The sequence below is a fragment of the Streptomyces sp. NPDC088252 genome (assembly GCF_044740965.1).
Lineage (GTDB): Bacteria > Actinomycetota > Actinomycetes > Streptomycetales > Streptomycetaceae > Streptomyces.
The window spans coordinates 675,623-788,152 of the sequence record NZ_JBIURS010000001.1; the positions used below are offsets into that span (position 1 = coordinate 675,623).

General features: G+C 71.1%; 104 protein-coding genes, 1 tRNA gene, 5 pseudogenes and 1 riboswitch (1 of these 111 running past the window's edge). Of the genes and pseudogenes, 49 read left to right on the forward strand and 61 right to left on the reverse strand.

What is annotated here, in order from left to right; genetic code table 11:
- The first annotated feature begins 199 nt into the window (after positions 1-199).
- Entirely contained in the window at positions 200-832 is a 633-nt protein-coding gene (locus ACIOHC_RS02950) for a non-ribosomal peptide synthetase (RefSeq protein WP_351075750.1), read from the forward strand.
- A gap of 108 nt (positions 833-940) precedes the next feature.
- On the opposite strand, the gene ACIOHC_RS02955 is transcribed toward ACIOHC_RS02950, so the two are convergent.
- Together ACIOHC_RS02955 and ACIOHC_RS02960 are read right to left on the reverse strand one after the other, a co-directional pair.
- Positions 941-1,207 (reverse strand): DUF397 domain-containing protein, encoded by a 267-nt coding sequence (locus ACIOHC_RS02955; protein ID WP_351075753.1) that lies wholly within the window; start codon positions 1,205-1,207, stop codon positions 941-943.
- Positions 1,167-2,015, reverse strand: coding sequence for a helix-turn-helix transcriptional regulator (locus ACIOHC_RS02960; RefSeq protein ID WP_401841111.1), 849 nt, complete (start codon positions 2,013-2,015; stop codon positions 1,167-1,169). The genes ACIOHC_RS02955 and ACIOHC_RS02960 overlap by 41 nt, the downstream gene beginning before the upstream one ends.
- An 87-nt stretch (positions 2,016-2,102) precedes the next feature.
- Here ACIOHC_RS02960 and ACIOHC_RS02965 point away from each other — a divergent pair, with 87 nt between their 5' ends.
- Positions 2,103-2,540 (forward strand): ATP-binding protein, encoded by a 438-nt coding sequence (locus tag ACIOHC_RS02965; protein WP_401841113.1) that lies wholly within the window; start codon positions 2,103-2,105, stop codon positions 2,538-2,540.
- A 6-nt stretch (positions 2,541-2,546) separates the two neighbouring features.
- Here the strand turns inward: ACIOHC_RS02965 and ACIOHC_RS02970 are convergent, their stop codons facing one another.
- Positions 2,547-3,368, reverse strand: coding sequence for a serine hydrolase domain-containing protein (locus ACIOHC_RS02970; RefSeq protein ID WP_401841114.1), 822 nt, complete (start codon positions 3,366-3,368; stop codon positions 2,547-2,549).
- A gap of 726 nt (positions 3,369-4,094) precedes the next feature.
- On the opposite strand from ACIOHC_RS02970, the gene ACIOHC_RS02975 reads away from it, so the two are divergent.
- The 6 genes from ACIOHC_RS02975 (at position 4,095) to ACIOHC_RS03000 (ending at position 8,941) form a co-directional block, all read left to right on the forward strand.
- Positions 4,095-4,361: a hypothetical protein gene (locus ACIOHC_RS02975; RefSeq protein WP_401841116.1), complete on the forward strand. Its 267-nt coding sequence runs from the start codon at positions 4,095-4,097 to the stop codon at positions 4,359-4,361.
- 66 nt (positions 4,362-4,427) lie between these two features.
- Positions 4,428-5,192 (forward strand): ATP-binding cassette domain-containing protein, encoded by a 765-nt coding sequence (locus ACIOHC_RS02980; RefSeq protein WP_401841118.1) that lies wholly within the window; start codon positions 4,428-4,430, stop codon positions 5,190-5,192.
- A 53-nt stretch (positions 5,193-5,245) separates the two neighbouring features.
- The gene (locus tag ACIOHC_RS02985) at positions 5,246-6,421 is read left to right on the forward strand and encodes a hypothetical protein (RefSeq protein WP_351075769.1); all 1,176 of its coding nucleotides are present in this window, start codon (positions 5,246-5,248) and stop codon (positions 6,419-6,421) included.
- A complete protein-coding gene (locus tag ACIOHC_RS02990; RefSeq protein ID WP_351075772.1) occupies positions 6,415-7,041 on the forward strand; it encodes a hypothetical protein in 627 nt (208 codons plus the stop codon). Before ACIOHC_RS02985 ends, ACIOHC_RS02990 begins: the two co-directional genes overlap by 7 nt.
- Before the next feature lie 422 nt (positions 7,042-7,463).
- Positions 7,464-7,925: a MerR family transcriptional regulator gene (locus tag ACIOHC_RS02995; RefSeq protein WP_351075775.1), complete on the forward strand. Its 462-nt coding sequence runs from the start codon at positions 7,464-7,466 to the stop codon at positions 7,923-7,925.
- The gene (locus ACIOHC_RS03000) at positions 7,925-8,941 is read left to right on the forward strand and encodes an aldo/keto reductase (RefSeq protein WP_351075778.1); all 1,017 of its coding nucleotides are present in this window, start codon (positions 7,925-7,927) and stop codon (positions 8,939-8,941) included. Before ACIOHC_RS02995 ends, ACIOHC_RS03000 begins: the two co-directional genes overlap by 1 nt.
- Before the next feature lie 46 nt (positions 8,942-8,987).
- On the opposite strand, the gene ACIOHC_RS03005 is transcribed toward ACIOHC_RS03000, so the two are convergent.
- The 7 genes from ACIOHC_RS03005 to ACIOHC_RS03035 form a co-directional block, all read right to left on the reverse strand.
- Positions 8,988-10,196: an acyltransferase gene (locus tag ACIOHC_RS03005; RefSeq protein WP_389635532.1), complete on the reverse strand. Its 1,209-nt coding sequence runs from the start codon at positions 10,194-10,196 to the stop codon at positions 8,988-8,990.
- Entirely contained in the window at positions 10,193-11,239 is a 1,047-nt protein-coding gene (locus tag ACIOHC_RS03010) for an alpha/beta hydrolase (protein WP_351075784.1), read from the reverse strand. The genes ACIOHC_RS03005 and ACIOHC_RS03010 overlap by 4 nt, the downstream gene beginning before the upstream one ends.
- Positions 11,240-11,413: 174 nt before the next feature.
- Positions 11,414-12,097, reverse strand: a complete 684-nt coding sequence (locus ACIOHC_RS03015; protein WP_351075787.1) for a response regulator transcription factor — start codon at positions 12,095-12,097, stop codon at positions 11,414-11,416.
- The gene (locus ACIOHC_RS03020) at positions 12,094-13,440 is read right to left on the reverse strand and encodes a sensor histidine kinase (RefSeq protein WP_365688296.1); all 1,347 of its coding nucleotides are present in this window, start codon (positions 13,438-13,440) and stop codon (positions 12,094-12,096) included. Before ACIOHC_RS03020 ends, ACIOHC_RS03015 begins: the two co-directional genes overlap by 4 nt.
- A gap of 125 nt (positions 13,441-13,565) precedes the next feature.
- Positions 13,566-14,552: a DUF4429 domain-containing protein gene (locus tag ACIOHC_RS03025; protein ID WP_365688298.1), complete on the reverse strand. Its 987-nt coding sequence runs from the start codon at positions 14,550-14,552 to the stop codon at positions 13,566-13,568.
- Between the two features lie 84 nt (positions 14,553-14,636).
- The gene (locus tag ACIOHC_RS03030; protein WP_365688300.1) at positions 14,637-15,860 is read right to left on the reverse strand and encodes an alpha/beta hydrolase; all 1,224 of its coding nucleotides are present in this window, start codon (positions 15,858-15,860) and stop codon (positions 14,637-14,639) included.
- Between the two features lie 232 nt (positions 15,861-16,092).
- Positions 16,093-16,785: a TetR family transcriptional regulator gene (locus ACIOHC_RS03035; protein ID WP_365688302.1), complete on the reverse strand. Its 693-nt coding sequence runs from the start codon at positions 16,783-16,785 to the stop codon at positions 16,093-16,095.
- 240 nt (positions 16,786-17,025) lie between these two features.
- Between ACIOHC_RS03035 and ACIOHC_RS03040 the strand changes: the two genes are divergently transcribed.
- The gene (locus tag ACIOHC_RS03040; protein ID WP_389635956.1) at positions 17,026-18,513 is read left to right on the forward strand and encodes an MFS transporter; all 1,488 of its coding nucleotides are present in this window, start codon (positions 17,026-17,028) and stop codon (positions 18,511-18,513) included.
- A 175-nt stretch (positions 18,514-18,688) separates the two neighbouring features.
- Positions 18,689-19,105, forward strand: coding sequence for a peptidase inhibitor family I36 protein (locus tag ACIOHC_RS03045; protein WP_365688306.1), 417 nt, complete (start codon positions 18,689-18,691; stop codon positions 19,103-19,105).
- A 66-nt stretch (positions 19,106-19,171) separates the two neighbouring features.
- Here the strand turns inward: ACIOHC_RS03045 and aceE are convergent, their stop codons facing one another.
- On the reverse strand, positions 19,172-21,913 hold the full coding sequence (aceE, locus tag ACIOHC_RS03050) for a pyruvate dehydrogenase (acetyl-transferring), homodimeric type (protein WP_365688309.1): 2,742 nt from the start codon (positions 21,911-21,913) through the stop codon (positions 19,172-19,174).
- A gap of 469 nt (positions 21,914-22,382) precedes the next feature.
- Here aceE and ACIOHC_RS03055 point away from each other — a divergent pair, with 469 nt between their 5' ends.
- The 6 genes from ACIOHC_RS03055 to ACIOHC_RS03080 all read left to right on the forward strand — a co-directional run bounded on the left by ACIOHC_RS03055 (position 22,383) and on the right by ACIOHC_RS03080 (position 27,179).
- Positions 22,383-22,820, forward strand: coding sequence for a DUF3052 domain-containing protein (locus ACIOHC_RS03055; RefSeq protein WP_351075805.1), 438 nt, complete (start codon positions 22,383-22,385; stop codon positions 22,818-22,820).
- A 279-nt stretch (positions 22,821-23,099) separates the two neighbouring features.
- Positions 23,100-23,567, forward strand: a complete 468-nt coding sequence (locus tag ACIOHC_RS03060; RefSeq protein WP_351075807.1) for a peroxiredoxin — start codon at positions 23,100-23,102, stop codon at positions 23,565-23,567.
- 146 nt (positions 23,568-23,713) lie between these two features.
- Positions 23,714-24,289 (forward strand): TerD family protein, encoded by a 576-nt coding sequence (locus tag ACIOHC_RS03065; RefSeq protein ID WP_351075881.1) that lies wholly within the window; start codon positions 23,714-23,716, stop codon positions 24,287-24,289.
- 166 nt (positions 24,290-24,455) lie between these two features.
- The gene (locus tag ACIOHC_RS03070; protein ID WP_351075809.1) at positions 24,456-25,031 is read left to right on the forward strand and encodes a TerD family protein; all 576 of its coding nucleotides are present in this window, start codon (positions 24,456-24,458) and stop codon (positions 25,029-25,031) included.
- 70 nt (positions 25,032-25,101) lie between these two features.
- Positions 25,102-26,241, forward strand: a complete 1,140-nt coding sequence (locus ACIOHC_RS03075; RefSeq protein ID WP_351075811.1) for a DUF475 domain-containing protein — start codon at positions 25,102-25,104, stop codon at positions 26,239-26,241.
- A gap of 203 nt (positions 26,242-26,444) precedes the next feature.
- On the forward strand, positions 26,445-27,179 hold the full coding sequence (locus ACIOHC_RS03080; protein ID WP_351075814.1) for a Tellurium resistance: 735 nt from the start codon (positions 26,445-26,447) through the stop codon (positions 27,177-27,179).
- A gap of 234 nt (positions 27,180-27,413) precedes the next feature.
- On the opposite strand, the gene ACIOHC_RS03085 is transcribed toward ACIOHC_RS03080, so the two are convergent.
- Positions 27,414-28,301 (reverse strand): TerD family protein, encoded by an 888-nt coding sequence (locus ACIOHC_RS03085; protein WP_401841128.1) that lies wholly within the window; start codon positions 28,299-28,301, stop codon positions 27,414-27,416.
- Positions 28,302-28,521: 220 nt separating this feature from the next.
- Between ACIOHC_RS03085 and ACIOHC_RS03090 the strand changes: the two genes are divergently transcribed.
- The 4 genes from ACIOHC_RS03090 to ACIOHC_RS03105 all read left to right on the forward strand — a co-directional run bounded on the left by ACIOHC_RS03090 (position 28,522) and on the right by ACIOHC_RS03105 (position 34,243).
- Positions 28,522-29,685 carry an HpcH/HpaI aldolase/citrate lyase family protein gene (locus tag ACIOHC_RS03090; RefSeq protein ID WP_351075819.1) on the forward strand — a complete coding sequence of 388 codons (1,164 nt, stop codon included), beginning with the start codon at positions 28,522-28,524 and terminating at the stop codon, positions 29,683-29,685.
- Positions 29,686-29,785: 100 nt separating this feature from the next.
- Positions 29,786-32,521, forward strand: a complete 2,736-nt coding sequence (locus ACIOHC_RS03095; protein WP_401841131.1) for a phosphoribosyltransferase — start codon at positions 29,786-29,788, stop codon at positions 32,519-32,521.
- An 11-nt stretch (positions 32,522-32,532) separates the two neighbouring features.
- A complete protein-coding gene (locus ACIOHC_RS03100; RefSeq protein WP_351075884.1) occupies positions 32,533-33,381 on the forward strand; it encodes an HAD family hydrolase in 849 nt (282 codons plus the stop codon).
- 202 nt (positions 33,382-33,583) lie between these two features.
- On the forward strand, positions 33,584-34,243 hold the full coding sequence (locus ACIOHC_RS03105; protein ID WP_351075824.1) for an O-methyltransferase: 660 nt from the start codon (positions 33,584-33,586) through the stop codon (positions 34,241-34,243).
- An 89-nt stretch (positions 34,244-34,332) separates the two neighbouring features.
- On the opposite strand, the gene ACIOHC_RS03110 is transcribed toward ACIOHC_RS03105, so the two are convergent.
- The 4 genes from ACIOHC_RS03110 to ACIOHC_RS03125 all read right to left on the reverse strand — a co-directional run bounded on the left by ACIOHC_RS03110 (position 34,333) and on the right by ACIOHC_RS03125 (position 37,614).
- Entirely contained in the window at positions 34,333-34,563 is a 231-nt protein-coding gene (locus ACIOHC_RS03110) for a zinc ribbon domain-containing protein (RefSeq protein WP_365688314.1), read from the reverse strand.
- A 66-nt stretch (positions 34,564-34,629) separates the two neighbouring features.
- Positions 34,630-35,220 carry a DUF4383 domain-containing protein gene (locus ACIOHC_RS03115; RefSeq protein ID WP_351075829.1) on the reverse strand — a complete coding sequence of 197 codons (591 nt, stop codon included), beginning with the start codon at positions 35,218-35,220 and terminating at the stop codon, positions 34,630-34,632.
- 124 nt (positions 35,221-35,344) lie between these two features.
- Complete coding sequence (locus tag ACIOHC_RS03120) at positions 35,345-36,778, reverse strand: hypothetical protein (protein ID WP_401841134.1); 1,434 nt, start codon at positions 36,776-36,778, stop codon at positions 35,345-35,347.
- A 71-nt stretch (positions 36,779-36,849) separates the two neighbouring features.
- A complete protein-coding gene (locus ACIOHC_RS03125) occupies positions 36,850-37,614 on the reverse strand; it encodes a DUF4097 family beta strand repeat-containing protein (protein ID WP_389635514.1) in 765 nt (254 codons plus the stop codon).
- A gap of 238 nt (positions 37,615-37,852) precedes the next feature.
- Here ACIOHC_RS03125 and ACIOHC_RS03130 point away from each other — a divergent pair.
- Positions 37,853-37,927, forward strand: a tRNA-Val gene (locus tag ACIOHC_RS03130).
- Between the two features lie 367 nt (positions 37,928-38,294).
- Here ACIOHC_RS03130 and ACIOHC_RS03135 read toward each other — a convergent pair.
- Positions 38,295-38,444: a hypothetical protein gene (locus ACIOHC_RS03135; protein ID WP_351075834.1), complete on the reverse strand. Its 150-nt coding sequence runs from the start codon at positions 38,442-38,444 to the stop codon at positions 38,295-38,297.
- 188 nt (positions 38,445-38,632) lie between these two features.
- Between ACIOHC_RS03135 and ACIOHC_RS03140 the strand changes: the two genes are divergently transcribed.
- Complete coding sequence (locus tag ACIOHC_RS03140; RefSeq protein WP_037692131.1) at positions 38,633-39,106, forward strand: GNAT family N-acetyltransferase; 474 nt, start codon at positions 38,633-38,635, stop codon at positions 39,104-39,106.
- 299 nt (positions 39,107-39,405) lie between these two features.
- Here the strand turns inward: ACIOHC_RS03140 and ACIOHC_RS03145 are convergent, their stop codons facing one another.
- Positions 39,406-39,573, reverse strand: coding sequence for a hypothetical protein (locus ACIOHC_RS03145; protein WP_351075901.1), 168 nt, complete (start codon positions 39,571-39,573; stop codon positions 39,406-39,408).
- A gap of 52 nt (positions 39,574-39,625) precedes the next feature.
- On the opposite strand from ACIOHC_RS03145, the pseudogene ACIOHC_RS03150 reads away from it, so the two are divergent.
- Positions 39,626-39,844: pseudogene (locus ACIOHC_RS03150) on the forward strand (phosphatase PAP2 family protein); the annotation flags it as partial.
- A gap of 87 nt (positions 39,845-39,931) precedes the next feature.
- Here ACIOHC_RS03150 and ACIOHC_RS03155 read toward each other — a convergent pair.
- The 4 genes from ACIOHC_RS03155 to ACIOHC_RS03170 form a co-directional block, all read right to left on the reverse strand.
- Complete coding sequence (locus ACIOHC_RS03155; RefSeq protein WP_351075837.1) at positions 39,932-40,618, reverse strand: response regulator transcription factor; 687 nt, start codon at positions 40,616-40,618, stop codon at positions 39,932-39,934.
- Between the two features lie 34 nt (positions 40,619-40,652).
- The gene (locus ACIOHC_RS03160; protein WP_401841139.1) at positions 40,653-42,077 is read right to left on the reverse strand and encodes a sensor histidine kinase; all 1,425 of its coding nucleotides are present in this window, start codon (positions 42,075-42,077) and stop codon (positions 40,653-40,655) included.
- Positions 42,078-42,196: 119 nt separating this feature from the next.
- A complete protein-coding gene (locus ACIOHC_RS03165) occupies positions 42,197-42,271 on the reverse strand; it encodes a 50S ribosomal protein bL37 (RefSeq protein WP_373302405.1) in 75 nt (24 codons plus the stop codon).
- Between the two features lie 39 nt (positions 42,272-42,310).
- Positions 42,311-43,306, reverse strand: a complete 996-nt coding sequence (locus tag ACIOHC_RS03170; protein ID WP_351075839.1) for a MerR family transcriptional regulator — start codon at positions 43,304-43,306, stop codon at positions 42,311-42,313.
- 327 nt (positions 43,307-43,633) lie between these two features.
- Between ACIOHC_RS03170 and ACIOHC_RS03175 the strand changes: the two genes are divergently transcribed.
- The 3 genes from ACIOHC_RS03175 to ACIOHC_RS03185 all read left to right on the forward strand — a co-directional run bounded on the left by ACIOHC_RS03175 (position 43,634) and on the right by ACIOHC_RS03185 (position 46,030).
- Positions 43,634-44,068 carry a hypothetical protein gene (locus ACIOHC_RS03175; protein WP_351075842.1) on the forward strand — a complete coding sequence of 145 codons (435 nt, stop codon included), beginning with the start codon at positions 43,634-43,636 and terminating at the stop codon, positions 44,066-44,068.
- 212 nt (positions 44,069-44,280) lie between these two features.
- Positions 44,281-45,654 carry a DUF1254 domain-containing protein gene (locus tag ACIOHC_RS03180; protein WP_351075845.1) on the forward strand — a complete coding sequence of 458 codons (1,374 nt, stop codon included), beginning with the start codon at positions 44,281-44,283 and terminating at the stop codon, positions 45,652-45,654.
- 145 nt (positions 45,655-45,799) lie between these two features.
- Positions 45,800-46,030, forward strand: a complete 231-nt coding sequence (locus tag ACIOHC_RS03185; protein WP_351075848.1) for a DUF2277 domain-containing protein — start codon at positions 45,800-45,802, stop codon at positions 46,028-46,030.
- On the opposite strand, the gene ACIOHC_RS03190 is transcribed toward ACIOHC_RS03185, so the two are convergent.
- The 3 genes from ACIOHC_RS03190 to ACIOHC_RS03200 form a co-directional block, all read right to left on the reverse strand.
- The gene (locus tag ACIOHC_RS03190; RefSeq protein WP_365688326.1) at positions 46,011-46,700 is read right to left on the reverse strand and encodes a VTT domain-containing protein; all 690 of its coding nucleotides are present in this window, start codon (positions 46,698-46,700) and stop codon (positions 46,011-46,013) included. The genes ACIOHC_RS03185 and ACIOHC_RS03190 overlap by 20 nt on opposite strands.
- A 394-nt stretch (positions 46,701-47,094) precedes the next feature.
- Positions 47,095-47,550: a DoxX family protein gene (locus ACIOHC_RS03195; RefSeq protein WP_351075854.1), complete on the reverse strand. Its 456-nt coding sequence runs from the start codon at positions 47,548-47,550 to the stop codon at positions 47,095-47,097.
- Between the two features lie 1,268 nt (positions 47,551-48,818).
- Positions 48,819-49,463: an HNH endonuclease family protein gene (locus tag ACIOHC_RS03200; protein WP_351075857.1), complete on the reverse strand. Its 645-nt coding sequence runs from the start codon at positions 49,461-49,463 to the stop codon at positions 48,819-48,821.
- Positions 49,464-49,731: 268 nt separating this feature from the next.
- Between ACIOHC_RS03200 and ACIOHC_RS03205 the strand changes: the two genes are divergently transcribed.
- A complete protein-coding gene (locus tag ACIOHC_RS03205; RefSeq protein WP_351075859.1) occupies positions 49,732-50,466 on the forward strand; it encodes an ABC transporter permease in 735 nt (244 codons plus the stop codon).
- A 17-nt stretch (positions 50,467-50,483) separates the two neighbouring features.
- Here the strand turns inward: ACIOHC_RS03205 and ACIOHC_RS03210 are convergent, their stop codons facing one another.
- Positions 50,484-51,134, reverse strand: coding sequence for an HAD-IA family hydrolase (locus ACIOHC_RS03210; protein ID WP_351075892.1), 651 nt, complete (start codon positions 51,132-51,134; stop codon positions 50,484-50,486).
- A 137-nt stretch (positions 51,135-51,271) separates the two neighbouring features.
- Here ACIOHC_RS03210 and ACIOHC_RS03215 point away from each other — a divergent pair, with 137 nt between their 5' ends.
- On the forward strand, positions 51,272-51,412 hold the full coding sequence (locus tag ACIOHC_RS03215) for a hypothetical protein (protein WP_351075861.1): 141 nt from the start codon (positions 51,272-51,274) through the stop codon (positions 51,410-51,412).
- A 241-nt stretch (positions 51,413-51,653) separates the two neighbouring features.
- On the opposite strand, the gene ACIOHC_RS03220 is transcribed toward ACIOHC_RS03215, so the two are convergent.
- Positions 51,654-51,782, reverse strand: a complete 129-nt coding sequence (locus ACIOHC_RS03220; protein WP_389635500.1) for a hypothetical protein — start codon at positions 51,780-51,782, stop codon at positions 51,654-51,656.
- A gap of 763 nt (positions 51,783-52,545) precedes the next feature.
- Positions 52,546-53,688, reverse strand: coding sequence for a peptidoglycan-binding domain-containing protein (locus tag ACIOHC_RS03225; protein ID WP_365688330.1), 1,143 nt, complete (start codon positions 53,686-53,688; stop codon positions 52,546-52,548).
- Positions 53,689-53,972: 284 nt separating this feature from the next.
- On the opposite strand from ACIOHC_RS03225, the gene ACIOHC_RS03230 reads away from it, so the two are divergent.
- A complete protein-coding gene (locus ACIOHC_RS03230) occupies positions 53,973-56,039 on the forward strand; it encodes an MDR family MFS transporter (protein WP_365688332.1) in 2,067 nt (688 codons plus the stop codon).
- A 36-nt stretch (positions 56,040-56,075) separates the two neighbouring features.
- Here the strand turns inward: ACIOHC_RS03230 and ACIOHC_RS03235 are convergent, their stop codons facing one another.
- Together ACIOHC_RS03235 and ACIOHC_RS03240 are read right to left on the reverse strand one after the other, a co-directional pair.
- A complete protein-coding gene (locus ACIOHC_RS03235) occupies positions 56,076-56,570 on the reverse strand; it encodes a GNAT family N-acetyltransferase (RefSeq protein WP_365688333.1) in 495 nt (164 codons plus the stop codon).
- Between the two features lie 196 nt (positions 56,571-56,766).
- On the reverse strand, positions 56,767-57,858 hold the full coding sequence (locus tag ACIOHC_RS03240) for a DUF2330 domain-containing protein (protein ID WP_365688442.1): 1,092 nt from the start codon (positions 57,856-57,858) through the stop codon (positions 56,767-56,769).
- A 422-nt stretch (positions 57,859-58,280) separates the two neighbouring features.
- Here ACIOHC_RS03240 and ACIOHC_RS03245 point away from each other — a divergent pair, with 422 nt between their 5' ends.
- Positions 58,281-60,227 (forward strand): bifunctional glycosyltransferase 87/phosphatase PAP2 family protein, encoded by a 1,947-nt coding sequence (locus ACIOHC_RS03245; RefSeq protein WP_365688443.1) that lies wholly within the window; start codon positions 58,281-58,283, stop codon positions 60,225-60,227.
- A 148-nt stretch (positions 60,228-60,375) separates the two neighbouring features.
- Here the strand turns inward: ACIOHC_RS03245 and ACIOHC_RS03250 are convergent, their stop codons facing one another.
- Entirely contained in the window at positions 60,376-61,395 is a 1,020-nt protein-coding gene (locus ACIOHC_RS03250) for an AEC family transporter (protein ID WP_365688335.1), read from the reverse strand.
- A gap of 128 nt (positions 61,396-61,523) precedes the next feature.
- The gene (locus tag ACIOHC_RS03255) at positions 61,524-62,801 is read right to left on the reverse strand and encodes a cytochrome P450 (RefSeq protein WP_351086653.1); all 1,278 of its coding nucleotides are present in this window, start codon (positions 62,799-62,801) and stop codon (positions 61,524-61,526) included.
- Between the two features lie 281 nt (positions 62,802-63,082).
- On the opposite strand from ACIOHC_RS03255, the gene ACIOHC_RS03260 reads away from it, so the two are divergent.
- Together ACIOHC_RS03260 and ACIOHC_RS03265 are read left to right on the forward strand one after the other, a co-directional pair.
- Complete coding sequence (locus tag ACIOHC_RS03260) at positions 63,083-64,252, forward strand: steroid 3-ketoacyl-CoA thiolase (RefSeq protein WP_351086656.1); 1,170 nt, start codon at positions 63,083-63,085, stop codon at positions 64,250-64,252.
- 141 nt (positions 64,253-64,393) lie between these two features.
- Complete coding sequence (locus ACIOHC_RS03265) at positions 64,394-65,677, forward strand: alpha/beta hydrolase (protein WP_351086658.1); 1,284 nt, start codon at positions 64,394-64,396, stop codon at positions 65,675-65,677.
- Between the two features lie 78 nt (positions 65,678-65,755).
- Here the strand turns inward: ACIOHC_RS03265 and ACIOHC_RS03270 are convergent, their stop codons facing one another.
- From ACIOHC_RS03270 to ACIOHC_RS03310, 9 genes and pseudogenes are all read right to left on the reverse strand, one after another.
- Positions 65,756-66,367 carry a hypothetical protein gene (locus ACIOHC_RS03270; protein ID WP_351086660.1) on the reverse strand — a complete coding sequence of 204 codons (612 nt, stop codon included), beginning with the start codon at positions 66,365-66,367 and terminating at the stop codon, positions 65,756-65,758.
- A gap of 260 nt (positions 66,368-66,627) precedes the next feature.
- Positions 66,628-66,888: pseudogene (locus ACIOHC_RS03275) on the reverse strand (transglycosylase SLT domain-containing protein); the annotation flags it as partial.
- Positions 66,889-67,229: 341 nt separating this feature from the next.
- A complete protein-coding gene (locus tag ACIOHC_RS03280) occupies positions 67,230-68,081 on the reverse strand; it encodes an ECF transporter S component (protein ID WP_351086661.1) in 852 nt (283 codons plus the stop codon).
- Positions 68,078-69,799: an ATP-binding cassette domain-containing protein gene (locus tag ACIOHC_RS03285; protein ID WP_351086663.1), complete on the reverse strand. Its 1,722-nt coding sequence runs from the start codon at positions 69,797-69,799 to the stop codon at positions 68,078-68,080. The genes ACIOHC_RS03280 and ACIOHC_RS03285 overlap by 4 nt, the downstream gene beginning before the upstream one ends.
- Positions 69,796-70,971 carry an energy-coupling factor transporter transmembrane component T gene (locus tag ACIOHC_RS03290; protein ID WP_351086664.1) on the reverse strand — a complete coding sequence of 392 codons (1,176 nt, stop codon included), beginning with the start codon at positions 70,969-70,971 and terminating at the stop codon, positions 69,796-69,798. The genes ACIOHC_RS03285 and ACIOHC_RS03290 overlap by 4 nt, the downstream gene beginning before the upstream one ends.
- Positions 70,968-71,651 carry an SCO2322 family protein gene (locus tag ACIOHC_RS03295; protein WP_351086666.1) on the reverse strand — a complete coding sequence of 228 codons (684 nt, stop codon included), beginning with the start codon at positions 71,649-71,651 and terminating at the stop codon, positions 70,968-70,970. Before ACIOHC_RS03295 ends, ACIOHC_RS03290 begins: the two co-directional genes overlap by 4 nt.
- The gene (locus ACIOHC_RS03300) at positions 71,648-72,922 is read right to left on the reverse strand and encodes a prenyltransferase/squalene oxidase repeat-containing protein (RefSeq protein WP_351086668.1); all 1,275 of its coding nucleotides are present in this window, start codon (positions 72,920-72,922) and stop codon (positions 71,648-71,650) included. The genes ACIOHC_RS03295 and ACIOHC_RS03300 overlap by 4 nt, the downstream gene beginning before the upstream one ends.
- Before the next feature lie 107 nt (positions 72,923-73,029).
- Positions 73,030-73,165: riboswitch (cobalamin riboswitch) on the reverse strand.
- 185 nt (positions 73,166-73,350) lie between these two features.
- A complete protein-coding gene (locus ACIOHC_RS03305) occupies positions 73,351-74,406 on the reverse strand; it encodes an MBL fold metallo-hydrolase (RefSeq protein WP_351086670.1) in 1,056 nt (351 codons plus the stop codon).
- Between the two features lie 395 nt (positions 74,407-74,801).
- Positions 74,802-75,227 carry a lipocalin-like domain-containing protein gene (locus tag ACIOHC_RS03310; protein WP_351079539.1) on the reverse strand — a complete coding sequence of 142 codons (426 nt, stop codon included), beginning with the start codon at positions 75,225-75,227 and terminating at the stop codon, positions 74,802-74,804.
- A 316-nt stretch (positions 75,228-75,543) separates the two neighbouring features.
- On the opposite strand from ACIOHC_RS03310, the gene ACIOHC_RS03315 reads away from it, so the two are divergent.
- Both ACIOHC_RS03315 and ACIOHC_RS03320 read left to right on the forward strand, forming a co-directional pair.
- A complete protein-coding gene (locus ACIOHC_RS03315) occupies positions 75,544-77,004 on the forward strand; it encodes an aldehyde dehydrogenase (RefSeq protein WP_351079541.1) in 1,461 nt (486 codons plus the stop codon).
- Complete coding sequence (locus tag ACIOHC_RS03320; protein WP_351079543.1) at positions 77,004-77,237, forward strand: ferredoxin; 234 nt, start codon at positions 77,004-77,006, stop codon at positions 77,235-77,237. The genes ACIOHC_RS03315 and ACIOHC_RS03320 overlap by 1 nt, the downstream gene beginning before the upstream one ends.
- Positions 77,238-77,388: 151 nt before the next feature.
- Here the strand turns inward: ACIOHC_RS03320 and ACIOHC_RS03325 are convergent, their stop codons facing one another.
- The 4 genes from ACIOHC_RS03325 to ACIOHC_RS03340 form a co-directional block, all read right to left on the reverse strand.
- Positions 77,389-78,705, reverse strand: coding sequence for an MFS transporter (locus ACIOHC_RS03325; protein ID WP_365688344.1), 1,317 nt, complete (start codon positions 78,703-78,705; stop codon positions 77,389-77,391).
- Entirely contained in the window at positions 78,702-79,301 is a 600-nt protein-coding gene (locus ACIOHC_RS03330; protein WP_351079548.1) for a helix-turn-helix domain-containing protein, read from the reverse strand. The genes ACIOHC_RS03325 and ACIOHC_RS03330 overlap by 4 nt, the downstream gene beginning before the upstream one ends.
- 269 nt (positions 79,302-79,570) lie before the next feature.
- A complete protein-coding gene (locus tag ACIOHC_RS03335; RefSeq protein WP_351079551.1) occupies positions 79,571-80,023 on the reverse strand; it encodes a hypothetical protein in 453 nt (150 codons plus the stop codon).
- Between the two features lie 429 nt (positions 80,024-80,452).
- Complete coding sequence (locus ACIOHC_RS03340) at positions 80,453-81,925, reverse strand: PHB depolymerase family esterase (protein WP_351079554.1); 1,473 nt, start codon at positions 81,923-81,925, stop codon at positions 80,453-80,455.
- Positions 81,926-82,150: 225 nt separating this feature from the next.
- Between ACIOHC_RS03340 and ACIOHC_RS03345 the strand changes: the two genes are divergently transcribed.
- Together ACIOHC_RS03345 and ACIOHC_RS03350 are read left to right on the forward strand one after the other, a co-directional pair.
- Positions 82,151-83,137 carry an aldo/keto reductase gene (locus tag ACIOHC_RS03345; RefSeq protein ID WP_351079557.1) on the forward strand — a complete coding sequence of 329 codons (987 nt, stop codon included), beginning with the start codon at positions 82,151-82,153 and terminating at the stop codon, positions 83,135-83,137.
- Positions 83,134-83,415 (forward strand): annotated as a pseudogene (locus tag ACIOHC_RS03350) (SDR family NAD(P)-dependent oxidoreductase); the annotation flags it as partial. The gene ACIOHC_RS03345 and the pseudogene ACIOHC_RS03350, both read left to right, overlap by 4 nt.
- Before the next feature lie 67 nt (positions 83,416-83,482).
- Here ACIOHC_RS03350 and ACIOHC_RS03355 read toward each other — a convergent pair.
- Genes ACIOHC_RS03355 through ACIOHC_RS03375 form a run of 5 tightly spaced genes read right to left on the reverse strand, consistent with a single transcriptional unit; the run spans position 83,483 to position 89,844 of the window.
- Positions 83,483-84,418, reverse strand: a complete 936-nt coding sequence (locus ACIOHC_RS03355; RefSeq protein ID WP_351079560.1) for an ROK family protein — start codon at positions 84,416-84,418, stop codon at positions 83,483-83,485.
- Entirely contained in the window at positions 84,415-86,124 is a 1,710-nt protein-coding gene (locus ACIOHC_RS03360) for a dipeptide ABC transporter ATP-binding protein (RefSeq protein WP_401841156.1), read from the reverse strand. The genes ACIOHC_RS03355 and ACIOHC_RS03360 overlap by 4 nt, the downstream gene beginning before the upstream one ends.
- Positions 86,121-87,020, reverse strand: coding sequence for an ABC transporter permease (locus tag ACIOHC_RS03365; RefSeq protein ID WP_401841158.1), 900 nt, complete (start codon positions 87,018-87,020; stop codon positions 86,121-86,123). Before ACIOHC_RS03365 ends, ACIOHC_RS03360 begins: the two co-directional genes overlap by 4 nt.
- Positions 87,017-87,976 carry an ABC transporter permease gene (locus ACIOHC_RS03370; protein ID WP_351079568.1) on the reverse strand — a complete coding sequence of 320 codons (960 nt, stop codon included), beginning with the start codon at positions 87,974-87,976 and terminating at the stop codon, positions 87,017-87,019. Before ACIOHC_RS03370 ends, ACIOHC_RS03365 begins: the two co-directional genes overlap by 4 nt.
- A gap of 50 nt (positions 87,977-88,026) precedes the next feature.
- On the reverse strand, positions 88,027-89,844 hold the full coding sequence (locus tag ACIOHC_RS03375) for a peptide ABC transporter substrate-binding protein (RefSeq protein ID WP_351079571.1): 1,818 nt from the start codon (positions 89,842-89,844) through the stop codon (positions 88,027-88,029).
- 282 nt (positions 89,845-90,126) lie between these two features.
- Between ACIOHC_RS03375 and ACIOHC_RS03380 the strand changes: the two genes are divergently transcribed.
- From ACIOHC_RS03380 to ACIOHC_RS03405, 6 genes and pseudogenes are all read left to right on the forward strand, one after another.
- Entirely contained in the window at positions 90,127-91,347 is a 1,221-nt protein-coding gene (locus ACIOHC_RS03380) for an ROK family protein (protein ID WP_351079573.1), read from the forward strand.
- Between the two features lie 22 nt (positions 91,348-91,369).
- Positions 91,370-92,893, forward strand: a complete 1,524-nt coding sequence (locus ACIOHC_RS03385) for a M81 family metallopeptidase (RefSeq protein WP_401841161.1) — start codon at positions 91,370-91,372, stop codon at positions 92,891-92,893.
- Positions 92,890-93,645, forward strand: a complete 756-nt coding sequence (locus ACIOHC_RS03390; RefSeq protein WP_401841164.1) for a copper homeostasis protein CutC — start codon at positions 92,890-92,892, stop codon at positions 93,643-93,645. Before ACIOHC_RS03385 ends, ACIOHC_RS03390 begins: the two co-directional genes overlap by 4 nt.
- Before the next feature lie 57 nt (positions 93,646-93,702).
- A pseudogene (locus ACIOHC_RS03395) lies at positions 93,703-93,987 on the forward strand (aldo/keto reductase); the annotation flags it as partial.
- A gap of 126 nt (positions 93,988-94,113) precedes the next feature.
- The gene (locus ACIOHC_RS03400) at positions 94,114-94,956 is read left to right on the forward strand and encodes a 3-hydroxybutyrate dehydrogenase (RefSeq protein ID WP_351079727.1); all 843 of its coding nucleotides are present in this window, start codon (positions 94,114-94,116) and stop codon (positions 94,954-94,956) included.
- A 30-nt stretch (positions 94,957-94,986) separates the two neighbouring features.
- Complete coding sequence (locus tag ACIOHC_RS03405) at positions 94,987-96,963, forward strand: GAF domain-containing protein (protein ID WP_351079582.1); 1,977 nt, start codon at positions 94,987-94,989, stop codon at positions 96,961-96,963.
- A gap of 53 nt (positions 96,964-97,016) precedes the next feature.
- Here ACIOHC_RS03405 and ACIOHC_RS03410 read toward each other — a convergent pair whose 3' ends face one another.
- From ACIOHC_RS03410 to ACIOHC_RS03445, 8 genes are all read right to left on the reverse strand, one after another.
- Complete coding sequence (locus ACIOHC_RS03410; RefSeq protein ID WP_351079585.1) at positions 97,017-97,937, reverse strand: alpha/beta hydrolase; 921 nt, start codon at positions 97,935-97,937, stop codon at positions 97,017-97,019.
- On the reverse strand, positions 97,934-99,088 hold the full coding sequence (locus ACIOHC_RS03415; RefSeq protein ID WP_351079588.1) for a branched-chain amino acid ABC transporter permease: 1,155 nt from the start codon (positions 99,086-99,088) through the stop codon (positions 97,934-97,936). The genes ACIOHC_RS03410 and ACIOHC_RS03415 overlap by 4 nt, the downstream gene beginning before the upstream one ends.
- Positions 99,085-99,972: a branched-chain amino acid ABC transporter permease gene (locus ACIOHC_RS03420; RefSeq protein ID WP_351079591.1), complete on the reverse strand. Its 888-nt coding sequence runs from the start codon at positions 99,970-99,972 to the stop codon at positions 99,085-99,087. The genes ACIOHC_RS03415 and ACIOHC_RS03420 overlap by 4 nt, the downstream gene beginning before the upstream one ends.
- Complete coding sequence (locus ACIOHC_RS03425; protein WP_351079594.1) at positions 99,972-100,715, reverse strand: ABC transporter ATP-binding protein; 744 nt, start codon at positions 100,713-100,715, stop codon at positions 99,972-99,974. The genes ACIOHC_RS03420 and ACIOHC_RS03425 overlap by 1 nt, the downstream gene beginning before the upstream one ends.
- The gene (locus tag ACIOHC_RS03430; protein WP_351079597.1) at positions 100,712-101,503 is read right to left on the reverse strand and encodes an ABC transporter ATP-binding protein; all 792 of its coding nucleotides are present in this window, start codon (positions 101,501-101,503) and stop codon (positions 100,712-100,714) included. Before ACIOHC_RS03430 ends, ACIOHC_RS03425 begins: the two co-directional genes overlap by 4 nt.
- 3 nt (positions 101,504-101,506) lie before the next feature.
- Positions 101,507-102,754, reverse strand: a complete 1,248-nt coding sequence (locus ACIOHC_RS03435) for a substrate-binding domain-containing protein (RefSeq protein ID WP_351079600.1) — start codon at positions 102,752-102,754, stop codon at positions 101,507-101,509.
- A 215-nt stretch (positions 102,755-102,969) separates the two neighbouring features.
- The gene (locus ACIOHC_RS03440) at positions 102,970-103,320 is read right to left on the reverse strand and encodes a DUF4190 domain-containing protein (RefSeq protein WP_351079603.1); all 351 of its coding nucleotides are present in this window, start codon (positions 103,318-103,320) and stop codon (positions 102,970-102,972) included.
- Positions 103,321-103,412: 92 nt separating this feature from the next.
- Positions 103,413-104,042, reverse strand: a complete 630-nt coding sequence (locus tag ACIOHC_RS03445; protein ID WP_351079606.1) for a TetR family transcriptional regulator — start codon at positions 104,040-104,042, stop codon at positions 103,413-103,415.
- A gap of 230 nt (positions 104,043-104,272) precedes the next feature.
- Here ACIOHC_RS03445 and ACIOHC_RS03450 point away from each other — a divergent pair, with 230 nt between their 5' ends.
- The 3 genes from ACIOHC_RS03450 to ACIOHC_RS03460 all read left to right on the forward strand — a co-directional run bounded on the left by ACIOHC_RS03450 (position 104,273) and on the right by ACIOHC_RS03460 (position 107,492).
- Positions 104,273-105,604, forward strand: coding sequence for a glycosyltransferase family 4 protein (locus ACIOHC_RS03450; protein ID WP_351079609.1), 1,332 nt, complete (start codon positions 104,273-104,275; stop codon positions 105,602-105,604).
- Between the two features lie 62 nt (positions 105,605-105,666).
- Entirely contained in the window at positions 105,667-106,422 is a 756-nt protein-coding gene (locus ACIOHC_RS03455; protein ID WP_351079612.1) for a class I SAM-dependent methyltransferase, read from the forward strand.
- Positions 106,419-107,492 carry a prenyltransferase gene (locus tag ACIOHC_RS03460; RefSeq protein WP_351079615.1) on the forward strand — a complete coding sequence of 358 codons (1,074 nt, stop codon included), beginning with the start codon at positions 106,419-106,421 and terminating at the stop codon, positions 107,490-107,492. The genes ACIOHC_RS03455 and ACIOHC_RS03460 overlap by 4 nt, the downstream gene beginning before the upstream one ends.
- 97 nt (positions 107,493-107,589) lie before the next feature.
- On the opposite strand, the gene ACIOHC_RS03465 is transcribed toward ACIOHC_RS03460, so the two are convergent.
- Entirely contained in the window at positions 107,590-107,880 is a 291-nt protein-coding gene (locus tag ACIOHC_RS03465) for a hypothetical protein (protein ID WP_351079618.1), read from the reverse strand.
- A gap of 167 nt (positions 107,881-108,047) precedes the next feature.
- On the opposite strand from ACIOHC_RS03465, the gene ACIOHC_RS03470 reads away from it, so the two are divergent.
- The 4 genes and pseudogenes from ACIOHC_RS03470 to ACIOHC_RS03485 all read left to right on the forward strand — a co-directional run bounded on the left by ACIOHC_RS03470 (position 108,048) and on the right by ACIOHC_RS03485 (position 110,499).
- Positions 108,048-108,617, forward strand: a complete 570-nt coding sequence (locus ACIOHC_RS03470) for a hypothetical protein (protein ID WP_351079730.1) — start codon at positions 108,048-108,050, stop codon at positions 108,615-108,617.
- Between the two features lie 41 nt (positions 108,618-108,658).
- Positions 108,659-109,435 carry a maleylpyruvate isomerase family mycothiol-dependent enzyme gene (locus tag ACIOHC_RS03475; RefSeq protein ID WP_351079621.1) on the forward strand — a complete coding sequence of 259 codons (777 nt, stop codon included), beginning with the start codon at positions 108,659-108,661 and terminating at the stop codon, positions 109,433-109,435.
- A 165-nt stretch (positions 109,436-109,600) separates the two neighbouring features.
- Positions 109,601-109,900 (forward strand): annotated as a pseudogene (locus ACIOHC_RS03480) (histidinol phosphatase); the annotation flags it as partial.
- On the forward strand, positions 109,897-110,499 hold the full coding sequence (locus ACIOHC_RS03485) for a VOC family protein (protein WP_351079624.1): 603 nt from the start codon (positions 109,897-109,899) through the stop codon (positions 110,497-110,499). The pseudogene ACIOHC_RS03480 and the gene ACIOHC_RS03485, both read left to right, overlap by 4 nt.
- Positions 110,500-110,588: 89 nt before the next feature.
- On the opposite strand, the gene ACIOHC_RS03490 is transcribed toward ACIOHC_RS03485, so the two are convergent.
- Entirely contained in the window at positions 110,589-111,596 is a 1,008-nt protein-coding gene (locus ACIOHC_RS03490; RefSeq protein ID WP_351079627.1) for an LLM class F420-dependent oxidoreductase, read from the reverse strand.
- Positions 111,597-111,718: 122 nt separating this feature from the next.
- A protein-coding gene (locus tag ACIOHC_RS03495) for a hypothetical protein (RefSeq protein WP_351079630.1) crosses the window boundary here: on the reverse strand, positions 111,719-112,530 show its 3' portion. Its footprint extends 25 nt past the window's final position; 812 of the gene's 837 nt are visible here — the last part of the coding sequence; the start codon falls outside the window, past its right edge; its stop codon occupies positions 111,719-111,721.

Consider the following 112,530-nt stretch of genomic DNA (forward strand, 5'->3'; position numbering starts at 1 on the left):
GACCTGTCGATCCTCAACGTCCATACCGGTTCGACGAGTTCTGTCTGATTGGCCGTCAACCCCGGTTGCGACGAAGGATTCTCGCCGAGGCGTGGCGCCGGCCCAGGGAGGAAGGTGTCGACCTGCTGAGTATGGAGGGGCGCCGACGGTCGACCGCGTCGGCAAGAGTTCGCGGATCCCCCAGGACGGCCAGGTCCCGATGGTGCCGCCGGCCCAGCTCTACGCCGCGGACGTGCCCGATCTGCCGCTCCCGGACGGTACTGATCTGCTGCAGCTGCTGTGGTGCCCGTTCGACCACGCCGAGGACCACCTGCCCCGGGCCGAACTCCGCCGGCGGACCGCCGCCGACGTCAACGATCCGCTCGGCGCTGCCCCGCAGCCCGCGGTGATAGGCAACGACGACTACCTGCCGGAACCGTGCGTGCTGCACCCCGAGACGGTCACCGAGTACCCGGCCCCGCACGAGCTGCGCGAGGAGCTGGCGGAGCGGGTCGAGGCCTGGGAGGACGAGCACGACTTCTGTTACCAGCACGACCTCGGCGTTGCCCCGGGCTGCAAGGTCGGCGGCCACGCTCCGTGGAGCTTCTCCGACCCGTTCCCCATGGCCTGCCCCGAGTACGGCTCGGACGTCCGCCCGCTGCTCACCATCGACGACAGCGAGTGGGACGGCGGCAGCGGGAGCCGGCGACCGGTCGAGGATGCCGGCTACACCGGCCTGCACTTCCTCGGCCCGGCCCGTGTCACGCAGCTCGACATCGGCCGTGGCCACAGCCTGCAGCTGTACGTGTGCACCGCTTCCCACGACCACTCGCACGTGCGGAACATGCAGTGACATGACGCATGCTGCCCGTGGCGGCACGCGTCACGGGGGAGCGGAAGGGAGCCCGGGACGACCATCGGTCATCCCGAACCCCCTTTGCTGTACGGGCTTGCAGCGAATTCAGCGGAGCCCGTCCACGAAACTCTGCCAGGCGTCGGCCCCGACGGTCAGGACGGGGCCGTCCGGGTTCTTGCTGTCGCGGACGGGGATGGCGCAGGGGAGGCCGTCGGCCACCTCGACGCATTCGCCGCCGGTGCTTCCGCTGTAGCTCGACTTGCGCCAGGCGGCGCCGCCGGTGACGGTGCACTCGACGCATTCGCCGCCGGTGTTTCCGCTGTAACTCGACTTACGCCACCGCGCGCTCTTCAGGTCGCGACTGGTCTCCATAACGCTCCTCCATCACGCGGGCGATCAATGCCGCCGACGCCTCCACGGAGAGGGCGGCAGCCTGCAAGTGAGCGTAACGGCGTGCGGCGTCCCGGATGGTCTCGGGGTTGGCGGTCATGTGGCCGGAGATGAGGTCCTCCGTGTAGACGATGTCAGGATCGTCGTCGAAGCGCATCGTGGTGAACGACCCAGCCAGGCTCGCGTGTTCACCGGCCTCGAAGGGCAACACCTGAATCCGCATCCAGCGGTGGTCGGCGTAGTCCAACAGGCGGGCGAGTTGCTTCCGCATGACCTCGCGTCCGCCGATCGGCCGGTGCAGCACCGCCTCGTCGAGAATGGCCCAGGCGAGCGGTGGCCGTTCCCGCTCCAGGATGCGCTGGCGTTCCATCCGGGCCGCCAGCAGCCCGTCGACGTCGTCCGGCATACCGGTGGCGAGCACCGCCCGCGCGTACCCCTCCGTCTGCAACAGCCCGTACACCAACTGCGCCTGGTACGTGGAGATGTACGCCGCACGGGCCTCCATGTCCGCGTACGGCTGGAACCAGGTCGGCAGCTGGCTGCGCAGAACCAGGCCGACGAGGCGCGAGAAAACGCCGCCCGTGCCGAGTGCCGCGTCCACCCGCTCGGAGAAGTCGCGGGTGGGTAGCTTCCTCGTGGTCTCGATCTGGCCGATCAGGGAGCCGGTGCAGAAGATGATGTCGCCGAGCTGCCCCTGTTTGAGGTTGTGGGCCTCTCTCTGACGGCGCAGCTCCCAGCCGTAGTAGTCCAACGGGGAAGCACTGGGATCGAGAGTCTGGATGTTGGCCACGGCGGGGGGCACCTCCGGCGTTCAACGCCTCACGGCGTTCGTTTCCGTACGTAGCCGAGCGTAATCACGGCACTGCACTCTGGTGACATGAATCACGTAATTGATCCGCAGGCCGACGATCTCCTGGAGGCGACCTACCGCGCCGACTTCGCGATCGGTGAGCACTCGGCCCGGCATCTGCGCCGCATTCTGCGGCTCTACCTCACCGGCTGGGAACTCCTCGATGTGGCCGGCGCGGCGGAGTTGGCGCTCACCGAACTCATCGCCAATGTCGTACGGCACGTTCCCGGCCGCCGGTGTCAGACGCTCATCTTCCTGCTCCCGGCCGGTGGCGTGCGCGTCGAGGTCGCGGACGGCTGCCCGGAACTGCCCCGCGCGGTCATGGGCGATGCGCTCGACGAGGGCGGGAGGGGGCTGGTCCTCGTCGACGCCGTCACCGACCGCTGGGGCGCGGAACCGCGCCGCGACGGCCGTGGCAAGACGGTGTGGTTCGAGTGTCTGGCCACGAAAGCGGCCGACGGGTGACGCCTTTCAGCGGCCGGAGCGGAGCTCTGCGAGCACGGCGTCCGTGAACGCCGGCCACACCTCCACCGCCCACGGGCCGAAGGCGCGGTCGGTCAGCGCGACGCAGGCCGCCCCCGCGACCGGGTCGATCCACAGGAACGTGCCGGACTGTCCGAAGTGTCCGAAGGTCGCGGGGGACGAGGAACTGCCCGTCCAGTGCGGTGACTTGTGGTCCCGGATCTCGAAGCCGAGTCCCCAGTCGTTGGGGTTCTGGTGGCCGTAGCCGGGCAGCACGCCCTTCAGGCCGGGGTGTACGACGGTCTGCGCGGCCAGCACCGTACGCGGGTGGAGCAGCCGGGGCGCCTGCACCTCCGCCGCGAACCGCACCAGGTCGTCGACGGTCGAGACGCCGTCCTTGGCGGGCGAGCCGTCCACCGCCGTCGCCGTCATCCCCAGTGGCTCCAGCACCGCCTGGCGCACGTACTCCGGGAACGGGATGTCGGTGGCCTTGGCTATGTGGTCGCCGAGGACCTCGAAGCCCGCGTTGGAGTAGAGCCGCCGGGTGCCGGGTGCGGCCGTCGCCCGGTGCTCGTCGAAGGCGAGGCCACTGGTGTGCGCGAGCAGATGCCGGACGGTGGAGCCCTCGGGCCCGGCCGGTTCGTCGAGTTCGACCGCGCCCTCCTCGTACGCCACGAGCGCCGCGTAGGCCGCGATCGGCTTGGTGACGGAGGCGAGCGGGAAGCGGTGCGCGGCCGGGCCGTGCGCACCGACGACCGTGCCGTCCGCTCGTACGACGGCCGCAGCCGCGGTGGGGACGGGCCAGTTGTCGATCATCGCCAGGCTCTGCATGCGTATGAGCGTAACGGGCATCTCCGGCGCGCCGACGGCCGGTGAGGTCGAGCGACGGACAGCCGACCTGCCCACCATCGGCCACGGAACGTAAAAACGGTTTGCCGCGGGACCGGCCGACACGCACGCGTGGCGCTGTGCCGCAAATCGGCGCGGTCCTTGACGAGTGCGGGGGCGACAGGACGCTCTTCGGCCGGAGCCCTGACGGCGGCTGGAGCGGTGCATCACCTTGAGGTCGCCGCAATTGGCGGCCGAAGGTGAGCAATGGCAACCCCCGCAGCGAGGCGAACCTCAAAACGAGTAAGCAATACGGTGAGTGCCCCGACGTGCTCGGATCCCTCGCCCAAGGGCCATTTCGATATCCCCGACAGGTGCGCGACGACAGCTACATAAGGGTCGCGCAACGGTCAAAATGCTTTAAATCATCTTATTTGGCTTCACGATTTCCGTCATGGGGGTTCGATTTCGGACACTTGCGACTTCCGGTTCGGACAATACGGGACTTAGGGGCGTTTCGTGGTGTGGATCTTTTGCGCATAATTTGGCAACAGTTGGTAAGCTCATGACTGGATTCCAGCCAAGATCTCGGATCCGTGACCTCGAAACCCTGTGCGTGACATACATTCATTTCGACGCCGGGAATGGACCGGTGCTTAGCCCCTCGGGGCTTCTGCACGATCAGGAGAGAAATTCTGAATACGTAAGAGAGCTGCAACCATAGGTGCCGTGCTGACCAGTGCGACTCCGCTGTTCGGGGCAACACCCACTTCGGCCGGCGAGACCGGCGCCGAGGCTCTGTCCTGCAAGACCAGCGCCGGCAGCACGGGTGGCTGGGCCGAGTGCACCGGATCCGGTAAGTGGCGCGCCAAGGCCGTGTGCGACTTCGAGTCGGACAAGTATTCGGACCGTGTCGACCAGAAGAGCGGCACGGTCCGGGTCTATGTGCCGGACTGCACCTTCAACATCGAGAGGGTTGTCGTCGAGCTCCTCTGACGCTGCCTGAATGACCGCGCTGGGGCGTAGTGCAAGTACGCCCCAGCGCTATCTCTAGGATCGCACATGCCACTGATCGAAGTGAATGCCCTCCACCAAGGGTACAAGCGTAAACCCGTTGTTCGTGGGCTCGACCTCGAACTTGACGTCGGCGCCTTCGGCCTCCTTGGCCCCAACGGTGCGGGGAAGAGTACGCTCCTGCGGAGTCTCGCCACGATGAACCGGCCTGCCTCGGGGAGTGTTCGCGTGTTCGGTTATGAGGTCACCACGGCGAAGCAACTCCGGGCGGCCCGGCGCGAAATCGGGTTTCTTCCGCAGAGTTTCGCCTACCCCGCAGATTTCACAGTGACCGACTTCGTGGGGCATTGTGCGTGGTTGCGTGAGATCCCCCGGAATCGTATTCCGAAAGAGGCTGCGGAAGCGATCGAACGGGTAGAGCTTGGCGACCAGGCCGGCACGCCGCTACGGAGGCTCTCCGGTGGCATGTTGCGTCGAGCGGGCATTGCCCAGGCGATCGCCGGACGACCACGACTGGTAATCCTCGACGAGCCGACTACGGGGCTTGATCCGCACCAGAGAGTCAGGTTCAGGGAGCTCATCCGGGATCTGGCCCGGGAGAGCTGCGTCCTGCTCAGCACCCACCTGGTCGAAGACGTCGCCCATACCTGCTCGCAGATCGGTGTTCTGTACGAGGGCACCCTGCGTTTCATGGGTGCGCCCGCCGAACTGGAAAGGTTGGCTACCGCCGACGCTCCCGGGGACACCCCATTGGAACGGGGCTACGCATCGGCCCTGGGTCGCCAGGCTCCACAGGGGGCCAATACTCCATGACCGGACTCTTTGTCGAACTCCGCCGCACTCCCATGCGTTGGGTGGCGCCGCCTTTGCTCATCGCCGCCGCTGCCATGGTTTTTCTCGTCGGCGCGGACTGGCGGGGCTCCTGGCCGGAGACCTCCGCCGCAGCCACCCGCGCAGCGATACCTTTGATGGTGGCCGCCGTCGGTATGGCGGCGCACCGGGCCTCTCGGATCCGCCGCAGCGGCGCGGACGTACTTCTCGCTGCGCGCCCCCTGTATCAGGTGGAACTGACACGTCTGACCGCTGACGCCGTGTGGCTCAGCGCCGTATATCTCGTCTGTACTGCATTCACATGCATTGTCACGGCCGGGGCGCCCGGCCGACCCTGGCCCGAGTACGCCCTTTTTGGGCTCTCTGGAGTGGTATTCGCGCTGGCACTCGGATACTTCGTCGGGCAAGTGCTGCCCAGCCGTTTCACCGGCGCGATTGCGGCTGTCGGGGGGTTCATGCTCTTCAGTCTCGTGTTCAGCTCGCAGTCCTCCCCGCTCACCAATGTCGTCTTCTATCACGCCATCGATGTGCGTCTGTCGGATACGCATCTGGCGTGGCGACTCGCGGTCACTGTGCTCGCTGTTGCGGCTATGTGCACCGTGAGTTCGCTGAAGAGCCGGGACCGGTCCATGAAGGGGGCGGCGAGTGCTGGCGGGCTCTTCTCCGTGGCCACGCTGATCTGCATCGCCGCCATGCCTGGTAACGACAGTGATCTCCTGGAGACCCGTCAGGCGGAGAAGCCTGTGTGCGCGCCAGGCGGGGGAAGCAGTGTGTGCGTGTGGCCCGAACACGCGAAACGACTCCCTGAGGCAGTCGACGCGGCGGAGAAAGCAGCCGCGGCTGCGAAGGGTGTTCTGCCCGCCCCGAAGCGCTACGCGGAGCAGGGATTGGAGCGGAACGGCTCGGGCGGCTTCACGCTGGACCACGGTCCAAAAGACCTCCTGCATACCGCTCTTCTGGAGCTGACATCCCCGCACAAGATCTGGTGCGAAGGCAAGACGGAGGCCGAGACGGAACGGAAGATGTACGCGGGACTCCAACTGGAGGGATGGCTGGAGGCACGAGCCGCGGGCTCCCGCACCTTGCCCGCGTACGAGTACTCGGGGGATACGGGATGGCAGTCCGACGTACGTCGCGTCCTGAGTCTGCCGAGCGCTGATCAAGTAGCCCCGGCGAAGCAGTGGGCTCGTGAGATGCAGGCGCCATGCTGACCGGCGATCGTGGCTTCTCGCCGCTGAACAGCCACTTCCGGTCGCACCACAGCGCGCGCTCCCTGGCTTTCATGGTGGGCTGCACCGCGGCGCTCACGTGGTGGGGCGGTCAGGCTGTCCTCTTTCCCAACGTGAGCGGGGACAGGCCCATCCCTGCATCCGGCGCTGCCTTCATGCCGTTGCTGCTGGCGATCGGAGTGCTCGTTTCGACCATCGACGGCATGGCCGACTTCTCCCAGGCCGCGGCCCTGCCTCGCCGTCGTGTGCTTGCGTGGCACCTGACCGTGGCGTTCGGAATCGCCGTGCTCCTGGCAGGTGTCGCACTCATCCTGTCCGGCGATCTGGATGCCCTCCCACTGGCCTTCAGGAACATGCTGGGTTTCACCGGCTTGGCTGCTGTCTCCGCTGCCCTGTTGGGTTTCAGGCTCTCTTGGCTGCTTCCGGTCGCGCAGACAGTCCCGGCCTTCCTTCTGGGTGCACCAGGGGCCAAGGGCACGACGGCGCAGTGGTGGGAATGGCCGCGGGCCGGCACCGAGAGCGGAACGTCGTGGGCGGTGGCGATGGGGCTGATGACAGTGGGAATCTTCCTCGTGCTCCTGCGGCCTGATCGCAGAAGCTGACGCGCTCCGAGTTGAGCGGTGGGCCCCCGCAGATCGGAGGTCCACCGCTTCCGGACGCCCCGTACGGCCGGTCGACTGGTCATACAGTGGCAATCGGAGGAGATCCCGCAAGGCCGCGCGGTGCTCCACCAGGCACTCGGGCAGATCCCCGATGCTTACCGGCACGGCACCGACCGCCTCTGGCATCCCGCCCTGGACCAGGACAGGGACCTACGCCACCAGGTGTTCCTCACCGACACCCTCCTACGCCGACGGCGGCTCCGCCCATCTCTTTGAAGTTCGTCATCGCGGGCATGCCACGGACCGGAAGGAGACCGGAGGGGGCAGGCGGCGCTCCGGAGCACGGCCCGTACCGGCCGCCGCGAGCCGCTCCCACGTTTGCGCTTGCTTCGAGTGCACTCCAAGGTTCTAGCGTGGAGGTCATGACGGTGATGGAGAGCTCTTCCGCAAGGACGGACGTATGCGCGGCGCCGCCCAGGGCACATCCGCGCCCCCAGGGGCAGGACCGCTACACCATCAGCGAGGTCGTCGCCTTCACCGGGCTCACCGCGCACACCCTGCGCTGGTACGAGCGGATCGGGCTGATGCCGCATGTCGACCGGTCGCACACCGGTCAGCGCCGCTTCACCAACCGTGACCTGGACTGGCTGGCGTTCGTCGGCAAGCTGCGGCTGACCGGGATGCCGGTCGCCGACATGGTCCGGTACGCGGAGCTGCTGCGCGAGGGCGAGCACACCTTCGAGGAGCGGCAGGAGTTGCTGGAGGCGACCCGCCGCGACGTGAAGACGCGGATCGCGGAGCTCCAGGACACCCTCGCCGTCCTCGACCACAAGATCGACTTCTATGCGGGTGCCCGACGGGCGCCGGAAAGGCCCTGTGCCTGATGACTGACAACAAGATCGCCACGGTGGAGCTCGGCAACGGCGGCCCGCAGGTCGGTGTGCAGGGACTCGGCTGCATGGGCATGAGCGAGTTCTACGGGGACACCGACGAGGGAGCGGCGCGCGAGACGCTGGAGACGGCGCTGGCGGCGGGCGTCACCCTCTTCGACACCGCGGATGTGTACGGTCTCGGCGCCAACGAGGAGTTCCTCGCCCCGTTCGTCGGGGCACACCGGGACGAGATCACGCTCGCCACGAAGTTCGCCATAGAGCGCAAGGACGACGACCCGCACTACCGAGGCGTGCGCAACGACCCCGCGTACATCCGCCAGGCCGTCGAGAACAGCCTGCGGCGGCTGAACACCGACGTCATCGACCTGTACTACATGCACCGCCGCGACCCGGCCGTCCCGCTGGCCGAGTCCGTCGGCGCGATGGCCGAGCTGGTGCGGCAGGGCAAGGTGAAGCAGCTCGGGCTGAGCGAGGTGACCGGCGCGGAGCTGCGGGAGGCGTACACCGTGCATCCGATCGCCGCCCTGCAGTCCGAGTGGTCGCTCTTCAGCCGGGACGTCGAGCGCAGCGCCGTGCCCGCCGCCGTCGAGCTCGGGGTGACCTTCGTGCCGTACTCGCCGCTCGGTCGCGGCTTCCTGACCGGGGCGTTCGCGGACGCGGCCAAGGACCTGTCGAAGGGCGACTTCCGACAGTTCCAGCCGCGCTTCACGGGCGACAACGCGAAGGTGAACGCCGCCCTGCTGGAGCCCGTCCACAAGATCGCGGCGGCGCACGGGGTGTCGGCCGCACAGGTGGCGCTCGCCTGGGTGCAGCAGCGGGCCCAGGTGCACGGCCTGGCCGTGGTGCCGATCCCGGGCACCCGCAGGAGCAGCCGACTGCTGGAGAACGTGGCCGCCACCCGGCTCACGCTGACGGACCAGGAGCTGGCGCTGCTGGAGCCGATCGCGGGACATGTGGCGGGGGACCGGTACCCGGACATGAGCAGCACGTCCGCAGCGCGCGAGTAGTCGTTCCCGGTTCGGGTGCGGGGCCGGGTCTCCCGGCCCCGCACCCCTACGCCAGCCCCAGCGCGTACACCGCGAACCCCGTCGCCAGCAGACCCGCCACCGCCCGGCGGGCGTTCGCCGCCCGCGTACCGGTCTGCCACGGGGCCTCGAACCGGCGCGCATACCGGGCGATCAGCACCAGCAGCCCCGCGAACACCGGCATCCACGCCATCCGGGCCAGGATCCAGCCGACCGTGTCGGGCCCGGTCGTCAGCCCCGGCACCGCGCCGGCGAACGACGCCGGGACCGCCGCGGCCAGCATCGCCGTCTGGTGCCAGCACAGGATCGTCATCGCGGACAGGTTGATGACGACGACCGGCGCCCACAGCAGCGGCTTGCGCAGCAGCCGGCCGATCCGGTCCCGCAGCAGGATCGCCGCACCGCTCTGTGCGGCGGCCAGCGCCAGGACGAGCAGCGACGGCGGGTGCGAGTTCGTCCGCGCCTCGCCGGGTACGCCGACCATCGACGCCGGGTAATGGAAGGCGAGCAGCAGCGCGGCGAACAACACCGTTCCGCCGATCAGCAACAGCCGGGCGCCCCGCCTGCCGATCCGGCCCTCGCCCCAGGAGACGCCGAGCTGGTACGCGAAGAGCCAGCCCGGAAGGATGTTCAGCACGCTCAGCCAGGACGGTATGGCGTCGGCGAACGGCCCGTACCGCAGGAAGTCGACGACGGCGACCGAGCCCAGCAGCGGCACGGCGGCCCAGCCGCCCCACTTCCGCGCGGCCTTGACGCAGTACGGGGTGAGCGCCGTGACCACCGTGTACACCCCGACGAACCACAACGGCTGGATCACCAGCGTCGACCCGGTCCGCAGGGTGTCTCCGGGCACGCCGAGCGTGCTCAGCACCGGGATCATCGCCGCCCAGACGGCGGTCACCCCGAGCACCGGCCTGCCGAGGCGGGCGACGCGTCCGCGCAGCCAGGCCCCGGTGGTGGACTTCCTCCGGTGGTACGAGAGCACGGAGGCGTACCCGCCGACCAGGAAGAAGATGCCCAGCATCTGAAGCACCCAGCTCACCGGGGCGAGAGCGCCGAATGTGGAGAGCGGGCTGGCGTTGTGCAGCGCGCCGTCGCCGTCGAGGCGGAAGCCGCCGAGCAGCCAGTGGCCGGTCGGGACGGCCAGCAGCGCGAGGGCGCGCAGGCCGTCGACGGCGCGGTCGCGATGGGCGGGGGTACGGGCGTCGATGCGCTCGGCGAGCGTGCTGAGGCTCATCGGGCTTCCCCCTCCGTGATCGAGGCGAAGGCGCGGAGCGAGTCCGTGCCGGGGGCGAAGTAGCCGGTGTGCCCGTGGGCGTCATGGGCCGGCACGCGGCGTGCGCCGAACTCCGGGCCGGTCGGATCGGGGCCGTGTCCCAGGCCCGCCACCTCGACGTTCGGTACGTCGTCGATCCAGTCCGTGGCGTCCTTGGCCGCCCAGACCCGGGCGGTGGTGTGCAGATTCTCGACGTCGTCGGCGCGCATCCCGGGCGAGCCGAGGACGACCAGGTCCGTGGCGCGCAGCCGGGACGCGGCGAGTCCGCACACGACGGAGCCGTAGCTGTGGCAGAACACGGCGGGCGCGGGCACGCCGTCGGCGGCCAGCCCGTCCGTGAACCGGGTCAGCCGGTCGGCGCCCGCCTCGGCGAGCGAGCCCGTCGCGGCATCGATGCCGATGCCGACGGGAGTGGTGTAGCCGGCCCAGGCGACGACCGCGCTGCCGCGTCCGGTCTCCGCGTACAAGGACTTCGCCATCCCCGCCGGAGTGCCGTACACATCGTTCGTACGGTCGAAGGTCCCGGCGTCGATGTCCGAACCCGGCACCACGACCGCCACATGGCGCGCGGTGCTCAGGTCCCCGAAGACCTCGGCGACCTGACCGCGTCCGCGCGGGTCGAAGGCGAGGATCTGGCGGTGTCCCGATCCGGTGAGATGGGTGTACCGGGGGTCGTGACCGGCCCGCAGGGAACGGGCGTTGGCCCGGTAGCGCAGTGCCACGGGTACGCCGTCCAGATTCCCGACGACGAGTGGGTGCCGTACGACCAGGGTCTGTTGCTGTGCCGCGGTCAACCCCCGGAAGAAACGGCTCACTTCGGCGGGGGTGGTCCGCTCCGGGTCCGGCAGCTCGCGCCCCAGCACCTGATCCGCACGCCAGGCCGCGGTCCCGGGAGGTGGCCCGGTCAGGGCGTGCTGCGCGTTCCCGGACGCCCAGCCGGCCGTCCCCGCCACCATGGTGGTCGCCAGCGCGACCGCGACCAGAGTCCTTGCGTAACGGCGCATCCCGCCCCTCCCTCTCCGGCTGACCCGGCTTCCGCACGCCGTTCGGCGCGACGGGGAGGAAGGTAGGAAGGCGGTGGGTGCGGGGGCGTCGCACCAGGGGGCCAAGTGCGGGGTGCTACCGGGGTAGGGGGTGTACTGGGGGCCTGCCGCAGGGGCGGGCGGGGGGAGACCCCCCTACTGCTCCCCGGGTACCACCACGCCCGCCTCGTAGGCGAAGATCACCGCCTGCGCGCGATCCCGCAGATCCAGCTTCGTCAGCACCCGCCCGATGTGGGTCTTCACCGTCTGCTCGGCCAGCACCAGCCGCCCGGCGATCTCCTGGTTGGACAGGCCCCGCGCGATCAGCTCCAGCACCTCCCGCTCGCGCGGAGTCAGCCCGTTCAGCCGCAGTGCCTGCCCGCTCCGGGCCGCCCCGGTCGGGCCCTGCCGGGCGAAGTCCGCGATCAGGCGGCGCGTCACGGACGGCGCGAGCAGCGCCTCGCCCGCCGCGACCACCCGTACCGCCGAGATCAGATCCGCCGGCGGCGCGTCCTTCAGCAGGAAGCCGGACGCCCCGGCGCGCAGCGCCTCGTACACGTAGTCGTCCACGTCGAACGTGGTGAGCATCAGCACCTTGGGCAGGTGCACCACGCCCACGGGCGGGTTCAGCAGCTCGCGGGCCGCCGCCAGGCCGTCCATCTCGGGCATCCGGACATCCATCAGGACCACGTCCGGGTGGACCCGCCGGCTGACGTCGATGCCCTGGCGCCCGTCCGGCGCCTCACCGACCACGTCGATGTCGCTCTGTGCCGCGAGCAGTGCCGCGAACCCCGCCCGCACCATGGCCTGGTCGTCGACGATGATCACGCGGATGGTCAAGAGTCCTCCGAGGTCGGGGGCGGAACCGGGGTGAGCGGCAGCCGCGCAGCCACCCGGAAGCCGCCGTCGGGCAGCGGTCCGGTGTCCAGCGTGCCGCCCGTCAACCGTACGCGTTCCCGCATGCCGACCAGACCGTGCCCGGTCCCGGTCGTCTCCAGTGGCGAACCGGGCTTCTCCGCCCGGTCGTTGACCACCAGCACGGTCAGATGCGCGCCGTCGGACGTGACCGACACCCGGGTCCGCGCACCGGGCGCGTGCCGGACCACGTTCGCCAGGGCCTCCTGCACGATCCGGTACGCCGACAGATCCACCGCCTGCGGTACGTCCGACACATCGGCGGCCAGGGCCAGTTCGGCCGGCAGCCCCGCCCGCACCGTCGCCTCCACCAACTGCTGCAGCCGGTCGAGCCCCGGCTGCGGCGCTCGCTCGCCCTCCGTGCCCTCGCTGCGCAGCACCGTCAGCAGCCGTCGCATCTCCGTGAGCGATTCCCGCGCGCTCGCCGCGATCGCGCCGAACTCCTCGACCGCCTCCTCGGGCAGCCCGCTGATCCGGTAGGGCGCGGAATCGGCCTGGACCGTGATGACGGACATGTGGTGCGCGACCACGTCGTGCAGCTCACGGGCGATCCGGGTGCGCTCCTCCAGCAGCGTCCGCTGCGCCCGCTCGGCCTCGCTGATGGTCTCCTGCTCGGCCAGCCGGCGCTGGGCGTCGCCCCGTTCCCGCAGCGCCGTGCCGATCACCAGGACCACTGCGCCGAGGATCACGAGCAGCAGTGCGCTGCCGTTGCTGCGCTCCGGCGAGACCAGGTGCAGGACCAGGCTCGCCGCGCCCGTCGCCACCCAGATCGCGGCCAGGGTCCGCCGGGTCTCGCGCAGGGCAAGCGCGAGCAGCAGGAAGAGGTAGCCGACCAGGGTGGGCGGGGGCCACGGCCAGATGGCGAACTCGCCGACCGGATGCCCGAGCAGCGCGAGCGCACCCAGGATGTCGGCGGGGAAGATGATCCACCAGGCCTGCAGCGGCCGGTGCGCCAGCATCAGGAGCGGCGCCGCCTGGGCGACGGCCAGGGCTCCCGCCAGTCCTCCGTTCACGCCGTACCCATGGGTCAGGACATTGATCGTGACCGGGATGAACGTCGAGACGAGAGCGAGGACGACGACGTACGGCAGCAGCCGCTGCCACCGCCTCGGCGCGTTCGCCAGGAGGGGGGTCGCGGGATGGGACGGGTGGGACAGCCCGTGGGCGAGCTCGCGCAGATTGCGCCGGGCGGCGCTCAGCAGGCCGTCGACGGGCGGCGGGGGCGTCCGGGGCGGCGTGGACGGCATGGGCGGCGGGGAAGTGGGCATGGCCCGATCAGCGTAGGCGCGGCGCGGCCGGGCGGGCGTCATACCGGGGTCCCGGTCCACCGCCGCGTCTTTCGTACGGGAGCACCACCGGCGGGCCGGAGCCCGGTCGGCGGGCACCGGGCCGGCTACAGCTCGGCGAGCAGCTGGGCCTTCTTCGCGCTGAACTCGTCGTCCGTCACCAGCCCCGCCCGGTGCAGTTCCCCGAGGTGCCGGATCCGCTCCGCGATGTCCGCGGGATCGCGCCGCCCCGCGCCCGCCAGGACGGCGGCCTGCGCGGCGGGCGCCGGCTGCTTCCTGCGTACGGACTCCAGTACGGCCGCGGCGAACGGCAGCGACTCGTGCACCGGGCCGTAGCCGAGGCCGAAGATCACCGAGGCCGGGTCCTGGTCGGCCCGGGTGGGATGGGGGGCCGTAGGCTGCGCGCTGCTCACCGTTCCCGTGCCGAGCCCCGCGCCCGTCTCCACGCCCGCGGTCATGCCGGAGCCGGCGGTCACGGCGAGGCCGCTGCCCGGCCCCGGAGCCGTACCCTCCAGACCTCTCGGAACCAGCCGCAGATAGCCGTCGAAGACCTCCGGCGAGCGCCACTCGACGCCGCTCAGCTCCGTCACCGCGAACGTCTGGTCACCGGCCTTCCACTTCGCCGTGGAGGCGCCCGTCCGGAACCAGCGGAACGAGATCCGGTCCCCGTCGAAGCTGGCCCGGCCGTCGTACGCCTTGAACTGCATCGGCGCCTCGGGGGCCGCGACCAGGAACCGCTCGGCGGGCTCCGCGGCGTCGACAGGGAGCAGGGCGCGCAGTTCGTCCGCGTAGTACTCGGCGAGCGTCTCGCGCTCGGCGGGCAGCACCAGCCGGTACGGATCGCAGCCGTCCTTGAGCTGCCCGGCCGCAGCCTCCAGCAACGGGTCGGCACCGGGTCTCGGCACCGCGTGCAGCACCACCGTGCCCCGCTTGCCCGGGGTCAGCGTCACCGACGACAGCGCCGCGTGCGGGACGCGGCGTTCACGCAGGCTCTGGAAGAGCTTCGGCGTGCGTATACCCCGTTCGAAGCGGATGAGCACGGAGTCGGTGTCGAACTCCCAGGTGGCATGAATTCCGGCCAGCACATCACCCATGTGCCTCATCGTATGCGGCACTTGCCCGCACGTCCCCCTTCGGCGTAGACCGCAATTTCCGGTCGGCTGCGGCGGCTGAAGCCCTCAGATCTTCAGGACGGGCTCCTGGCCGCCGGTGATTTGTTCGTGGCAGGCGCTGTCGGAGCTCGCACAGTTCACCGAGTCGTAGGCCCCCACGCCGATGGCGGCGAAGTTGCCGAGGCTCCCGGTGCCCGGCTCGAAATAGCCGCTGTGCCCGACCGCGTTGCCCGCCGAGACGATGCGCGCGCCGAAGCCCGGGTCGACCGGGTCGGCCCCGTGACCGAGCCCGCCGAGCTCCAGGTTCGGAACGTCCTCGATCCAGTCGCCGTGGTCCCGCGTCGCCCACACCCTGGCTTGGGTGCGCAGCTGCCGGGCGTTCTCCACGCGCATGCCGGGGCTGCCCGCGACCGCGATGTCGGTGACCCTGGACGGCAGTTCATGCGCGGCGACACCGCACAGCACCGAGCCGTAGCTGTGGCAGAACAAAGAGACCGGCGCGTTGCCGGGCAACGCGCCCACCAGGGCGTTCAGCCGGACCGCGCCGCGCTCGGCGAGATTCCCCAGGGCCGCGTCCACACCGATCCCGGCGGGCGTGGTGTAGTCGGCCCAGGCGATGACGGCGGTCCGGACGCCGGGGCGCACCGCGCGCTCCGCCGCGTACAGCGACTTCGCCATGCCGACGGGGGCGGCGTTCACCCTGGGCGCGGACCGCTCCAGCGTCAGCAGGTTGGTGTCGACGCCGGGGACGATCACGGAGATTCGCTGGGCCCGGTCGAGATCGCCGAACACCTCCGCGGCGCGGCCCTTTCCGGACGGGTCGAACGCGAGGATGTGCCGGCCGCGGTCGAGCATGGAGTCGAAGCGGTCCATCCGGCGGAGCGCCTCGGCGCGGCCGTCCGGGGAGAGCCTGGAGTCGTGCATGCGCTGCCGCTCGACCGTCCGTGCCGCCACCAGGGCCCGCTGGTTGGCGTGATAGCGCAGGGTGACCGGGGCACCGTTCAGATTGCCGACGACCAAGGGGTACTTGTCGGCCAGGGCGGTGCGCTGCGCGGCCGTCAGCGAGGCGAAGAACTGTGCCAGGCGGTACGGCGGCGCGTCGACGTCGGGCAGCGCGTGCCCGGCCACGTGGCCGCGCGCCCAGGCGGCGAGTGCGAGGGTGCGCGGCTCGTCGGTGCGCTGGTGACGCACGGCGGTCCAGCCCGTGGTGGTCAGCATCACGAACACGACCGCGACGGCGAGCAGCGCGCGCCATGCGGTGAGCGTGGGGGAGGAGTCGAAGGAAGTCACTCCGGCCCACATTAGGAGACGCGCGGCGGCAGCCGTGAAGAGGGTGACGCACATCACCCGGCTGTCGGGAATTCAAGGTCGGTGGTTTCACGCTGTGTTGGTGCGGCACGTACGCTCAGGCGCGCGGAGCGCCCTCGGAGCGTCGCATATGGCCGCCGGGGCACGGCTGTTGTGAAGTCGGTCATGTCATGACACTGAGGCGTACAGCACATCGGACGGAGCTTCCATGGCGTTACCCGAGCCCGGCGTCGGCTCCTGCCCGCCAGTTCCCGGCCAGTGCCGGGACGAGTTGGTCCAGGTACGCCTCGGTCAGCGCGCGCAGCGAGTCCACGCTGGCATCGTGCCCCTGCCCCCAGAGCTGTCCGGTCACCCGCATCACCCCGCTGAACGCGGCCACGGCGACCCTCGGCCGGGGGTCCGTCGCCACGTCGAGCCCCTCGCGCTCGGCGATCAGCAGGGCGATCCGGTTCTCCAGATCGATGCTGCGCCGCAGGTGGGCGGCGAGCAGCGACGGCGTCGACTCGATCATCCGGTACGTACGCATGTGAAGTTCGACCGTGACGATCGCCTCGATCGCCTCGCCGATGCTGTTCCAGGCGCAGAGGACCGCGCGGCGCATCGCCTCGAACGGGGCCTCTGCGGCGGGGCGGCGGCGCAGCTCCGAGAGGAAGTGCGACTCCACCATCTCCTGGAGGGCGAAGGCGACCTCCTCCTTGCTGGCGAAGTAGCGGAAGAAGGTGCGCTGGGAGACCTCGACCGCGTCGACGATCTGGTCGACGGTGGTCTCCTCGTACCCCTGGGCGATGAAAAGATCGAGGGCGGCGTGCAGCAGGGCGTCCCGGGTGCGTCGCTTCTTCCGTTCACGCAGTCCGGTCGGCCGTCCGCACTGCCCGGTCGGATGCACGGCCCGCTGCCCATCGGTCACTGAAGTGGTCCTCTTTCTCCCGCTCTTCCCAGCTCAGCGTATCTGTGAGCTACGTGACAGTTACTGACTTGTGAAATGGTTTGTCAACTGTCAGAGGCTGACACTAATCTCCCGGGCATGACTAGTCAGACCACCGTCGAAAAGGCGTCGCGGGAGCCGCAGAACAGCGCCGTGCCCGCACCTGCCAAGGGGCTGCGCGGCCACCCCTGGCTGACGCTCTTCTCCGTGGCCATCGGCGTGATGATGGTCGCGCTCGACGGCACGATCGTCGCGATCGCCAACCCCGCCATCCAGAAGGACCTGGGAGCATCGCTCGCCGACGTCCAGTGGATCACCAACGGCTACATGCTCGCCCTCGCGGTCTCCCTGATCACCGCGGGCAAGCTCGGTGACCGGTTCGGCCACCGTCAGACCTTCCTCATAGGTGTCGTGGGCTTCGCCGCGGCATCGGGAGCCATCGGCCTCTCCCACAGCGTCGCGCTGGTGATCGTGTTCCGGGTGCTCCAGGGCCTCTTCGGCGCCCTGCTGATGCCCGCCGCGCTCGGCCTGCTGCGCGCCACCTTCCCGGCCGAGAAGCTGAACATGGCGATCGGCATCTGGGGCATGGTGATCGGCGCCTCGACCGCGGGCGGACCGATCCTCGGCGGGGTGCTCGTCGAGCACGTCAGCTGGCAGTCCGTCTTCTTCATCAATGTGCCGGTCGGTGTGATCGCGCTCCTGCTGGGCCTGGTGATCCTCAAGGACCACCGCGCCGAGAACGCGCCGCGCTCCTTCGACATCGGTGGCATCGTGCTGTTGTCGCAGGCGATGTTCTGTCTGATCTGGGCCCTCATCAAGGGCTCGGAGTGGGGCTGGGGCGACTACAAGACGCTCGGCTTCCTGGGCGCCGCGGTGGTCCTGTTCGTGGTCTTCGCCTTCTCCCAGAAGAACGTCAGGGAGCCGCTGATCCCGCTGGCCATGTTCCGGTCCGTGCCGCTGTCGGCGGGCGCGGTCCTGATGGTCCTGATGGCCTTCGCCTTCATGGGCGGGCTGTTCTTCGTCACCTTCTACCTCCAGAACGTGCACGGTCTCAGCCCGATCGACAGCGGTCTGCACCTGCTGCCGCTGACCGGGATGATGATCGTCGCCTCGCCGCTCGCCGGCGCCATGATCACCAAGTTCGGCCCGCGGGTCCCGCTGGTCGGCGGCATGGTGTGCACGGCGGTCGCCATGTTCGGCATGTCCCAGCTGGACACCGGCACGGGCACCCTGACCATGTCGATCTGGTTCGGTCTGCTCGGTCTCGGCCTCGCCCCGGTGATGGTCGGCGCCACCGAGGTCATCGTCGGCAACGCCCCGATGGAGCTCTCCGGCGTCGCGGGCGGTCTGCAGCAGGCCGCCATGCAGGTCGGCGGCAGCCTCGGTACGGCGGTGCTGGGCGCGGTCATGGCCTCGCAGGTCAGCTCGAAGCTGCCCGACAACTGGAAGGCCGCACAGCTTCCGCCGCTCAGCCCGCAGCAGATGGACCAGGCGTCCTCGGCCGTCGAGGTCGGCATCCCGCCGGTGGGCGGGAACGTGCCGCCGGAGGTCGCGGGGAAGATCGCGGGCGTCGCCCACGACACGTTCGTGTCAGGCATGAGCACGGCGTTCATGGTCGCGGGCATCGTCGCGGTGGTCGCCGCGCTGGTCGCCACGCTCACCAAGCGCGGTGCGAATGCCGGGGCGGGCGCGGGCGCCGGTCACATCTGATCGCCCGTCACGACGCCACCGCGGCGTCAACACAGCGCGTACGACAGCCCCGCCGGACCGTTCCGGCGGGGCTGTCGCCTATCCGGGTGGCGTGGTCCGCGGCCCCTTCCCCGGACGCTGCCCCGCGGGTCAGGGTGCGAGCAACTGATTCGCACCACCACGGGGGTCGATTTTCATGCGCACGACCGTTCTTGCCGCCGCCCTGGCCGCAACCGCCCTGATCCCGCAGACCGCGGCCCACTCCGATATCCCGCGGGCCACCGTCCACTCCGCGATCCCACGGGCCGTGACCCACTCGGCGCCCGCCCGCCCCGGTGCCTGCGGAAGCGGGCAGCTCTGCCTCTGGGCGAAGCCGGACTTCACCGGAGCCCGGCAGATCCATGAGCTGTCCACGATCGACATCGACAGCTGCGTCCCGCTGCCGAAGGGCGGCAAGGCCCAGGCGCTCGCCAACCGCACCGGGCGGCCGGTCACCACGTACCAGTCGGCGGAGTGCGCCGAGACCGGTGAGTTCGAGACCTACCCGGGCGGTGGTACCTGGGTGCCCCAGTCCCCGTACCAGATCAGGGCCTTCAAGGTCTGGGAGAACTGACGCCGGACACGCCGAAGGGCGGCGGAACCAGGGGTTCCGCCGCCCTTCGGCCGTGATCCGCCGTGCTTACGCGTCGCCGCCGGCCGCGCCCGGGTCGGCCGCGGTCACATTCAGCAGCTCGTACCGGTCGATCGCCTGCTTCAGCAGCGAACGGTCGATCCGGTTCTCCTTCGCGAGCTCGGTGAGCACCGCGAGGACGATCGACTGCGCGTCGATGTGGAAGAACCGACGGGCCGCGCCACGGGTGTCGGCGAAGCCGAAACCGTCCGCACCCAGCGACTGGTACGCACCGGGCACCCAGCGTGCGATCTGGTCCGGCACGGAACGCATCCAGTCCGAGACCGCCACGAACGGTCCCTCCGAGCCGGAGAGCTTCTGCGTGACGTACGGGACGCGCTGCTCCTCCTCCGGGTGCAGCAGGTTGTACCGCTCCACGTCCACGGCCTCGCGGCGCAGCTCGTTCCAGGAGGTCGCCGACCAGACGTCCGCCCGCACGTTCCACTCGTCGGCGAGGATCCGCTGCGCCTCGACCGCCCACGGGACGGCCACACCGGACGCCATGATCTGGGCCGGGATCTCGCCCCGCTCGGCGGCCTTGTAGCGGTACACGCCCTTGAGGATGCCTTCGACATCCACGTTCTCGGGCTCGGCCGGGTGCTGGATCGGCTCGTTGTAGACGGTGAGGTAGTAGAAGACGTCCTCGTTCTCCTCGGGGATCCCGCCGTACATCCGACGCAGACCGTCCTTGACGATGTGCGCGATCTCATAGCTGAACGCCGGGTCGTACGCGACGCAGCCCGGGTTGGTCGAGGCGAGCAGCTGCGAGTGGCCGTCCGCGTGCTGGAGACCCTCGCCGGTCAGCGTCGTACGACCGGCGGTCGCACCCAGCACGAAGCCGCGCGCGAGCTGGTCGGCCATCTGCCAGAACTGGTCGCCGGTGCGCTGGAAACCGAACATCGAGTAGAAGACGTACACCGGGATCAGCGGCTCGCCGTGCGTGGCGTACGCGGAACCGGCGGCGATCAGCGAGGCCGTGCAGCCGGCCTCGGAGATGCCGTCGTGCAGCATCTGACCGGTCGGCGACTCCTTGTACGCGAGCAGCAGATCGCGGTCGACCGCCTCGTACTGCTGACCGAGCGGGTTGTAGATCTTCGCGCTCGGGAAGAACGCGTCCATGCCGAAGGTGCGGTACTCGTCGGGTGCGATCAGCACGAAGCGCTTGCCGATCTCCTTGTCCCGCATGAGGTCCTTCAGGATGCGGACGAACGCCATGGTGGTGGCGATCGACTGCTGCCCCGAACCCTTCTTCGCGGTCGCGTAGGTCTTGTCCTCGGGGAGAACCAGCGGCTTCGCGCGCACCACACGGGTCGGGACGTAACCGCCCAGGCCCTTGCGGCGGTCGTGCATGTACTGGATCTCCTCCGAGTCGCGGCCCGGGTGGTAGTAGGGCGGGTAGCCCTCGTCCAGCTGCTTGTCCGTGATCGGGATGTGCAGCCGGTCGCGGAACCGCTTGAGGTCCTCGACCGTGAGCTTCTTCATCTGGTGGGTCGCGTTGCGGCCCTCGAAGTTCGGCCCCAGCGTCCAGCCCTTGACGGTCTGCGCCAGGATCACCGTCGGCTGGCCCTTGTGGGCCTTGGCCGCCGCGTAGGCCGCGTAGACCTTCCTGTGGTCGTGACCGCCGCGGCCCAGGTGCAGGATCTGGTCGTCGGTCATGTCCTTGACCATGTCGCGCAGCCGCGGGTCGTCCCCGAAGAAGTGCTCACGGATGTACGCGCCGGACTCGGTGGCGTACGTCTGGAACTGGCCGTCCGGCGTGGTGTTCAGCTTGTTGACCAGGATGCCCGTGCGGTCCTGCGCGAGCAGCGGGTCCCAGGAGCGGTCCCAGACCAGCTTGATGACGTTCCATCCGGCACCCCGGAACTGCGACTCCAACTCCTGGATGATCTTGCCGTTGCCGCGCACCGGGCCGTCGAGGCGCTGCAGGTTGCAGTTGACCACGAAGGTCAGGTTGTCCAGGCCCTCACGGGCGGCGATGGAGAGCTGGCCGAGCGACTCGGGCTCGTCCATCTCGCCGTCGCCCAGGTAGGCCCAGACATGGGACGCGGAGGTGTCGGCGATGCCGCGCGCCTCCATGTAGCGGTTCATCCGGGCCTGGTAGATCGCGCCGAGCGGGCCGAGACCCATCGAGACCGTCGGGAACTCCCAGAAGTCCGGCATCAGCCGCGGGTGCGGGTAGCTGGACAGACCGTTCGGCGCCTTCGACTTCTCCTGGCGGAAGGCGTCGAGCTGCGCCTCGCTCAGCCGGTCGAGCAGGAAGGCGCGGGCGTAGATGCCCGGGGACGCGTGCCCCTGGAAGAAGATCTGGTCGCCGCCCAGACCGTCGTCCTTGCCCCGGAAGAAGTGGTTGAAGCCCACGTCGTACAGCGAGGCCGAGGAGGCGAAGGTGGCGATGTGACCGCCGACACCGATCCCCGGGCGCTGGGCGCGCGACACCATCACGGCCGCGTTCCAGCGGGTCGCGTTGAGGATTTTGCGCTCGATCTCCTCGTCGCCGGGGAAGAACGGCTCGTCCTTCGTGGCGATCGTGTTCACGTAGTCCGTGCTGCGCATCTCCGGCACGGCGACGCGCTTCTCGCGCGCACGCTCGATCAGCCGGAGCATCAGGTAACGGGCCCGCTCACGGCCTCGCTCGTCGACCGCGGCGTCGAGCGAGTCGAGCCATTCCTGGGTCTCTTCGGGATCGAAGTCCGGGACCTGGCTCGGCAGGCCGCCAATGATGATCGGGTTGCGATCGGATCCGGAAGCCACGCTGTTCCTTCGCTGTTCGGTGCTGCTCTACAGGGCCTGGCCACGGGAGGACATGCCCCCGAGGTGTATGCATGTACGCCATCACCATCGTGTACCGCGAGGGCGTAAACGTCATCTCTACCGAGAGGTAACCGCCGTGTTGCGAGACATCACGTCCGGAGCGCGGGGATGGGCTGGTCCAAACCGCAACCATACGCCCAACCCGTCCAAGCGTTCCCAAAGGATGTTCGACTCCGAATGGCGGACCGAAACGGCATAAGCTGTGGAAGGACGTAAAGGGTGCGGACGGTGGCGCGGCCCCCGCAGGGGACCTGCCGACAGTGCGGCGACGTGGCAGGGAACGTCACCGTTTAGGCGGTCTCGGACGCTGGGTACTTGCGCGATCCGCCGCTCCCGTGTGGACTACGGCCAACGCCCCGCGCACGCGCGTGGCTGAAGCATTTTCCGAAACATGATCAGGAGGCAACCCGTGAGCGCGACCGCGGACCACGCGGAGGAGCGGACCAACCCGGCAGCACGCCTGGGGTTCGAGCCCGGACAGGTGGTCCAGGAGATCGGCTACGACGACGACGTCGAGCAGGAGCTCCGTGAGGGCATTGAGGCCACTATCGGCCAGGAACTCGTCGACGAGGACTACGACGACGTCGCAGACGTCGTACTGCTGTGGTTCCGCGACGAGGACGGCGACCTTACGGACGCGCTGGTGGATGCCATTGGTCTGATCGAGGACGGCGGCGCGGTCTGGCTGATGACGCCGAAGACCGGCCGTGACGGATACGTCGAACCGAGCGACATCAACGAGTCTGCGCAGACCGCCGGTCTCTCCCAGACCAAGAGCATCAATGCGGGCAAGGACTGGACGGGCAGCCGTCTGGTCACACCGAAGGCGGCCCGAGCCAAGCGCTGAACGGCATTCGCCACACACCCGCCCCGAAGGCCCCCGACGGCATGAGCACGCGCCGCCGGGGGCCTTCCGCGTGAGCGGAGTCGTGCGGCGCGGTACAGGCTGCCGGGCCCGCCCGTGCACGCCCCGCCGGCCCGCGCGGGGCGAGGCCCTGCGTCCGTGCGGGCCCGGCGGGGCGCAGGATGCCCCGTGCGGGTGCTGCGTGGCCCGCTGCGGACCCTGCGTAGGGTGGGAGCCACCCGGACAGCCCAGCCCGGTGAACGTAGCGAAGGGACGCGTCTCATGGCGATCGAGGTCGGCACCAAGGCCCCGGACTTCGAGCTGAAGGACAACCACGGCCGGACCGTGAAGCTCTCCGATTTTTGGGGTCCTCGCGGCGCCAAGAATGTCGTGCTGCTGTTCTACCCGTTCGCCTTCACCGGCGTGTGCACGGGTGAGCTCTGCGCGCTGCGGGACGAGCTGCCGAAGTTCGAGAACGACGACACGCAGCTGCTCGCCGTCTCCAACGACTCCATCCACACCCTGCGTGTGTTCGCCGAGCAGGAAGGCATCGAGTACCCGCTGGTCTCGGACTTCTGGCCGCACGGCGAGACCTCGCGGGCGTACGGCGTCTTCGACGAGGAGAAGGGCTGCGCGGTGCGCGGCACCTTCATCATCGACAAGGAGGGTGTGGTGCGCTGGACCGTCGTCAACGGCCTGCCCGACGCGCGGGACCTCAACGACTACATCAAGGCGCTCGACGCGCTCTGACCGCGAGCGGCGGATCTGCGGGCGTCCTGACCAAAAGCCTGCTTTGGCCGGGAACCGGTCACTAGGATCCACTCGTTGATCGGATGCCAACGCAACGTGGAGGCGCCGGCGCCCGCCGGCCCCCAAGGAAACCAATGGGAGGACTCGTGGGAGTCAGCCTCAGCAAGGGCGGCAACGTCTCGCTGACCAAGGCCGCGCCCAACCTGACCGCGGTCACCGTCGGTCTGGGCTGGGACGCCCGCACCACCACCGGTGGTGACTTCGACCTCGACGCCAGCGCCCTGCTGACGAACGCGGAGGGCAAGGTCGGCAACGACGGCAACTTCGTCTTCTTCAACAACCTCAAGAGCCCCGACGGCTCCGTCGAGCACACCGGTGACAACCTCACCGGTGAGGGCGAGGGCGACGACGAGGTCATCAAGGTGAACCTGTCCGGCGTTCCTGCCGATGTCGACAAGATCGTCTTCCCGGTCTCGATCTACGAGGCCGAGACCCGCCAGCAGAGCTTCGGCCAGGTGCGCAACGCGTACATCCGCGTCGTCAACCAGGCCGACAACAGCGAGCTGGCGCGCTACGACCTGAGCGAGGACGCCTCGACGGAGACCGCCATGGTCTTCGGCGAGCTGTACCGCAACGGGGCGGAGTGGAAGTTCCGCGCCATCGGCCAGGGCTACGCCTCGGGGCTGCGCGGCATCGCGCAGGACTTCGGCGTCAACGTCTGAGAAGGCGCGACCGGGCCGAGCCGTCGAGGAGCGGCCCGGGTCACGCAGGCATGCGTTCCGTCCGGCGCCGCACCTCGTGCGGCGCCGGACGCGCTCGACAGCCGGCTCACCGGCTCACCGGCTCACCGGATCAACAGACGGTTCATCGACTCGGGGAGGACACACCATGGGCGTCACACTCGCCAAGGGAGGCAACGTCTCCCTCTCCAAGGCCGCACCCAACCTCACCCAGGTGCTGGTCGGGCTCGGCTGGGACGCACGATCCACCACGGGCGCCGACTTCGACCTCGACGCCAGCGCGCTGCTGTGCCAGTCGGGCCGGGTGCTCGGCGATGAATGGTTCGTGTTCTACAACAACCTCACGAGCCCCGACGGCTCCGTGGAGCACACCGGCGACAACCTCACGGGTGAGGGCGAGGGCGACGACGAGTCGGTCATCGTGAACCTCGCTCAGGTGCCCGCGCACTGCGACAAGATCATTTTTCCGGTCTCGATCCATGATGCGGACAACCGGGGGCAGACCTTCGGCCAGGTCGGCAATGCGTTCATCCGCGTGGTGAACCAGGCGGACGGCCAGGAACTCGCGCGTTACGACCTCACCGAGGACGCGTCGACGGAAACCGCGATGATCTTCGGCGAGCTCTATCGGTACAACGGCGAGTGGAAGTTCCGCGCAGTGGGACAGGGGTACGCGTCGGGACTGCGCGGTATCGCTCTAGACTTTGGGGTCAACGTTTCGTAAAGCCGCGCACAGCGCGGGGGAGCCCCGCACACACCCGGGGGAGACCCGTTCATACACGATGGGGTAGCCAGTGCTTCTGAAAACCTTCGGCTGGTCGTTCGCGATTACCGCGCTCGGCCTGGTCGCAGCGGTGTTCTACGGAGGGTGGCAGGCTCTCGGCGTAGTCGCGATCCTTTCCGTCCTCGAGATCTCGCTGTCCTTCGACAACGCGGTGGTCAACGCCGGAATCTTGAAGAAGATGAATGCCTTCTGGCAGAAGATCTTCCTCACGGTCGGCGTGCTCATCGCGGTCTTCGGCATGCGGCTGGTGTTCCCCGTCGTGATCGTGGCGATCACCGCCAAGATGGGCCCGATCGAAGCAGTCGATCTTTCGTTCAACCAGCCCGACCGGTACCAGGAACTCGTCACGGACGCCCACCCGGCGATTGCCGCCTTCGGTGGCATGTTCCTTCTGATGATCTTCCTCGACTTCATTTTCGAGGACCGTGACATCCAGTGGCTGCGCTGGATCGAGCGCCCGCTCGCCAAGCTCGGCAAGGTCGACATGCTGTCGGTCTGCATCGCGCTGATCGTGCTGCTGATCACGGCCCTGACCTTCGCGACGAACGCGCACCAGCACGGCGGCGGCCACGCGGACAAGGCGGAGACCGTCCTGCTCGCCGGAGTCGCGGGTCTGATCACGTACCTCATCGTCGGCGGTCTCTCGGGCTTCTTCGAGAACAGGCTGGAGGAAGAGGAGGAGCGGGAGGCCGAGGCCGAGGAGGAGGCCAGGAAGAGCGGCAAGAAGATCTCCGCGATCGCGCTTTCCGGCAAGGCCGCGTTCTTCATGTTCCTCTACCTGGAAGTGCTCGACGCCTCCTTCTCGTTCGACGGTGTCATCGGCGCCTTCGCCATCACCAACGAGATCGTGCTGATGGCCCTCGGCCTCGGTATCGGTGCCATGTACGTCCGTTCGCTGACGGTCTACCTGGTCCGTCAGGGCACGCTCGACGACTACGTCTACCTGGAGCACGGCGCCCACTACGCCATCGGCGCGCTGGCCGTCATTCTGCTCGTCACCATCCAGTACCAGATCAACGAGATCATCACCGGGCTTGTCGGCGTCGTGCTGATCGCCTGGTCCTTCTGGTCCTCGGTCCGGCGCAACAAGGCGCTGGAGGCCGCGGGCGACGACGCGGATTCCAGGGAAGAGGTTCCGTCCGGGGTGTGACCCGGCAGTAATGTCCGTCCGGGGTGTGACCCGGGAGGAATTGAGGAACGCTCTCAGCGGGGCGGTCCGCACGGCGACGGTTCTCCGGTATCACCGGGACCCGGCCCGGCGGCCGCCCCGCAGTGATGTGGGTGACCTGTGCGACGCATGGGGCGGCCACCGGGCCGGGGAACTTTTTCTACCGATACGTGTGGGGGTTGGGGATGGCGTTCTGGGACAGCTTGTGGCCACGACGTGAGACACAGTTCGAGTCGGGCAACGCGTCGACCAACTCCATCGTGCTCTCCAGGCGGCACGCGACGGTCTCGCTCACCAAGCAGGGCGCGCTGACCGGCAATCTGCGGGTCAACCTCTCCTGGCGGATGCGTACGTCGGACATCGAGGGCAGGTCGCGGCAGAGTGGCCGGCTGCTGCGGCCCATGCAGCTCTTCAAGCCCGACGTGGTCCAGGCACACACCCAGGGCGTGGTCAACGTCGACCTGGACCTGGGCTGCATGTACGAGCTGAAGGACGGCACCAAGGGCGTGGTCCAGCCGCTGGGCAACCTCATCGGCGACCTCAACGCACCGCCGTACATCCGGCTCAGCGGGGACGACCGCTTCGGGGCGCCGTCGGGCGAGACCGTCTACGTCAATCTGGACCAGCGCGACCAGATCAAACGGCTGCTGTTCTTCGTCTACATCTACGACCAGACGCCGGCTTTCGACCGTACGCACGCCAAGGTGACGCTCTACCCGGGCAACGGCCCGCGGATCGAGATCGAACTCGACGAGCACGCCCCGGAGGCCCGGTCCTGCGCCGTGTTCACGGTGGAGAACGTCAAGGACGAGCTGATCGTGCGGCGCGAGGTGAAGTTCGTGTACGGATTCCAGTCGGAGCTGGACCGGCTGTACGGCTGGGGCATGCAGTGGGGCCGCGGCTACAAGTCCCGGGCCTGAGAGCCTGTCGGGCGGCCTCTGATCGGGCGGCCACGCCCTGGTACGCACGCTTCCGGCGCCTTGGAATCGCACGCACCAGACCGCGTCTGCCGTCCGGTCGAATGCCGCCCGACAGGCTCTGAGCGGTGCTCCTGCCCGTCGGCGGCAGCTGGGCCGTGGCCATGGGTGGCTCGGTCGGCCGGTGGCCGTACCTCGGCCGCCGCGGGGCGCCCTCTCGGCTGTCGCGGGACCGCCTCAGGACCGTATGAACTGCGGCCCCTGCGGTGGCAGCACGAAATTCGGGTCGGGGGCGGGCGCGGCGGTCGCGGCCGGCTGTGGATAGCTGTAGGCGGGCTGAGCGGTGGCCGGCTGCGGATACCCGTACGCGGGCCGGGGAGCGTACTGGGGAGCCGGCTGGGCCGCCGCGGGCTGCGGGTATCCGTAGGCCGGCTGCTGGTGCTGGACCGTGACCTGGGAGTCGTTGCCCAAGGCCGGTGCGGGCGGGAACAGGGGCGCGGGCGGCGCCGCCGACGGGTGTGCGGCCACGGGAGAGGGAGGAGTCATGGACGAGGGAGACGGATCGGGCTCCGCCGCGGCCTCCGACTCGTCCACCGAGATGCCGAAAGCGGTCGCCAGACCCACCAGACCGGTCGGATAGCCCTGTGCCACGGCCCGGAATTTCCAGCCATCGCCGCGCCGGTAGAGCTCGCCGCAGATGATCGCCGTCTCCTCGCCGGTCTCCGGCCGCACGTCGAAGACGGCGAGCGGATCCCCGCCCGCCGACGCCGCGTCGTACAGCAGGATGCGCAGGTCGTGCACCTGAGCGAATGCGGCTCCGTCGGAGGACGCGGCGACGACCACCTGCTCGACCGAGGCGTCGAGCGCGTTGAGGTCCGCCTCGATGCTGTCCGTGAGCCCTTCGGGAACGCTGCGCTTCGGCAGCCGTCGTACCAGGCCGGAGGGGTGACGGGGCTGGTTGTAGAAGACGAAGTCCTCGTCCGAGCGCACGCGGCCACCGGCTCCGAGCAACAGGGCCGAGGCGTCCACATCCGGAACCCCGGCCCCCGGGGTCCAGCGCAGCACGGCCCGTACGGCCAAGGCGTTCAGAGGGACGTTCGAGCCTTTCACCATCGCGTGCGTCATGCCCGTCATCCTGCCTGCTGGCTGCCCGCGTGGACAATGTGGGGGTCGTGCCGGGTGTCTCGGCGGTGCGTCGGAACCACGTCGTCCGCAGTGCGTCGACCCGTCGGGAAATGGACGAGTTACCTGGAGTTCATGCCTGCGGGGAACTGTTGACACCCGTCCGTACGTACTATTACCGGCCATACGTCGTCCGGCCGGTCAGGCAGTTCGGGGGAATCACATGCGTCATTTCGGGCATATTGCGCCCGCTGCGAGAGAGGGTCTGTTCTTCCAGGAGCCGTGCGAATTCGGCGCCGGCTCACCGGCCCGCGTGCTTTCGGCCGCCCTGGGAGCGACCCTGTACAGCCCTGCCACCAGGCCGAGGCTTGCTGACGACGTCATCAAGCAGGTCGGGCGCGGTGTCGTCTCGATGGTGCTGTGCCTGGAGGATTCGATCGACGACTCCGAGGTCGTCGGTGCCGAGGAGAACCTGGTCAGACAGTTCGCCGACCTCGACGCGCGCGGTGTGGGTGTGCCCCTGCTCTTCATCCGGGTCCGGGAGCCGGGCCAGATAGCGGACCTGGTGGACCGGCTCGGTCGCACCGTCCGGTTGTTGTCTGGTTTTGTACTTCCGAAGTTCACCGAAGAGTGCGGCGTGCCGTACCTGGAGGCACTCGCCAACGCCGAGAAGGTGTGCGGGCAGCGCCTGTTCGCGATGCCCGTTCTCGAATCGCCCGAACTGCTGCATCTGGAGACCCGTGGCGAAGCGCTCCGGGGAATAGCCCGCACCGTCGACAAGTACCGCGAGCGGGTCCTCGCGCTGCGGCTCGGCGTCACCGACTTCTGCTCGGCGTACGGGCTCCGCAGGGCGCCCGACATGACGGCCTACGACGTACAGATCGTCGCCGCCGTCATCGGCGACGTGGTCAACGTCCTGGGCCGGGCGGACGGCACCGGCTTCACGATCACCGGACCGGTGTGGGAGTACTTCCGGCTCCAGGAGCGCATGTTCAAACCGCAACTGCGCCGCAGTCCCTTCCTGGAGGGGCGGGCCGAGGAACTGCGCACAGCACTGATCGAGCACGACCTCGACGGCCTGCTGCGCGAGATCGAGCTCGACCGGGCCAACGGCCTGCTCGGCAAGACCTGCATCCATCCGTCGCACGTCGCGCCGGTGCATGCGCTGTCCGTGGTCAGTCATGAAGAGTTCAGTGACGCGCAGGACATCCTGCGGCCGGAGCGTGACGGCGGTGGCGTGATGCGGTCGGCGTACACGAACAAGATGAATGAAGTGAAGCCGCACCGCGCCTGGGCCGAGCGGACCCTGCAGCGGGCCGAGGTCTTCGGCGTGGCGAGGGAGGACGTCGGCTTCGTGGAACTGCTGGCCGCAGGCCTCGCGGAATGAGCGCGGCTCGGGGATTGAACGGGTTTCAAGGGGCGCGAGGGCCCCGCCGGGTGGGTCGGCGCCATGGGGTGAGCGGGCCCCGCGGAACGAGTGTGTCTCGATGAGCGAGCGCGCAGCAGGGAAAGAGGCGGCGAACGTGGTGTGGTCGGGCAGCTGGGTGGCGGAGCGACTGGGCGTCGAGCTCGTCGGCGACGGGAGCCCCGACGGCGACAAGGAGCTGAGGGACCTGCTGGGCCTCGCCCTGCGCCGCAACCCCAAGCGGGCCCATCTGCTCGTGTCGAACGTGCTCGGCAAGCACGTGCCGCAGAAGCCCTCCGTGGTGTACGCCGCAGGCTTCGAGCTCGGCCGACGGGTGCGTGAACTCCTCGGCGACGCCGCGTCGCGGCGGGCGGTCGTGCTCGGTTATGCGGAGACGGCCACCGGTCTCGGGCACGCGGTCGCCGACGGGCTCGGGGTGGCGCCGTACCTCCACTCGACGCGCCGCCCCGTCGAGGGTGTGGAGCGGGCTGGAGGCTTCGAGGAGTCGCACTCGCACGCCACCTCCCATCTCCTGCTCCCGGAGAACCCGGCCCTGCTGGCGGGCGATCGCGACCCGACAGGCGCAGACGCAGAGGTGCGCGTGAGGGCGGACACGGGCGCGGGTCCGGGCATCGGCGTCGGTGCGCCGCTGGTTCTGGTGGACGACGAGTTCTCCACGGGCAACACCGTGCTCAACACCATCCGCGCGCTGCACGAGCGGTACCCGCGGAGCCGGTACGTCATCGTCGCCCTGGTGGACATGCGGTCGACGGCCGACCACGGGCGGCTGACCGAGTTCGCCGCGGAGATCGGCGCACGCGTCGACCTGGTGACGAGGAGCTCGGGCACCGTCACCCTTCCCGAGGGCGTTCTGGAGAAGGGGCAGGCGCTGGTGGCCGCGCAGGAGGAGGAGGCACGCTCCGCGCGGGCGGGAGCTGCAGGTCCGCCGAGCCCGAAGGAGGCGGCCTCCGGTGCGACGGCCTCCGCAAGGCCGCGGACAACGGGTTCCGCCGCCGCGGAGGCGGGCGTCGCAACGGGTTCCGCCGTTCCTTCATCAGCCGTTTCCGCCGCCGCGGAGGCGGGCGTCGAACCCGGGCGCGGGTTCTGTACCCGGGTGGACCTCCAGTGGCCCGCCGGTGTGCCCGACGGCGGACGGCACGGCTTCACCCCCGCCCACCGGGCCGCCCTGGAGCCGGTCCTTCCGGCCATGGCCGCCCGTATCGCCGCAGCACTGGGCGACGCCCGACGCGTGCTCGTCCTCGGCTTCGAGGAGCTGATGTACGCCCCTCTCCGCCTGGGCACGGCCCTGGAGGACCACACCGACGCCGAGGTGCGGTACTCCACCACCACGCGTTCCCCCGTCCTCGCGGTGGACGACCCCGGCTATGCGATACGGACCCGGCTGGTCTTCCCGGCCCATGACGCCCCGGCCGACGGACCCGGTGACCGGTACGCGTACAACGTCGCGGGCGCCGGTTTCGACGCCGTCGTCGTGGCCGTCGACTCCACCGCCGACACCCCCGAACTCCACTCTCCCGGCGGCCTGTTGGCGCAGCTCGGCACACACGTCGACCGCGTGCTGCTCGTCGTCGTCCCCTCGTACGTCCCGTCGTACGCCGCCTCACGCACCGCGTCGGGCCTCCCCGCGTACGCCTCCGAACGGCAGGAACCCCCCATGCTGCCCGAGCCCCTCCGCGGCCCCGCCTTCTCCTCCTACGCACCGGACGACGTCGGCTGGCTGCTCCAGGACCTCTCGGAGGTCGAATTGGAGGCGCCCACCGAGGAGCGCGAGGAGGCGATACAGAGCGGTGGCGCGCACTACGCCGAGTCGCTGCCCGTCGAGTACCAGCCGTCCGCCCAGTACCAGGGCCTGTTCAAGGCGGCGCTGGAGCTGTCGGCCGCCCGCGTCGCCCGCGCCGTCGGCACCGTCACCGAGACGGTTCTCGCCGAGCGGACCCCCCGTCCCGTCCTGGTCTCCCTCGCCAGGGCCGGCACCCCCGTCGGCGTGCTCATGCGCCGCTGGGCCCGGCACCGGCACGGACTCGACCTGCCGCACTACGCCGTCTCCATCGTGCGGGGCCGCGGCATCGACGCCAACGCCCTGCGCTGGCTGGCCGCCCACCACGATCCGGCGGACGTCGTCTTCGTCGACGGCTGGACCGGCAAGGGGGCGATCACACGTGAACTGTCGGCCGCGCTCGCCGAGTTCGACGGATTCAACCCCGAGATCGCGGTCCTGGCCGACCCGGGCGGCTGTGTCCGTACCTACGGCACCCGCGAGGACTTCCTCATCCCGTCCGCCTGCCTCAACTCCACCGTTTCCGGGCTGATTTCGCGGACCGTCCTCCGCTCCGACCTGGTCGGACCCGACGACTTCCACGGCGCGAAGTTCTACCGGGAGCTTGCGGACAGCGATGTGTCCGGCCACTTCCTGGACACCGTCGCCGCCCACTTCGACGAGGTCGTCGACGCCGTGGACGCCGAGGTGAAGGAGCTGCTCGCGGCCGACCGCGCCCCGACCTGGGAGGGCTGGGCCGCCGTGGAGCGCATCAGCGAGGAGTGTGGAATCCATGATGTGAACCTGGTCAAGCCGGGCGTCGGCGAGACGACCCGCGTGCTGCTGCGTCGCGTCCCGTGGAAGATCCTCGCCGAGCGCGGGGCGGGCGCGGACCTTGAGCACATCCGTCTGCTGGCCGAACAGCGGGGCGTTCCGGTCGAGGAGGTCGACGGACTCCCTTACACCTGCGTCGGTCTGATCCACCCGAAGTACACCAGGGGCGCGACGGGTGCGGACGGCAAGGCGGTGGAGTCGAAGTGACGAGCCCGGCCATGCCGCCCGCCCCCGCTGCTTCGCCCGACCCCGTGACACTGGTCGCCAGCGACCTCGACCGCACTCTCATCTATTCGGCGGCGGCGCTCCAGCTCCCCATGCCGGACGCCGAGGCCCCCCGGCTGCTCTGCGTGGAGATGTACGACCACAAACCGCTCTCCTACCTGACCGAGACGGCCGCGACACTGCTCGACGGACTCGCCCGCTCCACGGTGTTCGTCCCGACGACCACCCGCACCCGCGAGCAGTACGGGCGTATCCGTCTCCCCGGCCCCGCACCACGGTTCGCGATCTGCGCCAACGGCGGACACCTGCTCGTCGACGGTGAATCCGACCCCGACTGGCACGCGCGGGTCTCCCGCAGGCTCGCCGACGAATGCGCCTCGCTCGCCGAGGTCCGCGCCCATCTCCTGGCGGCGGCCGACCCCGCCTGGCTGCTCAAGGAGCGCGTCGCCGAGGACCTCTTCGCCTATCTCGTCGTCGAACGCCCGCTGTTGCCCGAGGGCTGGGTCGAGGAGCTGGGGGAGTGGGCGGAGACCCGCGGCTGGACGGTTTCCCTCCAGGGCCGCAAGATCTACGCCGTACCGGGCCCGCTCACCAAGAGCGCCGCCATGAACGAGGTCGCCCGGCGCACCGGCGCCACACGCACCCTCGCCGCCGGTGACAGCCTCCTCGACGCCGATCTGCTCCTCGCCGCCGACCGCGCCTGGCGTCCGGCCCACGGCGAACTCGCCGACACCGGCTGGAGCGCCCCGCACGTCGAGGTGACGGCCGGGTGCGGTGTGGCGGCGGGAGAGGAAATTCTGCGGCACCTCCTGCGGGCTTCGGGCCGGGGACAGGCGTTCTGACACCTCCCACGGACGCGCGCCGGATCCGTGACCCGTTCCGGATCCGACGCGCGCTCGACGCCTTGAGCCCGACGCCCGACGCGCGCCCGACCTCGCGTGACCGGTGATGATCAGCGACTACAGTCACCGCGTTCCCGTCCGCACGCCCCGCAGCCTGGGGGACGGGCGGCGCGGCACCGGCAGGACCGATGAGGAGCATGTGATGACCAAGGGCAACGAAACCAAGATCACGGACGAGCTGTACGCGTACATGCTGGCGCACAATCCGCCGCTCGACGCGGTGCAGCGCGAGCTCGTCGAGACCACGTATGCCCGCCTGCCCGAGCACGCGGGCATGCAGTCGGCCGAGGAGCAGGGACCACTGCTCGCCTTCCTCGTCCGGCTGACCGGGGCCCGGCACATCGTGGAGGTCGGGACGTTCACCGGCTTCTCCGCCCTGTCGATGGCCCAGGCGCTGCCCGCCGACGGGCGGCTGATCGCCTGCGACATCTCGGAGGAGTGGACCGCCTACGGTCGGCAGGCATGGGAGAAGGCGGGCGTCGCCGACCGGATCGAGCTGCGCATCGCCCCCGCGCTCGACACCCTGCGGGCGATGCCGGCCGAGCCGCACATCGACCTCGCCTACCTGGACGCGGACAAGGGCAACTACATCCCGTACTGGGAAGAACTGGTGCCCCGCATGCGGCAGGGCGGGCTCGTCGTCACGGACAACGTGCTCTTCCACGGCGGGGTGACCGACCCGCGGGCGACCGGCGCGGCGGCCGCGATCAAGGAGTTCAACGACCACGTGGCCGCCGATCAGCGGATGGACAGCGTGCTGCTCACCGTGTCGGACGGGCTGGCGCTGTCCCGTAAGCGCTGAGAAGTGCTCGTGGACCGGGGGATCGGACGGTTCGGAGAACTCCGGACACACGGGTCGGCAGCCGCGACCCCCATGTCCCGCCCCGGCTCTCAGCCGCAGCAACCTCCGCCGCAGCAGCCGCCACCGCCCCCTGCGCCACCTGCCGACGGTGCGGCGGGCGCGGACTTGGCCGACGAACCACCCACGGCCACGGTGGACAGCAGTTTCACGGTGTCGGCGTGCCCGGCGGGGCAGGAGGCCGGATCGGAGGACCGGGCCATCGGGCGGCTGAGTTCGAACGTGTCTCCGCAGGAGCGGCAGCGGTACTCGTAACGAGGCATGTGCCCAGGCTATCCGGCACCGGCCGGGGGAAGGCCGGGAGCCGGGCGAAAGGGTGGGCGAACGGGTCAGCGACGGCGAACGACCGGCATCGCCGCGGTCGTCGCCTTCCGGCCCATCCGCAGTTCCCGCTCGACCACTTCGGGGTGGCGGGCACGCCAGTACGGGTTGTCGTGGGGAAGGCCGCCGCTCACCCGCCCGTACATCCCGAAGACCATCAGCATCAGGCCGACCACGAAGCTGAAGAGCACGTTCTGGAGGTGGAAGGCGAGGAAGTTGTAGCTGGTGTCGAGCAGCGCGAGATTGACGAAGCCGCTGAGGATGAAGGCGATGCCCAGAACCATGTTGAGCGTCGAGGCGAAGTTGCCGCCGATCACCATCCCGATGAACAGCAGCAGGCCGACGCAGATGGAAAGGACGCTGAGGGCGCCGTTGGTGTTGAGGCCCGCGACGGTGGCGCCGCCGGTGCTGAAGAAACCGATCTCGTCGATCACTCCCAGGATCCCGAAGGCCAGCAGCACCAGCCCCATCAGCCCTGCCCCGACCCGGTAGACCCTGCTGAGCCGGTGATCGATCGGCAGGTGCTTGTCGAGCCGCGTGGCCCTACGAGGGCGTCGGGGAGTGTGTCGTCCGGTGGCGTGCAGTACATGGGTGGCCATGTCGGTCTCCGGTCTCCGGCGGGCGTACTACCAGGATCCGCCCGCGACCTCGCCCCCGCACATCAGAAGGGCCGCGGAGACCGGCCCGGCGCATCGGGGCCGCCCCGGCCGCCCCGCCCGCACATCAGCCGCCCGTCCCGCGCTCCTCACGGATCTCGGAGACCACCCGCGCAGCCGTTTGACGCACGGCTTCGGTCTCGGTCAGAAAGTGCCAGTAGTCCGGGTGGCGCCCCTCCAGTCCGGCGACGGCACGCTCCAGCCGGGCCACGCCGTCGTCCAGCGGCCGGGCATGGCGGGGATCGGGAGTGTTGCGCCCCGCCATGGCCAGGCGCTGGGCGTCCCGGAGCGTGAATCGGGTCCGCTGGATCTCCTGCTGAGGGTCCTTGGCCACGTCGTTGAGCCGGTGCAGCCGGTCACCGGCCGCGGACACCGCCTCGTCGGTGGCGTTCAGCAGAGCGCGGACCGTGCTCAGCCGGGACGTCGCGTCGGCCCACCGCTGCTCGTCCCGCGCCCTGGCCGCTTCCTTCAGCTTCTCCTCGGCCTGCCGCACATTGGTGGCCGCCTGCTCCGGCACCGGTTGCAGGTCCTGCCAGCAGGCCGCCGAGAAGCGCCGCCGCAGCTCGCTCAGCACCGGTTCCACCGAGTCGGCCCGGGTAGTCAGCACCTGCGCGCGGGTCCGCAGCGACACCAGCCGGTGATCGATCTCGGCGGCCCGCTCGGGCAGCTGAGCGGCCTCCGCACGGACCGCCTCGGCATCGCGCAGTACGCGGTCGGCGCGCTGCAAGGTCTCCGGAACACCGTGCCGGCCGGCGCCCTGGTTGAGCTTGGTCAGCTCAGGAGCGAGGGCTGCCAGCCGCGCGGCGAGATCGTCCGCCCGCAGCCCGGACGCCCGCACCGCGTCGAGAGCGTTGCTCGCGCCGAGGAGCGCCTGCCGGGCTCGTTCCACGGCGGGCGCGAGCCGGGCGAGCTGCGTCTCCGCGTTGCCCAGCAGCGGCCCGAGGCCCTGTGCGAACCGGTCGAGCTCGCCCTTGACCCGTACCAGCTCGTCCTTGGACTTGGTCAGCTCGGTCCTGGCCCGAACCGCGACCGCCGGTTCCAGATCGTCCCTGTCCAGGTCGTGCGCATCGACCGCGGTGATGTACGTATGACTGGCCTCGTCGATCCGCCGCCCGAGAGCGGCGAAGTCGTCCACGGCCTTGCGCGCACCGGGCGAACTGTCCACCGCGGTGATCGTCTCGATCGAGATCCGCAGATCGCGCTGAGCCGTGTCCAGCTCGTAGAAAGCGGCGGCCGCAGCATCCTTCGCGGCCTGTGCCTCGGCGCGCTGACTCTCCCCGCGCCCACCGAACCAGCGCCGTGTGCCGCCACCGGCGAACGCGGCCGGCAACGTGGCGGCGAGCAGCGGCACAGGCAGCAACATCAGCAGGAGGGCGTCCCCGACACCCCTGGCACCCCTGAGGCCTCGGACATCCCTGGCAGCGACATCCCTGGCAGTGGCATCCCTGACGGCGGAACTCCCACCCGCTCTCGCCCGCGGCCGCGCGTGTGTCGCCGTCACATCCCTCTCCCGTGCCGATTCGCCCTGCCCGGAACATTCTCCCACCAGGTAAGGACGAACACACGGGCCGGTTAGTTCACGCTTCGCACCGTGACCCGGCCGTTGTTGCTGTGGGCCTTCACGACGTGGGGGCTGTCATCGCTGCGCGGCGCGTCCACCGAGGTGCTTCCGTTGCGGGCCGTGGCGCTCACCGCGTACCTCACGGACCCGCCGGGCAGGTCGATGGAGATCCTTCCGTTGTCGCTCTCGGCCTCCACGAGATCCGGCACGGCGGTGAACCCCAGTTGCACCCTGCCGTTGTCGGACCGCGCCGACACGGACGTGGCCGAGATCCCTTCGGCGGCGATGGAACCGTTGCCGCTCTCCAGCTTGAGCGGCCCGCTGGAATCCCGGACGGTCACCCTCCCGTTGTCGGCGTGGAGGTCGAGGGGCGTGTCGAAGCCGGACGCGACGACCTTTCCGTTGTTCCCCTTGACGACCACGGCCACCCCGCGCGGCACCTTCACCTGGTGCTGCGCGGCACAGTCGCTGATGATCGCCCTGCACTTCACCCGCAGCGTGAGCGTGTCGTCCTGCATCGACCACTGGGGATCGGGCCCGTTTCCGAAGACCACCCAGCCGTCGACCCGGCGCGTCACCTCGACCTTTCGCACGTCGGCAGGCACGAGCTCCAGGGACGTGTGCCCGGAGCGGATGGTCAGCGTCTTCCCGCTGAGCGCGAACGACTTGTGCTCGGCGGGCGCGTCGGCGGTGTCCGAACTGCCGCAGCCGGTGAGGACCAGCCCGAGCAGCGCGGCCCCGCCGGACGCGATGAGAGTGCGGCTACGGAGTGCCACGGTGATCTTTCCCCCCAGGTTGTACGACGGGCGGTCCCCGACGATGTGGGCTTCACCGTACGGACGCGGGCTCACCCGCCAGAATCCGGCCGGCTACCGGAAAAGGGGTGGGGATATCCCCCGGAAACCCATCAGGCCCGCCCACGCCGTCCCAGGGACCGTGCCGCCCTGCCCTCTACCACCCCGGAACCGTTTGTGCCCGTGGGCCGTGGGCCATGTACGCTGTTGCCTCATCCCCGGGTGCGTAGCTCAGGGGTAGAGCGCTGCTCTTACAAAGCAGATGTCGGCGGTTCGAAACCGTCCGCGCCCACCAGTAGTAAGCACGACAAAGGCCCAGGTCACCGGTAACAAACCGGGAGCCTGGGCCTTGTTCTTCCCTCCGCGACGAGGGCGGGGGAGTGGCGCCGTGCCACTTACGTGCCAGATCTTCCTGCGGATACCTGGAAGCGTTCCGCTGACCGGCGCAGCGGCCAGCCGTCCTCGGCGACGCAGCGGGCCAGACGCCTTGTGCCGAGGGCATCGCCGACTTGGCAGCGAAGTCGGGCCGGCACCCCACAGATGTCAGCGAAGCGTGAGCAGCTTCTGATCACCCTGGGAAGCACACTCGGGAGTAGGTATATCGCCTGCTGCGGGAACGGATGCACTTGCCGAGGCAGGGCTTCTGACCTGGTGGGACTGTCTCAGGGCAGCTGCCAGGCTCGCAGAACAGACGACTCGGCGATCACCTGGTCCAGGCCTCGGGGGTCACCGCCGTCGGCATGGTTGGCCATATGCACCTGACCGCCCTTCGCGATCACCCGCGGCACGGCGGTCCAGGCAGAGACGCGCACCCATTCCGGACCACGGCCACGATGGACGTGGCGCCCCGGGGTGACCGTGTGGTGCACGATCGAGCCATTGAGAGGGCCTTACGGCCCTTTCTGGTTGCGGTTGTGGGTACGGTAACGCCCTTCCCGTGTCACGGCCGACTCACTCCCGTCCTTCCCCCGAGGTCGTTAGGGTCGGGCCCATGGCTTCCATAGATGTCTCCCTGCGTCCCGTGCACCCCAGCGATCTGCCTGTGTTCTTCCGGCACATGAGCGACCCCGAGTCGAATCGGATGGCCGCCTTCACCGCCGAGGACCCGACGGACCGGGCCCACTTCGACGCGCATTGGAAGCGCATCCTCGCCTCGCCCGACGTCGTCACCCGCACCGTGCTCGCAGACGGCGATGTGGTCGGGCACGCGGCCGTGTACGGCGAGCCGGGCGAGCGGGAGGTCACATACTTCATCGATCGCTACTACTGGGGGCGGGGCATCGCGACCGCGGCGCTGCGCGGGCTGCTCGCCGAGGTCCCCGAACGCCCGCTGCTCGCCCGGGCGGCGGCGGACAACACCGGATCGGTGCGGGTCCTGGAGAAGTGCGGCTTCAAGGTCGTCGGCGAGGACCGGGGCTTCGCGAACGCGCGGGGAGCGGAGATCGACGAGCTGGTGCTGCGGTTGGACGGATAATTTTCCCCACCCCGTAAGCGCGGGCGGCGCCCGCGACCCGGTGTTCACCGGGGACCCGGGGCATCCCCGACGATCGTCAGGGGTGGACCCGTGCCCTTCGACCCGGGTCTTCCGCTCTCGCCGCTTCTAGGTTCGCTTCTCATGAAACGAGAAACCGGAAGTAACCGGACCGGGAACGGGCGGCCGTTGCTCGCCTGTGCCGTCCTGGGGGCCGGGGCGGTCGCTGTCATGGGGCTCGCTCCGGGCGGATGGGGCAGGGCCGGTGCCGTGGAGGTGACGGCGGGCGCCTCGGCATCCGCCTACCGTTCGGTGACCGGGGCGGTCGCCGACGCTCCCTCCTGGGCGGGGCCGTTGCTGGAGGTGGCCACCGACGGCACCCTGGTGGCGCTCGGGCTGCTGCTGGTGTGGGTCTGGTGGGGTGCCGTGCGGCGCGGCGACACCCGGCTGTCCGCCGGAACCGTGCTCACCGGCTTCGGCACCGTACTGGCCTACGGCATCAGCGAGACCGTGAAGACGGTGGTGGACGAGGCGCGCCCCTGCCGGGTCCTGCACGGCGGCGCGGAGGCCGTCGCCGCATGCCCGCCCCCGGGCGACTGGTCCTTCCCGAGCAACCACGCCACCCTGGCCGCCGGCCTCGCCGTGGGCCTGGCCGTGCTGCGACCCCGTCTCGCCGCCGTCGCCCTGTCGCTGGCCGGGGCGGCGGCAGCGCTGCGCGTCATGGTGGGAGTGCACTACCCGCACGACGTGCTGGCGGGCGCGGTCCTCGGGGGCGCCGTGGTCGCGGCCGTACTGCTCGCGTTCCTGCCCCTTGCCCGGACAGCGGCGTCAGCGCTCGGGAGACGGCTGCGCGGGCGCGACGATGCCGGCCTCGTGGGCGACGACCGCCGCGGCCGCGCGGTTGTCGACTCCCAGCCGGGCCAGGATGGAACTCACATGCGCCTTGACCGTCCCCTCCACCACATGGAGCCGCCGGGCGATCTGCCCGTTGGACAGCCCGCTGCCGAGGAAGGCCAGCACGTCGCGTTCCCGGCCGGTCAGCGCAGCGACCCGCTCCTGGGCCGCGGAGCGACGGCCGGCGAGAGCGCCCGCACCCGTCGCCGAGAGGTGGGCCACGACCCGCGCCGCGACCTTCGGTGACAGATAGGCGGCGCCGTCGGCCACCGCGCGTACCCCCGCGATGAGCTCCTCGGGTTCGCCCGACTTGATCAGGAATCCGGCGGCGCCGCCTCCGAGCGCCTGGAGGATGTAGTCGTCCTCACCGAACGTCGTGAGCATCACCACGCCCGTCCCGGGCGTGGTGCGCCGGATCTCGGCCGCCGCCTCGATGCCGTTCATCCCGGGCATCCGGATGTCGAGCACGGCGACGGCCGGGCGGTGACGGCGGACCAGTTCCACGGCGTCGTGCCCGTCGCCGGCCTCGGCGACGACGTCGATGCCCGGGTCGGTGGACAGAACGGAGCACACGCCTTTGCGGATCATCGGCTCGTCGTCGGCGATCAGCACCCGGATCACCGGCCGCTCACCGTCCCTTCCCCGTACAGCGGGATCATGTGGTCAGGGCCTCCTTGGACATCAGCCTGCCCTCGCGGAAGCAGAGCCGGTAGAAGTCTCCGGAACGGTCGTCGAAGCGGTTCGCCGTCATCGCGTAGTACTCGCACGTGGTGCCTTCTCCTTTCGGTTCCCCTGCCACCGTGCGCTGGGTGGTCTGTCGCTCGGGCAGCAGCCGCCGCACCTCGTCCCGATCCTGTCCCACCCGCAGCCGTGCGTAGTCACCCGGGTCCAGGACGGACTGCCGTGCCGAGCGGATGTCCCAGCCCATGAGGGCGGCACTCAGCACCGCCCACGTCACCAGGGGCAGTACGACCGCGGTGGCCAGCGCCCGGCGGGCGCGGCTGCGGGCGTGCCGGTGTTCCGGGGGCAACGCCGGGGCCGATGTCCGGGACGGTGCGGCCGGACGGCGGGCGGTGGGCGTGTGCGGTATCCGGGCTGCGACCGCGAAGCCACCCGCGTACGGGCCGTGCTCGAAGGTACCGCCGGCCAGCCGCACCCGTTCATCGAGTCCGATCAGCCCGCTCCCGGTGCCCGGTACGTCCTCGGGCCGGCCTCGGGCCGGCGAGGGTCCGTTCCGTACCCGGATCGTCGTCTCCTCGGCCGTGTGGGTCACCCGCACACGCACCGGTGCCTGCGGCGCGTGCTTGACGGCGTTGGTCAACGACTCCTGTACGACCCGGTGGGCGGCCCGCGCGACCGTCGGCGGCACCTCGTCGGCGTCGCCCTCGATCCGCAGGTGCACCGCGAGACCGGCGTCCGCGGCCTCGTCGACCAGTCGGGGGATGCCCGTGCCGGGCGGGCGGGGCGCCTGGTCGTCCGCCTCCTCGCGCAGGATGCCGATCACCTCGCCGAGCCGCTCCACCGAAGCCGCCGCCCGTGCCCGGATCTCCCCGGCCGCCGTCCGCTGGGCCTCGTCGAGTCCGGGGGCGAGCTTGAGGGCGCCCGCGGACAGGGCGATGAGGCTGAGGTCGTGTCCCAGGACATCGTGCATGTCCTGGGCGATCCGGGCCCGTTCCCGGGACCGCGCCTGCTCGGCGACGAGCCGCTGTTCGCGCTCCAGCCGGGCCGCGCGCTCCCAGCCCGCCCGTACGAGTTCCTGGTACTGGCGCCAGAAGCGCCCGGCGAACCAGGGCAGCATCGCGGCCATCACCACGACGGCGACGAACCGCCCGGCCATCAGCAGCCAGGACGGCACCAGCGCCACCGCCACCACTCCGCCCGCGACGACCGCCACGAGCGTGAGTACCGTGGGCCCGGTTCTTCCCGGTTCCCGGCCGGCGAAGAAGGCCGACACGGCCGCGGGCAGGGCCCACCACATGCTGACGGCGCTCAGCCCGACACAGCATGCCGCCGCAACGGTCAGCAGACTCCCCAGGTCGACGGCCCGCCGGACAGCGCCGCTGATCATCGTTCTGTACACCCGGACGACGGTACGCAGCCCACCGACGGTCCGGTACTGCCGAAAGTAACCCCTTCGCGCGCTCGAACCCCCACCGGGGGGCGCGGAGACCGCACCCCCCGGCTGCCCGTTCGGTCTGCTCAGGCGTTGGGACGCTTGCCGTGGTTGGCGTTCTTCTTCTTGCGGCCGCGGCGCTTGTTTCCTCGTTTGGCCATGCTGTACATCTCCCTCATTCGGGACTTTTCGGGCTTTCGTCAGTCTAGGATCGGCCCGGTGCGACTGCACCGGAGGCGGGGCGGGCGTGGCGCGCCCACGCCCGGCAGCCGGGCGCGCAACGCCTCGGTGAACCAGGTGAAGGCCGGTGTCGGGTCGTCCGGGGGAGGCCAGGCGTTGATCACCGCGAGCAGTTGTGCGTACCGCAGGCGGCGGGGGTCGTTCGCGGTCTCCAGCACGGTCAGCAACCGATGGCGCAGGTCGGTGTCGTCGGGGTGGCCGACATCGTGCGCGCAGCGGGCCATGACGGCCTCGACGACCGGGTCCGCCCAGGGCGACGCCGGGGCGATGCCGGCCGCCAGAGCCGACGCGACGTGGTCGCGGACCGTCGCCGCCGGGTCGCGGCGCGGACCGGTCGGATCGCCTTGGGCGCGCATGGCCGCGTGGTACCCGGCCAGGCGGCGCACGACGGCGCGGAAATCGGGGTCCTGGGACAGTTCGGCCAACTCGATCCAGGCCTCGACCTGTTCGTTGCCGGCGTCGTCGGGCAACTCCGGGGTCATCGAGCGCATGATTCCGGTGAACGCGGCGTCGGCGTCCAGGCCGCCGAACGCGGCGTCGAGGAACTCGCCCATCAGGTTTCGGCGTTGGTCCTCGGAGAGCTTGGCCAGTCTGTGCATGAGATCCAATTCCTCGGGTGTGGACCCGCGCCTGGCCACCGCGGTGAGCACCGCGCGCCGCGTGCGCAGCGTGCCGATCAGCGCCGTCAGTGCCTCGGCGTGAGCTGCGGCGACCTCGGGGAGCGAGAGCTCCCGGTCCATGACCTTGCCGATCGTGGTGAGATCCAGCCCCAGCTCGCGCAGCGTCCGCACCAGTTCCAGACGTGCGACGGCCTCGGTGTCGTAGCGGCGGTAGCCGGCCGGGCTGCGGTCGGTCGGCGGCACGATCCCGCGGTCGGCGTAGAACCGGACGGTCTTGACCGTCAGTCCGGTCCGCCGGGCCAGATCTCCGATCGAGTGGAGCGCGTCGCCGTCCATGTCCCCCACTCTCACGTCTCCCCCCACGGGAGACTCAAGCCCGGTACGTCGTTACGTGTCCCTCCTCACCTTCGCACCCGGCCTGGCCGTGTCGTACGTGTGGACGAGTTCCCGGGCAGGCCCACCCGCAGGGTGGTGAAGTCGCGGCGGCTCCCGGCGTCGTGGTCCCGGACGCACCCGTACGGGTTCCGCGCGCCGTACGGCCGCCGCGCCGTACCGTCGCGCGTCCGAGGCGTCACCCGTACGGGTGCGTCCGGGTGGTCCTGCCGCGGAGCGCCCCGCAGGGTCGGTTCTGATCCGCAGTCCCGCTTCGGCCAAGGAGTCCCCATGGCACACTCAGCGTCCACGCCCGGCCCGACCCGTTCCGCGGACCAGGAGGACTTCAACCCCTGGGCGGCCGGCGGAATCATGTTCGCCGGCGTGCTGCTGCTCGTCGACGGCGTCTTCGGGGTGATCAAGGGCATCAGCGGGATCGCGTCCGACGAGGTCTACGCGCGCATGAGCAACTACACGTTCAGGTTCGACGTGACCGCGTGGGGATGGATCCATCTCATTCTCGGCATCGTGCTCGGATTCGTCGGGTGGGGCATCCTCAAGGGCGCCACCTGGGCGCGGGTCACGGGTGTGGTGATCGCCGCCATCAGCCTGGTCCTCAACTTCATGTGGCTGCCGTACCAGCCGATCTGGGCGATCATCTCCATCGCCATCGACACATTCGTGATCTGGGCCCTGTGCACGGAGGACGCGAAGGCGGTCATCTGAGTGGGTGCCGATCGCGGTATCCCCCGGTGCCGACTTGCCCCTGCCCGGACGGCTCTTCATCGCCGCCTCCGGGCGTACGGGGCCGACTCGGTCCGCGCGCGGCGGTCGACGCATGGCGGCCCGCTGTTCCAGGACGTGCCCCAGGACGTGTTCCGGGACGCCCCGCCGCTCCGTCGCGACCCGCGTCCCGAACGGGTGAGGGGAGGACCGTGATGCCGGAGGAGAGCACGGAAGAACTCGTCGCCCTCGCCACCGAGGCGTATGTCTACGGCTGTCCGCTGGTCCACGGCCTGTCGACGGTCGAGGACTTCATGCAGACGGGTATCGGGCCGCTGCCGCCCACCCCCTTCAACCACTTCGCCCACTCCGAACAACAGGCGTCCCCCGGAACAGCTTGCGTGACCGTCGACCACGACACGGTCCACTCCGTCGCCCATCTCGACCTCTCCGGCGGGCCGGTGCTGCTCCATGTCCCCGACACGCACGGCGCGTACTACGTGCTGCAGTTCGTGGACGCCTGGACCAACAACTTCGCTTACGTCGGCCACCGTGCCACCGGCACGGAGGCCGGGGACTGGCTCGTCGCGCCGCCAGGCTGGTCGGGCGGCGCGCCCGGCTCGGTGCGCGGCGTGATCGACGCTCCGACCTCCGTCGTCTCCGTCATCGGCCGCAACGTCTGCGACGGTCCGGACGACATCGGCCGGGTCCGCGCGCTGCAGACACAGCTCACCCTCACCCATCTCGAACCGGGCACCCACCGCACGGGTCTCCCGGCGCCCGACCCCGACGTACCCGAGCCGCTGCGGTTCTTCGAACAGCTCAGGGTCTGGATGGCCGACTTTCCGCCGTCCGCGGCCGACCGGGCGTACCAGGACCGGTTCCAGCCGCTGGGGCTGTTGGAGGAGGGGCCGTCGCCGTACGTGTCCGCCGATCCCGCCCTCGTGCACGCGCTGACCGAGGGCCTGGTCCGGGGCAGGGCGCGGGTGGAGGAGGCGGGCCGGTCCCCGGCGGCGGGCGGGGGCTGGGAGATGGATCCGCACCTCTTCGACTACAACCTCGACCAATACGGTGTCGGGGCCCTCGACTCGCCGGAATGGCGGATCGAGGACCGGGAGGGCTCCTACCGGACCAGGGCGGTGGCGGCACGGACCTGGCTGTGGGGTGTCCACGGCTACGAGGCGGTGTACGCCCACACCCTGCGCGACGCCGACGGCGAGCGGCTGAACGGGGCCCGCTCCTATGTGCTGCGCTTCGACCGGCAGCCTCCGGTCGGGGCGTTCTGGTCCATGACGATGTACGACGTGCCGGACCACCGCCTCGTCGGGAATCCGCTCGGGAGGTACTCGATCGGTGACCGCACCCCGGGCCTCGTGCACGGCGAGGACGGTTCGCTGTCGATCCACATCCAGCGGGAGCGGCCGGACGACCTGACGGCGGCGGCGAACTGGCTGCCCGCGCCGGCCGGGGACTTCCGGCCGGTGCTCGCGCTCTACGAGCCGGGGCCGGAGATCCTCGACGGCGGGTACGAGATCCCCGCCGTCGAACGGACCGGGGGAGAGGACGGCTCACGGCGAACGGAGAGATGAGGCGCGGACGAAGGTGTCGGGCCGACGCGCGTCCGGGCCGTCGAACGAACCCACGCCCGTCCCGGCCGTCGAACCCATGCCCGTGCCGGCCGTCGTGCCGACGCGCGTCCCGGCCGTTGTCAGTGGCCCGGTCCACACTGGAGGCATGTGTCGCAGCATCAAGACCCTTCGCCCGCCCGTCCTGCCCGAAGAGGCCACCGAGGAGGAGATCCGGGCCGCCGCCCTGCAGTTCGTACGCAAGGTGTCCGGCTTCCGCGCTCCGGCCGCGCACAATCAGGAGGTGTTCGACCGGGCCGTCGACGAGATCGCCGAGGCGACGGCCAGGCTGCTGGACGGTCTGGAGATACGGGGTGCGGTCAGGACGCCGACGCCGTAGTCGCCGTCGCCGCCGCCGATGCCTGGGCGGCCGCCGCCGCTGCCGGGCGGCGCATGACGTACGCGGCCAGGGCTCCCGCCACGAACAGGGCGAGGACCGAGACGGCCGTGCCCACCCAGGTCGCGCCGAGCCACTGGCCGCCGAAGTAGCCGAGGCCGACGCTGTACCCGGCCCAGGCCACGCCCGCCAGGGCCGACCAGGGCAGGAATTCCGTCGCCTTGCGATGCGCGGCGCCCGCGCCCAGGGAGACGACGGAGCGCCCTGCCGGGGCGAAGCGGGCGATGATGACGAGGATGCCGCCGCCCCGGGCGAGGGCGGCGCCGAGGCGTTCCTGCGCGGAGGTGAGGCGGCGGGAGCGGGCTATGGCCCGGTCCAGACGCTCGCCGCCGCGCCAGGCCAGCCGATACGCGACGAGGTCTCCGAGGACCGAGGCGGCGGCCGCGCACAGGATGAGCGCGAGGAGTGAGGGGACCTGGGGCACCTGCTCGGCGGCGCGTGCCGCGGAGGTCGCTCCGGCGACGGTCGTCGAACCGGCGGCGGCGGCCGTGGCAGCGGTGATCACCAGAACCCCGCTGGGCAGCACGGGCAGAAAGACGTCCAGGAGCACCGAGAGGGCGACCACGGCGTAGATCCATGGGCTGCCGGTCAGCGCGCCCACACTCTCAAGCACCTACTACTCCCCGATCCGGAACAACGCCGCGACGTCGCAGGGGAGCGGCAGGAGCGGCAGGGCCAGCTGTACAGCGTACGCCTGACGCTCATCCGGTGATCTACAAATACGCGCGATGTTGGGAAGGTCACGTACGCCCGGAAATGGGAAGCTCTGGTTCCGGGCGTACGTGCGCTGCTGCCCACCGGCTGCGGGTTGTGCCGTTCTCGGAGCGGCCCGCGGGCGGGATCCGCCGTGTGCGGAGCAGTTCGCGGACGTAGCGGGGCGACCGTGTGCGGATCGGCCCCCGGGCGGCGGGACCGGGCCTGCACGGATCGGCCAGTCACGGCTGCCGTGGCCGTCGTGGCCGTCGCGGCGGCCTGCCGGGCTGTCGCGGGCTCAGGCTTCCCGCGCGTCAGACGGTTACGGCCGGCGCCTGCTCGTGCGCGCGCTCTTCGCCGCGCTCTGCGCCGCCCCGGCCGAACAGCCGGTCGAGGGCCAGTGCGCCGGGGCCGGTGAAGACCAGCAGGAGGAACGCCCAGCAGTAGACGGCCGAGGGCTCGCCGCCGTTCTGCAGCGGGAAGAGCGCCTCGGGCTGGTGGACCTTGAAGTACGCGTACGCCATGGAGCCGGACGAGACCAGGGCGGCGACACGGGTGCCCAGGCCGAGCACCACCAGACCCCCGCCGACGAGCTGGATGACTGCCGCGTACCAGCCGGGCCAGGTTCCGGCGGGTATGGGGCCGCCGCCCATCGCGCCGCCGAGGACGCCGAAGAGCGAGGCGGCGCCATGGCAGGCGAAGAGCAGGCCTACGACGATCCGGAACAGGCCGAGAGCGTAGGGCTGAGCCTGATTCAAACGTGCGTGCATGGGGGGAGGGCTCCTTCGGTCTGGTGGGGACGTGAACCGATTGAGTGCTAAAGATTAGGGAAACCTCACCAATGCTTGCAAGTTCAACATTATGTCGACTGGCTGAAAGTTGCCCTTCGGCTGCCGATCGATGGTTGCGTCGGCACCGTCTCCAGCTGCGCACCTTCCTTCGTTGCCTTGGCCTGAACCAATGTCGGCGCAACTTTCCGGCCACGCGGGACGAGTGACATGAGGAGATCGTCGAACCGGGGTCCGCCGCCCTGCGGGGGCTGTGCCGGAGTCGCGCCCGCCCGCCCGTGTCGTGCTGCGGGCCGCCCGAGGTGCCGGACGGACGGCTGCCGGTCGGGGCGGAGGTGGTTCCAGGGAGCCCGGGGGGTCGAGTGGTGCGCGAGGGGGCAGGTCAGGCGGCGGGCGTGTGCGTCGGGGGTGCCGTCGGATGCCCGGGGGGCGTGAGAGCTCCGTGGTGTACGCATGGTGCACTTCGCCTGACAGTGCGCAAACCGCTGCAAGGTAGGACAGCCTCCCGGTCCTGTCACCGGACCGGCTCCACCGGTTCCTGGAAGGAGCCGGGGAAGAGCGTCCGATGTTCCAGGTGGGAGCCTCGGCACGGCTTCCCGCCGGAGCCGGTCCGGCATCCTTCGGGTCCGCGGCGCTCGCCCCGGCGGTGCGCGGCGTTCCGCTGCGCCGCACCGTGGGCGGTCGGCGACAGCGGGGATACGGTGCGAGGTGTCGATCAAGGGATGGCAGTAGGAGCCGGGGTCGGTGGAGGTCTCCTCACGCACCGGGTGGGCCGCATCGGCGTCGAGTGCCGATCGCCGCCGCTCGTCGAGCCTGCGGGCCGCGAGAGGAGCCCTTCGTCGGCAGCCGTACTCGGCCGAAAACACTCCGGTGGCTCCAGTGCGTACGCGCCGCCACGCATCCGGCTCCGCGGTGGAGCGGCGCGGCGTCCCGGCGCGGCCGGCGCGCTCCCCGCGCACAGCCCCTCCCGGCCGGCCGGCCCCGCCCCCCCGGCCGGCCCGCCCGGTGGGCGATGTGCCCGAGGCGGTGGTCCCGGGCCGTCCCGGCCGCCGCGTCGTGCCCTCGCGCCGTTACCGCGCACGGGTAGGGAGCCGTGCGGTGCGCACGGCTCCCTGCCCGGCCACGAACGACGGGGGAGAGATGGGCTGTTCGGCTTCGCTCCCCTCGCCGCCCCGTTCGCCGAGCTGCTCGGTGCGGTGTCCGGCGTGGCGCCCGCCGCGGTGTTCAGTCGTTGTTCAACGCCGCTGTGTTCAGCAGCTGTTGAGGACGGACTGCAGGGCGCTCTTCTCGGCGGAGTCGACGCTCAGGTTGTAGTAGTGCTTCACGTGCACCCAGGCGCGCACATAGGTGCAGCGGTACGAGGTGAGCGGGGGCAGCCACTTGGCCGGGTCCTTGTCGCCCTTGGACTGGTTGACGTTGTCCGTGACGGCGATGAGCTGCGGGCGCGTCAAGTCGTTCGCGTATGCCTGCCGTTGGGCGGTGGTCCAGCTGCTGGCACCCGATCGCCAGGCCTCGGCGAGCGGGACCATGTGGTCGATGTCCAGATCGGAGGCGGCGGTCCAGGTTGCGCCGTCGTATTCCGAGTACCAACTGCCGCTGACAGCCGCGCAACTGGCGTCCTGCGTCACATTCGTGCCGTCCCGCTTGAGGACGACCTCACGCGTGTTGCAGGTGCCCGACTGGGTGATCCAGTGCGGGAACTTGTCGCGGCTGTAGCCGGTCGACGAGCCCTCGGCGGAGACGGTCAACTGGCTCAGATATGTGCGGGCGGTCGACGCCGAGACCGGGGTGGGCATGGCCGCCTGGGCGGTGGGGGCGGTGAGCAGGCCGGTCGTCGCGGCGAGGGCGGCGGATGCGGCGAGGACAGCGATGCGACGCGCGTAGACACCTGACATGCGAACTCCTTGTGCGTGGGGGGACCTTGGACGGGTGACCTGTGGGGCCCGGCCATCGTGGCGGCGCCGGGTTTCCGTGGGGTGGGCGCCAGGTAACAGAGTGGCGACATGGGCACGTCACATCAAGGGTTCTGACGAACGGTGCTGGGGCTATGGGGGCGTACGTCCGCATCTGCGCGGGCGTATGTGCTGACGCATCGGCAACCGACCGGTGGCGAGGACCGGTTGACGGATGCCGGTCGAACCGGCCCGGTCATAGGGTTACGGCGTGTTGCTACCGGTCGACATCACGCTCGGGGTCGTCCTCGCCCTGTTGCTCGCGGCGGCGGCCGGCGTCGCCGCACTGGCCTCGCTCGGCCGGTCGCGGGAGATCCTGCTGGCCGGACTGCGGGCCGCGGTCCAACTCGCCGCGGTTTCCCTGCTCATCGGCTGGGTGGTCGGTTCGCTGCCGCCACTGCTCGCGTTCGTGGCGCTGATGTACGCCGTGGCGACAGTGACCGCGGGGCGCCGGGTCACCCGCAACCGGACCTGGTGGTGGGCGGCTCTGCCGATCGGGGCGGGGGTCGCGCCGGTGATCGCCCTGCTGCTGTCCACCGGACTCGTCCCGGTCCGGGGCATCGCGCTGATCCCGGTGACCGGCATCCTCATCGGGGGCGCTCTCACCGCGACCGTGCTCGGCGGTCGGCGGGCGCTGGACGAGCTGACGACCCGGCGAGGGGAGGTCGAGGCCGCGATGGCGCTCGGGCTGCTCGACCGTGACGCGAGGCTGGAGATCGCCCGGCCCGCGGCGGCGGACGCGCTGTTGCCGGGGCTCGATCAGACGCGGACGGTCGGGCTCGTCACCTTGCCGGGCGCCTTCGTGGGCATGCTGATGGGCGGCGCCTCACCGGTCCAGGCGGGGGCCGTGCAACTGTTCGTGCTGGTCGCCCTGATGGCCGTGCAGGCGGTGGCCGTCACGGTCGTGCTCGAACTGGTGGCGCGGGGCCGGCTGCACCGGGACTGACGTCCGCCGGGCAGGGGTCATCGCGCGCTGATGTGCAGCCGGATCGAGCCGTCGGCCGCCGCCTCCACCCGGAGCTGCGTCAGATCATCGATGTGCGCGTCGGGCGAAAGTGCCGCGGCCCGAGGGCCGACGCCCACCACGCGCATGCCCGCCGCCCGTCCGGCCGCGATGCCCGCCTCCGAGTCCTCGAAGACGACGCAGTCCGCCGGGGCGAAGCCCAGCTCGGCAGCTCCCTTCAGGAAGCCCTCGGGGTCCGGCTTGCTGGCGCCGACGCACTCCGCGGTGACGCGGGTGGCCGGCATCCGCAGGCCGGACGCGGTCATCCGGGTCCGGGCCAGCGCCGCGTCGGCCGAGGTGACCAGGGCGTGCGGAAGCGTGGCGATCGCGTCCATGAAGGCGGGGGCGCCGGCGACCGGGACGACGCCGTCGGTGTCGGCGGTCTCCTCGGCGAGCATCACCCGGTTGTCCGCGTAGTTCTGCTCCATCGGACGGTCCGGGAGGAGCGCCGCCATGGTGGCGTACCCCTGCCGCCCGTGAACCACCTTGAGCGCCGCCTCCGGGTCGAGCCCCTCCCGCAGCGCCCAGCGCCGCCAGCAGCGCTCCACGACGGCGTCGGAGTTCACGAGGGTGCCGTCCATGTCCAGGAGCAACGCCTTAAAAACACCAATGGTCTCTGACCTGGGCAAGGGGGCCGTCCTCTACGTGTGGCGTATTTGTTTCGCCACGATACAAAGAAGGGTGCTGCTCTGGCCAATCCAGCGATGTGGGCCGCTGACCGGACCGGTCGCGAAAGACCGTGATGCCCTTGTCCGCGATCTTTCGCATGGCGGCCTGTGCGGCCTGGCGGCGCGTCTTGGTGCCGAGGATCGGCAATCGCGGCCACCTGCCCGACGATCGCCCGGAAGCGGTCGATGGCGGCGCGCAGGATGCTGCGGTGTGGCGGTGACGCGGTCTACGGTCTCCTGTGCGAGGCGGTCGACGGCTTGCGCCTGCGGGGTGATGTCGTCGACCGGCCGGCAGGCGTCGTCTGACGGTGCGCCGAGTTCGGCGACTTCGGCGCGGTGACTCGTGTTGTACGCCTCGGCGGTCACCTCGAACACCTCAAGGCTCGCGGCCTGGCCGGGTTCGTCGACCACGTCCTGAGCGGAGCGCCTGAGTGCCTGCGCTACGGAGAGCTTTCGCTGGGCTCACTGTGGTGAGTCGTACCCGTCCGTCAGTTGCCGCGCGATGATGCCGGGCAGCCGTGCCTCGGCGGCGGCGCACGGATCCCGCGTATCGGCGGCCGGGTCCTCGATCGGGCCCGGGTGGATCGGCACGTGGCCACCTTCCCCAGAGGTGGTTGGAGTCCCAACCTTTTGGGCGTCAACTGAGGTCATCCGTATGTTCAGTTGAAGTGAAGGTAACGGAACGATAACGGAATATCTACGCCCGTAGACCAGCCTTGCGTACCCCGATTCGGTGCGTACGCTGGAGTTGCCTAGCACGAAGCTCGGCGATCTTTCCATCCGTAAGGAGAAAATGAAATGTGCCGTCAGTCACATGAGCGAAGTACCAATGGCGCTGCGCCGCTAGCAGAGTTTGACCTTTCGACCATCGTTTCCGAACCCACTGCCTGTGTGAACCGCGGGGCGCCGAGCTGGGGCCGCCGTGTCAAGGTCGTGGCGGCCGTTGCTGCGTCTACCGCAGCCGTCGCCTTTTATGTCGTTACTGGCATCCTCGCTGTCGACCGGGGATGCGAATCGGTACACAACGTTCCTGCTGCTGAGACTATTTGCCATATTGCGGGCGTAGCGCCCATCGAGTCAGACTCGACTATCAAGTAATCAAAGACAGTTGGGGGCCGCTCTTCCGGAGGAGCGGCCCCCTTCGGCTTGCGGTGCGAGCAGTTCCGGCGTGGTCGCCTTGGGCTGCTCGGACTCGGCGGCGTCGAGCCGGGAGGCGAAAGCGCAGGTGAGGAGAGCAAGCAGCCTCGCCCGCCGGTCAGGGGGTGGCGGGCGGAGGCTACTTTGTTCCATCACGATACAAAAAGCTGTCGCGGAAAGCCAATTCCGTGTCGGACGGGGTCCTTCGGCACGGCGCTCAGGGGCGGCCCCGTCCCGTCGTCTCCGCCTCCAGCGCGCGGCGCGTGCGGGGTCCGTACACCCCGGGCTGATCACCCTCGATCGCCTTGTACGACTGGTAGACGCTCACGGCGTGCTCGACCTGCCCCGTGTAGTCGCCGTCGTCCCGTCCGTGGAACAGCCAGATCTCCTCCAATCGACGCTGCAGCTCGGCCACCTCGGGTCCCTGGTCGCCGGGGCGCAGCGTGGGACCTGCCGGTGGCGCGGGCGGTGCGACCGACGCCGGACGGCTCGCGGGCGGCGTGGGCACCGGGGGCGGGGTCGTGGCGGGTTGCGAGGTCGCGGACGCGGACGGTGACGGTGAGGCGCTCACCGAGGGCGATGCGGACGCGGGCGCGGACGGAGACGTGGACGCCGTTCCGGAGGGCGGGGGCGACACGGAGGCCGGTGCCGACTCCTTCGCCGGGATGCTCGCCCCAGGGATGCTCGCCGCCGTGGTCGGCAGGGCCGTTTCCCGGTCTGCGTCCCCGTTGTCGCTTCCGTCGAACAGTCCCCCTGCGAACGCCGCCGTGCCCACCACCGCGATCACGGCCGTACCCACGGCGAGTGCCGCGAAGGGCCGTCTCCGACGAGGCCGAACGGGATCGGCGTCGGGTGCGAAGGGCGCGGCGGAGGCCGGTCCCGAGGCCGACGCGGCCCCCTCGGCGTGGGGCCGGGCGAAGGGTGGCGCGGGATATTGCGCGGAGTTCGGCGCGAGGGGCGGCAGGGCGGCCGTCGCGCCGCCCGCTTCGGCCGTTTCGACGGCGTCCGGCGCTGGCCCCGCCGTCTGCCGGCCGAGAAGGAGCGGCATCGTCGTGGCCGGATCTCCCGCCGGCCGGTGGTGCGAGTCCTGCCGCTGCGGCTCGTCGTCGGTGGCCGGAGTCTCGTCGACCCCCAGTGTCACGTACGGCCGGATCCGTAGCGGATCGAAGTCCTCCGCTGCCGCGATCTCTGCCCTGTCGGCCGCCGACCGCTCGGCGACCCGTTGCTGCTCGGCGGCTCTGCGTAGCTCGTCGCCGCGCTGCGTCTCCCGCTCCCCGCATCCGCAGCCCTGTCCGGACCCGGGTCTTCCGGTCGGTTCCCCGCCGGGTCTCCGTCCCTCGTCCGGCGGTCTTCTGTCCATACCGCACTCCGGGCACATATGTCCGGTCATTGTGGGCCCCTCCCCTTGAACTGCCTGCGATTATGCAGCCCGCCACCGAGATGCCCAATGCCGTACCGAAATGCGGTATCCCGGTCCATGCCGCACCGTGGCGCCCGCCCCCGACCGTCCTGTCGTTTCCCCGCGGGGCCGTCCCGACCGGCCCCGGTCCCTCCAGGCCGTTCCTCTCGGGTGCTGCTCGGCAGGCCATAACCGCGCAGAACAGCCAGGATGGGGAGGTAGTGGACCCGAGGAGAAGATGTTCTATGGCCCAGCACCTGAGCCCCCAGGCCGCGGCCCCGGCCCCCGGTGAAGGCCGTTCCACGCGGTCGGTCATGGTGGCCATAGGTGCGCTGCTCCTCGGAATGCTCCTGGCCGCACTCGACCAGACCATCGTCTCCACCGCGCTGCCGACCATCGTGAGCGACCTCGGCGGTCTGGAACACCTCTCCTGGGTGGTCACGGCCTATCTGCTGGCGTCGACCGCCGCGACTCCGCTCTGGGGCAAGCTCGGCGACCAGTACGGGCGCAAGAAGCTCTTCCAGACCGCGATCGTCATCTTCCTCATCGGCTCGGCGCTCTGCGGCATCGCCCAGAACATGCCACAGCTCATCGCCTTCCGGGCCCTTCAGGGTCTCGGCGGCGGCGGCCTGATCGTGCTCTCGATGGCGATCGTCGGCGACATCGTCGCGCCGCGCGAACGAGGCAAGTACCAGGGTCTGTTCGGTGCGGTCTTCGGTACGACGAGCGTCCTCGGGCCGCTTCTCGGCGGGTTCTTCACCGAACATCTCAGCTGGCGCTGGGTCTTCTACATCAACCTGCCGATCGGCGTCGTCGCACTCCTCGTGATTGCCGCGGTGCTGCACATCCCGGTCCACCGCACACAGCACGCCATCGACTACCTCGGCACCTTCCTCATCGCCTCCGTCGCCACCTGCCTGGTCCTCGTCGCCTCGCTCGGCGGCACCACCTGGGCGTGGGGCTCGGCGCAGATCGTCGCTCTCGCCGTTCTGAGCGTGCTGCTGCTGATCGCCTTCGTGCACGTGGAACGCCGCGCCGCGGAGCCCGTCATCCCGCTGAAGCTGTTCCGGATCAGGACCTTCAGCCTCGTCGCCGTCATCAGCTTCGTCGTCGGCTTCGCGATGTTCGGCGCGATGACCTATCTGCCGACGTTCCTGCAGGTGGTGCACAACATCACGCCGACGATGTCCGGTGTGCACATGCTTCCGATGGTGTTCGGTCTGCTTCTCACCTCGACCGTGTCCGGGCAGATCGTGAGCCGTACGGGCCGCTGGAAGGTCTTCCCGATCGCGGGCACCGGCGTCACCGCGATCGGCCTGCAGCTCCTGCACCGGCTCACGGAGACCAGCAGCACCTTGGAGATGAGCGTCTACTTCTTCGTCTTCGGAGCCGGCCTCGGTCTGGTGATGCAGGTTCTCGTCCTGGTCGTGCAGAACGCCGTCACGTACGAGGACCTCGGTGTCGCCACGTCCGGTGCCACCTTCTTCCGCTCCATCGGCGCCTCGTTCGGTGTCGCCGTCTTCGGCACGATCTTCACCAACCGCCTCACCGCCAAACTGACCGCGGCGCTGGCCGGCCGCACCCTGCCCACCGGGGCCAGTGCCCAGGGACTGGCCGCCGACCCGCGCGCCATCGGCCGGCTGCCGCCCGCGCTCCGGCCGGCGGTCCTGCACGCGTACTCGACCTCCATCACCGACGTGTTCCTGTACGCGGCACCCGTCGTCCTGGTCGCCTTCGTCTTCGCCTGGTTCCTCAAGGAGGACAGGCTGCGCGGTTCGGTGACCGCCCCGGAGCCCAGCGAGACCCTGGCGTCGAACCCGGTCGAGCGGTCCTCGTACGACGAATGCGCCCGAGCCCTCTCGGTGCTCGCCACCCGCGAGGGGCGTCGCGAGGTCTACGTGAAGATCACCGCGAGGGCGGGGTACGACCTGCTGCCCGCGGCGAGCTGGATGCTGCTGCGCATAAAGCGTCACGGCACGGTCGAGCCGGCCGCGCTCGCCGAGGCCGCCCCGGTGCCGCTACGGGTGATCAACGAGGCGGCGCGACAACTGGAGGTGCGCGGACTGGTCCGCCGCGAAGGCGTGCAACTGGTGCTCACCGAGAGCGGTGCGGAGGTGGTGGTGAAGCTCGCGGCGGCCCGCGAGGAGTCGATGGCCGAGCTGCTGGGCGACTGGTGGGGGCCGGACCGGCCGACCGACCTGGTCGGACTCGTGGCGGAGCTGACCGCCGAGACGAACGGGTCGAGCAGGGAACGGCCCCACAGCCCCGAGCCGAGGCGGGACCACGCGGCCGGACCCGCGTGGCCTGTCTGAGCCGCTTCTCCCGTCCCGTGTGGCCCGCGTGAGCCGCTACGGCCTGCCCTGGAGCCGGAGATCCTTGGCGAACCAGTGCTCCGCGTACTGGCGCCGGTGGAACGCCGGGACCTCCCGATAGCCGTGCTTGGCGTAGAGCCCCCGTGCCTCGACGAGGTCGTTGCGGGTGTCGAGCCTGACCGTGCGTACGCCGAAGCCGCGCGCCGCGCTCTCGACGGCCGCCAGGAGCAGTCCGCCACCGCCCGTGCCGCGGAACTCCGGGCGCACGAACACCCGGGTCAGCTCCGCGATGTCCGCGTCCACCACCAGCAGTCCGGCGCAGGCCGCGGGCTTCCCGCCGAACCGGCCGACGACGAACTGTCCGGTGGGCGGGACGAGCCGGTCGGCGCCGTCGTCGGCGAGCCCCTCGTCGATCTCCTCGGCGGTCGCGGGCCGCCCCCAGTAGCGGCTGGCGACCTCGTCGTAGTAGTCACGACGCAGCAGCGCGGCGTCGGGGGAGTCGAAGGGTTCGGGGGCCGTGGTCCAGGTCATGCCGGTCATTGTGACGCGGGTGGGAACACGGGATCGAACGGATAACGGCCTGGTGCACGACAGGGAGTGCACCGGGCCGTAAGCGGGACGGAGTCCACAGGGAGACACGGCCGGCGGCGACCGGATCGACGGCGGGACGGATCGGTGGAGCCGGCGTTTCACCCCGCATGCAAGCGTTCGGATGACGAGCGGGCACTCACCCCAGCGGCGGCGGAACCACGACCGGAGGCGGAGGCGCCACCGGCCGTCGCCGTCGGACCCGCAGCACCAGCAGCGCCGACCCGGCCGCCACCAGTACGGCCCCCAGCAGCGACAGCACCCAGACGGGGATGCCGCCCACGGTCAGCAGCCTGTCCGTGTACACCATGGTCCGGTACGGGGCGTCCGCCCCGGCCGCGCGCAGTTCGTGGTCGCCGTCGATCCGTTCCGGGTGCGGGAACGACTGCTCGATCGCGGTGAGGAACACCGGCTTGCCGCCCGTCACCGCCTCCAGCGCCCCGGTGTCGCCCCCTGGCGACCGGGGGTCGAGCCTGCCCGCGTACGTCACCTGCGGCGCATCGCCGCCGATCGCGCCGCGCGGCTCCATCCGGTGCGCGGCCAGGACGTACAGGCCCAGCCGCTGCGGCGTCGCGGCGAGCTTCGAGAGCCGCATCGGGTACACCAGCCGGTCGCTGGCGAAGCGCAGCCGCAGCGGATCGAGGTCGCCGACGAGCGGGCTCTTCCCGTCCCGGGGGGCCAGGCGGATCGCGACGTACTCCCACTTCTGGTCGACATAGGGCGTGAGCGCCGTCGCCAGCCGGTCGGGCAGCTCGAAGCCGTTGTCCTTCAGCCATTTCTGCAGTGCCTCGGGGTCGGTCGCGGCCAGCCGTGCCACATCGAAGGGGCCGAGCCGTTCCCGGCCGACCACCTGGACCGGCGGGGCGCCCGCCGAAGGTCCGCCCACCCGGGCGCCGTCGCCCGAATCGGCGAACGGCCAGTCGCCCGAGCGCGGCCAGAAGTAGTGCCTGGTCGCCCGAACCGGCGCGGTCAGGGTGGTCAGCTCGGAGAAGAGCGACGGATCACCGAGCTCCACGCTCGCCCGGTGCGGTACCGGCATGATCCAGGCCGCCTCGGGGGCGTCCCCGCGCACCGTGAGCCGCATGACGATCTGCTCGGTACGGCCGTCCCAGCCCACCACCGATGTCTCCCGGTCGACCGAGACCTGCGTCGCCCTGCTCGGGACCATCGCCCCGCAGCCGCACGCGTACGCCGGGCTGATCAGCGATCCCAGCTGCAGCGACACCAGCATCAGCACCAGCGACAGCGCACGCACCGCCCATGAACGCCCCTCGTCCCCGGCGCCCCGCTTCCCGTCTGCGCACCGCATGTCCCGTCTTCCTCCCCCGTGATCGACGAACACGGTGGAGGACGTGGGAGCCACCGGCCCGGTTCCGGCCCGGTCGCCCGACCGGTATGTCCTTCCGGACATTCTTTCGGAAAAAGGAGGACGGCAGTCAGGCGAAGAGGGGGTGGATTGTGTCTACTTCATTGCGCAATGCGATGGTTTCACAGCACGCCCGGGTCGAGGGACGGGTACCGAAACGGCGGGAGGGTCGGCGCAGCGTGGCGAATGCGGAGCACAGTGTGAGCACAGACGCGGCGGCGGGGGCGAGGATCAGGGCTGCTCGGGCCCTGCTCTGGATTGTCGTGGCCGCACTGGCCGTACGGCAGATGGCGGTTGTGCTGCGGCAGCCGCCGGGCGAGCGGCTCACCGACCTGGAGACCTGGATCGGTGAGAACGGTGTCCTGCATGTCACGGGCTCGCTGTACGACACCGACCGGTTCACCGGCACGCCGTTCGCCGGGTTGGTGCTGAAGCCACTGACCAGGGCGGCGGAACAGAGCCTGGGCGTCGCCTGGACCTTCGGTTCGCTGCTGCTCGTCGCCGCCCTGGGCATCATCGCGGCCCGCGCGCTGCCGGGCCCGGTCACCCGCCGCACCGCGCTGCTGGCCGCCCCTGTCGCGATCAGCCTGCTGATGCTCTCCCTGCCGGTCCGTGACGCGTTCCACCTGGGGCAGACCAGCATCCTGCCGGTCCTGCTGGTGCTGCTGGCCTGTTTCACGGTGCGCGGAGAACGCGCCTCCGGTCTGTTGATCGGCCTCGCGGCCGCGCTCCAGCCGACCGTGCTGCTCTTCGCGATCCTGTTCTGGCTCACCGGCCGCAGGCGGGCGGCCGTGACCGGCGGCGCCGCGTTCGCCGCCTGCACCGCGCTGGCCTGGGCCGCGATGCCACGCGACTCGTGGACCTACTGGGTGCACCATGTCGCGGGCGCCGGGCTCGGCGACGACCCCGACAGCCTCGCCAACCAGTCGCTGCACGGCGCGCTGCTCCGCTTCGGACTGGCGGGACCGATCGAGATCGTGCTGTTCGTGGTGCTCGCCGCCGCCGTCTGCTGTCTCGGACTGCGCCGCGCCGTACGGTACGCGCGCGACGGGCAGCTGCTCCTCGCTGTCGCCGTGACCGGCTGCGTCGCCGTCGCCGTCTCCCCGACCGCCTGGCAGGTCCAGCTGCTGTGGCTGCTGCTCGCCGTGGTCGGCCGGGTCGGCAAGCGGGCCTGCGACCGGCTGATGTGGCCGGCGGTCGTGGTGCTCGTGATCACGCTGCCGGCGCAGATGCTGCTGCCGGACATGGCGGTGCTCCTCCCCGTACGCGACAACGCCCTGCTGCTCGCGGCGCTCGGTGCGGCCTGTGCCGCGCCGTTCCTGTCGCGCACCTCGCCGTACTGGCAGCAGCCGATGTCCGCGGACCACGCCGTCCCGGCCCCGGCCCGCTGGAGCCGCGTCCCCCTGCTGCCGTTCTGGCGGCGGGTGCTCAGCCGCCCCAACCTGCTGCTGGAACTGCTGCTGATCAGGGTCGTGTACTCCGCGTACGCGCAGGTCAGGCTCGCGGCGACGGCCGGCCGCGGCACCGCCGAACACCATGGCCGCCAGATCCACGCCCTGGAGCAGTGGCTCCACATCGACATCGAGCACTGGGCCAACCATGCGGTCGTCAAGGCCGTCTGGCTGAGGGACTTCTTCGACTTCTACTACTCGACGTTCCACTTCATCGTGCCGCTGACGGTCCTCGGCGTGCTGTACGTACGGCGTCCCGCTGATTACCGCTGGGTCCGCAGCTCCATCGGCTTCGCCACACTCCTCGCGCTGGTCGGCTTCTGGCTCTATCCGCTGGCCCCTCCACGGCTGATGCCGGGGCTCGGTTTCATCGACACGGTCCATGGCGTCCAGGACTTCGCGAAGCCGGACTACGGAACGCTGACCTCGATGACCAATCAGTACGCGGCGATGCCCTCGCTGCATTTCGGCTGGTCGCTCTGGTGCGGAGTGGTCATCGTCATGCTGGCCCCGAAGACGTGGATGAAGGCGCTGGGGGCGCTGCACCCGCTGTTCACGGTCTCCGCGATCGTGGCCACGGCCAATCACTGGGTGCTGGACGCGGTGGGCGGCGCGGTCGTCGTGGCGCTCGGCTTCGGACTGACCTACATGCTGTCAGGGCCCCGGAAGCTGCGGTCGCCGACCGTTCCGGCGGCGGCAAGACCCCTGGACGACCTGGCGGTTCCGGCTCCGCGTCCGGCCGCGAGATCGACCGGCGACGCGGTGGGCGGCAAACGCAGGTGACCGTGTCCCGGAGGAGTGCCGTCCGGGGACGGAACCCCGAGGTGCCGAAGGGGTGCGAGGGACGAACTCGTCGTTCCCCGACCCCTTCGGCATGGATCGTCGCTCGACCAGCATCCGTCCATCCGCTCCGGTCCGCCACTCGAACGGCTCAGGGGGCCGACCCCAGGGCCCAGGTGGCGAGGGACAGCGTGGCCATGGACACCACTGTCGAGGCCACCACCGAGTTGCGGGCCACCTGGGTGTCCAGGCCGTACTGCTGGGCGTAGATGAAGGCGTTCTGAGCAGTCGGCAGCGCCGAGCAGAGCACGACGGCCAGCAGCTGATGATCCGGCAGACCCAGCAGCGGGCCACCGACGACGAACGCGGCCAGCGGCTGGACCAGCGTCTTGAGGGCAACCGCCACCACGACCTCCGCGCGCCGTGTGTGCCCCGTACGCCCCGTACGCCCCGCTCCTTCTTCGCGCGCGGCGCCCTTCGCGGGTTCCTTCGCCGGACCGCCGGTCGCCGGGCGGCCGTTCAGGGAGAGGCCCAGCGTGATCAGGGCCGTCGGCACCGCGGCGACACCGAGCAGGTCGCAGGAGTGGGCGAGGGCGTGCGGCAGCCGGAGTCCGAGCGCGGAGACGACGACACCCAGCAGCGAGGCCATGATGACCGGGTTGCGGACCGGCATGGTCAGCATCCGCCGGAACACGACGCCCTTTCGGGTACCCGTCCCCGGCCCCTGCCCCGTGCCCGCGTCCAGCAGCGTCAGGATCACGGGAGAGACCAACAGCACCTGGAACAGGATGATCTGGGCGACGAACGACGCGTCACCGAGCACCTGGACCGCCACCGGGATGCCGAGATTGGCGGAATTGATGTAGCCGGCCGCCATGCTGCCGATCGCCCGGTCGGCCGTGCCCCGGCCGAAGAACCGGCCGGCCGCCACGAAGCCGAGACCGCAGACCAGCGTCGTACCCGCCGCGAAGGCCACCATCGACGAGTTGGCGAAGTCGGCCGGCCGCGCCCCGGAGACCATTCCGAACAGGGCCGCGGGCATGGCCACATGGAAGACGAAGCGGCCGAGCACCGCTTCCGTCTGGACACCGAGGAGGCCGCCGCGGCCCGCCGCGCAGCCGATGGCGGTGAGGATCCAGATGGGGGCGAAGGCGGAGAGCAGAGCGTGCATTCCCGCCATGATCCACGCGCCGATGCGCTCATTTCGCACGGGGGTTCGGGCCGGGGCAGCCGGTACGGGCGGCGGGGGCCGGGGCATGAGGGAGACGGCCCCCGCCGCCCGAAGCCGGCGCGGGGCCGTCAGTCCCCGGCGGTACCGACGCCCGCACCGCGTGCGGCGGTGCTGACCTGCAGCTGCTTGATCCCGTTGAGCCAGGCCGAGCGCAGCCGCCGCGGGTCGCCGACCGGTCGCAGGTCCGGCAGCACGTCGGCGATCGCGTTGAAGATCAGGTCGATCTCCATCACCGCGAGCGACTTGCCGAGGCAGAAGTGCGGACCGCCGCCGCCGAAGCCGAGGTGGGGGTTGGGATCGCGGGAGATGTCGAAGGTCTCCGGGTTCTCGAAGACCTCGGGGTCGTTGTTGGCGGAGGAGTAGAACAGCCCGACCCTGTCGCCCTTCTTGATGTGCTGACCGCCGAGTTCGAGGTCCTGGGTGGCGGTCCGCTGGAAGGAGACCACGGGAGTGGCCCAGCGGACGATCTCCTCGGCGGTGGTCTCCGGCCGCTCGCGCTTGTACAGCTCCCACTCGTCGGGGTGGGTGAGGAAGGCGTGCATGCCGTGGCTGATGGCGTTACGGGTGGTCTCGTTCCCGGCGACGGCGAGCAGGATCACGAAGAAGCCGAACTCGTCGGAGGAGAGATTTCCCTGTCCCTCCGCGGCGACCAGCTGGGAGACGATGTCCTTGGCCGGACACTCCTTGCGGGCGGCCGCCAGGTTCATCGAGTACGAGACGATCTCCATGGCCGCCTCGGTGCCGACCTCCTCGGTGATCGCGTACTCGGGATCGTCGTACGCGGCCATCTTGTTGGACCAGTCGAAGATCTTGGACCGGTCCTCCTGCGGTACGCCGATGAGTTCGGCGATGGCCTGGAGCGGCAGTTCGACGGCGATGTTGGTGACGAAGTCGAACGAACCGTCGTCGTCGGCGGAGGCGAGAGCCGTCTCGACGATCGAGCGGGCGCGGCTGCGCAGGGCCTGCTCCAGGGAGCGGATCGCCCGGGGTGTGAAGCCCCGCTGGACGATCTGGCGGACCCGGGTGTGCTCGGGCGGGTCCATGTTCAGCATGATCAGCTTCTGGACGTCGATCTGGTCGCGGCTGATCGACTCGTTGAAGCGGATGACCGCCGTATTGGTGTGCGAGGAGAACAGTTCGGGGTGGGTGGAGACGTACTTGACGTCCGCGTGCCGGGTGACGACCCAGTAGCCCTCGTCGTCGAAACCGGAGATACCGGCCGGCTGGGTGCACCACCAGACCGGCGCGGTCTGCCGCATCTGTGCGAACTCCGGGTGCGGAATGCGGGCTTGGAGCAGGTCGGGGTCGGTGAAGTCGAACCCTTCGGGCAGATGGGGGCAGGGCATCGGCAACTCCAGGTCGGTCCGAGAGCCGCCCGAACGTTGTCTGACGACCCATCAGAAGTTGCCCGAAACGTAGTAACGAGTTCTACAACTGGCAAGAGGGGTGGCCCGATCTGTTGCGTGAAGAGTGGGTGAGGCAGGTATGGAGCGGGCGCAAGGTGCGTGCAAGACCCTTGCGTACCCGGGGTAAGCCCCACAAGACTGCCTGCAGAACTAGAACGCGTACTAGTTACCTCCGCGGGCGCCGGGACGCCCCTGCGGAAGGGCGAGGAGAGGACGAGCTCATGGCCGCGGAACCCGTCATCGTCGAAGCCGTACGCACCCCCATCGGCAAGCGCGGAGGCGCGCTCGCCAATCTGCATCCCGCCTATCTGCTGGGCGAGACCTACCGGGAACTCCTCGGCCGCACCGGCATCCACGCCGACTGCGTCGAACAGATCGTCGGCGGTACGGTCACCCACGCCGGCGAACAGTCCATGAATCCGGCCCGCAACGCCTGGCTCACCGTGGGCCTTCCGTACGAGACCGCCGCCACCACCGTGGACTGCCAGTGCGGCTCCTCGCAGCAGGCCTCGCACATGGTCGCCAACATGGTCGCGGCCGGAGTGATCGACATCGGCATCAGCTGTGGTGTCGAGGCCATGTCGCGGGTGCCGCTGGGCAGCGGCTCCAAGCACGGACCGGGAAAGCCCTGGCCCGACGAGTGGAACGTCGACCTGCCCAACCAGTTCGAGGCGGCCGAGCGCATCGCCCGCAACCGCGGCCTGACCCGGGAGAACGTCGACTCGCTCGGGCTGATCTCGCAGGAGCGGGCGGCCGTCGCCTGGGCCGAGGAGCGGTTCAAACGGGAGACGTACGCGGTCCAGGTGCCGACCACCGAGGAGGAGCAGGCGGCCGGTGAGGGGATGTGGCGTCTGGTCGACCGGGACGAGGGGCTGCGGGACACCACGATGGAGGGCCTCGGCCGGCTCAAGCCGGTCATGCCCACCGCGATCCACACCGCGGGCAACTCCTCCCAGATATCCGACGGCGCCTGCGCGATCATGTGGGCGTCCAAGCGGATGGCACGCGCGCTCAAGCTCAAGCCGCGCGCCCGGATCGTCGCCCAGGCGCTCGTCGGCTCCGACCCGCACTTCCACCTCGACGGACCGATCGACGCGACCCGCGCGGTGCTCGGCAAGGCCGGGATGTCGCTCAAGGACATCGACATCGTCGAGATCAACGAGGCCTTCGCCTCGGTGGTGCTGAGCTGGGCCCAGGTGTTCGGGCAGGACCTCGAAAAGGTCAATGTCAACGGCGGGGCCATCGCGCTCGGCCACCCGGTGGGCGCCACCGGCGCCCGCCTGATCACCACGGCACTGCACGAACTGGAGCGCCGGGACAAGGAGTTCGCACTGATCACCATGTGCGCGGGTGGCGCGCTGGCGACGGGCACCATCATCCAGCGGCTCTGACGGCGGGCCGGCGGGCAGGATTCGGCGGCTCCGGCACCGCACCGACGGGGAAGACCCCTGGCCGGGGTGTCGTCAGGTGTACCTCCGGTCGGGGGCCCAGGCCGATACCCGTGCCGCGCCCGGCTGAATAGCGTCATGGGCATGGAAAAGAACAGCGCTACGAACCAGTCGACTCGGAACAAGCGACGCCGCGCCGCCCGCCGTGGACTGGCCGCCGCCACCGTGGTGGTCCTGGCCGCACTCGGCACCGCGCCCGCCGTCGCCCAACAGCCCGTCGGTGCGGCCGAGTCCTCCCACACGCTCGCGGCGCGAGACAGAGGGGACCTCCTGTCCCTCACCCCCGTGGCCGACCTCGGCCGCGCCGACGTGGCCCGTTTCCTCGCCTCCGGGGGGATGGCGACCGACACCGTCCGCCACGGCCTGCGGGCCTACCGCCTCACCTACCGCACCGTCACCCCGCAGGGCGCCCCCACGACCGCCACCGGACTCCTCGTCCTCCCCAAGGGGGGCCCGCACCGACTGGACCTGGTCTCCGACACCCACGGCACGATGGCCCACCGCGACTACGCGCCCTCCGTCAGCGAGGACTTCGGCCGCTTCGCCCCCTATCTCCACGCCTCGGCGGGCCGCGCCGTCGCCGCCCCCGACTACCTCGGACTCGGCAAGGGGCCGGGCCGCCACCCGTACATGGACACCAAGTCCTCCGTCACCGCCTCCGTCGACATGCTGCGGGCCTCCCGCACCGCCGCGCAGCGGCTGAACCGCCCGCTCACCGGCGATGTGTACGCGAGCGGCTTCTCCCAGGGCGGCCAGGTCGCGATGGCCCTGGGCAGAGCCCTCGACAACGGCGCCGACCGGCACTTCAGGCTCCGTGCCCTCGCCCCCGTCTCGGGGCCGTACGACATCGAGCACGCCGAGACGCCCGCCCTGTTCGACGGCCGGGTCAACGACATCAGCGGCATCTTCTACATGACGTACTTCCTCACCGCGCAGAACAGGCTCCACCCGCTCTACAAGGACCCGTCCGAAGCGTTCCGGGAGCCGTACGCGGGAATCGTCGACGACCTGTTCGACACCAACCACGTCGAGGAGCAGATCATCCCGGCGCTGCCCGGCACTCTGAAGGAACTGCTCACCGAAGACTACTACCGGCAGGTCCAGCACCCCACCGGTGCCCTGCTGGCCGCGGTGCGCGCCCAGGACGGCAACTGCGCCTGGAAGCCGGACGTGCCCGTGCGCCTGTACTCCTCGTCGGGCGACACCGATGTGCCGATCGCCAACGCCCGCAACTGCGCGGCCGATCTGGCGGAGCACGGTGTCAAGGCCCGGGTGGTCGACCAGGGGACGACCGGCCACAACGCCACGTACATGAAGTCGGGTCCCCAGATCGTGCGCTGGTTCGACACGGTCGCCGCGCGGCACTGAACCCGGTACCGGCGGGGCGGAGCCGGCCGGGGTCCCGGCCGGCTCCACGCCGTGGGGGCGGCGGGCAAAGACGTCCGCTCAGTACGGCACGTGGGTGGGGAAGGTGGCCGTGGGGCTGAACAGTGTCGCGTACCCGTCCTCGTGGCGGCGGTGCCGCCCGGACCGGCTCACCTCGGCGACCGGGGCCGCGAGCGTGAGCAGCCCGTCGTTGGCGAGTTCCTGTACGCGCATCAGCAGCGCCCTCACCTCCAGGCCGAGTTCGGCGGCGACCGTCTGCAGGTCGAGGCCGGACTCCCAGCTCCACAGCAGCACGGAGTCCATGCTGGGCGACCAGAACACCGTGTTCTCCACCTCGACGGGCGCTGCCGCGGCGGGGGCGGAGGCGGGAGGTGCCATGTCCGGCGGCGGAACGACCATCTCCTCGCGCGGGTGCGGCAAGGGGATCTCGGGTACGGCGGGGGGTTCTTCCGTCGGCTCCGGCGCCGCCTGCGGGGGTCGCCTCAGGAGTTCCTCGGCGAGGGAGCGCGCGTCGGTGCGGCCCACCGTGCGACGTGCTAATCGCACCTCGCGTTCGTTGAGGCCCATCAAGTCCGCGATCGAGCCGTCGTCGCCGACCGTGACGGCGAATGCCGCGAGTGTCCTGCTGCGCTCGGCCTGCGCCTCGTCCAGCAACGCCTGTGCCTGACGCATGCGTTCGTCGCTGGCACAGAAAGCTTCCGCCAGGACGGTGTTCCGATCCCAGAATTCACGAGGTTCCACGTAGGTGACAACGCTCCGGCGGCCGTTGGGAACGGACGGCCGAGCAAAATGCGCCTAGATGGACCAACGAGTAATTAATCTCGCCAAGTTATATGAACTTGAACATTTGTCAAGTCTTGAAGGCTTTTTGCGGCGTGGCGAAGGCCCCGACCGGTGGTCGGGGCCTTCGGGCGGGCCCGGGAGCCGCCGGCTCAGTACCAGTGGTTGGCCTGCCAGAACGACCAGGCGGCGCACGGGCTGCCGTAGCGGGACTTCATGCAGTCCATGCCCCACTTGATCCGGGTCGTGGGGTTGGTCCTCCAGTCGGCGCCCGCGGAGGCCGTCTTCGAACCGGGAAGGGCCTGAACGAGGCCGTACGCGCCGGACGAGGCGTTGGTCGCACCGGGGGCCCAGCCGCTCTCGCGCTGGACGATGTCGCTGAAGCACTGGAACTGCGCGGCGTCGCCGATCAACGTCACGGGCGAACGACACCGGAGTCCTGTCGTCGGGTACGGGGGAGTCGCGGACCGGTCCGGATCGTGCGGTCGTGCGGTGGACCGGTCTTCGTCGAACCGCGGTCCGTTCGGGAGGGGCCCGGCGGTGCTCGGCGACGTGATCCAGTGTCAGCGGCGGTTTTCGGCCGCGGCAACGACCTCTGGTACGAACCCGTCTCGCACCCGGGGCCGAAGGGCCCGCACCGTCCGGGCCGCCCCGAAGGGCTCCTGAGCAGGTCGGAGCGGATGCGGGACGGTGTCCACCGCGGCGGCGCGGCCACGACCCGGCATCGTGGAGGACCGACGCCCTGTGGGAGCCCTCACTCACCGGAGGCGTCGAATGTGACCCGGGCCTCGAATGCGGCCCGGCGCGTGGCCCGGCGCAGCGCCTTCAGCAGCGTCGGGCCGATGGTGAGGGTCAGCACCACGGTGAGTACGGCCCGGCCCAGGTCCCAGCCGAGCGAGGTCGCCGTGCAGTACGCGAGGAAGCGGACCAGGTTCTGCGCCAACGGGTCACCCGCGTGGAACGAGATCCCCGAACCGAGACCGGGCACGATCGTCCAGCCGTACAGGTTCATCACCGTGCCGTACGCGAACGCCGCCACGAACCCGTACACCGCGAGCATCAGCGGCTCGGCCCGCCCGCGCAGCCGGTCCGGCCCCGGCAGCAGGCCCGCGCCCATCGTGAACCAGCCCATCGACAGCATCTGGAACGGCATCCACGGCCCCACTCCACCGGTGAGCAGCGCGGACGCGAACATCGTCACCGAGCCGAGCACGAAGCCGAAGCCGGGCCCGAGCACCCGGCCGCTCAGCACCATCAGGAAGAACATCGGCTCCAGCCCCGCCGTGCCCGCGCCCAGCGGACGCAGCGCGGCGCCGACCGCCGCCAGCACCCCCAGCATCGCCACCGCCTTCGCGTCGAGACCGGAGTCCGCGATCATCGCGACGACCACGCCGACCAGCAGCGGCAGCAGCGCGGCGAACAGCCACGGCGCGTCCTGGGAGTGCGCCAGACCGGAGCCCGCGCCGGCCAGCAGCGGCCAGCCGAACGCGACCACGCCGATCGCGCTGATGAGGACGAGCGCGGCGATCGCGCGCGGCCCCAGACGTATCGGCCGTACCGGGCGCCGGTCCGTGGCGCGGCCCTTCCCACCGGTCTTTCCGCTCATGCCCCGGCTCCCAGCGCGCGACGCACCTGTGTCACGGTCAGCCACTCCTGCGGGGCGAGGATCTTCGCGGTCTGCGGGGCGAACGCCGGGGAGGAGACCACCACCTGCCGGGTCTCCCCGTCCGCGACGATCTCCCCGTCGGCGAGTATCACCACGCGGTGCGCCAGCTCGGCGGCGAGCTCCACATCGTGCGTGGCCAGGACGATCGCGTGGCCCTCGGCCGCGAGCGCGCGCAGAACCGTGACCAGCCGGGCCTTCGCCGCGTAGTCCAGGCCACGGGTCGGCTCGTCCAGGAGCAGCAGTGGAGGCCTCGCGGTGAGCACGACGGCCAGGGCGAGCGCGAGCCGCTGGCCCTCGGAGAGATCACGTGGGTGGGTGTCGTCCGGCACACCGGGCAGCAGCTCGGAGACCAGCGCCCGGCAGCTGCCCGCCGCGGCGCCCGCGTCGGCGTCGGCCGCGGCGCACTCGGCGGCGACCGTGTCCGCGTACAGCAGATCGCGTGGCTCCTGCGGTACGAGCCCGACCCGGCGCACCATCTCGCGCGGCTGCGTGCGGTGCGGGGTCCGGCCGCCGACGAGGACGGTGCCGGTGGTGGGCTCGACCATGCCCACGAGCGTGGCCAGCAGGGTGGATTTGCCCGCACCGTTGCGGCCCATCAGGGCGACCGTCTCGCCGGGGGCGACGGTGAGCGTCACCCCGCGCAGCGCCTCGACGCGCCCACGCCGTACGCCGAGCCGCTCGACCCGGGCCGGGGTGTGGCCCGCGGGACCGGGAGCGGTGGTGGTCCGGGCGCCGCGGCCCAGCAGCCGGGCCAGGGCGCCGCGCCGCGCCGGTGCCGGGACGGCGGGCAACGGGGCCACCACGGCCCCGGTTGGTTTGGACGGCGCGGCGGGCGGCCGTGCCGACGCCAGCCGCTCGCGCAGACCGGCCGCGCGGCGCCGGGCATCGCGGACCGAGAGCGGCAGCGGTTCCCAGCCCGCCAGCCGGCCCAGCGCGACGACCGGCGGGTGGACCGGGGAGACGGCCATGACGTCCGCGGGCGCGCCCATGACCGGTGCCGCGCCCGGTGACGGCAGCAGGACGACCCGGTCCGCGTACTGCACCACCCGCTCCAGCCGGTGCTCCGCCATCAGGACCGTCGTACCGAGGTCGTGCACCAGCCGCTGGAGCACGGCGAGGACCTCCTCGGCCGCCGCCGGGTCCAGGGCGGACGTCGGCTCGTCGAGGACCAGGACCTTCGGGTGCGGGGTGAGCACCGAGCCGATCGCGACCCGCTGCTGCTGGCCGCCGGAGAGCGTGGCGATCGGCCGGTCGCGCAGCCCGGCCAGACCCAGCAGGTCGAGGGTCTCCTCGACCCGCCGCCGCATCACGCCGGGGGCCAGGCCCAGCGACTCCATCCCGTACGCCAGCTCGTCCTCGACCGTGTCGGTGACGAAGTGGGAGAGCGGGTCCTGACCCACCGTGCCGACCAGATCGGCGAGTTCGCGCGGCTTGTGGGTACGGGTGTCGCGCCCGTCGACCGTGACCCGGCCGCTCAGCGTGCCGCCGGTGAAGTGCGGCACCAGACCGGAGACGGCACCCAGCAGCGTCGACTTGCCGACCCCGGACGGGCCGACGATCAGCACCAACTCGCCCTCCGGAACGGTCAGATCGACCCCGGACAGGGTGGGGCGCCCGGTGCCCTCGTAGCGCACCGAGACATGCTCGAACCGGATCACTGGCTCTCCTTGGAACGCGGGGCGCCCAGCGGGGGTGGCACGGGCGCCACCACCGCGGGCAACAGCCCGATCAGCACCGCGGCCGCGGGCCACAGCGGAAGCACCGGCGCGGCCAGCGGTACGACGCCAGGCCGCAGTGCCTCCGCGTCGACACCGCCCGCCCAGACCATTGCCACGGCCACGGCGACCCCCGAACCCGCCACCAGCCAGGCACGCCCACCCCACCGGTCGGGCCGGTAGCGGGTACGGACCGAGCGGGCCCCGCCGAGCCGCAGCCCGGCCATCGCGGCGACCAGCCCGGCGATCAGCAGCGGCAGTCCGTACACCGCGCCCTGCGCGGCCAGCAACCCGTACGTGCCCGCGCACACCCCCAGCAGTCCGCCGAGCGTGAGGACGTTCGTGGTGTGCCGGACGGCGGGCGGGACCTGGGCCGTGCGCCCGTATCCGCGCGCGTCCATCGAGGCCGCCACCGCGACCGAGCGCTCCAACGCACCCTCCAGGACCGGCAGTCCGATCTGGAGCACCGCCTTGACGCCGCCGGTCGGACGGCCCCGCAGCCGCCGTGCGGTGCGCAGCCGCACCACATCGGCGACCATGTTCGGCGCGAACGTCATGGCGACGACGACGGCGACCCCCGCCTCGTACAGCGCACCCGGCAGCGACTTCAGCAGCCGGGCCGGGTTGGCGAGCGAGTTCGCCGCACCGAGACAGATCAGCAGGGTCGCCAGCTTCGCCCCGTCGTACAGCGCGAAGACCAGTTGCTCGGCGGTGACCCGGCCACCGATCCTGACGCCCTTCGCCCAGTCGGGCAGCGGCACCTCGGGGAGCGTGAACACCGGATGCGTCCCGGGGACCGGCGAACCGAGAAGGACCGAGAAGACCAGCCGCACACCGACGACGAACAGCCCGATCCTGATGAACGCCCCGTACGAACGGGCCCACGGCGCGTCCGTGCGGCGCGCCGCGACCACATAGCCGGCGACCCCCACCAGCAGCCCGAGCAGCAGCGGATTGGTGGTCCGGGACGCGGCGGTGGCGAGACCGAGCGCCCACAGCCACCAGGCCCCGGCGGGCAGGGCGTTGCTCCGGGTCGCCCCGGGGGCGCGCAGCGGCCGGCGCGGCCGGACGGTGCCGGTGGCGCCGGTCACCGGGCCGCTGGTCGGGGCGGTCATCCGCGGCGGCGGCGGGCCTGCACGACTGCGGCGATGCCGAGGAGGAGAACGGCGCCGACGCCGACGAGCACCCCGGCGGACGGCCCGCCGGAGCCGCCCGAACCGGTGGAGGCGGCGGCGGGGGCGGAGGCGCCCGGGGACGCAGTCGCGGAAGGCGTCGCGTGCCCGTCGCCCGAGACCTGTTCGCCGCAGCCCGAGCCCGGATAGCCGGAGATGGCACAGAGCAGCGCGTCGCTGCTGTAACGCAGCGGTTTGGCCACCGAGGCGAGCGCCTCGGCGGCGCTCGCGTCGGGGGCGACCCGCGCGCAGGCGGTACGCGGCGCGGGCGGCGTCTCGCCGGCCGGGGCGTCCGCCGCCGTGCCCGGGTCGATGACCAGCGCGACCCGCTTGGTGCCGTCCTGGGCCGGGGTGTCCGCGCAGATCTTCGCGAAGTCGGGGGAGCGGCGCGGCTTCGCCGAGTCCTGGGAGTCCTCGCTGACCGAGAACCGGAAGCCCTGCACCGTGCCGTCGTCCGGCCGGACGAGGGACGGGCCCTGGGTGGCGTACGTCCAGCCGGTGCCGGAACCCTCCCAGAACGACCAGTACCGGTACCCGGCCGCCTGGGCCGTCCCGGCGCCGAGCACGGCCAGGACGGCAGCCAGGGCCACCAGCAGCGCGGTGGCCCTTCCCGCCCGCCTCACAGCTGCCGGTTCTTGCGCCGGCCGCTGATCAGGAAGGCCGCGGCCGCGGCGACGACGAGGCCGATGCCGATGAACCACCACACGCCACCGATCACGTCGTCGCCGCTGTGCACCTGGTCCTTCTCCGTGGCCTCGTAGCCGGTGTCGGCGGACGGGTCGGGCGTCGTGACGGCCGCGGGTGCGGGACCGGTCGCGTTCAGCCGGTCGACCAGGTTGACGCCGTTGAAGTCGCGGGCGTCGGAGCCGGTCGCGTGCGCGGCCAGGACCAGCTGGGCGTAGGCGGCGGGACCGTTCTGCTCGGCCCAGGGGCCGGCGTTCTTCTTCAGCCAGGCCAGGGCCTTGGCGGCCTTGTCCTGGTGGCCCGCGGCGGACAGGGCGACGACCGCGTCCGCGGTGTTGCCGAAGTCGGGCTGCGGGGTGGTGTCGGCGGCACCGGGCATCGGGGCCAGGTCGAGGTGGCCGCTCGTGGCGAGGGCGTTGGCGAGGTAGTGGGCGCCGTTCTGGGCGGCCTGCTCGGGCGTGAGACCGGTCCCCGGGCGGCAGCTGGTCCCCTTGGCCGCGGCGTTGTTCCCGACGGCCAGGGCCTTGCCCATCGTGCCGAGCACGGCGGCGGCGGTGGCGTCCGCGTTGGCGGCGAGCTTGCCGGCCTTGTCGGGCTGGTAGGCGAAGGCGCCGCCGTCCTTGCCGCCGCACGGGATCGCGAGCGCGAGCAGCGGGGAGTAGGGGGTCTTGCCGTCCGGGGTGGTGATGTCCGCGAGCCGCTGGCCCTGCCGGGCGAGGGCGCCGATCACCAGCGAGGTGGAGTTGGCGTCGCTGGGCGCGCCGGCGGTGTAGCCCCAGCCGCCGTCCTCGTTCTGTACGGACTTCAGCCAGCGGACCGAGTTGTTGACGGTGTCCCGGTGCCCGCCCACCTCGACGAACGCCTGGACGGCGGCCGCGGTGGCATTGGTGTCCAGCACCGTCTTCCCGGTGCAGGGCCGGGAGACGTCGGGCCGGTACGCGGCGTAGGCGCCGTTGCCGCACTGCTGGGCGATCAGCCAGTCCACCGACTCCTTGGCGGGCGTGACGCCCTCCAGCCGCTGGGCGAGGAAGGCCAGCGACTGCCGCCAGACACCGTCGTAGGTCGGGTCCTTCGTGCCGTACAGCCCGGACGGCAGGGCGACGGACGGCGAGGGGGAAGGGGACGGCGCCGCCACCGCGACCGGGGCAGCGGCCGCACAGAGCACGGTGGCGATGGCGGCGAGCGTTGCCGCGCTGCGGCGTACGGTCATGGCGGGCGGGGCCTCTCCTGCGGGGAACCGGGCACAGGCACGCTCAGGCACCAGGCTCCGGCTCCGTATACCTCGACGGTGCCGACCACCGGGGTTCCGGAGGTCGCGAGCCGGTCACGACCGCGGACAGGGCATTCCGACTCACCGTCTGCGACGACGGTTCACGGCTGCGTGGTCAGCGCCGGATTCGCACCGGCTTCCCCCTGAACGGGCATGATGACGACCCGCACACTCTACCGGGCGGGGTCGGACGGGTTCCGGGGCCGTCCGGGGGCTCGTCTTCCACGGAACGGGCGACGGCCCGGCGCGGCCCCGGGAGCCCGACGGGCGACGCCTTCACCGCGCTCGCCGGAAGTCCGGCCCGTGCCGGTGCCCGGGTGTCCGGAAGAGGGTGAACGAGCTCCCTGCCCGACGGCCCGCCGCGCCCTTCACACCGCGATGTACGTCACCGGCTCGCTCCCCGCCACCGCCTCCGCGCGCCCCAGCCTGACCAGACGTCGCAGATGCGCCTCGGCCTCGGAGACGGCGATGTTCCGCGAACCGTGCGAGATCTGCTCCCACGGCCGGTTCCACTCCATCCGCTCGGCCAGCTCCCACGGCGTGAGCGGGGTGGCCAGCAGCTTGAGCAGTCCGGTCAGCCGTTCCTCGTGATGGTCCAGGAGTTCCCGTACGCGCCCCGCGGCGTCCGTGAACGCGTACTGGTGGGCGGGCAGCACCTCCGCCACGCCGAGCCGGCCGATGTGCTCCAGCGAGCCGAGGTAGTCACCGACGGGGTCTCCCCCGGCGGAGGGGGCGGTGCCCGGCGCGGCGTCCGGGTCCTCGTACAGCCCGATGTGCGGGCTGATCCCCGGCAGCAGATGGTCCCCCGAGAACAGCCGCCCCCGGCCCGGCAGATTCCGCGGATGCTCCTCCTCCAGATGCAGACAGACATGACCGGGCGTGTGCCCCGGAGTCCAGATCGCCCGCAGTCGGCGGCCCGCCAGGCCGAGGAGCTCCCCCGGAGCGATCTCCCGGTCCGGGAGCGCGGACCGCAGCCCCGGCAGCGTGCGCATCCGGCCGCCCTCGACCGCGGCCCGCAGCGGCGCGAGATGCTCCTGGGGCGCACCGACCGCGGTGAGCTTCGTCAAGAGGTACGACAGCCAGGTGCCGGGCCGGGCCTCACGGGTGCGGCGCACGATCGCGGCGTCCGCCGCGTGCATGGCGATCCAGGCCCCGGACGCCTCGCGCACCTGGCCGGAGAGGCCGTGGTGGTCGGGGTGGTGATGGGTGACGACCACACCGTGGATGTCGCCGATGCCCGTACCGATGGCGTCGAGCCCGGCGGTGAGGGTGTCCCACGCCTCCGGATCGTCCCAGCCCGTGTCGATCAGGACCGGCCCGCGATCGGTGTCGAGGACATGGACGAGGGTGTGGCCGAGCGGATTGTCCGGGATGGGGACCTTGATGCTGTGCACGCCCCCGCCATGGTCGGTCACCTGCGTCATGGGCTCCCCATCTCTCGTCGAGGTCTGGTCGGCGCACCGGACGTATGGCGTGCGGCGCACCGCGCCCACTGTAACGAGAACTTGTTTCAGTAGTAGCCCCGGTCGACCATCTGTCGGTACGTCCATCTGCCGGGCGTGCCGGGGGAGTTCGGGGTGCACGCGATCGCGGGACGGTCGCCTACCGCGCGAGGGACGGCCGCCCCGGTGGCTACCGGGCGCGGGCCGCCCCGTGCCCGCGCCCGTGGCCCGCGTGGGCCGGGGCGCCGCGTGGGCCTGACGCCGCGCGGGCCGCGGTTCACGCGTCGGCGCGGGGCGGTCCGTACGCTCGGAGCCCCGCGCCGGGCGGTGGATCCGGGTCACCGGCCGGGCGGCCGGTGACCCGGATCACTCGTCGCTCATGCGGCGTCCGTGGCCGGACGGTGCCAGACGAGTCGCGGGGTGCGCGCGCCGTCGCCGGTTCCCTCGGTCGGGGGGAGCAGGGTTAATCGGTCCCCCTCCACCCGCCACCGCCGCTCCTGACTGGTGCCGACCCACGGGCGCAGGGACGCCACGTGCAGATGGTGGACGACCAGGTCGCCCGTCACCTCGTAGGTGCCCGCGTATCCCAGGTACGGAGAAGTCCTGAACAGGGTCGCGGTGTCGACCGGTCCGGCCGCCCCCTCCTCCGGGGAGGACTCGGCGTCCGGGTTCAGCATGCTCACCGACATGTGGCCGTCGGCGGTGTAGGTGATCAGTCCTGTCGGACTCTGCCCGAGGGGGTGTTCGAGGGTGTCGCCGGAGGCGTCCATGATGGCGACGGTGCTCAGCAGCCAGGCACCCACGAGGGGGTGTTCGGAGGTGCCTGGCCGGGGGGCGGATGGGTGATTCGGTTCGGTGCGGGATGGGGTGTGCACGTGTCTCCCTTCTGAGCTGGTGGAATTCGGAACTTCTGGAGCGGGTGCGTGGGGGACGGGGTCGTTCTCGTCCCTACCCGTGCGGCACGCCGTGGAAGCGAGGGGCGCGCCGCGAAAGCCCGGGTGGCGCGACGGCGGCGGTCCGGCCGCGCGCGTCGTCGAAGCCGTGGACTCCTGGAACTGGAACTGGTATCAGTTCTGACACGGAGTCAGGGAACGTGCCGGGTCGCGGGAGGCAGCAGCCATGACCGAGCTTGTCGAACACGGAAAACTTTTCATCGGCGGGGAGTTGGTCGATCCGCTGGGCCGGGATGTCATCGAGGTCGTATCGCCCCACACCGAACAGGTCATCGGCCGGGTGCCGCACGCCTGCGAGGAGGATGTGGACCGGGCCGTCGCCGCCGCCCGGCGGGCGTTCGACGAGGGGCCCTGGCCGCGGACGACCCTGGACGAGCGGATCGCGGTGATCACCCGGATCAAGGACGCGTTCGCCGTGCGGTACGAGGAGATCGCCCGTGTCATCAGCTCGCAGAACGGCACCCCGTACACGTCGAGCGTCATGGTGCAGGCGCTCGCCGCGATGATGGTGTGGGACGCGGCGATCACCGTCGCCCGCACCTTCCCGTACGAGGAGCGCCGGGACGGGGCTCTCAGGCCGCTGCTGGTGCGCCGGGAGCCGGTCGGGGTGGTCGCGGCCGTGGTGCCGTGGAACGTTCCGCAGTTCACCGCCGCCGCGAAGCTCGCGCCCGCGCTGCTGGCCGGCTGCTCCGCCGTGCTCAAGGTCTCGCCCGAATCCCCGCTGGACGCCTACATCCTGGCCGACATCGTGGCCGGGGCCGGGCTGCCGGAGGGGGTGCTGTCGATCCTGCCCGCGGACCGCGAGGTCAGCGAGTACCTGGTGGGGCACCCCGGCGTCGACAAGGTGTCGTTCACCGGGTCCGTGGCCGCCGGGCGACGGGTGATGGAGGTCGCCTCCCGCAACCTCACCCGGGTCACACTGGAACTGGGCGGCAAGTCCGCCGCCGTGATCCTCCCGGACGCCGATCCGGAGACGGCAGTCGCCGGGATCGTTCCCTTCGCCTGGATGATCAACGGCCAGGCGTGCGTCGCCCAGACCCGCATCCTCGTCCCGCGCACCCGCTACGACGAGACGGCCGAGGCGTTCGCCGCCGCCGCGAGCGCGCTGCAGGTCGGCGACCCGCTCGATCCCGCCACCGAACTCGGCCCCCTCGTCGCGCGGCGCCAGCAGCAGCGGTCGCTCGACTACATCAGGATCGGCCAGGACGAGGGCGCCAAGATCCTCACCGGCGGCGGACGTCCGGCGTCCCAGGGCCGGGGCTGGTACGTGGAGCCGACCCTCTTCGGTGACGTCGACAACTCCATGCGCGTCGCCCGCGAGGAGATCTTCGGTCCCGTCATCTGCCTCCTGCCGTACGGTGACGAGGACGAGGCCGTACGGATCGCCAACGACTCCGAGTACGGCCTCAGCGGCAGCGTCTGGACCGCCGACACCGAGCGCGGCATCGACATCGCGCGCCGGGTCAGAACGGGCACGTACAGCGTCAACACCTTCAGCCTCGACATGCTCGGTCCCTTCGGCGGTTACAAGAACTCCGGTCTGGGACGGGAGTTCGGGCCCGAGGGATACGCCGAGTACTTCGAGCACAAGATGATTCATCTGCCGGCCGGATACGAGGAGGCGTGATGGGGGACCGCTGGGCCGTGGAGGTCGACCGCGGGGTCTGCATCGGTTCCGGAATGTGTGTGAACCACGCCCCTGGAGGATTCGCGCTGGATTCCGCCCGGCAGTCCCGTCCGTCGGCCCCGGAGACCGACGCCAACGAGCAGGTGCTCGCGGCGGCCGAGGGATGCCCGGTCGAGGCGATCACGATCACGCTGATCGGCTCGGGGGAGGTCGTCTTCCCGCCGGAGGAATGAAAGGGCGCTCCCGCAACAGGATTTGGCCGCGGTGGAAGGCTTCGAGCCGGTTCGCCATTTCCCGGCGGGCGGTCGAGTACGGGCGTACCCGATTTGCACCGGCCGCTGTGGGACGGTCTGCCCGCGCTCGCCGGCCGGGTTCGTCACCGGGTCAGCAAGGCGTCGGGCGATGGTCCGGTTCGGCGTCGCCGCTCGGAGTGGCCGCGTCATCCGGAGTCAGGCAGTGGATGCGCGGTATCGGTGAAGCCAGCAGCCAGAGCACCGACAGCGTTCCCCCGGCGGCGCCGATGAGCAGTGTTGTCCGCAGGCCGAAGGCGGTGGCGAGCAGGCCGCCGACGACGGCCCCGATGGGACGTATGCCGTAGTTGACGGTGCTGAACGCGCCCGCCACGCGGCTGCGCATGCCATCAGGAATCACGCTGGTCTGCAGGGAGTTGAGGTTGACGTCGAAGAGCATGACGCCGATCCCGGAGAGGAACTCCGCCGCGGCCAGTGCTCCGGCGCGGGCCCAGAGCGGGCCGCCCGCGCCGGCCGCGACGGCGATGGGCGCCGGAAACAGCACGGCTCCCACGACGATGCTGCGCCCCACTCCGATACGTCGCGAGATCCTCGGGGCGAGGACGGCGCCGAGGAAGGCGCCGGTCGAACCGATACCCAGAGCCAGTCCGATCACTCCGGCGGACAGCCCCAGGACGCGGCTGGCGAACAACATCATCAGCCCGCTGCCTGCGACAAAGGTGAAGAAGTTGACGGTCACCGCGCTGCAGAGCCCGGCGCGCAGCACCGGGTGCCGCGTCACGAAGGTCATCCCCTCCCGGGCACGTCGTAGCAGTGAGGGAACCGCTGCCTCGTCGGTGCCGGTGGGCGATTCACCGAGCGGGATCCGCCCTATCAGGAACGCGGACGCCGCATACGACAAGGCATCGACAACGACAGCCAGGGGCGCGGTCAACGCTTGAACGAGACCGCCACCGACCGCCGGGCCGACCACGTGCGACACCGACCGACTGGCACTGAGCCCGCTGTTCGCCTCGACGTAGGACGAGCGGGGCACGAGATGAGCGAAGAAGGGCGGATAGGCGGTGTTGAACAGCACCGCTGCGGTGCCGGTCAACACCGCCACGGCATACAACTGACCGAGGCTCACCGCGTCGAGCAGGTACGCGACGGGGAGGCTGAGCAACACCGCACCGCGCACCAGATCGGCGAAGACCATCAGGCGGCGCTTGTGGACCCGGCGGTCGACCCAGGCCCCCAGAATGATCGCGAGCAGATTCGGAGTCCAGATGAGCGCGGTCAGCCACGCCACCTGGTTGGCCGAGGCGCTCAGCGCAGTCACGGCGATCAGCGGCAGTGCCAGTTCGGTGATCCGGTCGCCGAACTCCGAGATCGACTGCCCTGCCCAGAACCGGCAAAAGCGCCGGTCACGCCACAGGGATATCGGGGCGCCCGCCTCCGGGGCGCTCACGGTGTCCCGCCGGCCTGCTCCTCGTCCTGCTCCGGCAGGGCATAGCGCATCAGCTGGACGCCGCGGCTTCCGGCCGGACGCTCGGCAGGGTTGCGTGTCACGTAAGGCGCGAGCACCCGCTCGATTGCGTCCTGAATCGCCGCAAGTTCCTCCGCCGAAACGACCACACGGGTGTGGGCCAGACCGGCAGCCCTCTGCCACAACGGGTCCAGGCCGGGCTCGACTTCGGCCACCCACCTGCTCGGCAGATCTCCGTAGCGCACAAACATTTCCCGGGACAGCGCCCGCGCGGCCGACCTGCCCTCCTCGTCCTGCGGTGTCTCGAACCGGAAACCACGCGCTGCCGCCTCCCACCGCCGTTGCCGACGGTCCGCCCCGGCCTCGGCATCCCGGACCAGTCCGAAGCCCGCCAGGTGCCGCAGATGCCAACTGGTCACCGAGGGAGTCGCTCCCACATGGGGCGCGAGCTGCGTGGCCGTCGCCGGCCCGTGCCGGTGGAGGCGGTCGAGGATCGCCAGCCTCACCGGATGTGCCAACGCCCGCATCGCCTGCGGATCGGTGATCTCGATATCGCCCAGCCGATTCCCGGAATCCATGACGTGAGAGTGTCCTCTCATAAAATGTGAGAGTCAACTCTCACATTGGATGTGCTCACGCTCACCGTTCCTCCCCGACCCGGCACCTCACCCCGGACGACGATCCGGTCTCCGGGTGAGGCGCCGGGCCCGCGGTCGCCGTGCCGTCGCCCGGGTGCACGAAGGCGTCCGGGAACCCGGTCCATCCGTGCACCCGACTCGACGTCGTCCGTGGGGCGTCGCGGGGAACGGCCTGCGTGCCGGCCCGGAATCGGGCGGCTGCGTCCGGGTCAGCGGGAGGGGAAAGGGGCCAGGCGGCGGTCCCATTCGTCCGCGGCCCGGCGCAGTTCCTCGGTGCTGGTCCTGATCTCGATGACGTACTCGTCCTGTCCCTTGTCGCCTTCCCGCCACGCGGGCGACGCCTCGTAGCAGAGGTGTACGCGGACCGCCCCGGCGCCGTGGCCCCCCGCGGCGTGACTGAAGGACAGAACGGGCTCCAGGAAGGCGAGATCCGGCAGCGTGCCCGTCAGCGTCTCGCCACCGGCCGCGCGCAGCCACGGCGAGATCTGACGCGCCTCGCCGGTCAGCAGGCACGGGTCGGTGAAGGACCAACTGGCCTCGGGCGTGGTCACCTCACCCTCGACGACCAGCCAGTTGTCGTCGTACCGGTCGCCGACGACCACCGGGAACTGATAGCGCAGCGGGCGCAATTCGATGCGGTGTTCCTGATCCGTGAGCAGCACCGCCCAAGGGTGTCACGCACCATGGCGCACACGAACATGAATAAACGCAAAACAAGCCGAATGTGGGGGGCCGTGGATCCCGGCACGCGCGGCCTTCATCCGTGAAACGGTCTCCTCAATGGTGAGTTGGCTGATTTCACTGCCGATGTACGGATAGTCGGCCGTGAGTTCGCGAAGTGTGCGGGCTTCTGGGGCGGCTTGATCCCCCTGGCGAGGGGGCGAACGGGGTCGGCGCCGGCGTCGAGGGACAGCGAGGGACGAAATCGTCGGTAGTCCTGATAGGCGCGAAAGGAAACCGCCTGCGACGACAATCGGTGCAACTCGTGTTCCGGAAGTCGTGAGTGAGTACAACGATGTCATGGTGACGGGATTGCCCGGCGCGGCCACGATGTCCGTGCCCCGCGATCCCTGTTCGATCGCGGACCCGGCTCAACCGGCCGTGCAGCCACTGTCCGCGATCACGAAATACCCTGCCGGCGACTCCTTCAGTGTGTGCGTGACGAAGACGTTGTACAGGCCCATGTTCTCGCCCGAGCCGTTGGCGTACACATAGCCGCCCGTGGTGTGCGCCCTCCCCGCCGTCACCTGCGCGTAGTTCGTCGCGGTGAAGCAGCGCGCGGGTGCGGAGCCGGTGGTGGTCGCCGTCACCGGCGGTGAGGCGCTACCGGACGTGCCCGATCCGTCCACCGCCGTCACGGTGTACCGGTAGGCGGTACCGGCCGTGAGCCCCGTGTCCGTGTACGTCGTGGAGGCGGGGGAGGCGACCTTCGTGCCGTCGCGGTGGACCGTGTAGGAGGCCGCGCCCGGGACCGCGTTCCAGGACAGCGAGGCGCTGTTCGCGGTGACGGACGCGACCCGGAGGCCGGACGGGGCGGGGAGCTGTTCGCCGCCGCCGGGTGCGCCCTGGTCCAGGCCCCAGAAGACGCCGGTGTGGTACGTCGAGCAGATGGCGCTCAGGAAGTACGCGGCGGTCGTACCGCACTGGTCGGTGCCCGAGCCCGGACCCACCGCCAGGCCGTGGCCCATGCCGGAGACGGAGTACGTCACCACGGCGGGCCTTCCGGAGGCGTCGTCGTAGACGCTGCGCGTCGTGTTCCCGGGGAGCGAGTCAGTGGACGACGGGGTCTGGCCGATGCCCCAGACGTCCGTCCACTGGTCGCGCAGGGCCGTGGCGTTGGCGGGGTACACGGTGTAGTCGGAGGTGCCCTGCCAGATCGCCACGCGGGGCCAGGGGCCCGGGTAGCCGGGGTAGGAGCCGCGTACCTTGTCGCCCCACTGCGCGGGCGTCAGCTTCTGCGGGCCCGTCTGGCAGCCGGACGCGGCCGACTGGCTCGTCGCGCACTGGGCGGGCAGGCCCGACGCCACGGAGCCGCCCGCGAACACGTCCGGGTACGCCGCCAGCAGGTCGGCCGTCATCCCGCCGCCCGCCGAGAGGCCGGTGACGTACACCCGGCGGGCGTCCGAGCCGTACTGCTGCTTCGCGTACTCGACCATCTGCACGATCGAGGCGGCCTCGCCCCTGCCCCTGGTGTCCTCGGACGGGTCGAACCAGCCGAAGCAGGACAGCGCGTTGTTGGCGGACGTGGTCTGCGGGAAGACCACGGCGAAGCCCCACAGATCGGCGTACTTCGGCCAGCCCGAGTTCGTGTAGTAGTCGTCGGCGGTCTGTGTGCAGCCGTGCAGGGCGATGACCAGCGGCGCGTCGGCGGACAGATTCGCCGGGGCGTACTCGTACATCCGGAGGTTGCCGGGGTTCGAGCCGAAGCCGGTGACCTGCTGCAGACCGCCGGCGGCAGCGGCCGGCTGTACGGCTGCGACGGTGCTCGGCGTCGCCGTGACGAGGACGAGGGCGGCCGTGGTCGCGACGCGCCGGAGCAGGCGTCGCAGGGTCGATGGGTGCACGGGTGCCTCCCTGTGTGAGGTTCGGACAGTGCGGGCTGTCCGATTCGGGCGAGTGCGGGGCGGACGCTATGAGCCGCCGTCCGGCGCGCCCATGGGCCCCGCGGACACTCCCCGCGCGTGGCTGTGTGCGCCGCTGCTCTTGCGCTCGTTGACATGGAGTGCGCTCCAACACGCAGACTCCCGTCGACGCCCGCACAGGTACGGGCAGTTGGGAAAGGACCCAGCATGCGTTACCGCACCATCGGCACCGACCCCGCCACCCGCCGGGAGGTGAGTGTGCTCAGCCTCGGCGCGATGCTGATGGGCACACGCACCGACGAGGCGACGTCCTTCGCGATCCTCGACCGGTACGCGGAGGCCGGCGGAACCTTCATCGACACGTCCGACAACTACGCGTTCTGGATCAACGGCACCCGGGGCGGGGAGAGCGAGCAGCTGCTCGGCCGCTGGCGCCGCAGCCGCGGTGTCGGGGACGAGATCGTCATCGCCACCAAGCTCGGGGCCCGGCCGAACGTCCCCGCCACCGACTTCTCCCAAGGCATCGAAGGACTCTCGGCCGAGGTGATACGGGAGTCCGCGGAGCGTAGCCGGGAGCATCTCGGTGTGGACAAGCTGGACCTGCTGTACGCACACGTCCAGGACCGGAGCGTGCCGATGGCGGAGACCGTCGAGGCCTTCGCGGAACTGGTCACCGAAGGCACCGTCGGCCTGCTCGGGGTGAGCAACCACTGGGCGTGGCAGGTGGAACGCGCCCGCAGGATCACGGCGGACGCCGGGCTGCCGGGGTACGACGTCCTCCAGTACCACCACACCTATCTGCGCCGGCGCACGGACGCGCCGGGCCTGCGTTCCCCCGATGGTCAGGAGGGCGTGGCGGGCGGGGACCTGCTCAGCTATCTGCGGGCCGAGCCCTCGCTCGTGCCGGTGGCCTACTCCCCGCTGCTGGCCGGGGCCTACGTCCGCACGGACAAGCCGCTGGGTCCGGAGTTCGACCACCCGGGCACCCCCGTCCGGCAGGCGGCGCTGCGGGCGGTGGCCGAGGAGACCGGGGCGACCGTCAACCAGGTGGTCCTGGCCTGGCTCATCGGCGGTGACATCCCGTTCGTCCCGCTGGTCGGGGCCTCCTCGGTCGCGCAGTTGGACGAGAGCCTGGCGGCGGTGGACCTGGAGCTGACCGCGGAGCAGCGGGCGGTGCTGGACGCGGCCCACTGACGGCCCTGGAACGGGCGCCCCGATCGCCCCGGACCCGGCCCGCCGCCGGACCCTCGCCCTCGCCCGCGGACCGGCTCCTCGCCGGGCGCACCGCCCTGGTCACGGGGGCGGCCGGCGGGATCGGGCGGTCCTGCGCACAGGCCCTGGCCGCTGCGGGGGCCCACGTCCATGTGGTGGTCAAGGCCTCCGACGTCGCCGAGGACCTGGCCCGGGCGATCGGCGGGACGGCTCGGGTCCTCGATCGCTCCGTCCCCGGAGCGGTCGACACGCTGCCCGCTCCGATGCCGCGGCGTATCCGGACTCGGCGGCATCGGAGCGTAGGTGCGGGACCCGCGACCGGCCTCCTCAGACTTCGACCCTCGTCGCGAATTCCTGTCGCACCCGTGCCGCGGCGCCGACCGGTACGGCGTCGGCCCCGAGGGCGGCCCTGACCAGCCGGACAGGGTGACCGCTGACCGGCGGGTCGGCGGCCAGCGACGCCAGGATGAGGGGGTTCAGCAGGGGCCAGGCGTGGCTGACCCCGCCACCGACCACCACCGTGGTGATGTCGACGACGCCCGCCGTCATCACGATCGCCTGGGCGATCCCGGCACCGGCGGCCCGGTACACCGCGAGGGCGTCCTGGTCACCGTGGCCGGCGGCCCGTGCGACCTCGCGGGCGGTCAGCCGGTGGCCGGTGCGGTCCGCGTAACGGGCGGCGATGGAGCGGCCGGAGGCCAGGGTCTCCAGATGGCCCCGGCCGCCGCACGAGCAGAGCAGATCACCGAAGCCGGGGATGTGCCCGATCTCGCCGGCCGCGCCGTGCGGCCCGGCGAACAGCGCGCCGCCGGTCCACAGCGCGCCGCCGACCCCGGTGCCCAGCGTCATCCCGAGGACGTCCGACTCGCCGCGCACGGCGCCGCCGCACACCTCCCCGTAGAGGAAGGCGTTGACGTCGTTGTCCAGGAACGCAGGGACGCCCAGCGCCTCCTCGACGGCGTCCGTCACCGCGAAACCGGCCCAGCCGGCGAAGGAGTCGCTGGCCACCAGGATGCGGCCGGTGGCGGAGTCCACCACGCCGGCCGCGCCGACCCCGCAACCGGCGAGCCGGCCGGGGGTGCGCTCCAGCAGCGGGGCCAGCGCGCCCAGGGCCGCGCCGATCATGGCCCGGCCGCCGTCGGCCGCCGGGGTCGCCACCTCCGCGCGGTCCAGCACGGTGAGGTCCTCGGCGCAGACCACCACCTGGGTCGTGGTGCCGCCGATGTCCACTCCGGCGAAGAGCGTACGGTCATCGAAGCTCATGCCTGCGCCTCCGTCCGGCCGGCCGCCAGGGTGGCCAGGCGTTCGGCTCTGCGACCGCGCTGGATCACCGGGTCGGGCACCGGCACGGCGGCCAGCAGCCGGCGGGTGTAGTCGGTCTCCGGGTGCAGCAGGGTTGCCCCGGTGGGGCCCTGCTCCTCGATCCGGCCGGCCCGCATCACCACGACGCGCTGCGCGAAGTGCTGTACGACGGCCAGGTCGTGGGAGACGAAGAGGCAGGCGAAGCCCAGTTCGTGCTGGAGCTCGGAGATCACTTCGAGCACCGCCTCCTGCACGCTCACGTCGAGCGCGCTGGTGGGCTCGTCGGCGACCAGCAGCCGGGGCTCCAGGACCAGGGCGCGGGCCAGACTGACCCGCTGGCGCTGACCGCCGGACAGCTCCCGAGGTGCGCGCCGCGCGAGTTCACGCGGCAGTCGCACCCGGTCGAGAACGTCGGAGACCTTGCTCTGGCGGTCCTTGGCGGAGAGCTCGCGGCGGTGCACCCTGAGCGGCTCGGCGACGCATTCGCCGACCGTCATCCGGGCGTCCAGCGAGGCCACCGGGTCCTGGAGGACCACACCGATACCGGCCCGCAGCGCCCGGCGGGCCCGGGACCGGGTGCGGCCCAGGTCGGTGCCGAACAGCGAGACGGTGCCGGAACTCGGCGGGATCAGACCGAGCGCGACCCGGGACGCGGTCGACTTGCCGGAGCCCGACTCACCCACCAGGCCCAGGGTCTCCCCGGCGTGTACGGCGAGCGAGACCCCGTCCAGGGCGCGCACGGCGCCCTTGCCGCGGCCGAACACCACGGAGATGTCGCGGAGTTCGACCACCGGGTCGGTGTCCGGGCGGGCGGCGGCGGCCGGCGCGGCCGGCCGGCCCTCCTCGGCGACCGACAGCCGGGGCACCGCGGCCAGCAGCCGCTCGGTGTACTCGTGGGACGGGCGCAGCAGTACGTCCTCGACCGGTCCGGTCTCCACGATCTCGCCGTGGTACATCACGGCGACCCGGTCGGCGAAGTCCGCGACCACGCCCATGTTGTGGGTGACCAGCAGGACGCCGGTGCCGGTCTCGACGGCGAGCCGGCGCAGCAGGTCGAGGATCTCGGCCTGCACCGTGACGTCCAGCGCGGTGGTCGGCTCGTCGGCTATCAGCAGGGCCGGTTCGTTGGCGATGGCCATGGCGATGACCACCCGCTGGCGCTGTCCGCCGGAGAGCTGGAAGGGGTAGGCGGTGGCCCGCCTCTCCGGCTCCGGGATGCCGACCTTGCGGAGGAGTTCGACGGCTTCGGCGGCGGCCTCCTTGGCGGACACCTTGCGGTGGTTGCGGATCACCTCGGCGATCTGCCCGCCGATCCGGGTCAGCGGGTCGAGCGCGGTGGCCGGTTCCTGGAACACCATGGAGACGGTCCGGCCGCGCAGCGCCGCCAGGTCGGCCTCACGGGCACCGACCACCTGGTGGCCGGCGACGGTGGCGCTGCCGATGGCACGGGCGTTGCCGGCCAGCAGGCCCATCGCGGCCAGCGCGATGGTGGACTTGCCGGAACCCGACTCGCCGACCAGGGCGAGCGTCTCGCCGGGGCGGACGTGCAGGGAGACACCCCGGACGGCCGGGACCTCGCCGGTCTCGGTGGTGAAGACGACACCGAGGTCGTCGAGTTCGAGAATCGGCCCGGCCTGCGGGGCGGCGGAGCCCTGGGTGGCGGTCATCCGCGTCCCCTCACGTCGAATGCGTCGCGGAGTCCGTCCCCGATCGCGTTGAACGCCCACACCACCAGGATGATGGCCAGGCCCGGCGGCAGGATGAGCCACCAGTAGCCGGAGTAGGCGGCGGTGAGACCGGCCGAGAGCATGCCGCCCCAGTCGGTGGCCGGCGGCTGGACGCCCAGTCCCAGGTAGGAGACGTAGGCGACCAGCAGGATGGCGTCGGCGATCTGGAAGGTGGCCGCGACGATGATGGTCGAGACCGAGTTCGGCAGGATGTGCCGGGTGATCGCCCGGGCGTGCGTCCCGCCGATGGCCCGCAGGGTCAGGACGTAGTCGCGGTTCTTCAGGGAGAGCGTCTCGGCCCTGATCAGCCGGGACGGCACCAGCCAGGAGACGAAGCCCAGGAGGACGATCAGTCCGGTCAGGCCCGGGGTGGTGATGGCGGAAACCACCAGCAGGATGAAGAGCGCCGGGATGGCGATCCCCGCGTCCACGATCCGCATCATGACCGCGTCGACCCAGCCGCCCGCGTAGCCGGCGACGGCGCCCCACAGGGTGCCGATCACGGTGGCCAGGATGCCTGCGGCGAGACCGACGATCAGCGACACCTTGCCGCCGTACATCAGCCGGCCCAGCTCGTCGTGGCCGACCGCGTCGGTGCCGAGCCAGTGCGAGCCGCTGGGGGCGAGGTTGACCTGCTGGAGCATCGTGTGGGTCTGGTCGGTGGAGTACACCAGCGGACCGACGAAGCAGAGCAGGAAGAAGAAGACCACGACGCCGAGCCCGACCACGGCGAGCCGGTTGCGAAGGAAGCGCCGGACGGCGAGCCGGGAGCCGGACGCCGTGGCGGCGGCGGTGGCCGTGGCGGGCGCCCGGCCCGGCTGGATGGCGGCGCTCATGCCCGGCCTGCCTTCACTCGGGGGTCGATGATCCGCTGGACGATGTCGGCGAGCAGCGTGCCGACCACCGTGGCGGCCGCGATGACCAGCACGCAGCCCAGCAGCACCGGGTAGTCGGAGGACTGCGCGGCGGTCCAGAAGAGCAGCCCCATACCGGGGTAGTTGAAGAGCTGCTCGACCACCAGGGCGCCGCCGAACAGCACCGGCACGTAGTAGCCGAGCATGGCGACCACCGGCGTCAGCGAGTTGCGGAACACATGCCGCCACAGGATGGCGCGGGAGCGGGAACCGCCGGCCCGCGCCGTCCTGACGTAGTCCTCGGAGAGGTTCTCCAGGGTGGCCGCCCGCATGTAGCGGCTGAACACCGCGATCATCGAGGCGGCACCGGCGACGACCGGCAGCACCAGCGCCTGCGGTTCGGAGAACACCTGGGCGAGCGTGTCCCCCTGCGGGGCCTGGGACGGGAACCACGGCAGCGCCTGGCTGAACACCATCACCAGGATCAGCCCGAGGAAGTACACGGGCGTGGAGTAGGCGATGAAGCTCAGCGTGGTGATGACGTAGTCGACCGGCTTGTTGCGCCGGACGGCCTGCCACATGCCCAGCGGGATGGCCAGCACGAGGCCGAGAAACGCCGACAGGGCGGTGAGGAGCAGGGTCTTGGCCAGCCGCTCGGTGATGAGCTGGGAGACCGGCTCATTGAGGGTGTACGAGGTTCCGAGGTCGCCGTGCAGCAGCTGGTTCAGGTAGTAGAAGTACTGCACGGGAAGGGGCTTGTCGAGGCCCTGCTCGTGGTTGAAGGACGCGATCTGCTGCGCCGTGGCCTGCGGGCCGAGGATCCCGCGAGCGGGACCCCCGGGCAGGGCGTGCAGCAGACCGAAGACCACGATCGTCACGATGACGATCACCACGACGGCTTGGAGGACTCGCCTGATCAGGTACGAGGAAGTGCTCATGTGTTTTCCGGTCGCTTCGGCTCAGTGGTACGCGGGGTCACCGGCCGGGCTCACTTGGTCGTCCACTTCCACATGGCGGGGTGGAAGTTGGCGAGCGAGTCCTGGGCGAAGCCGCCCAGGCCCTTCTTGACCACGGAGACCTGGTAGTCCGGCTCCGGCAGCCAGATGACCGGGAGGTCCTTGGCCAGGGCCGCGCTGTACTTCTGCACCGCCTCGTCGGAGGAGGAGGTGGTGGTCTGGGTGATCAGCTTGTCCACGGCGGGGTTGGAGTAGCTGCCGAAGTTGGAGCCGCCGCCGGTGGCGAAGAGCGAGTCACCGCTCGGGTAGGCGGGGAAGTACCAGCTGCCCGCGGTGCCGAAGAACGACAGCTGCCACTTGCAGCCGGCCTGGTCGGCCTTGCACTGGCCGGCCTGCGAGAGGACCGAGTTGACCGGGGCGGTCTTGATGGTGAAGTCGATGCCCGTCTTGGCGAACGACGACTGCAGGGCGCTCATCATGTTGTCGGTCACGGTCGAACCGGACTGCGAGAGCACCTGCATGCGGAACTTGGTGCCCTTGTCCACGCCGGCGCCGCACTGGTTGTCGCCGGTGCCCGGCGCGGTGCACACCATGGTGCCGTTCTGCTCGGTCCAGCCGTGGCCGGTCAGCAGCTGCTTGGCCTTGGCGGTGGAGAACGGGTACGGGTTGTTCTTCTGCTCCGACGAGACGAAGGACGAGCTCTGGCCCTGCGGGATCGGGCCGTAGGTGGAGACCGCGGTGCCGTTGAAGACGACCTTGGAGAGGGTGGTCTGGTCCACCGACATCTGGATCGCCTGGCGGGCGTAGAGCTGCTTGAACACCGCGCCCATGGCGGGGTTGTTGAAGTTGTAGGGCATGTACGTGATGGCCCAGCCGGACCACGGCTTCACCGTGTAGCCCTTGGCGGTGAAGGACGACTCCTGGCTGAGGTTGGTGGCGTTGATGTAGCCGTAGTCGACCGTGCCTGCCCGGAGTGCGTTCTCCTCGGCGTCCGTGGTGGTGAACGGCAGCAGGTTCACGGTCTTGATGTTGGCCTTGCCGCCGCCGTCGTACTTGGCGTTGGCCGTCAGCTGGACCTTGCCGGCCGTGGAGAACGACTTGATGGTGTACGGGCCGCTGACCGTCTTCCAGAGCGGGTCGGTGGCGTAACCGGAGATCTTCTTGGCGGCGTTGTTCAGGTACGCCCAGACCTTCTTGGCGTCCGCGGTGGTGCGGTCGAGGTCCGACACCGTGCCCGAGTCGCTGGTCTTGTCCCAGACGTGCTGCGGCATCGGGCGGATCATGCTCAACTCGTTGGCGAGCATCCACTGCTGGTTGTACGCCTGGTCGAAGGTGATGGTGAAGTGCGTGTCGTCGACGACCTTCAGGGAGGTCCAGTTGTCCGGTGCCTTGCCCGGGCTGTAGCTGGCCCAGTCGGCCTTGTTGGCCTTGACCAGGTTGAACCAGAACTCCACGTCGCGGGAGGTGATCTGCTTGCCGTCGCTCCAGTGCCGGTCGCCGAGCGTGATCGTGACGCTCTTGCTGTCCTTGGCGAAGTCGGCGGCGGTGGCGAGCGAGTTGTCCTTGTTCCAGCCGACCTTGCCGGTGGAGCCGTCGTACGCGATCAGCGGCTCCCAGAGGGACTGGGATATGGAGGAGTTGTTGGTGTTCAGGTGCGCGGCGGTGCCGACCGGGAGGATCCAGTTCGGCGTGAAGTTGGCCGGCAGTGCGTAGTTGATGGTGTCCGACGAGCCGGAGGCGGACGACGAGGTGCCGCCCCCGGAACAACCGGTCAGCAGAGCACCCGCGGTGACAGCGGCGCCCGCGACAAGGGCCCAGCGGCGGCTGTTCGCCGTGTGAGCAAGGAACATGACTCTCCTCAGAGTGAAAGGACCCGTATGTCCGGGACCGGCACTGCGTTCACGACAGCTAACGCCGGACACGCCGAAGAAACAAACAAGAATTAGTAAAAAGTAAGTTACTGCACCTTCGACAAAAGCCCTCCAGCCTCAATCGCCTCTCTCCATTGGGAGCATTTGGGTGGATTGAATAGCTTTCAGGCAGGGCCTACTTCCTTCACGAAGCTGTTCCCCCGCGTCGAGCGCGGGCGTATTGTCTTCGCCACACCCACCGTTGCGGAAGTTACTTCGTACATGACTGAAATAAGTGCATGGGACCGCAGGGCCGCAAAAGGCACTCCAGCCCTCGCCGCGCGGGTCCTGGAACTCGTCGCATCGGGCCAGGCCTCGTCACGCGCCGAACTCGCCGGACTGCTGGGGGCCGCCGCCTCCACCATCTCTCTCACCGTGGCCCATCTGGTGGAGCGCGGGCTGATCGCCGAGGAGGGCACCCAGTCCTCCACCGGCGGGCGCCCCCGCAAAGCGCTGAGACTGGGAAGCAACGACGAGTTCGCGGTCGCCGCCGACCTCGGCGGCCGGCACGCCCGGATCGGTGTGGTGCTGCCCGGCGGCGGTCTGACCGATGTCTCGACCGTCCCCTTCGTGATCGCCGACGGCCCCGAGGCGGCTCTGCCCCGGCTCGCCGAGACCCTGGAGGCGCTGGCCGAGCAGCGCGGACGTCGCCGGCTGCGCGGGGTCGGGCTCTCGCTGCCCGGACCGGTGGACATCGCGTCGGGGGCGGTCGTCCTGCCGTCGCGGATGCCGGGCTGGAACCGTTTCCCGGTCACCGCCTGGCTGGAGGAACGCTTCGGCGTCCCGGCCGCCGTGGACAACGACGCCAACTGCATGGCGGTCGGCGAGCACACGGTACGGCCCGCCGAGCACCGGCAGACGATCATGGTGAAGATCGGCTCCGCGATCGGCGCCGGCGTCATCGTCGACGGACGCCTCTACCGGGGCGGCACCGGCGCGGCCGGTGACATCACCCATATCCGGATCGACGCCGGCGCCGACATCCCCTGCTCCTGCGGCAACACCGGCTGCCTGGAAACCGTGGCGTCCGGCGCCGCCCTGGTCCGGATCCTGCGCGAGCGCGGGGCCGACGTCAGCAGCCCCGAGGACGTGGCCCGCCTCGCCGTCGACGCAGACCCGTTGGCCACCCGCGCGGTCCGCAGGGCCGGCGACTACCTCGGTCAAGTGCTCGCCGCCAACGTCAACTTCTTCAATCCGGACGCCGTCTACCTCGGCGGCATCCTCTCCACCCTGGAACCGTTCGTCGCCGCCGTGCGCAGCCAGCTCTACGAGAGCTGCCACCCGCTCGTCACCGAACACCTCACCATCGAGCGGGCCAGCCTCGGCGCCGACGCCGGACTGGTCGGCGCCGGGCAGTTCGCCCTGCAGCGCTCCCTGGCCCGCGCCCTGAGCGAGGTCGGCGCCGCCGACCAATTCCGCGCCCCCGCGCCCCGTCACGTCTGACGCCCCACCCCTACGAGGAGCCATGTCGCAATCCCGCACCGCCGCAGCCCGCCCGGTCATAGCCATCGCCGGACTCGGCATCGAGTCGTCCACCTTCTCCCCCGCCCGCACCCAGGCCGCCGCCTTCCACCCCTCGCGCGGCGCCGAAGTGCTGGACCGCTACCCCTTCCTGGCCCCCGGTGAGGAGCTGCGCGAGGCGGCCGACTGGCACGGCGCCCTGGTCGGCAAGTCGCTGCCGGGCGGCACCGTCACCGCCGCCGCCTGGACCGAGCTGACCGACGAGCTGATCGAACGGCTCGCCGCGCTGCCCCGCCCGGACGGCCTCTGGTACGACATCCACGGCGCGATGACCGTGGAGGGCATCGACGACGCCGAAGCGGTGCTGCTGGAGCGCATCCGCGCCACCGTCGGCCCCGACGTGATCATCTCCACCTCGATGGACCTGCACGGCAACGTCTCCCGCGAACTCGCCCACGGCAGCGACCTGATCACCTGCTACCGGATGGCCCCGCACGAGGACCACATGGAAACCAAGGAGCGGGCCGTCCGCAACCTGGTGGACCTGCTGGCCTCCGGCGCGCCCCGCCCGGTCAAGGCCTGGGTGCCGGTGCCGGTGCTGCTGGCCGGCGAGCAGACCTCCACCCGGATCGAGCCGGCCAGGAGCGTGTACGCGGCTGTTGACGAGGTCGAGGCCATGGACGGCGTGATCGACGCCGCGATATGGGTCGGCTACGCCTGGGCCGACGAACCGCGCAACCGCGCCGTGGTGGTGGTCACCGGCACCGACCGGGGCGCCGTCTCGGCCGGTGCCGAGCGCCTGGCCCAGGGCTTCTGGAACGCCCGCGACGACTTCGACTTCGTCGCCCCGACCGGCACCTTCGACGGCATCCTGGACGAGGCCCTGGACTCCGACCAGCGCCCGTACTTCATCAGCGACACCGGGGACAACCCGACCGCCGGGGGCGCCGGCGACATGACCTGGGGCCTGACCCGGCTGCTGGCCCGCCCGGAGTTCCAGAAGGACGACGGTCCGACCGTCATCTACGCCTCGGTGCCGGGTCCGGCCGCGGTCGAGACCGCCGTCGCCGCGGGTGTCGGCGCCCCCGTCACGGTCACCGCCGGCGCCGAGGTGGACGACCGGCACGCGGGCCCGGTCACCCTGACGGGCACGGTGCACGCCATCCGGCACGGCGACCGCGACGCCCGCACCGAGGTCGTGATCCGGGTGGGCAGCGTGTACGCGATCCTCACCGAGCTTCGCAAGCCCTACCACCACGAGCACGACTTCACCGACCTCGACCTCGACCCGCGCGGCGCCGACATCGTGATCGTGAAGATCGGCTACCTGGAGCCCGAACTCTTCGACATGTCGGTCGGCTGGAAGATGGCGCTCACCCCCGGCGGTGTGGACCAGGACCTGGTACGCCTGGGCCACCACCGCATCCGCCGCCCGATGTTCCCCTTCGACCGCGAGATGGCCGACCCGGATCTGTCGGCCCGCATCATCTCCGCCTCCGACCAGCCGCTGACCGGGGACGACGAGTGACCGCGCGCCCCGCCCTGGAGATCGCCGTCACCTCACCGGCCGGCGCCCGGACCGCCCGGGAGCACGGCGCCGACCGGGTCGAACTCTGCACCGCCCTGGAGCTGGGCGGCCTGACCCCGTCGGCAGCCCTGGTGGAGGCGGTCGCCGCGGAAGGGCTGCCGGTGCAGGTGCTGGTCAGGTGCCGGCCCGGCGACTTCGTCCATGACGCGGAGGAGATCGCGCTCATGGCCGCCGAGGTGCGGTCCGTCATCGCCTCCGGTGCCTCCGGCGTGGTGATCGGCGCGCTGACCGCCGACGGCACCCTGGACACCGTGGCGGTCGCCCGGCTCGCCGAAGCGGCCCGCGCCCCGGGCCGCCCCGTGGACATCACCCTGCACCGCGCCATCGACCAGGCCGCCGACCCGGTGGCCACCGCCGCACTGCTGCCTTCACTCGGTCTCACCCGGGTCCTCACCTCGGGCGGCGCTCCCGCCGCGGCCGACGGGCTGGCGGCGATCGCCGCGATGGCCGCCGCCGCACCCGGGGTGCAGGTGATGGCCGGCGGCGGCGTGCGCCCCGCCGACATCCCGGCCCTGACCTCAGTCGGCGTCGCCGCTGTCCACCTCTCCGCCAAGGCGAGGGCGCTGCCCCGGCGCGGCGGCAAGTGGATACCGCTCGGCGCCGGGGGCGCGTCGGCCGAGCAGGACACCCACTTCGTCACCGACCCCGAAGTGGTGGCCGAGGCACGACGGGCGGTGGAGGCGGCGGGCTGACCTCGGACCGGGGCACGAGCCGGCGGTACGCGGCGGACCCGCCCCGCCCCGTCCACGGTGCCGGGTCGCAGCCGGGCGCCGCCCTCGACGACCACGCCGTCCTCGGTCTCCGCGGACAAGCCGCTGGGTCCGGAGTTCGACCACCCGGGCACCCCCGTCCGGCAGGCGGCGCTGCGGGCGGTGGCCGAGGAGACCGGGGCGACCGTCAACCAGGTGGTCCTGGCCTGGCTCATCGGTGGCGACAGCCCGTTCGTCCCCCTGGTCGGGGCCTCCTCGGTCGAGCAGCTGGACGAGAGCCCGGCCGCGGTGGACCCGGAGCTGACCGCGGAGCAGCGGGCGGTGCTGGACGCGGCCCACCGACGGCCACCGGCCGGACCCGCACCATGTACGCCGCCACCATGCCGGAGTGCGTCGGTGTGTGCACCGACCCCGTGTGACGTGGGCTTCGGTCTCCTTACGGTGACGACCATGGAGACTCCTCAGAGCCCGGACCACGGGCCAGGCGCGCACACCGCCCCGCTCACCGTCCCCTCGCCCGCCGCCGGCTCCTCGCCGGCATCCGCAGACCGGCCCCTCGCCGGGCGCACCGCCCTGGTGACCGGTGGTGCGAGCGGTATCGGGCGGGCCTGCGCACAGGCCCTGGCCGCGGCGGGCGCCCATGTCCATGTGGTGGACAAGGCCGCCCGAGCCGCCGGGGACCTGGCCGAGACGCTCGGCGGGACGGCGTGGGTGGTCGATCTGTCGGTGCCCGAGGCGGTGGACACGCTGCCCGCGGACGCGGACATCGTGGTCAACAACGCCGGGCTCCAGCACGTCGCCCCCGTGCACGAATTCCCGCCGGACCGCTTCGCGCTGATCCAGCGCGTCATGGTGGAAGCCCCGTTCCGCATCTTGCGCCGGACCCTGCCGGGGATGTACCAACGCGGCTGGGGGCGCGTGGTCAACATCTCGTCCGTGCACGGCCTGCGGGCCAGCCCCTACAAATCGGCCTATGTGACGGCCAAGCACGCACTGGAGGGACTCAGCAAGGTGGTCGCGCTCGAAGCGGCGGAACACGGGGTGACGAGCAACTGCGTCAACCCCGGGTACGTACGCACCCCCCTGGTCGAGAACCAGATCGCGGACCAGGCCCGTACGCACGGCATCTCCGAGGCGGAGGTGGTGGGCCGGATCATGCTGGAACGCAGCGCGATCAAGCGGCTCATCGAACCCGACGAGGTCGCCGAGGCCGTGCTGTGGCTCTGCGGACCGCGCACCGGGCACATCACCGGCACCTCCCTCTCCATGGACGGCGGCTGGACCGCCAACTGACCTCCCGCCCCCTACGAACGCTGGCCGCCCATGTCTGAACCGTCCGCCTCCGCCGCTCCCCATCTGCGGCGCCTGTTCGAACTGCTGGCCGACGACGCCCCCGCCGAGGCACTGGGCGCCGTCTCCTCGCAGGCGCGGGCCGCCGGCGTGCCCGCGGGCGATCTGGCGGAGGTGGAGCGGGCCACCGCCACCGCCCTGCGCATCAGGGGCGCCCTGCGGCAGCACCGGCGCCGCGAGCTCCAGCTCACCGCGCTCTTCGACACCGCGGGTGATCTCGCCGCCTCCCGCGACCTGGACGAGGTGCTGAAGGCCATCGTCCGCCGGGCCAGGATGCTGCTCGGCACGGACACGGCGTATCTCACGCTCCCCGACGAGGAGGCGGGGGACACCTATATGCGGGTCACCGACGGGTCGGTGTCGGTGCTCTTCCAGCGGCTGCGGCTGGAACTCGGCGATGGGCTCGGCGGTCTGGTGGCACAGACCGCGAGCCCGTACGCGACCCACGACTACCGCACCGACGACCGCTTCCACCACACCCGCAACATCAACGCCGGGGTGCTGGACGAGGGGCTCGTCGCCATCCTGGGCGTGCCCCTGCTCCTGGGCTCCAGCCGCGGCGGTACGGGAAAGGTCATCGGCGTCCTCTTCGCGGCCGACCGCGCGCCCCGCGTCTTCAGCCCGGACGAGGTCGCCCTGCTGTGCTCCCTCGCCGCGCACGCCGCCATCGCCATCGACACCGCCCGCGCTCTCGCCGACACCCGGTCCGCCCTGGACGAACTGGCCGAAGCGAACGCCGAGCTGGCCGAGGCGAACGCGGCCGTCCGGGCGCACTCGGCGGCCATGCGGCGGGCCGAGGAGTCCCACGACCGGCTGACCGACCTGGTCCTGCGCGGCCGTGACGTCAAGGACGTCGCCGAGGCGGTCGCGGGACTGCTGGACTCCCCGCTCACCATTCACGACCCGGGCGGCCGGCTCCTGGCGGCGGTCCGGCCCGACGGCGCGGACTTCGCCGCCGACAGCACGGACGCCGGATGGCTGGCCGAGACCGCCGAGGCGTCCCGTACCGGAGCCCGTGCCGTGCACCGCGACGGCCGGTGGATCTGTGCCGTCCTCGCCGGACAGGAACTCCTGGCCGGTCTCGTCCTGCACCGGCGCGAACAGCTCGACGACTCCGACCGGCGGCTGTTCGAACGGGCCTCGGTGGTCACCGGACTCCTTCTGCTGCTGCGCCGCACGGTCGCCGAGACCGAGAACCGGGTCCGCGGCGAGCTGATCACCGACCTGCTGACCGACGCGGACCGCGACCCGGCCGGACTCGCCGAACGCGGTCGGCGCCTCGGCATCGACCTCGACCGTCCGCATCTGCTGCTGGTGGCCGAGGGCGGAACCCGGGAGCGGCTGGCCCCTGCCGCGACGCGCTATCTGTTCGGCGGGGACATCCGCGGGGTGAGCGCCGAACACGGCGGGCACGTGGTGCTGTTGATAGCGAGCGACGACCCCGCCCCGGCCGCCGGTGACGCGGCGCGCTCGGCCGCCGCCCAGCTCGGGCAGTTGATCCAGGCCCCCGTCACCGTCGCCGCCACCGGACCGGCGCGGGGCGCGCGCGAGCTGGCCTCCGCATACGGGGAGGCCGCCCGTTGCCTGCGCGCCATGCGGGTCCTGGGGCGTACCGGGGAAGGCGCGTGCGTCGACGAACTCGGCTTCCTGGGCGTGGTGCTGGGCAACGCCCAGGACGTCGACGGATTCGTCCGGGCGACGCTGGGGCCGCTGCTGGAGTACGACGCGCAGCGCGGCACCCAGCTCGTGCGGACCCTCGGCGCCTACTTCGGTTCCGGGGGCAGTCTCATCCGCGCCAAGGACGAACTCCACGTGCACGTCAATACGGTGGTGCAGCGCCTGGACCGGGTGCAGGTGCTGCTGGGACGGGACTGGAACGAGCCGGGGCGGGCCCTGGAGATCCAACTCGCGCTGCGCCTCCACCGGTTGGCGGGCGGCCGGGATCGGTAGCGGCCGCCCGGCCGCTCGGGGCGGGGCCTGCGCGAGTGGGCTCGCGGGGGTGCTCAGGCCCTGGGCGGGGCGGTGGCGTCGGACGCGCTCGGGGTCCCGGTCAGGGCCAGCAGGCGGCGGGCGATCTCCTCCGCGCCCGTGTCGCCCGTCAGCAGCGTGTAGTGGTTGACGTCCCGCACCGGCACCGGCGTCACCTCCGTGTCGCCGAGTCCGGCCGCCGCGAGGCGGGTCTCGTCGTACAGGCCCTGCTCCTCGTCCATCAGCCCCCGCTGCGCCCACAGCAGCGTCGCCGGGGCGGGCAGCTTCCGGACCGCCGTCAGCACCTCCTCGTCGAAGAGGCCGATGCCGTCGGTGCGTACCGCCTCGATCCGGCAGGTCGAGCGCATGGCGGGTTCGTCCCCGGTCAGGTCCCGCTGGATGTACGCGTCCACCTCGGCCGACCAGGCGGCCGCGAACGCGGGGTGCGCCTGCCAGAACGAGCGGTACGCGGCCCGGTCGGGGAAGGTCATCGACAGGCGGTCCATGGCCGGGCCGATCACGGCGGTCATCAGTTCGTCCGGGGAGAGGTGCGTGGGGGCGGGGAAGCCGATGCCGCCGTCGACCAGCAGCAGCGGCCCGAACCGCTCCGGATGCCGTACGGCGGCCAGCGCCGCCACGAACGCGCCCATCGAATGGCCCGCCAGCACCACCCGGTCCAGCCCCAGCGCCTCGGCCAGCGCGGCGGCGTCATCGGTGTGCGCGGCGATCCCGTACGGCCCCGGCAGGGCCGAACTCCCGGCCCGGCCGCGCAGATCCGGGGCGATCAGGGTGAGGCGGCCCTCCAGCCGTCTCGCCACCGCGGCCCAGGACAGCGCGTTGGCCGTGATGCCGTGCAGGGCGACGACGGCCGGCGCGCCCGGATCGGTGGCGGGCCACCGCAGTACCGCCAGCTCGCCCCCGGTCACGGGGACCTGAATCTCTTCGTACGGAATCACGGGCGTCCGTTCTCCTTCCGGGCCTGCACGGCCGGGAGCGTTTCGGTGGCGGTGGGCCCGCGGCGTACCGCGGCCAGTCGGGAGGGCAGCCGGGCGAGGCCGCCGGGCAGCAGGTGTACCACGGCCACGAACAGCACACCCAGCAGGAACAGCGGCTGGGAGAGCGGCACCCGCAGCACCGCGGGCAGGTCGGCGACCGCGCCCGACCCGGCCAGGTCGCCGAGCCGGTGATCGGCCCAGGTGTAGAGGATGCCGCCGACCATCGGGCCCCAGCGGGTGCCCGATCCGCCCAGCACCACCATCACCAGCAGGGACAGCGTGAAGTCGGAGGTGGTCGTCTGCGGGGTCGAGCCGCCGGTGAGCAGCAGATGCACGAGTCCGCCCAGCGCGGCCAGCGCACCCGCCAGGACGAAGGCCGTCAGCTTGAATCCGTACGGCTTCAGCCCCAGCACCTCCACCCGGCGTTCGTTCTCCCTGATGCCCTCCCAGACGCGGCCGGTGGGGGAGCGGACCGCCCAGTGGACGACGGCGAGGGTGAGGACGAGGTAGGCGAGCGCCACCCAGTAGAGGTTCGCGGTGTGCTCGATGCCGACGAGCCCGGACGGCAGCAGATCGGCGGGGGCGGCCCGTCCCTCCTCGCCGCCGGTGAGGCCGCCGGGGTTGCGCGAGACCAGGATCGAGCCCGCCTGGGCGAAGGCCAGCGTCACCATGGAGAAGCCGATGCCGGTGACCCGCAGGCTCACCGATCCCAGCACCAGCGCGAGCACGATCCCGGAGCAGAGGCCCAGCAGCGCGGAGACAGCGAACGGAAGGCCCGCCTCCAGTAGGAACATGTTGGTGGCGTAACTGCCCACGGCGAAGTAGAGCGCATGCCCGAAGGAGAGCAGCCCGGTGCGGCCGAGAAGCAGGTCGTATCCGGTCGCCAGGGCGCCGAACAGCAGGCAGGTGGCCAGGAGTTGCAGACTTCCCGGGCTGCCGAGGGGTCCGTCCAGGAGGCCGGGCAGCGGCAGCGCGCTGTATGGCGCGACGGCGAGGACCGGCAGGGCTGCGGCGGGCCACCAGCGGCGCAGCAGCCGGGCGGTGTTCCCGGGCGCCGGCGCGACCGTGTGCCGGTCGCCGGTGCGGTCGTGTGTCTCGGTGGCGGTGCTCACGCGAGCCTCCCGGTCAGTCCGCGCGGACGCAGAAGCAGCAGCGCGGCGAGCAGGACGACGACGGCCAGGTCGCCGAGACCCGCTGCGGTGTAGTAGTTGGCGAACTGCTGGACCAGGCCGATGACGACGGACGCCACGGCGGCGCCGGTCACCGAGCCCATGCCTCCGGTGACCACGACGACGAACGCGAAGATCAGCAGCGAGGTGCCCTGTCGGGGGTCGACCGAACCGAAGTACAGTCCGCCCAGCGCCCCGCCGAGCGCGGCGGCGCAGCCACCGATCGCGAAGACGAGTGTGAACGCCCGCCGCACGTCGATGCCGAGGGCGGTGACCATCGCCCGGTCCTCGACCCCGGCCCGCACCACCAGACCGTGCCGGGTACGGCCGAGGAAGAGCCGCAGCGCCACGAGGACGACGACCGCCGCCGCGACCAGTACCAGCCGGTTGACCGGGACCTGCGCGCCGAGCAGGCCGAAGGTGCCGGACAGCGCCCTCGGCCCGGGGAAGGTCCGGGCGTCCGAGCCCCAGATCCCCGACAGCAGCGCGGGGACGGCGAGCCCCACCCCGACCGTGGCGAGCACCTGCTCGCGCGGCCGGGTGTAGAGCGGGCGGACGACGGCGAGTTCCAGCAGCACGGCGGCGGCGGTGCCCACCGCCGTACCGAACAGGACCGCGAGGACGAAACCCGCTCCGCCCGGCCCGGCGCCCGGCAGATGACCGGACGCCGCCCACCAGGTGCCGTACGCGCCGATGGAGAGCAGCGCCCCGTGCGCGAAGTTGAGCACGTCCATCAGGCCGAAGATCAGTGAGAGTCCCGACGCGATCAGGAAGTAGAGCGCCCCCAGACCGAGCCCGGTCATGGTGAGCAGGACGACGGTGGACATCAGGAATCCGCCTCCACGGTGTGTGCGGTGAGCGGGCCGTGGCCCACGCCGAGCAGCCTGCGAGCCGCCTCCGCGTCGCCCAGCAGCTCGGTGGCCGGCCCCTGATGGGCCGTCCGGCCGTCGGCGAGCACCGCACAGTGCTCGGCCAGGCGTCGCACGACGGCCAGGTTCTGCTCCACGAGCAGTACCGGCACCGCCTCGGCGGCCCGCTCCAGCACCTGGGCGACCTCGGTGACCACCTTGGGCGCCAGGCCCTTGGTGGGTTCATCGGCGATGATCAGCCGGTTTCCGTTCAGGAGTGTCCGCCCGATGGCCACCATCTGCTGCTGGCCGCCGGACAGCGTCCCGGCCAACTGCCGCTCCCGTGACTTCAGTTCGGGAAAGAGTTCATGGACGAGCGGGTAGGCGGGCTCGTCCGCGCCGCGCCGCTCGGCCAGGCGCAGGTTCTCCGCCACGGTCAGCCCGGCGAAGACACCCCGGTCCTCGGGGGCGTAGCCGATGCCCAGCCGCACCATGGTGTGGGTGGGCATCGACACGGTCTCCTCGCCGTCCAGCAGCACGCTGCCGGTGCGCGGGACGAGGCCGAGGACGCCGCGCACGGTCGTCGTCTTGCCCGCGCCGTTGCGGCCGAGGAGCGCGGTCACCCCGTGCCGGGCGACGTCCAGGTCCACTCCGTGCAGGATGTGCCGGCCGCCGATCAGGACCCGCAGGTCCCGTACGGCGAGCAGGGTCCCCGTGGTCACAACCCCTCCCCGAGGTAGGCCTGTTGCACGGTCGGGTCGGTGGTCACGGCGTCGGGGGTGTCCAGCGCCAGCAGCCGTCCGTGGTGCATCACGGCGAGCCGGTCGGCCAGACCCAGCAGCACGTCCATGTGGTGCTCGACCATCAGGACGGTGCGGCCCTCGTCCCGGTGCAGGGTGCGGATGAGTTCGGTCAGGGCGGGGACCTCCTCGGCGCTGACCCCGGCCATCGGCTCGTCCAGCAGCATCAGCCGCGGCTCGCCCACCAGCAGCACCGCCAGCTCCAGCTTCCGCTTCTCGCCGTGCGACAACTCGGACGCCGGCACCTCGGCCCGGTGGCCGAGGCCGGTGCGTTCCAGTACGCCGGCCACCTCGGCCGTGTACGGGCGGGCGCGCCGCCACAGCCGGTACGAACCGCCCCCGGCGGCCTGCGCGGCGAGCCGGACGTGGTCGGCCACGGTCATCCCCGGCCAGAGGCTGGACGTCTGGAACGTGCGGCCGATGCCGCGCCTCGCCCGCGCGTGCGCGGGGCGGTCCGTCATGTCCCTGCCGTCCAGCTCGATCGTGCCCGACGTGGCCATGGTCAGCCCGCTGATCAGGTTGAACAGTGAGGTCTTGCCCGCCCCGTTGGGGCCGATGAAGGCGAGGAACTCGCCCTCGTGGACGCCGAGGGTGACGTCCTCGACGATCGTCGCCCCGCCGACGCCCCAGCCGAGGCCGGTCAGCCGGAGCACCGGGGCGGTGGTCCGCGCCCCGGCCGCTTGCTCTGCGGTGGTGTCCGGTGCGGCCATCGGTCAGCCCGCCGAGGGCTTCACGGGCGGCGCCACCTTGTCCATCGGCTCGGTGCCCACCAGCTCCGGCCGGGCACCGGCCCCCTTCCCCCGGAGCTTCGCGACGAACATCGGTTGCACCAGTGCGTGGTCCTCCGCACGGATCTGCTCCTCGCCCTTCACTCCGTCGAAGCTCCAGCCCTCCAGGGCCTTGACCATGGCGGCGGAGTCGGTGGCGCCGCCCTCCTGCACGGCGCGCACGACCATCTGTGCCGCGGTGAAGCCGTCGGGGGTGAACAGGTCCGGGGTGCCGCCCGCCTCGGTGACCGAGTCGAGCATGGACTTCTCCACGGCGTTGCCGCCGCCCGCGCCGGGGAAGTAGTGCGCCAGGAACGACACCTTGGAACCGGCGTTCCCGAAGACCGGGTACGAGGCCGTTCCGGCGAGGCCGGTGACGACCTTGCTCGCGCTCAGCACGCCCTGCTGGTCCAGCGCGGTCCACAGCGCCGGCGCGGTGGACCCGGCCCAGGCGACGAAGACCAGATCGGGTCTGCCCGCCTTGACCTGCCGGGCGAAGGGGGTCAGGTCCGTGGCACTGGGCGGAGCCAGCACGGAGCCCACCTTCGCGCCCTCGGCCCCGAGGACGGCCTTCACGGCGGCGACGTTGGCCTGGCCGAAGGTGGAGTCCTGGGCCAGCACCGTGACCTTCTTGCCCTTGGCCTCGCCGAGCATCGCCCCGGCGGTGAGGATGTCCTGGTAGGACTGCCGGCCCGAGCGGAAGGTGTAGTCGTTGATCCCGGTGACGGCGTCGGTGGCGGCCGGGCCGCTGATGTACAGCACCTTGTTCTGGGCGGCGAGCGGCGCCATCTGGAGGGCCACCCCGGAATCGGTGGTGCCGGCCAGCACCTTGTAGCCCTTGCCGATGAGGTTCTTGGCCGCGGCGACCGCCTTGCCCGGGTCGCCCGCGTCGTCCTGCTCGGTGACCTCGATACGGTGCCCGGCGACCTTGCCGGTGCCCTTCGTCGCGTGGTCCAGGCCCGCCATGAACCCGTCGCGGTACTGCTTCCCGTAGTCCGCGAGCAGCCCCGTACGGGAGTAGACCAGGCCCACCTTGACGGTCTGGTTCTTCGCGTCCTTCCCGGACGCGGAATCGGCCTCGCCCGCCTTCCCGGCGGCGGTGCACCCGGCCAGCAGAAGAGCGGCCGAGGCCAGTGCGACGGCGACGGAGAGGGATCTGTGACGACGGACGGTGCCTGTGGCTCTGCGACGCATGATGACCGGCTCCTCGGCGTGTTCATGTGATGTCGCCGAACCGTATGAACACCCTGCCGTCGTCGACATGGTGCAGGGCACCCCACCTGACGTGGTGCGCATGTGGGGGCCGCACATGGGGCGGGGCCGTGGGCCGCGCCCCCGGGACGGGATCCGGTCCTGGGGCGCGGCGCGGCGCGGGAAGTGTGAGCGTCAGTCCCGCGGGCGGTGGCCCGTCACGCGGCGCCGATCGCCTGGAGCGTGGCGACGGTGAAGCCGACTGCGGCGAACGCGATGCCGATGATGCCCATCACCATTCCGGCGGTCGCCATGCCACGGCCGCCGCCCTCGCCCCGGTCGGCGCTGCGCCGGGCCGAGACGCCGAGGCACAGCGCGATGATCGGCAGGATGATCGGGATCAGCACCAGCCCGAGGATGCCGAGCACCATCGAGGCCGTCGCCTTGCCGCTGGGCAGCGAGGCACCACCGGGGTAGCCGTAGCCGGGCGGGGGCTGGACGCCGTAACCCGGCCCTCCCGGGGCCTGTGCCCCCGCTGGGACGCCCGTGCTGCCTGACTGTTCAGTCATGTCTTCCTCTCCATCGATGCTGGTCATGACCATGTTAAGGAGAGGTTTGTGGTGCTTTCGGACAGAACGGTGAGGGGTGTGTGATGAACCTGTCAGGTCGCGTCGGAACGCCGCGACGCGTCCGGGGGAGCCGTCACGTCGATCAGCCGGCACACCGTCTCGATGTCTATCTTCACCTGGGCGATCGACGCCCGCCCCGACAGCCAGGTGATGAGTGCGGAGTGCCAGGTGTGCTCGATGACCCGGACCGCGGACAGCTGCTCCGGCGTCGGATGCTCCAGGCCCATCGCGTCCAGGATGATCGTCGTCGTGATCCGCGAGACGGTGTCCACCTCCGGGCTGACGCTGCGGTCCGCGAAGGTCAGCGCCCGTACCATCGCGTCCGCCAGATGCGGTTCGCGCTGCAGTGCGCGGAACGCCCGCATCAGGGTGTCGGCGACCCGCTGCGCCGCGCCGTCCCCGGCCGGGGGGCGTTTGTGCAGCGTCGTGTGCATGTGCTGGAGCTGGTCCTGCATGGTGGCGACCAGCAGATGGATCTTCGAGGGGAAGTAGCGGTACAGCGTGCCCAGGGCGACCTCGGCGGCCTCCGCGACCTCACGCATCTGCACCGCCTCGAATCCGCCCCTGCTGGCGAGCTGGGCGCTGGCGTGCAGGATGCGGCGGCGACGGGCCTCCTGGCGTTCCGTCAGCGGCGGCGATGCCGGCCTGGCTTCCGCTGTCATGTGTCCCCATCCATGGCTTCTGTCCGCGACCGGAGGGAGGCGCTCGGTCTCCCGGCGGCGCACAGCATGCCAGGGTGCCGGGCCGTGGCGCGAATCACCCGGTCCGGCCGTTGCGCCGACGCTACCTGCCGGTAGATTCGTAGCTCATTGAACGATCCAGTCTGAAACTTGTTCTAGATTAGCGTGAGCGGTTACGCTCCGGCGAACACGCAGTGAGAAGGGGGCCGAGTGTGACCGCTGAGGCCATAGAGTCGGGCCCCCGCACGGGCAGCGACGTGTCGGGCAGCCCCGGCGAACGCCCGCTGCGCATCGCACTCCTCACCTACAAGGGAAATCCTTTCTGCGGCGGCCAGGGCGTCTATGTGCGCCACCTCGGCCGTGAGCTCGCCCGCCTCGGCCACAGCGTCGAGGTGATCGGCGCCCAGCCCTATCCGGTGCTCGACGAGGGCGTCCCGCTCACCGAGCTGCCGAGCCTGGACCTCTACCGCCAGCCCGACCCCTTCCGCACCCCGAAACGCGGCGAGTACCGGGACTGGATCGACGCCGCCGAGGTCGCCACCATGTGGACCGGCGGCTTCCCGGAGCCGCTCACCTTCAGCCTCCGTGCCCGACGCCATCTCGCGGCCCGACGCGGCGAGTTCGACGTCATCCACGACAACCAGACCCTCGGCTACGGGCTGTTGGCGGACCTCGGTGCCCCGCTCGTCACCACGATCCATCACCCCATCACGGTCGACCGGCAGTTGGACCTGGACGCCGCCGCGACCCGTCGCCGACGCGCCTCCGTGCGCCGCTGGTACGCCTTCACCCGCATGCAGAAGCGGGTCGCACGCCGGCTGCCGTCGGTGCTCACCGTCTCCGGCTCCTCCAAGCAGGAGATCGTCGACCACCTCGGGGTGCGCGAGGACCGCATCCATGTGGTGCACATCGGCGCGGACACCGAGCTGTGGTCGCCCGATCCGTCCGTCGCCGAGGTCCCCGGCCGGATCGTCACCACCTCCAGCGCCGACGTCCCGCTGAAGGGCCTCGTCCACCTCGTCGAGGCGCTCGCCAAGCTCCGCACCGAGAACCCGCGGGCGCACCTCGTGGTCGTCGGCAAGCGGGCCGAGGACGGACCGGTGGCGCAGGCCATCGAGCGGCACGGACTCCAGGACGCCGTCGAATTCGTCAAGGGCATCAGCGACGCCGAACTCGTCGACCTGGTGCGCAGCGCGCAGGTCGCCTGCGTCCCCTCGCTCTACGAGGGGTTCTCGCTGCCCGCTGCCGAGGCCATGGCCACCGGCACGCCGCTGGTCGCCACCACCGGCGGCGCGATCCCCGAGGTCGCGGGCCCGGACGGTGAGACCTGCCTGGCCGTCCCGCCCGCCGACGCCGGGGCACTGGGCGACGCGCTCGCCCGGCTGCTCGGCGATCCGGAACTGCGCGCCCGGCTCGGCGCCGCGGGCCGCGCCCGGGTGCTGTCCCGGTTCACCTGGAAGCAGGCCGCCATCGGCACCGCCGCCCTGTACCGCGAGGCGATCGCCGCCCGCGCGGGCACCACGCGCCCCGGCGGCCGACGGTGACCCCGCAGTCCGCCCACGCTGTCCCCGCCCTCTGACCCCCTCAACCGCGAAAGCAGGCATTCGTGCTGACCGTGGACTTCACCCGCTTCCCGCTCGCCGCAGGTGACCGAGTGCTCGACCTGGGCTGCGGCGCCGGACGCCACGCCTTCGAGTGCTACCGGCGCGGCGCCCAGGTCGTGGCCCTCGACCGGAACGACGAGGAGATCCGCGAGGTCGCGAAGTGGTTCGCCGCGATGAAGGAGGCCGGGGAGGCGCCCGAGGGCGCCACCGCCACCGCGATGGAGGGCGACGCGCTCAATCTGCCGTTCCCCGACGAGTCCTTCGACGTCGTGATCATCTCCGAGGTGATGGAGCACATCCCCGACGACAAGGGCGTGCTCGCCGAGATGGTCCGGGTGCTCAGGCCCGGCGGCCGGATCGCGATCACCGTGCCGCGCTACGGCCCCGAGAAGGTCTGCTGGACGCTCTCCGACGCGTACCACGAGGTCGAGGGCGGCCACATCCGCATCTACAAGGCCGACGAACTGCTCGGCAAGATACGCGGCGCCGGCCTCAAGCCGTACGGCACCCACCATGCCCACGCCCTGCACTCGCCGTACTGGTGGCTCAAGTGCGCGTTCGGCGTGGACAACGACAAGTCGCTGCCGGTCCGCGCGTACCACAAGCTGCTGGTCTGGGACATCATGAAGAAGCCGGCCGTCACCCGGGTCGCCGAACAACTGCTCAACCCGGTCGTCGGCAAGAGCTTCGTGGCGTACGCGACCAAGCCGCACCTGCCCGCGGCCACCGCCGAGGATCTCTCCAAGGCCGAGGCGTGACCGTTCCCGAGCAGACAGAACACCTCGTACTGCCCGGAGTCCTCACCGCCGAGCAGGCCGCCGAGACCGTCGCCGCCCTCCTCGCCGCGCAGTGCGAGAACGGTGCGCTGCCCTGGTTCCGCGGCCACCACCTCGACCCGTGGGACCACACCGAGGCCGCCATGGCCCTCGACGCGGCGGGCGAGCACGCCGCCGCGGAGCGGGCGTACGACTGGCTGGCCCGGCATCAGAACGAGGACGGCTCCTGGTACGCCGCGTACCACGACGGTGACCCGGAACGGCCGACCGACCGGGGCCTGGAGACCAACTTCTGCGCGTACGTGGCCGTCGGCGTCTGGCACCACTACCTCGCCACCGGCGACGACGCGTTCGTCGACCGGATGTGGCCGACCGTCTACGCCGCCGTCGAATTCGTGCTGCGGCTCCAGCGGCCCGGCGGCCAGATCGGCTGGAAGCGCGAAGCCGACGGAACCCCCGTCGACGACGCGCTGCTGACCGGCTGTTCCTCCATCCACCAGGCGCTGCGCTGTGCACTCGCCCTCGCCGAACGGCGCGAGGAGCCGCAGCCGGACTGGGAGTTGGCGACCGGTGCGCTGGCCCACGCGATCCGCAGCCATCCGGAACGCTTCCTGGACAAGAGCCGCTACTCGATGGACTGGTACTACCCGGTCCTGGGCGGCGCGCTCACCGGAGCGGCCGCCAAGGAGCGGGTGGAGGAGGGCTGGGACCGTTTCGTGGTGCCCGGCGTCGGGGTGCGCTGTGTGCTGCCCAACCCGTGGGTGACCGGCGGGGAGAGCTGCGAACTCGCCCTGGCGCTCTGGGTGATGGGCGAGTCCGACCGGGCGCTGGAGATCCTCCAGTCCATCCAGCACCTGCGCGCCGACGGCGGCATGTACTGGACGGGGTACGTCTTCGAGGGCAACCGGGCCTTCTGGCCGGAGGAGCTCACCACCTGGACCGCCGGTTCGCTGCTGCTCGCGGTGGCCGCGCTCGGCGGCGACGAGGCGACCACCGCGGTCTTCGGCGGCGAACGGCTGCCGCGCGGGCTGGAACCGGACTGCTGCGGATAGCACCGGCCCACCGGGAGCTTCTGTCCGGATCGGGCCGGACCGGCGAGCGGGGCCCGGTGCCGGGACGTGCGGGACCGGCCTGATCCGGAGGGCGGCTTCAGCGCCGGATGCGGCCGGCCACCGCGTGACCCACGAAGAGGTAGACGACGGCGGCCAGCCCGTATCCGGAGACCACCCGGGCCCACGCCTCGTCGAAGGTGAACAGGTCGTACGACCAGCTCGCCAGCCCGCGTGCGGTGTGCTGGACGACGTTGACCAGGTCGTTGCCCCGGTTCGCGTCCAGCAGGTACATGAGGATCCACAGGCCGATGACGAAGGCCATGATGTCGGCGGCGACGGCTATGACGCGTGCTGCGGTGGCGCTTCTTGTTCCTGTTCGAGGAGACATGGGTTGCGGGTTGCCGTTTCCCGGCGGCTGAAACCCGGACGGCGGCCCCGAGTGGCGCACCGCCCGCAGCCGCGTGAGTCTTTACGGAGCGTGGCGATTGACGTCACTCACCGTAGAGGTTGCCGTGAGGTGCCCGGTCAGGGAGGCCCGCTGTGCGCAGCTCCGCCGTGAACGCTTCCGTACCGCTCCGCCGTGTGCTCGTCCCGCTCCTGCTGTCCTGTGTCGTCCTGGTGGGTGCCACCGCGTGCGGCGGCGGTGGCAGGGGCGGCGCGAGCCCTTCCGCGTCCCCGAGCGTCACCGCGTCCCCGGGCGGGACGCCGTCGGCTCAGGCGCAGAAACTGGCCAAAACGCGATTCGTCGCCAACGCGGGGCTCGCGGCCGGGGCGACGTACCAGTGGATCGTGAAGCCGTACCGCGCGGGCACGTTCAAGAAGGGCGCCGACGGGCGGACGTTCGCCCTGGTCAAGGCCGGGCTCGCGGGTGGCTTCGCGTACAACCGGCTGAAGGCCGCCGTGGTCAACGCCAAGGGCGACCCCCTGCTGTCGAAGGCGCTCGCGCCGCTGACGGCGGGCATCGAATCGCTGAAGGGGCTCGGCCCCAAACTGCGCAGGGGCGACGCGGACGAAGGCGACATCGGCGCCTTCGAGAACGTGATCAACAACGTCAAGGGCGCGGGCCGGAGCGCGGGCGCCGAGGTGAAGGACAAGGTGCCCACCACGTCGCAACTCGGCGGATAATCGATGGGGCCCGGGCTCTTGATCGAACTAGGGTGCGTGTTATGAGCGCACTCCCGCACGACCTCTACTGTGACGAAATCACCGGCCGCACCGACGCGTTGAGGGAGGCGATCAACGGCGCCGATCTCGGCGCGACCGTACCGACCTGCCCCGACTGGACCCTGCGCGACCTCGCCGTCCATGTCGGCGGCGCCCACCGCTGGGTGGGCGAGATCGTACGCACCCGGGCCACCGAAGCGGTCCCGCTCGAACGGGGACCGGAGTTCGGGCCCGAGGGCGACGACCCCGCCGCGCTCGATGCCTGGCTGGCGGACGGGGCGGCGGAGCTCGCCGAGCTCCTGCGCGCCGCCGGCCCGGACCAGAACGTGTGGTCCTGGGGCTGGGAGCGCAGCACGGGCTTCTGGGCGCGTCGCATGGCGCACGAGACGATCGTCCACCAGGCCGACGCCGCGCTCACCGCCGGGACCGGCTACGAGGTGGCACCCGAGCTGGCGGCCGACACGATCGAGGAGTGGCTGGAGATCGTCGCCTTCGTGCGGGCCGCGGGCCACGAGAAGGCGGCCGAGCTCGCCGGCGCCAAGGGCTCGATCCATCTGCACGCCACGGACGTGCCCGGTGCCGAGTGGCTGATCGAGCTCGGCGAGGACGGCTTCACCTGGCGGCGGGCCCACGAGAAGGCGACCGTGGCGCTGCGGGGCCCGCTCACCGACGTCCTGCTGGTCTTCAACCGGCGCCTCCCGGCGGACAGCGACCGGGTCGAGGTGCTGGGGGACGCGAAGCTGCTGGACTTCTGGCTGGAACACTCCGCATTCGGCTGAGCCGCCGCAGGCCGGCAGCGGCCGCCGTGGAGCACCGTGCCCCGTCCGCTGTGCGGACGGGGCGGTGCTGGGCCAAGCTGGAAGCGACAGCCCGTGTGTCCGGCGGCCCCCGTGGAGGTGCTGATGGAGCCCGTCCGCGCCCTGAAACGGATCGCCTTCCTGTCGGAACGCGGCAGCCGGCCGGAACGGCTCGACCCGCCCCGTCGGCTGCTGCGCCGAGCCGTCGCCGCGGGCACCCTGTTCGCCATCGACACCGACGCACACGCGCCCGGTCGGCCGGATCGGCAGATCCACTGCTGCGCCCGCGCCGAGGAGCGCCGCGTCCCGGCGGAGCACGTCGTCTCCACCTGGTCGGCCGACGAACCGCCGGCCCGGTCGCGCGCGGGCACGACCCCGGAGCGGGCCCGCTCCGGGGCGGACGGGACGCATCGGCGCGGCCCCGGGACAGGAACGGTGAACCCATGACGGCCACAAGCGTGCGCGGCATCGACCACATCGGGGTCACGGTCCCCGATCTGGAGACCGCGACCCTCTTCCTCACCAGGGCGTTCGGCGCCGAGGTGCTCTACGACACCCTGCGCCGCCAGGACGAGCCGCTCGGCGGTCTGGACGTCGAGCGGCGGCTCGGCGTCCCGGCGGGCACCCAGCAGCTGGCGATCCGGATGCTGGCCCTGCCCGGCGACGGTCCGGCCATCGAGCTCTTCGAGTTCGAGGGCCCCCGCCGGGAACCCCCGGCGCTGCCCTGCGACTTCGGCTGGCAGCACGTGGCGCTCTACGCCGACGACCTGGACGCGGCCGTGAGGGACTGCGTGGCCGCGGGCGCCTCACTGCTCGCCGAGGCACAGCCGCTGCCGGGCCCCGAGGCGGGGGAGCGCAACCGCTTCGCGTATCTGCGCACTCCCTGGGGCAGCACGCTGGAACTCCTCACGTACCCCGACCCCCAGCCCTGGGAACGCACCGCATCACGTCGGCGGGTGCGCCCCGCCCCGGTCGGCACCGGGACCTGGCCGACGGACCCGGCCCGGCCGGGGCCCGGGGTCCTTCGTGCGGATCGGACCGGATGAGCGAATACGTCCGGTGTGCGGATGCCCCCGTCTTGCGATGCGCCGCACCCGACACCGCGCGCCGATCCCTCAGGGATTGCGGACAGCCCTCAGTCGAGTTCCGCGAGCACCCGCAGCGTATGCGGGTCCGGCGCCGTCACCAGCAGATCGGTCACCGGCCCCTTGCGCCACAACTCCAGCCGCTCCGCTATCCGTTGCCGGGGGCCGACGAGCGAGATCTCATCGGCGAACGCGTCCGGCACGGCCAGCACCGCCTCCTCCTTGCGCCCTTCGAGGAAGAGCCGCTGGATCCGCCGTGCCTCCTCCTCGAACCCCATGCGTGCCATCAGATCGGCGTGGAAGTTCCGTGCCGCGTGCCCCATCCCCCCGATGTAGAAGCCGAGCATCGCCTTCACCGGCAGCAGCCCCTCGGCGACGTCGTCACAGACCCGCGCACGGGCCATCGGCGCGATCATGAAGCCGTCGGGCAGGTCCGTGAGCGACGCCTCGTACACATCGGTGCGCAGCGGTGACCAGTACAGCGGCAGCCAGCCGTCGGCGATCCTCGTCGTCTGCGCGATGTTCTTCGGCCCCTCCGCCCCGAGCAGTACCGGGAGCCGGGACCGCAACGGATGGGTGATCGACTTCAACGGCTTGCCCAGGCCGGTGGCGTCGGGACCGTTGTACGGGTGGGAGTGGAAGCGTCCGTCGAGTTCGACGGGGGCCTCACGGCCGAGCACCTGGCGGATGACGTCGACGTACTCGCGGGTGGCGGTCAGCGGGCTCCTCGGGAACGGGCGCCCGTACCAGCCCTCCACCACCTGCGGCCCGGACAGGCCGAGGCCGAGCATCATCCGGCCGCCGGAGAGATGGTCGAGGGTGAGGGCGTGCATCGCGGTCGCGGTCGGGGTGCGCGCCGCCATCTGCGCGATGCCGGTGCCCAGCCGGATACGGGAGGTGTGTGCGGCGATCCAGGTCAGCGGGGTGAACGCGTCGGAGCCCCAGGCCTCCGCCGTCCACACCGACCCGTACCCCAGCTCCTCGGCCTGACGGACGAGCTCCAGTTGGGCCGGGTCGGGGCCGCGACCCCAGTAGCCGAGCGCGAGTCCGAGCCGCATTCCGCCGCCTCCCAAGGATTCTGACGCCGCGTCAGATCATCGACGCACGGACGGAGAGTACGACAGCGGCCCCCCGCCCGGAAGGGGCGAGGGGCCGCTGATCGTGTTGCGGGCGGGTGGGCTCAGCCGCGCTGGATGCCCGTGGTGTCCTGGAGCACACCACGACGGCCGTCCTGCGTCTGGGCGATGAGGCTCGCGCCGCGCTGCTCCACCGCGAGGTACCAGGTGCCCGGAGCCAGCTCGGCGATCGGCGACGGCGAACCGTCCTCCCCGTACAGCGGGCGGGCCACGGGCACCGCGAACCAGAACGGCGTGAAGTCACCGGACGGCGCGCCGGCCGCCGGAGCCTGCTGGGCCTGCTGCGGCTCCGGCCGACCGGGCTGGGGCTGACCGGCCTGCGGCTGCGCGCCGTAGGGCTGCTGCTGACCCGGCTGCGCACCGTAGGGCTGCTGCTGGGCGCCGGGGTAGCCGTAGCCCTGGCCGGGCTGCGGCTGGCCGCCGTACGGCGACTGCACGGCCTGCGGGCGCGGGGCGCCCATCAGTGGAGCCTTGAGCGCGGGAATCAGTGGAGTCCCGACCGCGCCGACCGCGAGCACGGCCGTGCCCAGCAGGCCGAGGATCAGACCGGCGCCCGCGTTGCTGGCGTCGATGGTCGACCAGAACGCGGTCCACAGGGTGAAGACGCTGAAGGCGGCGCCGAGTTGGCCGAGTTCGAAACCGAGGACCTTGCGGGGCGGCATGGTGCGGCCCACCACGACCAGCGCCGCGGCGATGATGCCGCCCAGGTAGATGCTCATGAGGGCCGCGAGCGCGTCCCAGGCGTTCGGGGCCGAGTAGCCGGAGCAGTTGAGGCCCGAGGGGCATTCGTAACCGTAGAGGTGGAGGAAAGAGGCGATGAACAGCACCACCGCTGCTCCGATCACCACGCCGTCGC

Bases quoted from the DNA above. Each gene is read 5' to 3' on its own strand.
- ACIOHC_RS02950 (WP_351075750.1), top strand. From the start codon at position 200: ATGGTGCCGCCGGCCCAGCTCTACGCCGCGGACGTGCCCGATCTGCCG.
- ACIOHC_RS02955 (WP_351075753.1), bottom strand. From the start codon at position 1,207: ATGGAGACCAGTCGCGACCTGAAGAGCGCGCGGTGGCGTAAGTCGAGT.
- ACIOHC_RS02965 (WP_401841113.1), top strand. From the start codon at position 2,103: ATGAATCACGTAATTGATCCGCAGGCCGACGATCTCCTGGAGGCGACC.
- ACIOHC_RS02970 (WP_401841114.1), bottom strand. From the start codon at position 3,368: ATGCAGAGCCTGGCGATGATCGACAACTGGCCCGTCCCCACCGCGGCT.
- ACIOHC_RS02980 (WP_401841118.1), top strand. From the start codon at position 4,428: ATGCCACTGATCGAAGTGAATGCCCTCCACCAAGGGTACAAGCGTAAA.
- ACIOHC_RS02990 (WP_351075772.1), top strand. From the start codon at position 6,415: ATGCTGACCGGCGATCGTGGCTTCTCGCCGCTGAACAGCCACTTCCGG.
- ACIOHC_RS02995 (WP_351075775.1), top strand. From the start codon at position 7,464: ATGACGGTGATGGAGAGCTCTTCCGCAAGGACGGACGTATGCGCGGCG.
- ACIOHC_RS03000 (WP_351075778.1), top strand. From the start codon at position 7,925: ATGACTGACAACAAGATCGCCACGGTGGAGCTCGGCAACGGCGGCCCG.
- ACIOHC_RS03005 (WP_389635532.1), bottom strand. From the start codon at position 10,196: ATGAGCCTCAGCACGCTCGCCGAGCGCATCGACGCCCGTACCCCCGCC.
- ACIOHC_RS03010 (WP_351075784.1), bottom strand. From the start codon at position 11,239: ATGCGCCGTTACGCAAGGACTCTGGTCGCGGTCGCGCTGGCGACCACC.
- ACIOHC_RS03020 (WP_365688296.1), bottom strand. From the start codon at position 13,440: ATGCCCACTTCCCCGCCGCCCATGCCGTCCACGCCGCCCCGGACGCCC.
- ACIOHC_RS03025 (WP_365688298.1), bottom strand. From the start codon at position 14,552: ATGGGTGATGTGCTGGCCGGAATTCATGCCACCTGGGAGTTCGACACC.
- ACIOHC_RS03040 (WP_389635956.1), top strand. From the start codon at position 17,026: ATGATGGTCGCGCTCGACGGCACGATCGTCGCGATCGCCAACCCCGCC.
- ACIOHC_RS03045 (WP_365688306.1), top strand. From the start codon at position 18,689: ATGCGCACGACCGTTCTTGCCGCCGCCCTGGCCGCAACCGCCCTGATC.
- ACIOHC_RS03060 (WP_351075807.1), top strand. From the start codon at position 23,100: ATGGCGATCGAGGTCGGCACCAAGGCCCCGGACTTCGAGCTGAAGGAC.
- ACIOHC_RS03070 (WP_351075809.1), top strand. From the start codon at position 24,456: ATGGGCGTCACACTCGCCAAGGGAGGCAACGTCTCCCTCTCCAAGGCC.
- ACIOHC_RS03080 (WP_351075814.1), top strand. From the start codon at position 26,445: ATGGCGTTCTGGGACAGCTTGTGGCCACGACGTGAGACACAGTTCGAG.
- ACIOHC_RS03085 (WP_401841128.1), bottom strand. From the start codon at position 28,301: ATGACGCACGCGATGGTGAAAGGCTCGAACGTCCCTCTGAACGCCTTG.
- ACIOHC_RS03090 (WP_351075819.1), top strand. From the start codon at position 28,522: ATGCGTCATTTCGGGCATATTGCGCCCGCTGCGAGAGAGGGTCTGTTC.
- ACIOHC_RS03095 (WP_401841131.1), top strand. From the start codon at position 29,786: ATGAGCGAGCGCGCAGCAGGGAAAGAGGCGGCGAACGTGGTGTGGTCG.
- ACIOHC_RS03100 (WP_351075884.1), top strand. From the start codon at position 32,533: ATGCCGCCCGCCCCCGCTGCTTCGCCCGACCCCGTGACACTGGTCGCC.
- ACIOHC_RS03105 (WP_351075824.1), top strand. From the start codon at position 33,584: ATGACCAAGGGCAACGAAACCAAGATCACGGACGAGCTGTACGCGTAC.
- ACIOHC_RS03110 (WP_365688314.1), bottom strand. From the start codon at position 34,563: ATGCCTCGTTACGAGTACCGCTGCCGCTCCTGCGGAGACACGTTCGAA.
- ACIOHC_RS03115 (WP_351075829.1), bottom strand. From the start codon at position 35,220: ATGGCCACCCATGTACTGCACGCCACCGGACGACACACTCCCCGACGC.
- ACIOHC_RS03170 (WP_351075839.1), bottom strand. From the start codon at position 43,306: ATGGACGGCGACGCGCTCCACTCGATCGGAGATCTGGCCCGGCGGACC.
- ACIOHC_RS03175 (WP_351075842.1), top strand. From the start codon at position 43,634: ATGGCACACTCAGCGTCCACGCCCGGCCCGACCCGTTCCGCGGACCAG.
- ACIOHC_RS03180 (WP_351075845.1), top strand. From the start codon at position 44,281: ATGCCGGAGGAGAGCACGGAAGAACTCGTCGCCCTCGCCACCGAGGCG.
- ACIOHC_RS03185 (WP_351075848.1), top strand. From the start codon at position 45,800: ATGTGTCGCAGCATCAAGACCCTTCGCCCGCCCGTCCTGCCCGAAGAG.
- ACIOHC_RS03195 (WP_351075854.1), bottom strand. From the start codon at position 47,550: ATGCACGCACGTTTGAATCAGGCTCAGCCCTACGCTCTCGGCCTGTTC.
- ACIOHC_RS03200 (WP_351075857.1), bottom strand. From the start codon at position 49,463: ATGTCAGGTGTCTACGCGCGTCGCATCGCTGTCCTCGCCGCATCCGCC.
- ACIOHC_RS03225 (WP_365688330.1), bottom strand. From the start codon at position 53,688: ATGGACAGAAGACCGCCGGACGAGGGACGGAGACCCGGCGGGGAACCG.
- ACIOHC_RS03230 (WP_365688332.1), top strand. From the start codon at position 53,973: ATGGCCCAGCACCTGAGCCCCCAGGCCGCGGCCCCGGCCCCCGGTGAA.
- ACIOHC_RS03235 (WP_365688333.1), bottom strand. From the start codon at position 56,570: ATGACCTGGACCACGGCCCCCGAACCCTTCGACTCCCCCGACGCCGCG.
- ACIOHC_RS03240 (WP_365688442.1), bottom strand. From the start codon at position 57,858: ATGCTGGTGTCGCTGCAGCTGGGATCGCTGATCAGCCCGGCGTACGCG.
- ACIOHC_RS03245 (WP_365688443.1), top strand. From the start codon at position 58,281: ATGGCGGTTGTGCTGCGGCAGCCGCCGGGCGAGCGGCTCACCGACCTG.
- ACIOHC_RS03250 (WP_365688335.1), bottom strand. From the start codon at position 61,395: ATGCACGCTCTGCTCTCCGCCTTCGCCCCCATCTGGATCCTCACCGCC.
- ACIOHC_RS03255 (WP_351086653.1), bottom strand. From the start codon at position 62,801: ATGCCCTGCCCCCATCTGCCCGAAGGGTTCGACTTCACCGACCCCGAC.
- ACIOHC_RS03260 (WP_351086656.1), top strand. From the start codon at position 63,083: ATGGCCGCGGAACCCGTCATCGTCGAAGCCGTACGCACCCCCATCGGC.
- ACIOHC_RS03265 (WP_351086658.1), top strand. From the start codon at position 64,394: ATGGAAAAGAACAGCGCTACGAACCAGTCGACTCGGAACAAGCGACGC.
- ACIOHC_RS03270 (WP_351086660.1), bottom strand. From the start codon at position 66,367: ATGCGTCAGGCACAGGCGTTGCTGGACGAGGCGCAGGCCGAGCGCAGC.
- ACIOHC_RS03280 (WP_351086661.1), bottom strand. From the start codon at position 68,081: ATGAGCGGAAAGACCGGTGGGAAGGGCCGCGCCACGGACCGGCGCCCG.
- ACIOHC_RS03290 (WP_351086664.1), bottom strand. From the start codon at position 70,971: ATGACCGCCCCGACCAGCGGCCCGGTGACCGGCGCCACCGGCACCGTC.
- ACIOHC_RS03300 (WP_351086668.1), bottom strand. From the start codon at position 72,922: ATGACCGTACGCCGCAGCGCGGCAACGCTCGCCGCCATCGCCACCGTG.
- ACIOHC_RS03305 (WP_351086670.1), bottom strand. From the start codon at position 74,406: ATGACGCAGGTGACCGACCATGGCGGGGGCGTGCACAGCATCAAGGTC.
- ACIOHC_RS03315 (WP_351079541.1), top strand. From the start codon at position 75,544: ATGACCGAGCTTGTCGAACACGGAAAACTTTTCATCGGCGGGGAGTTG.
- ACIOHC_RS03320 (WP_351079543.1), top strand. From the start codon at position 77,004: ATGGGGGACCGCTGGGCCGTGGAGGTCGACCGCGGGGTCTGCATCGGT.
- ACIOHC_RS03330 (WP_351079548.1), bottom strand. From the start codon at position 79,301: ATGGATTCCGGGAATCGGCTGGGCGATATCGAGATCACCGATCCGCAG.
- ACIOHC_RS03345 (WP_351079557.1), top strand. From the start codon at position 82,151: ATGCGTTACCGCACCATCGGCACCGACCCCGCCACCCGCCGGGAGGTG.
- ACIOHC_RS03355 (WP_351079560.1), bottom strand. From the start codon at position 84,418: ATGAGCTTCGATGACCGTACGCTCTTCGCCGGAGTGGACATCGGCGGC.
- ACIOHC_RS03360 (WP_401841156.1), bottom strand. From the start codon at position 86,124: ATGACCGCCACCCAGGGCTCCGCCGCCCCGCAGGCCGGGCCGATTCTC.
- ACIOHC_RS03365 (WP_401841158.1), bottom strand. From the start codon at position 87,020: ATGAGCGCCGCCATCCAGCCGGGCCGGGCGCCCGCCACGGCCACCGCC.
- ACIOHC_RS03370 (WP_351079568.1), bottom strand. From the start codon at position 87,976: ATGAGCACTTCCTCGTACCTGATCAGGCGAGTCCTCCAAGCCGTCGTG.
- ACIOHC_RS03375 (WP_351079571.1), bottom strand. From the start codon at position 89,844: ATGTTCCTTGCTCACACGGCGAACAGCCGCCGCTGGGCCCTTGTCGCG.
- ACIOHC_RS03380 (WP_351079573.1), top strand. From the start codon at position 90,127: ATGACTGAAATAAGTGCATGGGACCGCAGGGCCGCAAAAGGCACTCCA.
- ACIOHC_RS03385 (WP_401841161.1), top strand. From the start codon at position 91,370: ATGTCGCAATCCCGCACCGCCGCAGCCCGCCCGGTCATAGCCATCGCC.
- ACIOHC_RS03400 (WP_351079727.1), top strand. From the start codon at position 94,114: ATGGAGACTCCTCAGAGCCCGGACCACGGGCCAGGCGCGCACACCGCC.
- ACIOHC_RS03405 (WP_351079582.1), top strand. From the start codon at position 94,987: ATGTCTGAACCGTCCGCCTCCGCCGCTCCCCATCTGCGGCGCCTGTTC.
- ACIOHC_RS03420 (WP_351079591.1), bottom strand. From the start codon at position 99,972: ATGTCCACCGTCGTCCTGCTCACCATGACCGGGCTCGGTCTGGGGGCG.
- ACIOHC_RS03430 (WP_351079597.1), bottom strand. From the start codon at position 101,503: ATGGCCGCACCGGACACCACCGCAGAGCAAGCGGCCGGGGCGCGGACC.
- ACIOHC_RS03435 (WP_351079600.1), bottom strand. From the start codon at position 102,754: ATGCGTCGCAGAGCCACAGGCACCGTCCGTCGTCACAGATCCCTCTCC.
- ACIOHC_RS03440 (WP_351079603.1), bottom strand. From the start codon at position 103,320: ATGACTGAACAGTCAGGCAGCACGGGCGTCCCAGCGGGGGCACAGGCC.
- ACIOHC_RS03445 (WP_351079606.1), bottom strand. From the start codon at position 104,042: ATGACAGCGGAAGCCAGGCCGGCATCGCCGCCGCTGACGGAACGCCAG.
- ACIOHC_RS03465 (WP_351079618.1), bottom strand. From the start codon at position 107,880: ATGTCTCCTCGAACAGGAACAAGAAGCGCCACCGCAGCACGCGTCATA.
- ACIOHC_RS03475 (WP_351079621.1), top strand. From the start codon at position 108,659: ATGAGCGCACTCCCGCACGACCTCTACTGTGACGAAATCACCGGCCGC.
- ACIOHC_RS03485 (WP_351079624.1), top strand. From the start codon at position 109,897: ATGACGGCCACAAGCGTGCGCGGCATCGACCACATCGGGGTCACGGTC.
- ACIOHC_RS03490 (WP_351079627.1), bottom strand. From the start codon at position 111,596: ATGCGGCTCGGACTCGCGCTCGGCTACTGGGGTCGCGGCCCCGACCCG.